Below are 115,343 nucleotides of genomic sequence, written 5' to 3'. Positions count from 1 at the left end.
TCAAGTAGCTCTAATGGAGTTAATCTTGTATCAATTGCAACAACCGCGTTGATAAAATCATCTTGATCTTGTGGGCCCATTGGCTTGCTAAGATATAAAGAAGAACAAGCCTTTAGTTGACTTTGAGGTATGGTTTTAATCGCTTCTATTGCTTGTTTAACTTGTTGAATTGGCTCAGATAAATTACTGCCTAAGCCAATATAAGCTGTCGTATTAGAAGTGCTCATGTCGCATTTTACTCTGCAGAAGATTTAGCTGACGGCTTGCGGCGTTTTCTAGGTGTTCTGCGGCGGTTTTGTCCGCCTTTAATACCTTTAACCATTTGTTGTTTCGCTTCAGGTGAGACATTTTGAAAATCTGTCCACCACTTGGCTAACTCACTTAGTTGTGTATTGTCCGATTCTATTTCACTACGCAATAATAAGAAGTCATACCCGGCCCGAAATTTAGGGTGCTCAAATGCTTTAAAAGCTTTCTTGCCTTCACGACGAGCTAATTTATCTTGTAATATCCAAATGTCTTTCATTACTCCTTGAAAGCGTTTTGGAATGGAGATACTACGTTGCTGCTCAGGCATTATTTCGTTAAGGGCTGCAAAAAAAGCATCTTGAGGCGCTAGAGAGCTATTGAGATTAATTTGTTTAATGTAATTTTGTAATGGATACCAAAGCATTGCAGCAAATAAAAACGCAGGAGTGACTCGTTGTTCATTGTTGATACGTTTATCAGTATTCTCCATCGCTAATAAGATAAAGCGTTTTAATTGCTCGTCATTATTATCCAGTGCTTGATCTACCGCAGGGAAGAAGAATTTAAATAATTGGTAGTGACGTAATTGTTCAAAGTTAGCAACGGCTTTACCTGAAATAAATAATTTTAAAAACTCTTCAAACATGCGTGCCGCGGGAATATTTGCCATCAATGGTGCTAGAGATTTTATTGGCGCTTTTGTTTGCGCCTCAATATCCATGTCTAACTTGGTGGCAAAACGTATAGCGCGCAACATACGTACCGGATCTTCACGATAGCGAGTTTCCACATCGCCAATCAAGCGAATAACTTTGTCTTCAACGTCTTTAACACCGTTAGCAAAGTCATAAACTTTAAAATCTTTAGTGGAATAGTACAGCGCATTTATGGTGAAATCACGACGCTCGGCGTCTTCTTCAATGCTACCGTAAATATTGTCACGTAACAGCATGCCATGTTCGCTTTGCTTTGAGGTTTTTTTATCTTGGCTTTCTTTTTCATCGTGGTGGCCACGAAAAGTAGCTACTTCAATAATTTCTCTACCAAAAACGATATGGGCTAGGCGAAATCGACGACCAATTAATCGGCAGTTTCTAAATAAAGCCTTAATTTGCTCAGGTGTTGCATTAGTAGCAATATCAAAATCTTTTGGTTTTAAACCGAGTAAAATATCACGAACACCGCCGCCAACAAGGTAAGCATCGTAACCTCCTTTATTGAGGCGATATAATACTTTAAGGGCACTTTCACTGATAAATTGTCGAGAAATAGGGTGCTGATCACGTGTCAGCACAATTGGCTCTTGAAGAGTTGTTACTGTTTTACTGGTTTTATTTGCTTTAGAGCCTAAAACCTTTTTACATAGGTTGATAACGCGTTTGATGAGGCAGACCTTTTTTGGCTGAAAATGTTGTAAAAATAATTGCGCAATCATACAGGAAACAAGTATGAAAGAGAATGAAAAAGCAGCGATATTTGGTGTTGTCGCTGCTATAAACTAGAAACCAATTTACCAAGGCAGTACTTCACCATTAGAGTGTTTAAATACACCAGAATCTACCATGGTTAAGTTATTCATTAAATCGACTAACCTTTGCGCGGAAAGATCGGCACTGATATCACCATTACTAGTATCACCCGTTTTATTAACCATATCAGTTTGTACATAACCTGGATGATAAATACCGACGGCAATTTGCTCTGTTGCTAAATCCTTTGCTAATGACATAGCGCCAATATTAAGAGCCGCTTTTGACATTCGGTAGCCGTATCGACCACCTGAGCCATTATCAGTGATAGAGCCCATTCTAGAGGTAATAAAGGCAATTTTACTACCGGAAGTAAAGTTAGCTAACAGTGCTTGAGTTAATGACAATGGAGCCAGCGCATTAACATTAAATTGCTCGGTTATTGTATCAGTATTAAAATCTTGTAAGCTCTCATCCCGCAAAATACCGGCATTATTGATGAGTAAATCTATGGTGATATTTTCTAATGCCGCTTTAGCTAAGCCTGATTCGGTGGCTATATCAACCTGGTCGATGATATTCACGTTAAGTGATGCTAGTTGCGGTGAGCTTTGTCGGCATAGAGCGTAGACGTTATCGCCATTTTGTTGGCAAATTTTAGCCATCGCTAGGCCAATTCCGCGATTAGCACCAGTAATTACAGTTGTTTTTGACATAACATATCCTTGATTGTTAATTTACTTGAAGTTTACGATCTTTATTTTGGGCGTTCCATGGTAAAAGGTGATGTGATTGAAGCGTACTCACCACCACCAAGACGTGCAAGTGGCTTTATTTTATCAGCGTGTACTTTTACCCGTTGCTTATTATCGAGCTCAATTACATCATCATTAATATACACCTGTTTTACTTCCACAAAAATTAAACTCTGTGGCACTGTGCCTAGCTCTTTTATTTCGTACAATTCACAACCATAAGCGATATCACAACGGCTCAATCTTGGCAGTGAAAAGTCTAGAAATTCACTTGTACTTAAAGATGCTTGAGCCAGCTCTGACTCTCCATGAGCAAGTGTTTGTGCGGTTTGGGTTACTAATTGAGCATCATGTTCACCCGCAATATGAATGACTATTCTTTTGTTATTAATAATATTCGTTAAGGTATCTTTGTTATCACCATTAGGTTTCTTTCCAACCGATAGCATTAATATCGGTGGCTCACTTGATACTGCGGTGAAATAAGAGAAAGGTGCTAAGTTATAGCTACCATTATCTGAATCAGTCAATGCCCAAGCAATAGGGCGAGGAATGATGGTTTGCGTCATTAAATGATAACGCTGGTTTGCACTGTAATCAGAGAAATTTAAGTTCATGGTTAACTTCTATTATGTTGCTGCTTGGTAAGAAATTCGCACGCTTCTTTAGCACTAAAGTTACTTTTAAAGGAGAAAGCGTAGGGTGAGTCTGCATGCTCACGTAAATAATTTAAGCGCTCAACAGCTTCTTCAATGGTGGGTTTGTGATCATTAGCTACCCACCAAAGTACATAACTATCTTGAGGGATGTTTTCGAACCATAAAGATTTTCGACGTAAAAAATCACGGTGATGGGTTCTAAACATAAAATTTTTCAAGGCATCTACTGACAGCCAAGTTGACATATTGACGATAATATTAGGATCAGTAAATGCCTGAATGTCGGTGGCATCACCACTTTCATCTTGCAATCGCCAAACAAAACCTTCACTTTGCTCTGCAATATTATTCACCGGCTCTAAGTTATCGACAAATTCTTTTAGCTGTGGTGAATCTAATGGGTATTTAGCTTTTGCAATATTTAATTGTGCTAGGTGCATGATTTTCCTCCTTGATGAATGATGTTAGTAGTGGTTTATATCGAGTTCTTTAACCTTGGGTACCTGTGCTCTTGACCAATGATTTATTGCCCAGTTGATAATATCTGTCACGGTTTCGTGGACAAGATTTGGCTCAGGGTTTTGCCCTAAAAATTTCAGTGCAGCTATGAGTGCAGGTTGAGGTTTTTTATTATTAATGGCCGGCGCTTTATTTTGTTTACTGAGTTTATATCCTTGCTCAGTAACTGCTAAAGGAACATGTCCATATATTGGTGCTTGTTGTTTTAGTGCTGCAAATAATGTTAGCTGCCTTGCCGTTGGCTCGAGTAAGTCACAGCCACGAATAACATGCGTAATACCTTGATAAATATCATCATGAACGACTGCTAACTGGTAAGCAAATAAACCATCTTTACGATGAATGATAAAGTCTTCTTCGGCGAGCAGCTTATTGCTTTGAACTTTATTTTGAAATATATCGGTAAATTGATAAAGCCCATGCTGGTTAATAAGCCGAGTTGCGCTGTGCTGTTTTGCCATGTTTAAATCACGGCAATGGCCTTGGTAAATACCACCGAGCGCTTTAACTTGGGCACGTGTGCAATGACAATAATAACTAAGTTTCTGCTCTTGGATTTCGTGTAGTAAGTGATTATACAGCTGTGCTTGTTCATTTTGATACAGTACTTGTTCATCCCAAAGTAAACCAAACGCTTCAAGCGTGCTCAAAATAGCTGAACTAGCACCTTTTTGTTCTCTGGGGGGATCAATATCTTCAATTCGAACTAACCACTTCCCCGCGTTACCTTGTGAATCAATAGTCGATTTTGCATCTAAATAGCTTGCTAGAGCGGCAATTAAAGAGCCAAAGTGGAGTAAACCTGAGGGAGATGGGGCAAAGCGACCACGATACTCTTTTTCGATTATAGAATCTGGTCGCTTGATTTGCTTTATGTTTTTCTCGGAAATTTTTGTATTCAATGGCTTAGCCAGCCATTTGACGCTCTTTAATTTCAGCTAAGGTTTTACATTCAATACAAAGATCGGCTGTAGGTCTAGCTTCTAATCGACGAATGCCAATCTCGATACCACAAGACTTACAGAAACCAAACTCGTCTTCTTCAATCAATTGTAGTGTTTTTTCGATTTTTTTGATGAGTTTACGTTCGCGATCTCGAGTACGAAGTTCAAGGCTAAACTCTTCTTCTTGAGCGGCTCTGTCTACAGGGTCTGGAAAGTTTGCTGCTTCATCTTGCATATGCGTTACAGTACGATCAACTTCTTCGCGAAGTTGTACACGCCAAGCATCCAAAATCTTTTTAAAATGCTCTTGCTGTGGAGTACCCATGTATTCTTCATTAGCTTTTTCTACATATGGCTCAACACCTGCTAATGCCATTACACCTAATGCTTTATTCTTACTTGTTGGCATGCTTTATCTCCTAATGCTACTAAAACCAAGGCTGTTTAATAAATGTATTATTTAACATCTCCTTGGCTATTAAGTGCCAATATAATATTCATCTTGAAAACCGCATTTTATGCAGCATGAATATGTTTATAATAGACCTGAAATATCAGGTCTATATTGTATTACCTTTAACAAAAAACAAGGTTTCTGGTAAAAAAATTTTCAAGTAAAAAATAATTACTTTTATATCAATAAGTTATTACTAATCACTTCAGTTGCACTAAAATTATTATTTTTGTCTTTTTTTATGAGCAAGCTTTTTTAGCAAGTTTTGCTAGGGTTCGTCAATCATTATCTTTTAAATTATGATGTTAATCGCCTTAGCTATCACTATTTTAGTTGACTGGTTAGTTAATTCAAATTCCGCTTTGTATGCTAATATTTCTACGCCGTTATTTTGTGCTTCGACAATTAAAGCATTATATTTTTTATCGATATGTTTTGCTATTTTGACTGAATTGATACCTGAATGTAAAACGGCAAAAAGTAAAACAGCTCGATGACCCTGTTGAGCTACTTCGATTAATTCACGAAGATGTTTCTGTCCTCGTGTGGTCACCGCATCAGGAAAATATCCTTGTTCCCCTTCAAGCAAAGTAACGCTTTTAACTTCAACATAAGCGGCCGGATTTTTCGGCTCTGTGAGCAAAAAATCAATTTTACTGTTTTCACTTCCGTATTTTACTTCCCTTTGAATTGATGAATAATCAGCGAGCTCTGTTATAACATTTGCATTCAAAGCTTCTTCTATTAATTGGTTCGCTCTAATGGTGTTCACACAAATATGGTGATTATCTGCCGTTATAGTTATCTCCCAACTAAAGGGATATTTACGCTTAGTATTAGATGATGTGCTGTAACAGACAATATCGCCCGGTTCAGCACAACCTGTCATTGCACCTGTATTAGCTACGTGTAATGTAGTTTGACTACCGTCTGTTAATATTATGTCAGCTAAAAAGCGCTTGTAACGCTTAATTAACTGAGACTGCTGTAAGGGAGGTGTGAACAACATTTATTTGATCTTGAGTAATTCATTTGAGCTAGCGATGATACAACTAGCTGAAAAACTTATCACTATTTATCAATTGGCAACACTCATATTATGTTCATCAATAAAGCTATCTAACCAGATTTTAGCGTTATTAGCATCACTGAAGAAATTAAATTGTATTTGGCAACTTTGGTATATGCGTTGTAACTGCATTTGTAAAATATCAGCGTAAGCAGTGTCATTAATTACCGCAGCAATTGCTATCATGCCATTCTCAATTCTATAGTGAGTGGTTTCTATTAAACTTTTTTCTGCATCCGGTGTGAATACACCATTGCCTCGATAGGTAATAATGGAGCCCCAAGGACTATTGCTCATTTTTTTTGTATAAATTTCAATATCTTTATGATATTTCTTGGCGGTAACTTCATTAAAAGGTCCTTGAGCATCCACAAGTAATATGTTGTTTTCTTGTTCAATGCTATAACTTCCATGTGCTGAATATTGCATATTTACTCCTATTTTAAAGAATTTAGCCGAAGGATATTGATAGCAAGTTTTTAAATCCTTGCCAAGTAAGCAGATTTTATTATATTTTCAAGTTTAAATTTTTATTTAATTTCAGTTGGTTATGAATTTTATTCTTGGATGGCTTATTTCCAGCCAAGCTTCTCTTCAAAGTCTTGATCTAATTGTTTGGCAAAATCTTTTGCATGCATTGCTACTTGCTCTAGCATTTTTTCTTCTTTTGATTCGGGCTCGAAAATAGGTACTTTAACTGGATAGCCACTTTCATCGGTGGCCATAAAAGTAATAAAGCAGCGATTGGTGATCACGGTACTGTTTTCTTTGGGATCTCTAGCACGCACGACAACATAAATATGCATGCTCGATCTTCCTGTGTGAACAATTTGCGCAGTTACTGATACCATTTGACCAACAAGAATAGGGCGAATAAAGCGAATTCCATTCGCCGAAACAGTAACACTATAACGTTTGCTCCATTTAGCTGCGCAGGCATAAGAGGCTTGATCAATCCATTTCATTACCATGCCACCATGCACTTTTCCGCCAAAATTTACATCAGTTGGCTCAGCGAGAAAACAAAACTCAACGCTGTTATCATTTTTCATGTTCATAACTCATAAACCCGTTCTTAGCTGCATTATCATTATTATAGTCAAGATCAACAGCTTAGCTATTTTAAGGTAATCGCAATAAAAAATTGTTATTATGGCGTTATTCGTTTTACGACTATATTTTTTATGCCTGCCACCTCGTCATTGCCTATTGAGGCTATCAAATCACAATTCTGTCAAACCATAACGCAAGACCACACTGTTATTTTGTCAGCGCCACCCGGTGCCGGTAAGTCGACATGTTTACCTTTGTGGTTATTGGCATTACCTGAGCTGGCAAAGCAAAAAATCTATTTACTACAGCCAAGAAGATTAGCGGTTAAAAATATAGCCAGCTATTTAGCCAGCCAATTAAATGAGACTGTAGGTGATACCGTTGGTTATCGCTTGAGAAATGAAACTAAAGTTTCTAAACATACTCGTTTGGAAGTGATAACCGAAGGTGTTTTAACGCAAATCATTCAGCAAGATGTTGAGCTAAGTGGTTGTGCTTTAGTCGTTTTTGATGAGTTTCATGAGCGTTCACTACATGGTGATTTAGCATTTGCATTAACCCGCGATGTCCAACAAAGCTTGAGAGATGATTTAAAGATATTATTGATGTCGGCAACATTAGACAGTGATTATTTGGCACAGGCATTACCTGATGCCAAGGTGTTGGTGAGTGAAGGGCGCAGTTTCCCTATTGAATATAGTTATCAGGCCGCAAGTAATATCCATCGTTGGCGCGATCATGCGGTTCAAGTCATTAAACAGCAGATGCTGACTCATCAAGGCTCTATTTTAGTGTTTTTACCTGGTATTGGCGATATTCGTTTTATTGCACAAACATTAAGTCAGTATTGTCCGAGTGATTTATTGTTATGTCCGTTATTCGGTGATTTGACCTTAAAAGAACAGCAACAAGCGATTCAACCCTGTGGCTCAGGTAAGAGGAAACTGGTGCTTGCCACGAATATTGCCGAAACGTCTTTAACAATTGAAGGCATTAATATGGTGATAGATTGCGGCTTTGAAAAAGTCGCAAGTTATGACAATGCCAGTCTAATGAATAAATTGAATCAGCAACTAATTGCTAAGGCATCAGCTACTCAAAGAGCTGGTCGTGCTGGTCGACTTATGCCCGGCCATTGTATTCGCTTATATTCCAAAGATGACTTTGACCGAAGGGCAGAGCAAAGTATCAATGCTATTCAGCAGGCTGACTTATTACCCACTTTAATTGAAGTAGCACGATGGGGAGTAACGAGTTTAGCTGAATTACCACTTCTTGAAGTGCCTAAACAGCAAAAAGAGCAGCAGGCATGGCAAGAGTTACAAAGCTTGGATATTGTCGATGAGCAGCGCAAGTTAACCGCTCATGGAGATAAGGTGTCAAAACTCCCTTGCCATCCTCGTTTTGCGCATATGTTAATTCAGGCAAGAGCAATCGACATGAGTAGCGCTTTTTTAGCTTGTATAATAACAGCGCTTCTAGAAGAGCGAGATATATTGGCAAAGGATCGTGCTCAATATGATAGTAATTTAAATCATAGAGTGGAACAGTTAATTGCTCATTGGCACAAGCCTTATGGCAATTTAGTTAATATAATAAAACAAGTAAAAACCTTGTTAAGAAGTTTACAGATAGTATTAAGCGAGGCGTTAACTTTGTTAAGGGATTCACCCACAAAAATGAGCGGCTTATTACTCGCATATGCTTACCCTGAACGGGTAGCTATGGCAAGGAAATCTGTGGGAGAGTATATTTGTGCAAATGGTAAGGGAGTGAGTTTGAATGAACAAGATGTCTTGGTGGCTGAGCCATTTTTAGTCGTTGCTGATTTAATGCAAATAAATAGTGTTTTAAGAGTCCGTTTGGCGGCAAGTATTGAACTTTCCCATATTGAACATGTTTTTGCTAAGAATATCAAAGAGAAGGAGTTAGCAATATTTGATGACTCCAGTGGTAAAATCATAGTAAGAAAACAAATTAAGCTTGCAGCCTTAGTGTTATCGTCAACGGTATCGAATAAGGTGATTAGCGCGGATATAATTCGGGATATGTGGTGTACCTACATCAATAAAAAAGGGCTAGATGTCCTAGGCTGGCAGCGAAAAGATTTAGAGCTAAAAGCTAGGTGGCAATGGTTATGTCGTTATTTTCCTGCATATGAACTTCCTGAAATATCTGATCACTGGCTGCTTGCGAATTTAAATCAGTGGTTAGCCCCTTTTGTAGGAGAAATTAAGTCGAAAGCGAAATTATTACAACTCGACTTATCAGCTATTTTATTGTCCTTGCTAAATTATCAACAACAACAAATTTTGGCTCAAGCAGCTCCGAGTCACTATCTTGGCCCTACTGGGCGTCATTGCCCGATAACATACGGCATGGAAAAATCCCCTAAGGTGTCGTTACCTATGCAAGAGGTTTATGGACTACAGGAAACACCGAAAATAGGCATAACTACAAGTGCTCAGAGCAATAACAATGATGGTGCCTCACTTGTTTTAGAGTTATTATCACCCGCTCAGCGACCTATTCAAATCACACAAGATTTAGCCCAGTTTTGGGCGGGCAGTTATAAAGCTGTTCAAAAAGATATGAAAAGTCGCTATCCCAAGCATTATTGGCCAGATGATCCTGCTAATACCAAAGCGACAAATAAAACGAAACGTCATATTGAAAATATTACCGCAAAAAGAAGTTAGGAAATTCAGAGTTAATGGTCACTAAGAAAAACAATGATAAAACCCCAAAGAAAAACGCTACAACATCATGGTTAAACTGGGTATTCATTACCAGTCTTAAACTTATGCTGGCGATTATTTTTGTACTGGTGATATTCACTATCTATTTAGATGCTAAAGTTCAGCAAAAATTTGAAGGTCAACGATGGCAAGTACCAGCACAAATTTATGGCCAAATTGAAAAGGTATACCTAGGAGAGGAAAAAAGTTTAAGTTTATTAGTTGAATCGCTTAAATTAAATGGTTATCAAAAAGTTACTACTGTTTATCGTCCAGGACAATATGCACAATCATCAAAACGGCTAATTGTTTATCGTCGAGCATTTGATTTTCCGGATGCTGGAATAGGCGAAAGTAATTCAGCGGTTAAACTCACCATAGAATTTGAGCAAGGCAAAATTAGCTATCTTGATATTGACGACTCAGCTGTTGCAAGCATAAAACTTGAGCCGATTTTACTAGCTCGTTTAGTTCCTGATAATAAAGAAGATCGCGTTTTAATTGACCTTGAAAATGTCCCTACTTTATTACTTGATACTTTGTTGTTGATAGAGGATCGTGATTTTTATCATCACCAAGGTATTTCGCCTTTTGGTATTTTGCGTGCTTTATATAGTAATTTGATGGCTGGCCGAACCGTGCAGGGAGGCAGTACGCTTACTCAGCAACTCGTTAAAAATATGTTTTTAACGCGAGAACGCACACTAACCCGCAAGTTAAAAGAAGCTTTAATGGCTCTGATTATTGAAGTTAGGTATAGCAAAGATCAATTGTTGGAAGCCTACCTTAATGAAGTCTATTTAGGGCAACACTATGCCAATGGCATATATGGTTTTGGTTTAGCCGCCAAATTTTATTTTGGCAAACCGATAACCCAACTAGACCATGAGCAAATTGCACTCATCGTCGCACAAGTAAAAGGGCCAAGCTATTACGACCCTTGGCGTCATCCAAAGAGAGCAAAAACTCGACGCGATTTGATTCTCCGTTTAATGTTTGAGCAAAACTTATTATCTGTGCATGAGTTTGAACAAGCGGTAACTATGCCATTAACTGTTCGAGAGCAGCGTCGATTTAAAAGCCAAAATTATCCAGCTTATTTACAACTGGTCAAAAGTGAGCTCAATAAGCAGATATCTAGTCGTCAGCAAAAATCAGGTATTAAAGTTTTTACTGGCTTCTCTCATGTCAGTCAGCAGTTACTAGAGCAAACCGTAGCATCAAGACTTTCTGTGCTAGAAAAGCAACAAAAACAAAAAGATTTACAAGCGGCAATGATAGTGACAGATATCGCTAGTGCTGAAGTGCGTGCCATAGTAGCAGATAAACAAAGTGGTTATGCTGGCTTCAACCGAGCCTTACATGTCAATAGACCGATTGGATCGCTGATTAAGCCTATTATTTACATCGCAGCACTAGAGCGATATGAGCAATTTAATTTGGCGACTGTATTAGACGATAAGCCGATAACCCTAAGTAGCGAAAAAGGTCAAAAATGGCAACCTCAAAATTATGATGGTGAATATAGAGGACAAGTGCCATTGATTGATGGCTTAGTTAACTCTTTAAATATTCCGACGGTTAATTTAGGAATGAAGTTAGGATTAGATAATATTGCTAATGCTATGTATTCGTTAGGTTATCGCAAAGAGTTAGTCACTCGGCCATCAATGCTACTAGGGGCGATTGACATGTCTCCTTGGCAAATTAATCAAATGTATTTACCGTTGGCTAAACAAGGCAGTGCAATGTCAGCACATGCTATTAATCTGATCGTCGGAGAAAGCGGTGCTACTGTTTGGGAGTTTGAAGAAAAACCAGCGCAAATATTATCTACCAATGCAGCATATTTACTTGACTTTGCGTTAACAGAAGTGGCGAAAACAGGCACGGCAAGATCGTTATCATGGCGAGTAAAAGGAGCTGAGTTAGCGGGCAAAACCGGTACCAGTAATGATTTACGCGACAGTTGGTTTATTGGTTATGATGACACGCATTTAGTTACTACATGGTTAGGCAATGACAACAATACCCCGACAGGGTTAACGGGTAGTAGTGGCGCTTTGGTGCTTTTCGCAGATTATATGAAAAAGCAAGGAGTGACAAACCTAGTTCACAGTAAACCCGATGCAGTTGTTTTGACTGTGTTTGAGCAACAAACAGGCAACGCAGTTACCAGTGATTGTCAAAATACTAAAAGTTATCCCGCTATTTCTTTAGGTATTCGAAAAACTGAAAATTGCTTAAAAACGAATAAAGATGAACGCAATTGGTTTGAAAAACTATTCGGTGATTAGTAAACTGAGCACCTACTTCTAATGTAGAGTGCTCTTGTTTAATAACACATTGTTATTCCTCAAAACTATTCGGTGAATGTGACACTAAGTTTCTCTGCCGCCGCAGTATCAATAATACTAACATTACCTATGCTTCGTTGTAATTTTGCTGCAGTTTTGTCTGCGCCATGGTTCTCAGCAAAACTAATAATATCATCGCCATTACACATTACATTTAAGGCAACATTCCTATCTGATAAACGATAGGCGTCGATAGAGTTTTTTAGTCTAATTGGCGTGTTACTCGCAGCAGCTTTACACATTTTTACCAAGGCTTTTTCTAAGGTAGGGTCCATGGCTTGGCTAGGTAAACTAAAAGCTAATACAGGAACGGCTGTAGCAAGTGCGATAAGGGTTGTTTTTAATGTTCTCATGATATTCTCCATAATAATATTGGTCAACGTGTAACTAAAGTGCAACACGCCATATAATAGTGGAGTATTTTGGATAAAAAGTTGTTAACACTTTGCTTGTGGATGTAAGTAAAAGTCCTGCTATTTTGTCCTTAAAACTGTTAAGTTATTGATTGTTTATTTAATATGCAAAAAATAATTGTGCAGTTGTTTCAAAACTTTTACATTTGTAAATAAATGGACATACGAAATCTTTTGTAGGTGCAATTTAACGTGAGATAAAAAGCAACGAATATTGCCTGAATATAGAATTAACTTAAAATTAACACTGTTATTATATACAGTTTGCGGTAGTTCGTGATAAGCTCATAAAACTAATTTAAACCTTTTCTTTTAACATGACTAAGGAATAACAATGGCAGTTGAAAGTAGATTTGTCGTCATTAGACACGGGGTGGAGGCAAAAACATTTATGGATAAGAAGTCAGCAGATGAATACGATAAAATGTTGGATATGGCTGATAATTTGGCTGAAGTCTTTGCGCAATCACCCGTTGAATTAAGCGATGCTGTAAATGAAGAGCTGAGTATTTATTTAGCACAACATAGAGAAGAAGTGCTTGTGGCTTTACTTGCAAAAAAAGTCGCTAAAAATACCGCCAAAAAGCCTGCATTAGCAGAGCCGGTAGCCGAAGAAGTAAAGCCGGCTGTGGCAGCCAAACCAAAAAAGAAAGCAGCAGCAAAACCGAAGCTTAGTGAGGCTAGCTAAACGTAAAGCTATGGTTGAATTTCAAATTATTCGCAGTGATCGTCGCAAAACACTTTCACTAGAGGTTAGGCATGGAAAAATCGTGGTTCGTGCTCCTCACTTTGTGGATAATAAAACCATTAATACTTTAGTAAACGAAAAGTCTGCCTGGCTGAAAGCAAAAGTTATTGAGCAATCACAGAAACAAGCTGAATCTTGTTGCTTTTCACAAGGTAGCCAGTTGTATATTTTAGGGCAACTGGTCAGCTTGAAAATTAGTTTTGGCATCAAATCTGAAACTCACTTTCATCAAGAAGCGGCAGAATTTCACATAGTCTTTGCAAGACGCTATGAAGCGAAATTAACTGATCAAACTAAACTTCAAATCGCTGTCAAAAAGCAGTTAGAAGCTTACTTTAAACAACTAGCACAAACTATTATCCCCGAAAAAGTTAGCCATTACAGTGAAGTAACACAGCTTCAGTCCACGAGTATCAAAATTCGCCAATATCGCGCTAGATGGGGAAGTTGTAATAGTAGGGGAGAGCTTAGTTTCAACTATTTAATGATGATGTTACCTGACGATGTCATCAATTATATTGTTGTCCATGAGCTGTGCCATTTACGATTTTTAAACCACTCAACGGATTTTTGGCAGTTAGTTGCTAAATATTTTCCAGATTATAAACAAGCTAAGCTTTGGTTGAGAAATCATCAGTCTAAATTAAGTTGGCAACTCCCTTAATCAATTCCTCTGTAACGCGTACAAATCCTTACAGTCAGTTAACTATTCATTGCAGATGCCTAGCACCCATTACCTTATTATGCTTATGTCCAAAAACATAGTGGCATGAAATTAGCTTATTTCTCTGTTTATCAATGCTTTGAAGTAAAAAGCACAATTAATTGACTCTCACTTGTTTGAATTAACATAAATAGGAATAGTGATGAAACTTAATACGCATAGCTTAAGCATGGCCTTTATATATATGTCGTCAGCGACACTTTCTCTTACCAGTTTGTATTTTTTGCTAGGTAATTAATTGCCATATTAATGTTATTTTTTATTTAAAAGGTACGTTTTTTAATAACTATTAATCTTACTTATATAGTTATTCATAACCTATAACTTTTTAGTCTGAGTTGAGAGTGCCAATTAAGGTTGACACAAAGTGGCAATTCAGGCATTTTATCAATCATGAATATTACTACTAGCCAAACCATTATTATTACCACCACCCGAATTGGGATGGCGGTCGCTGGCTAACGTGTAAAAAATAACAATTTTATCGAAGCCCGTGACCTGAAAAGGTTACGGGTTTTTTGTTTTTATTAAAGGAAAAAATAATGCGTGTACTTAAATTTGGTGGCTCATCCCTAGCTTCTGCTGAGCGCTTTCGTCAAGTTGCTGATATTATAAAAGATAAAAGCCAGTCTTCTGATGTGGCGGTTGTTGTTTCAGCTCCGCAGGGTGTCACTAATCACCTAGTAGCTATGGCGGAGAATATTACCGATGAAGCCAAGCTAATTACAGATTTAGGTCATTTTAAGCGCGCAATAACCACTATTATTGACGATTTATCAGCAAGTCTTGAAAGCTTTAATTCTCAACATTGCGAACAAGCGTTGACTAATTATGAGCATCAGTTACAGCGTTTTATGCAAGGGGCGACAATGTTAACTTATTGTCCTGATCATATTCGCGCACGTGTTATCAGTACTGGAGAGCGCTTAAGCGTTGCTATCTTAGACTCAGTGCTACAATCTTCAGGTTTGCAAGTTTCGTTATTATCACCAGAGAAGTTTCTCTATACCAATGACTCATCATTAAATGCAGTAGCTGACTTGGTACTCTCTAAAGAGAAGTTTTCTGCGGAATACGAAAAACTAAATACCATTTCATTAATGCCAGGTTTTATCGGTATTCATGTCGATATTGATGATCAGCAAGGTCAAATCACGACATTAGGTCGCAATGGCTCAGATTATTCTGCAGCAGTTCTAGCCGTTTGTATGCAAGCGGAGTGCTGCGAAATATGGACGGATGTTGATGGCGTATATAATGCCGACCCTCGAATGATCAAAGAAGCTAAATTATTAGATTATTTGTCTTACCAAGAAGCGATGGAGTTATCATATTTTGGTGCTAGTGTATTACACCCGAAAACAATCGGACCTATCGCGCAATATCATATTCCTTGCTTAATCAAAAATACCAGTAATCCAGCAGCGCCGGGTACATTAATTTCTAACGAAAATGATCAACAAAAACGTGTTAAAGCCATATCAAACCTTGATGATTTAACCATGGTCAATGTATCAGGTCCAGGTATGAAAGGTATGGTTGGCATGGCGAGTCGAGTGTTTGCTACCATGAGCCGTGAAAATATTTCATTAGTCTTAATTAGCCAATCATCAAGTGAATACTGTATCAGTTTTTGTATCCACTCAAGTGATGCTCAATTAGCTGAGCAAAGTCTAAAAGAAGAGTTTGAATTAGAGCTGCTTAATGGTTTACTCGAGCCTGTTGCTTTAAAAGGTGAGCTTTCTATCGTTTCTCTGGTTGGTGATGGTATGCATCACCAACGGGGTGTAGCAGCAAAATTCTTTAGTTCATTAGAGCAGGCAAGAGTGAATGTTGTCGCAATAGCTCAAGACTCATCAGAGCGTAGTATTTCTGTGGTGATTGAACAACGAAAATGTACCGATGCTATGAAAGTTAGCCATCAAAACTTCTTCTCACATAAACCGACTATCGATGTGTTCTTGGTTGGCTGTGGTGTTGTTGGTAGCGAACTAATTGCACAAATATCACGCCAACAAAGCAGCCTAAAAGAGCAGAATATTGCTTTGAAAGTTTATGGTATCGCCAACTCTAAAGGTATGGTGTTTGATCAAGAAGGTATTGATTTAGAAAATTGGCAAGAAGTCATGAAGCAAGGCTTAGCTGATGGTAACGCCTTGGAAGTGAATGCGGAAAACTTAAAGCAATTTGTTCGTGATAATCATCTAATTAATCCTGTACTTGTTGACTCGACTTCCAATGAAGCCCTAGCAATGAGCTATATCGATTATTTAGCTGAAGGCTTTCATGTGGTAACACCAAATAAAAAAGCCAATACTGATTCTTGGCAATATTACCAAGAACTACGCAGTACCGCACAAAAAACGAATCGTCGATTCCTATATGAAACGACAGTAGGGGCAGGCTTACCTGTTATTGATACACTACAAAGTTTGATTAAAGCGGGTGATGAATTACAACGCTTTGAAGGGGTACTTTCAGGGTCTTTATCTTATATATTTGGTAAGTTAGATGAAGGTATGTCTTTATCTGAAGCGACGGCTATTGCTAAAGAAAATGGTTTTACTGAGCCAGATCCGCGTGACGATTTAAGTGGTATGGATGTGGCACGTAAATTACTCATTATGGCACGTGAATCAGGCATGCAGCTTGAGCTATCTGATATCAATATCGAGTCGGTTTTACCTGATGACTTTGATGATAGCGGTGATGTTAATGAATTTATGGAAAACCTTAAGTCTCTTGATGTACAAGTTAGTGAACGTAGCGAAGCTGCAAAAGCTGAGGGTAAAGTTTTACGATATATTGGTAATATTGTTGATGGAAAGTGCCAAGTCTCTATTGAAGCAGTAAATTCCAGCCATCCACTGTATAGCATAAAAGATGGTGAGAATGCGTTAGCTATACATAGTCGTTATTATCAACCATTACCATTTGTTTTACGTGGCTATGGTGCTGGTGCTGCCGTTACGGCTGCTGGAGTTTTTGGTGATGTATTAAGAACACTTGCTTGGGAGCAGCAGCTCTAATGACTCATGAAGTGAATACTCAGCAAAGTGTTTCCGTTTTTGCTCCTGCCTCAATAGGCAATGTTAGTGTTGGTTTTGATGTTTTAGGTCTAGCAGTTAAACCTGTAGATGGCACCTTACTTGGTGATGTGGTTAGTGTAGAGCCGGCCTTAAAAGATGATTTAGTTGTCGTTGGCGCATTTGCAGACAAGCTACCTAAAGATAAAGAAGACAATATCGTTTGGTCTTGTTTACAGCTTTTTAATCAGGCTCTTAATGATAATGACCAAACACCTGTTCATGTATTGATGACTTTAGACAAAAAGATGCCAGTAGGTAGTGGTCTAGGCTCTAGTGCATGTTCAGTGGTTGCTGCGCTAGCAGGTTTAAATGCTTATTATGCAAAGTATCAAGACTTTAGTTTTGATGAAAAAACGTTGTTAAAAATGACCGGCCAAATGGAAGCACAAATTAGTGGCAGTTTACACTATGATAATGTTGCGCCTTGTTATTTAGGTGGTCTGCAATTGATGGTGCCTGATGCAGAAGTTATTAGTCGTGTTTTACCCGGCTTTAATGATTGTTATTATGTAATGGCTTACCCTGGTATTGAAGTGTCTACTAAAGCTGCTCGTGATGTTTTGCCAACCAGTTATAGTCGTGCTGATGTGATAAGCTATGGTCAAAATTTAGCAACTTTTGTTGATGCTTGCCACAGGCAAGATAAAGCACAAGCGTTTTCAGTGCTAACGGATGTAGTGGCTGAGCCATATAGAACAAATTTATTACCTAAATACCAGCAAGCTCATGACTTTTTAATTGCTGAAGGTGCTCATGCTGTGGGGATTTCAGGATCAGGACCAACGTTGTTTTGTATTTGTGATAATGAACAACAAGCGCAAAGCTTTGCCATATGGTTGCAAGAAAATTATTTACAAACAGCGCTCGGTTTCGTGCATGTATGCCAAGTAGACGAAACAGGCGCAATCGAAATATAACTAATTAACTAAAGTAGCTGAGGTTAAACCCTTAGCTATGATAAAAAAATTTAATCAGGAACAGACAGTGAAATTTTATAATTTAAAAGAAAATGATCAGCAAGTCAGTTTTGCTGAAGCGGTTAAGCAAGGTTTAGGTAAAAACCAGGGCTTGTTCTTCCCAAAAACTATGCCGAAATTTGGCAATATTGAAGAGTTATTAGCTTTACCGTTAGTGGAGCGAAGCGTAAAGATTTTAACTCCTTTTGTTGAAGACGATTTAAACGAGCAAGAATTAACTGAAATCGTTACAGATGCTTTTAATTTTCCCGCCGTATTACAACCTATTAGTAACGACCGTGCTATTTTGGAATTATTCCATGGACCAACTTTAGCTTTTAAAGATTTTGGCGCACGCTTTATGGCAAAATGTTTACAAGCCTTTGTTGCCAAAGATGCGAAGGCAACTGGTCAAGAGAAACCATTAACCATTTTAACTGCGACTTCAGGTGATACGGGTGCTGCCGTAGCTCATGCGTTTCATGGTATCGATAATATCCGCGTTGTGATTATGTACCCTAAAGGCAAGATTTCTCTTTTACAAGAGAAGATGTTTACAACCTTAGGCGACAATATTGAAACCTTATGTGTTGATGGTGATTTTGATGATTGCCAAGCTTTGGTAAAAAAATCATTTGATGATAATGAATTGGCAACCACAATAGGGTTAAATTCTGCCAATTCAATTAACATAAGCCGTTTATTAGCTCAAATATGTTACTACTTTGAAGCGGTAGCTCAGCTATCTCGCGCTAAAACTGACCTAGGTGAGATCGTTTTCTCTATTCCATCAGGAAATTTTGGTAACTTAACGGCAGGTCTATTTGCAAAAGCGATGGGCTTACCGGTAAACCGTTTCATTGCGGCAACAAATGCTAATGATACGGTTCCGCGTTATTTGGAAACAGGTGAATGGTCGCCAAATGAAACCGTTGCCACTATTTCAAATGCAATGGATGTTAGTAACCCTAATAATTGGCCTCGTGTTGAACACATGCTTAAATCAGGTATTGTTGAAGCTGGTTGTGTTACCTCTGTGTCTATCGATGAAGAGCAAACGCAATCAACGGTAATACAATTAAGTAAACTAGGTTATATCAGTGAGCCACATGCTGCGGTAGCTTATAAAGCTTTACAATATAGCGCTAAAGAAGATGAGCTTGGCGTATTTTTAGGTACGGCGCACCCTGCTAAATTTAAAGAAGTTGTTGAAAGTATTTTAGGTCAACCTATCGGCTTACCTAAAGAATTAGCTGATTGCGCAGGCGAGCCTATTCTATCTGAAGATATGAGTAGTGACTTTGCTGATTTACGTGCATACCTCTTGAAATAGTCGTTAATATTTTGATTAAAAAACACTGGCAAAAGATAATCGAGCAAGAAAAGTCAAAAAATTACTTTTGCCAGCTACAAACTGAATTAGCTCAGCAAAGAGCACAAGAAACGCCTATTTATCCAAGTGATAAAGAGGTTTTTCATGCTTTTGAATATAGTGATCTCACTGATATTAAAGTGGTTATTTTAGGGCAAGATCCTTATCACGGTGAAAATCAGGCTCATGGCTTAGCTTTTTCTGTGCAACAAGGAATCAAAACCCCGCCATCGTTAGTTAATATTTACAAAGAATTGGCTTCGGATATTGATGGTTTTAATATCCCAGCACATGGTAATTTAACTTCTTGGGCCCAGCAGGGAGTATTGCTTCTCAATACTGTGTTAACAGTAAAACAAGCCCAAGCTCATTCTCACGCTAAATTAGGCTGGGAGACGTTTACCGATAATATTATCGAGCAAATAAATGATAGTAATAACGGTTGTGTGTTTATGTTGTGGGGGGCTCATGCTCAGAAAAAAGGGCGGAACATAAACAGTAATAAACATTTAGTATTAAATGGTCCACATCCCTCGCCATTATCAGCCTATCGTGGCTTTTTCGGTTGCCAGCACTTCTCTAAAGCAAATGATTGGTTGCTAGCTCATGATCAGCAAGCGGTAAACTGGTTATTGTAATGCTGAGAATTCTAGTCTTAATCGTTATATTGATTAGCCTGACTACAGAAGCATCAGCAGATACTCTTAAGCCTTTTACAACTGACGGTTGTAGTAGTTTTCCTGACGGAACTTCTAAGCAAAAGACGCTATGGTTACATTGTTGTCAAAGGCATGACTTTGATTATTGGCAAGGTGGAACCTATCAACAGCGGCTTGAATCGGACAAGCGATTAGAGGTGTGTGTAGTCAAAGTTGGCCAACCCAAAATAGCAGCATTAATGTATGCAGGTGTTAGAGTGGGTGGTTCGCCCTATTTTCCCAGCAGTTTTCGTTGGGGATATGGTTGGAGTTATCCTAGAGCGTATGGTGCATTAACCGAACAAGAGCAATTGCAAGTTACTAAGCTTGCTGCTGATGTTAAGTAACCTGTTTCGTAATATGTTAGCTTAATTATTTGAAATAAATAATCATTTCTGCCGCTTCACAATGGCAATCATGTCCACATAAAATACAGTTATAACCTTGCTTACTTTCTTCATTCCATTTATCTGGGTGAGACTTGACTAACTCTCCGCCACAGTGAGTGAAATAGGCAACAGCACTGTTATTTGGGCTTTGTTTCCATAAGTGCGCAATACCTGCTTGGGCACCTTGCTTCTTCGCGGCCGCAATAGATAGATTTAATAATGTTTTTCCTACTCCTAAACCACGATAATTTTCATCAACGGTATTACATTTAAAGTAACAACATTTATCTTGCCCGACACGCCATAGGTTAGGGCTACACCATTGATCAGCCTGCCAGTGTTCAGGAGAATATGTGATACGAAAACCCACTAATTGTATGTTTGAATCTTGCTTTAATAGCGCGACATAACCGCAATTGATGCTATTGCTGATACCTCGGTTGACCCAATCAGCAATCTTTTCTGATGTTAAATAACCGTCACCATGTACTTCATTGCCAAGATTTATTACTTGCTTGAAGTACTTAGGAGTGAGCTTTTCGTAAGTGACGGTTGTCATGTATTTATAGTAGTCTTATTTCACGTATTAATGAAGTCACCACACCACTTGGAGAAGTGATATTGATGGTCAGGAAAGCAATTTCAGAGGTATTTCCTGCTTCTTGCACCACAAAAAAATTCATTTCGGTAAAGCCAGCAAGGTTATTATTACTTACTGTAAAAGATGTAACTCCTTGTAATTCACCTGCGGAGATTTCAATAGCAACTGTGGTACCTGCAGGCATGGTTTGATTTGGCGTCCCGGTATCAGCAAAATAAAAATAAAACTCCTCTCTGCCGCCATTGGCTACATCATTTAGGTCGGTGCTTTCGTCAGTTAATGAATCGTTATATATAATAGAGCCGTCTTCGTTGGTTAATCGGTATTCAGCACTAGAGCTTGCCATGACTAATCGAGCGGCTTTTCTTACATGTATATTCCGCATTGCTTCTTCGGCGCAATTTTCCCCTTGGCATTGTGGGCCATTAAATAAACTATCAGCAGCACTGAAAGTACTATTCCCATCAAAATCAATAAATGTCTCACCGGCGTCATAAATGCTGTTTTCGTTGTCATCACGCCATGCTTCCGACATATCGATAAAACCATCTGGCTGAGCAGAGTACCTTCCAAAACCTGAATCAACATTTGGATTATCACCAGTACCGATATCAAGAATGGGCTCTCCATCGGCATCATCGAAAATATTATTACCATTAGTATCAAAGAAAGTTTCATGGCCTAATGCCGTAGCGAGAATGGTGATACGGTGATCTGCAACTCTAGGCTCGCTACTGGTCCAAACAACAGAACAACTACCATTAGTAGTTGAGCAGCTTGGCTCTATAGTGCCACCTTCAGTGGTAAAGTTGACAGTTGTGCCATCTGGGGTCGGATTATGAAAATTATCCGATAACCTAACAGTTATAATAGATTCCGTACCATTAATATTATTAGCTTCTGGGCTTAAATTACTGGGAGAAATCGTCATTGAACGTTGCTCTGGCAAGCCGGTATTAACGGTTAATAAGTCTGACTGACTTTGTACGTTAATCACCTCACCATTAAAGTCCATGCTTGCAGATGCTGTTACGCGCACAGCTGTTGGAACTGTGCCTGAGGATACTTGTGTGGTAACTAATCCTTGGCTATTAGTGATACCTGATAGTCTACTTAAGCTGATGCCACCAACAGCGGTACTTAGGGAAAAATTTACTTCTTGTTGAGCTAAAGTATTACCTAGTTGGCTTTTGGCTCGAAAGGTTAACGTTGATGTTTCTTGTTTATTTTGACCACCAGTCCCTTTTAAAACGATAGCAGAGGGATCTGCTGAAATAAACTCAATTGAACCTAATTCTTCTCCTTGAATACTAATTGTTTCATTGGCGGTATTGGTGATGTTATTGATTGAAACGCTAGCGATTAATAGATCATCTGTACCTGTTGAACCAGCACAGCTTATATCTGCATATGTTGAGCTTGCAGTGCCATTAATACTTAATACTGTCTCATCTATACTTGCTGTACCATTTTGAACACAATTAGAGGTGAAAATTACCGGAATAGGCGTTACGATTAAGTTTCCACTCTCATCGACTAAGTCAACACTGAGTCCTAATGTACCACCAGCGCTGATGGTGTTATCTTCTATTGATAATTCAATTTCCCCTTCAATAAAAACATCGTTATCATCAAAATAACCTAGGCGAATATCACTGTCTATTATGGCATCAGCAGATAATATTTGGTAATTTAAGGTACTACTTGTGGTGATGCTTTCATCTATTGAATAACTACTGGTCAACACGCCAGCGCCAATAATATCATCTTCACCTGTAAGTATAACATTAGCAATACCTTGGGTATTGGTTAAGGCCGTGGTTGCGCTAAGTGTGCCTACATCGGCAGAGAAGGTAATAATTTTGTTAGCAATTCCTTGTCCATCACCATCAGTTAAAGTACTGGTAACTTGTACTTCTTGGCTGGATTTAAATTGATTAACGACAATATCATTTAATGTCATAACTGTGGTTAGATTGCCAGGAGACTCTGTTATATTTGAGTCAACAAATTCATAATCTATCGTATCAGAATTGATCTCATCGGCACTTGCATTTGCACTGCCTGCTCCTAATGAAAGCGAGTCATTAGTAATGGATACACTTGCAATACCCTGACTATCTGTAAGCTTTGATACTATTGATAGTGAGCCAATTGATGCAGAAAAGTTGACGATTTTGTTTGAAATTGAAGCATCGTTTTCATCAGTTACCACAGCTTGCAAGGTAATGATTTCATTACTTGAAAAACTTTGCTTAGCATTTCCTTCGCTATCTAAAATAGCAAACTCTACTTTGGCAACCGTTTGATTGGAGTTTTCAGTGCTATCTTCGCTGTGGCCATTACAGCCAAAAAGTAATAATGTAATAAGTGAAGCAAATACAAAATAAAGCTTTTTCATGCTTTAGTTCCCTAGATAAAGTAATATAAATTAAGATAAAAATTCTTTTGTTAAGAATAAGGCGATACAAAATAAAAGTCTATGAAAGCTTTAAATAAAGTGATTAAAATGTATGACCCACTAATTGATAAATCACCGGGTTGTGGTACTCAATATCCAAATAGTTACTGGGCTGATACGTCAATTGTTCAGGGCAGTAGCATTCCCGAAGATGATGGGGCACTTGAGCAGGATATTGACGTTGATGTCGCGATTATTGGCGCTGGCTATACCGGACTTTCATGCGCCTTACATTTAGCTCGAGAACGTGGCATTAAAGCGCATGTTTTTGAAGCGAATAAAACGGCTTGGGGGTGTAGCGGTAGAAATGCAGGCTTCATTCTTAAGTCCTCTGGTCGAAAGTCCTATGCCGCTATGCAAAAACAATGGGGTGAGGAAGTGATGCGTGGTATCTATGCTGAAATGTGTGCCGGTGTCGATACTGTAAATAGTTTAATTAGCGAAGGTATTGATTGTGATCAGCAAAGTGCCGGCTACATAAAAGTTGCCCATAAACCTAGCATGTTCAAATCATTGCAAGAACAAGCAAAGTTACAACAATCGATGTTTGGCTATGACGTGCAAGTTTTATCTAAACAAACATTACATCAACATTATATGGCCGATGAAAACGCCTTTGGCGCTATTCGTTATCAAGATGGTTTTGGTTTAAATCCACTGAAACTCGCTTGGGGTTATCAAAGGTTAGCGCGAGCAGATGGTGTTAAAGTACATACTAGTACACCAGTGAATTTTGTTGATGACAAAAAACAAAACAGTGTCCAGCTCTCTACGCCCAATGGAACTATTCGCGCCAAAAAAGTTGTTATTGCTACTAATGGCTATACACCTAAAGGTTTTCATCCGTTAGTTACTAATAAAACCTTACCTGTACTGTCACAAATTATCGTGACTCAGCCGTTATCTCAAGAGCAGTTGGCAGCGTGTAATTTTCTTACGAGTAATGTTGTTATGGATACGCGAGCGTTAAAATACTATTACCGCAAACTTCCTGATAATCGGCTTTTATTTGGTGGAAGAGGAGCCATTACCGGAAAAAATGCTGATGATCCTTATTACGCACAGCGGTTACTGTCAGTATTGAAAACTAGTTTCCCTGCTTTACAGGATCTCAGTTACGATTATGCATGGTCAGGTTGGATTTGCATGGCGCTTGATGATTTGCCTCATGTCTATCAAAGTAATGATAATAAGGTCTTTTATGCGATGGGGTATTGTGGCAGTGGTGTTTCCTTTTCTGTACAAGCAGGTAAGCGTTTAGCCCAAAAAATAGCGGGAAAAGCAGTACCTAACTTGCCCTTGTATAACAACGACCTCCCTAAGTTTCCATTTGCGCCATTACGACGCGTTGGTCAGTGGGGATATTTTCATTACGGTAAGATTAAAGATACCTATTTTTAAATGTCATTTGTAATGTGTTATCACAACTTTATAAACGATTTAATTGTTTGCCTTGATTAAATGCCGCGATATTTTCAGCAAGTAAATTGATTAATCTTTGCTGTGCCTCGCTACTTGCCCATGCAATATGCGCGGTTATTTTTAAATTATTACGTTGAACTTTCAATAAAGGGTGATCGCTAGGAGGGGGCTCTTGTTCAACTACATCGAGTACGGCATAAGCAATAGTTTGATTATCTAATGCAGTGAGTAAATCAACACTGTTAACTAATACGCCACGAGCGGTATTAATCAACATCGTATTAGGTTTCATCTTAGCCAGTGTGCCAGTATTAATTAAATTCTCGGTTTCAGTTGTTTGAGGGCAATGTAAGCTAATAATATCGGCTTGTGCTATTACTTGTTCAAAGTGAACTCTACCTTCTCTATTTTCACTGACGCCTTTCCTTTCGCTAATTAATATATTCATACCAAAAGCCTGTGCAAGTTTAGCGACTGCTTGTCCTAAACTGCCATAACCAATAATTCCTAGAGTTTTACCGCTAAGCTCTGTTATTGAATTGCCGTGATAACAAAAAGTTTCACTTTGCTGCCAATGGCCGTGTTGAGTATTGGAATTGTGATGTGTAGTTTGCTGATAATATTCAAGTATTTGAGCTAATACATATTGAGCGACTGAATTACCCGCATAGCCACTGACATTTGTCACCGCAATATTGAGCTCTTTGGCAGCGTCAATATCCACATTGTTATATCCTGTAGCGGCTATACAAATAAGTTTTAACTTGGGGAACTTTGCTAGCACTTGTGCAGGTAGTAATACTTTATTGGTGATTACTATATCCGCATTTTGACATCGCTGAACTGTTTGTTCGGTTGTAGAGGTTGAGAAACAAGTTAACGAGCTAACTTGTTTCTCAATGGCGTCAAAATTGATATTTTCACTAAAAGTTTGACTGTCTAAAAATACTGCATGCATAGTGTTTATCCAGGTCGACCATCTTTTCTAGCGGTCATTAACATAGGGGCATAGGTTACGACGAAAATGCCAAAGGCGAGTAACCAAAAAGTACCACTAATATCAATAAAAAGTAAGGTTTTTTCAGGCAGTAACCAAGGACCTATGGCACGAACTAATGCTGCTAAGGTGATCAATACATAAGCATAGGTCATGGCTTTAGGTGGAGTTAATGGTCTACCAGTATGTCCTAAAGACACTCTTGAAATCATTGCTAAAATTAGTCCACCCATACCACCAACGGTGAGTAGGTGCCAAATATGATTGCTAGGTATTTCAGTGATTAAATAGCTAGCGCCTAAAATAATTAAACCAAAAGCAATAAACTTAATTGATACATGAATTGACCATAGCAAAGGGGTGCTTAAGGTGATCCAAGGACGCCACCTTAACCAGCGCATGGTTTGAAAAGCTCCAGCAATAATTAACAATAAGCCGAAGAAGGTCGCAGAAAAACCTACAATAGGTTGTAACAGCAGTGAGAACATCGCAATGGCTAAACTACCATTGGTAGCTTTATCTAACCAAGGAAGAGGCTCAGCTTTCGCTGTTTTTGTGCCGTTTGCGGTAAACATTGGCGTTACACGCCCTGCCATCACAGACATCAGAAAAGTCACTAACATCACCCCAGCATAACTTGCATAAGTGATAGTAAAGGTTTGCGGGTAATGCAAGGCAAGGTGCATCTCTAAGTTAGCTAAAGTGAATAATAACAATAAGGGGACGAAGAATAAGTTGCGATATTGCTTAATGGCGACAATAGGTTTGGCTAACACAAAAGCCACGGCAGGCAAAAAACTTAAATCAACAATACTAGCCAGTGTTTCGCCTGATAGGCTAGGAACGAAGGTTAATACTCGTCCTACTAACCAAAGCAGAAACAGTACAAGTAAAGTGCTACCTTGAGCGCCTCTAACGCCAGTCCAGTTCTGAACGGCAGTTAATAAAAAACCCGCAATAATCGCACCACCAAAACCAAAAATCATCTCGTGAATATGCCACCAATAACCGCCTCCCAAAGGTGCAACATTCATGGTGCCTTTATACATTAAGATCCACAATATGATCGAGACTATACTAAAAATAGCCCCGCTTAGAAAAAATGGACGAAAGCCTAAACGTAGTAATGGCGTTATTTTTTGCTCTTTTTGTAAATCAGTAATTTGCAACATGCTTGTACCTTGTAACGTACCTGAATATTTTTAACGCGCTTATTGTAATAAAGTGGTAGCAGAATAGCTTGGAATAGATCAATAGAATGGCAAATAAGTCAAACAGTGTACAATTTAAGATGAACGTCGATTTTGCCTATATCTTTGTCAGCAGTTACTTGGTAGTGTAATTTCAACCCAATGGCTCTTGTACATTTAATAAACAAGCAAGCTGTTGTATTTATTTATATTTCGTCAGTTAAATCCACTGGCGTTGTGAGATTAGAGATAACGAATGAATAAAAAATTAATATCAACATTGTTATTATCAAGCTTATTAGCCGCTTGTTCTGAAAAGAGTAATACGACTGAAAATCAAGTTGTTGATAATACTGCAGCAAAACCTGAGCAGTCACAAGTAAGTGAAGTAACTAGTGATAGTGAAGTCGAACAAGCAAAAGCTATATTATTAGCTAAATGGCAAGGTCCTTATCAAGGTGTTCCTGCTTTTGATAAAGTCTCTCTTATCGGTTTAATTCCTGCAATGGAAGAAGCGATGGCGACAAATCTTAGTGAAATTGATGCAATTGCTAATAATACCGCCGAGCCTACTTTTGAAAATACTATCGTTGCCATGGAGAAAACCGGTAAAGACTTAGATCGTGTCTTTACATATTATGGCATCTGGCGATCAAATGAATCGACACCAGAATTTCGTAAAATTCAAGAAGAAATGGCGCCAAAACTATCGGCATTTTTCTCTAAGATAAATCAAAATGCCAAGTTGTTTTCTCGGGTACAGGCAGTGAATAATAGCGATGTTGTGAAAACATTGACTTCTGAACAGCAACGTCTTGTGTACTTAACCTATAACAGTTTTGCCCGTAATGGCGCAACGTTAGCTGGCGAAGACAAGAAGCGATATGCTGCTATCAACCAAAGGTTAGCAGAGCTGCACACTAAGTTTGGTAATAATGTCTTGGCAGACGAAGAAAGCTATGTGTTATATCTTAATGAAGAGCAGTTAGGTGGCTTACCACAATCAATTATTGATGTTGCCGCTGCAGCAGCCAAAGAGCGTGATGAAGCAGGTAAGTTTGCAATTACTAATACACGCTCTTCAATGGACCCTTTCTTAACGTATTCAACAGAACGCGAACTTAGAAAACAAGTTTGGAATAGCTATTATAATCGCGGAAATAACGGCGATGAGTTCGATAATAACGCCATTATTGCTGAGATATTACAATTACGTCATGAACGTGTTGGTTTATTAGGTTATAAAAACTATGCTTCATGGCGCTTAGAAGATCGCATGGCAAAATCTCCTGAAAATGCCATTAAATTAATGGAAGGCGTATGGCCTGCAGCAATAGCGCGAGTTGATGAAGAAGTTAGCGATATGTTAGCTATTGGCAAAGCACAAGATGGTATTGAAAGTATTGAACCATGGGACTATCGCTTTTACGCTGAAAAGGTACGTAAAGATAAATACAACCTAGACTCCGATGAGGTTAAACAATATTTACAGTTAAATAAACTTCGTGAAGCAATGTTTTATGTCGCAGGACGTTTATTTAACTATCAGTTTACTGAAATTACCGATGGCTCAGTACCGGTATTTAATGCCGACGTACGAGTATGGGAAGTAAAAGATAAAACCTCGGGTGAACATATCGGCTTATGGTATTTAGACCCATTCGCACGTAAAGGTAAGCGATCTGGTGCATGGGCAACAACATATCGTAGTTATACTACCTTTGATGGCCAGAAAAATGTGCTTTCTTCTAACAACTCAAATTTCAGTAAAGGTGTAGATGGTCAACCGACCTTAATTTCATGGTCTGATGCTGAAACCTACTTTCATGAATTTGGTCATGCGTTGCATTTTTTATCTTCTAAAGTAACGTACCCAACCTTAAATGGCGGCGTACGTGATTACACTGAATTTCAATCACAATTATTAGAACACTGGTTATCAACGGATGAAGTTATTAATAATTATTTAGTACATTACCAAACAGGCAAGCCAATGCCTGCAGAGTTAATTGCTAAAATTAAGCAGGCAGCGACCTTTAATCAAGGCTTTAAAACTACTGAGTACTTAGCCTCTGCACTCGTGGATATGAAGTTTCATACTGTCGATCCTGCCGGTATAGATGCACAACAATTTGAACGTGATACCTTAGCGGCACTTAATATGCCGAAGCAAATTGTAATGCGTCATCGTTCAACACAATTTGGCCATGTTTTTAGTGGTGAAGGTTACTCTTCAAGTTATTATGGTTACATGTGGGCAGAGGTATTAACTGCTGATGCAGCAGAAGCTTTTGCACAAGCGCCTGATGGTTTTTATGATGCAGGAGTTGCAGCTAAATTAGTTGAACACCTATTTAGTGTCCGTAATGCAGTTGATCCTAGTGAAGCTTATCGCTCTTTTAGAGGACGTGACGCTGACGTTAAAGCCTTAATGCGTGACAGAGGTTTTCCTGTTACTGAATAACTAATATTTGCTATCACCCATGTATAAAGATAAATGAATACAATTTAAACCCGCTTAGGCGGGTTTTATATTGTTTATACCATTCCATCTAAGAAAGTGAACGCTTAGCGAGAATTTAAAGGTTTAGAGGCAAGGCATTGAGTGTAAATAATAGTTATTCTATTGTTAAAATCAATAACGCAGCATATAAGCCTTTAAAAATCGCCCTTCGGGAACGAATGGGCATCATGATAAAGGCACAAAATTTGTATGATGTAGAACAACTATATCTAAACATATTTTGTTTGTTCTCATATCGCCCATGACGTTCTAAGTGGTCACTTCTTTAGATGGATTGGTATTATTGATTATTTTTTCAAATATTTCGTTTTATTTTGAGAAAAAATATTCCTGTATCGCTATTACTTTGAAGATAATTTTTCTTGTAACTTGCATTTAAAGTTACGAATTAGTATTTTATTTCAATTTTTAGATTTTTTTGAGGCTAAAATGCACCTAAATGACATAGATCTGCGACTTATTGCTATTTTACAGCGAGATGTTAGTATTTCCGTCGACGAGTTAGCAAAGCGAGTTGGGTTAACCAAAACCCCTTGTTGGCGTCGTCTTCAAAAACTAGAGAAAAGTGGCATTATTAAAAAGAAAGTTGCCTTATTAGATGCACACTTACTGGATTTAAGTGTGTCGGTGTTTGTACAGGTTAAAACCAGTAAACATGACAGCGACTGGTTAGCACAATTTTCGACAACAGTTTCTGCATTTCCAGAAGTAGTCGACTTCTATAGGATGAGTGGTGAATATGATTATTTACTGCGCGTTGTTGTTAAAGATATAGCTAGTTATGATGCTTTCTATCAACGCTTTATTCAGGCAACAAGCTTGACCGATGTCACCTCTAGTTTTGCGATGGAAGAGATTAAACGTTCAACTGAATTACCGTTAATTATGCCAAAATAAAGGGCGTATATACTAGTTGAACATCCTCTTTCTGATTAATTACTGACTATACTTATTTGTTAATACATTAGTCGAAAAGAGGAGCTTACCATGTCTTTAGAACAGCACTTTTCCAAATTTCGCCAGCATATAATTGGCCATAATCTTGAGCATGAAATTAATGGCAAGCAACAAGCCATAATTTATGCTGACTGGACTGCTAGTGGCCGTTTATATCAGCCCATAGAAGAATATTTAAGCCATACCTTAGGTCCTTTTGTCGCTAATACTCATACCGAAACTAACTTAACTGGCACTACCATGACTCGCGCTTATCATGATGCTCAAAAAATGATTAAGCACCATGTTAATGCTTGTGAAAATGATATTCTGATCACTTCCGGCGCAGGAATGACAGATGTAGTTAACAAATTCCAACGCATCTTAGGGTTACGAATTCCTGAGCGTATGGCTGAGCAAGTGAGCTTTAGTGATGAAGAAAAACCGGTAGTTTTTATCACCCATATGGAGCACCATTCTAATCAAACTACTTGGTATGAATGTGATGTCACCTTAGAGATAGTAGCGAGTGATAGTAATGGTCAACCTTGCTTAGACAACTTAACGAAACTGTTAGATAAATATAAAGAGCGTAAGGTTAAAATTGGCTCGTTCACCGCTTGCTCTAATGTGACTGGCATTAAAACACCATATCATCAGTTAGCTGAAGTAATGCACGAACATGGGGGCTTGTGTTTTGTTGATTTTGCTTGCTCAGCGCCATACGTAGACATTGATATGCATCCGGTAAATAAAGCCCAAACGTTAGATGCTATTTTCTTTTCTCCTCATAAATTTCTTGGTGGCCCAGGTAGCTCAGGAGTATTGATTTTTAATAAAACTTTATATAAAAATAAAGTGCCTGATCACCCCGGTGGTGGCACTGTAACATGGACTAATCCTTGGGGAGAGCATAGCTTTTTCAATAATATCGAAGTACGTGAAGATGGTGGAACACCCGGATTTTTACAATGTATTCGTACTGCATTAGCGATAAAACTGAAAGAGGCTATGGGTACAGAAAATATTGCCAAACGTGAGCAAGAATTGACTGATTATGTGATGGCCGAGTTAGGCAAAAATGAAAGAGTTAAAATGCTTGAGCCTAGTGTTACTAATCGCTTAGCCATCATTTCATTTTACATTACCAAGGTACATTACAATTTAGTAGTTCGTTTATTAAATGATAAGTTTGGTATTCAAACACGCGGTGGCTGTTCATGCGCAGGTACATATGGCCATATTTTATTGAATGTTGATCACGATACTTCCCAACAAATCACCCAACAAATTGATGAAGGAGATTATTGTGAAAAGCCTGGTTGGATTCGTGCTTCCTTTCATCCGACAACGACTGACGCCGAAGCAAAGTTTGTTGTGGAGTCAATCAATACCTTAACTCAACAAGTGAGTGAATGGGCAAAGGAATATCGATTTAATCCAGCAACAGGAGATTTTGAAAGACATTGCTCACCAGAAGAAAAACAGGTCAATTATGTTGGAATAGACGGTTTCAATCCTTTGGACGTCATCAGCAACATTGCAACTTTACCTAAAGACGGGGAAAATAAGTCGCTATTACAAAAGATTTTTCGCTAATTAAATCCACTTAAAAATTGGACAATGATGAAAACGACAATATTTACTCAATTAAAGCAATGGTGGCAAACCGATTGTCCATTTTGTAAAAGGGCAAGGTTGTTATTGTTATGGCTTGTACTAATGTTAGTAGTAGATTATTTGTGGTTTCAGCTTTTATTCCGATAAAGAGGAGGGTGTATGACAGGAACAACAGGATTGAGATGGGTTGATTCATTAGAAATAGCGCTAGATTTGATTGAGGAGCATCCTGAAGTTGACCCACTAACCTTACACTTTACCGAACTTCGACAATGGGTATTAAACTTAGAGCGTTTTGATGATGATCCTAATCATTGCGGAGAGCGAGTTCTTGAAGCAATACAACTTGCTTGGATAAGTGAGGTGGATTAATTACACTATCTTTCGTAATAGTCTCTCAGATTGCCTTTGCTGGGCTGAAAATATCATCTATACTCTAAGCATCTATTAATTCGATGTATTTTCATTATTCATAATGTTAATAACAGAGCATATAAGCAGCATATACTAATGACTAAAAGCAAGCGCCCTTTATATATTTCCTACGCTGGACCTTCTTTACTTGAAACTCCTTTACTTAATAAAGGCAGTGCTTTTGATGAGCAAGAGCGTATTAACTTCAACTTAACGGGGTTATTACCGCCAAGGTTTGAAACCATCGATGAACAGGTCGCAAGAGCATATCGCCAATTTAGTTGTTTTCATAATAATATCAATAAACATATCTACTTACGTGCTATTCATGACAATAATGAAACGCTTTTCTTTAAGTTGGTACAAAGTCATTTAGCTGAAATGATGCCGATTATTTACACGCCTACCGTAGGTGATGCTTGTGAGCAATTTTCAGATATATATCGTAGCTCTCGTGGTTTATTTATTTCCTATGCAGATAGATATCAAATAGATGACATCCTACGAAACGCCACTAAAAATAAAGTCAAAGTTATTGTCGTGACAGATGGTGAACGTATTCTAGGCCTTGGTGATCAAGGAATTGGTGGTATGGGCATCCCTATTGGTAAGCTATCTTTATACACTGCTTGTGGTGGGATTAGCCCAGCTTACACCTTACCTGTGATGTTAGATGTTGGTACCAATAATCAAAAATTGCTCGATGATCCTATGTACATGGGGGCAAGACATAAACGTATAGGACAAGCCGAATACGATGAATTTTTAGATTTATTTATTACTGCTATAAAGCGTCGCTGGCCGCATGTTATGTTGCAGTTTGAAGATTTTGCCCAACCTAATGCCATGCCGCTTTTACAGCGCTATCGGGATAAAATTTGTTGTTTTAATGATGATATTCAAGGTACGGCATCAGTCACTGTAGGTACATTGCTCGCAGCGTGTAGAAGTCGAAACGTTAAATTATCTCAATTGAAAGTTGCGTTTGTCGGCGCTGGCTCAGCAGGATGTGGAATTGCCGAGCAAATTATTACCCAAATGAGCAGTGAAGGAATATCTCCAGAGCAAGCACGCAGTCAAATATTTATGATTGACCGCTATGGTTTACTAACCCAAGGTATGGCTGACTTAAGAGATTTTCAAGAAAAACTGGTGCAAAGCCAAACTGCAGTGAATGATTGGAGTATTGAAGGTGAATATGCATCACTTTTAGAAGTAATGCACGGTGCGAAGCCTGACATTTTAATTGGTGTTTCAGGGCAAGCGGGCTTATTTAGCGAAGAAGTTATTAAAGCCATGAAGCAGCATTGCACAATGCCGATAATATTTCCGTTAAGTAACCCATCTAGGCAGGTAGAAGCAACGCCAAGCCAAGTAATAAACTGGACAGACGGACAAGGGATTATGGCCACTGGTAGCCCATTTGAGCCAGTTGAATATCAAGGAAAGATATTCCCTATTGCGCAATGTAACAATAGTTATATATTTCCAGGCATTGGTCTTGGTGTTATTGCTGCAAATATTAATCGTATTACAGATAAGATGTTGCAAGTTGCTAGTGAAACGCTTGCCGCAGCTTCACCTTTAGCGAATACGGGAACTGGAGAATTGTTGCCACCTTTAACGGGGATCGCTCAACTGAGTAAGGATATTGCCTTTGCTATTGCAAAAGTGGCATATGATGAAAAGTTAGCATTGGCATTACCAGATGACGCGTTAAAAGCAAAAATTGAACGAAACTACTGGCAAGCTGAGTACCGTCAATATCGAAGGATTAGTACGTAAAGCGAATCCTATAGGAGAGTAATAATGCCTAAAGTAAATGAATTAACTGATATCATCAGCCAAGATGACATTGATAGCCTATTGCGCATCAATGAATTTATTGAGCCTGATGATGAAAACTCCTTAGTCGAAGAGTTAAAGCAAGCGATTTTAGATTCGGGAAAATTAGAGTTAGATCAATGGCAATCGTTAAGGGAACACCTTCAAGAAATTGAGGCACTGATCCCACATATCGATCTAATCATTAAACTGAAAAAAGAAAAGTAATAATTTCAACTGAGTATAAACATTGTTCCTACAAGGTATCCCTTACCTCGGATAATATTAGTCTTTTGGCTTATATTCGTCTATAATCGCGCCAAAATTTATAGCTTATAAAAATTTAAGCTATAAATACCAAAATTATTCAATTTTTTAGTTTATTAAATGAGGGCTTATCATGGCTATCGAACGTACTTTTTCAATTGTAAAACCTGATGCAGTAGCAAAAAATGTTATTGGTCAAATCTACAACCGTTTTGAAACTGCTGGTCTTAAGATCGTTGCTTCAAAAATGGTTCACCTTAGTAAAGAAAAAGCTGAAGGTTTCTATGCAGAACACAGCGAAAGACCTTTCTTCGGTGCATTAGTTGAATTCATGACTTCTGGTCCTGTAATGGTTCAAGTATTAGAAGGCGAAAACGCTGTTCTTAAAAACCGTGAAATCATGGGTGCTACTAACCCAGCTGAAGCATTAGCCGGTACAATCCGTGCTGATCTTGCTAACTCAATTGATGAAAATGCAGCTCACGGCTCAGACGCATTAGAATCAGCAGCACGTGAAATTGCTTATTTCTTCTCTGATGACGAAATCTGTCCACGTACTCGTTAATATTCCTTAACAATTGCTACTTTGAGAGATATTTTGTCGCAAGTGCATACGTAGTAAACTACGCTCCGTACTAGCTTCTCAATATTGAACAAATTAGTGTCTTGTTAATTCAATATTAATTGAAGTAAATTTGAAAGGATTTTATCTAATAAGGTAAAATCCTTTTGTGTTTCTATCTTAACAGTAAAATTGCGAAACTCGCTCAAAAAGCGTACAATTCGCGACCTTGTACTGATTAAATTTATACGTTTAATTAGCATTTATATTTTTCCCCGTTGTTTGAGAGTTAGTTGTATGAGCGCACCCGTTGCCAAAGATGTCGTTAAAGAAGTCGCCAAAGAAAAGGCCAAAATTAATTTATTAAATTTTGATCATCAAGGCCTGCGCGAATACTTTGCTGAAATTGGTGAAAAGCCTTTTCGTGCTGATCAAATAATGAAATGGATTTACCATTTTGGTTATTCTGACTTCGAGAAAATGACCAATATAAATAAGAAGTTAAGAGAGAAACTACAACGTAATTGTGAAATTAAGGCACCTGAAATTTCACAAAAACAGGTCTCTAGTGATGGCACAATAAAATATGCTTTAGTACTAGAAGGCGGTCAAGAAGTTGAAACTGTTTGGATCCCTGAAAATGATCGCGCAACGTTATGCGTGTCATCACAAGTGGGTTGTGCTTTAGAATGTACTTTCTGCTCAACGGCTCAACAAGGTTTTAATCGCAACCTATCCATGTCTGAAATTATTGGGCAAGTATGGCGTGTTGCCAATGACATTGGCGCTACTCGCATTACCGGCAAACGTCCCATTACGAATATAGTTATGATGGGAATGGGTGAGCCGTTATTGAATATGAAAAACCTTATTCCTTCTCTTGATACCATGCTTAATGATTTAGGCTATGGCTTGTCTAAGCGCCGTGTTACCGTGAGTACTTCAGGGGTAGTCCCCGCGCTTGATATGCTCAAAGAAAAAATTGATTGCGCCTTAGCTATTTCTATTCATGCACCTGATAATGTATTGCGTGACGAGTTAGTACCAATTAATAAAAAATACCCATTAGAAGAGTTTTTAGCGGCAGCCGGGCGTTATATTGACGGCTCTAAAGCGAATAAGCAGGCGACTATCGAGTATGTCATGCTTGATCATGTCAATGACTCAACAGAGCAAGCGCACGCGTTAGCTCATGCATTAAAAGACTTACCGAGCAAAATTAATCTGATCCCTTTTAATCCATATCCCGGCTCACCCTACAAACGCCCGAGTAATTCGCGTATCGATCGTTTTGATAAAGTATTACAAAGTTATGGTCTAACGGTTATCACCCGAAGAACCCGCGGTGAAGATATTGATGCCGCTTGTGGGCAACTGGCAGGGGATGTTTTAGATAGAACTAAGCGCACCCAAATATTGTCAGAAAATCAATCATCTGCAAATAGTGGAAAAAAACAGGTGAAAGCTGATGAAATTTCAGTAAAAATAGTCTGAGATGAAATACCTGCCTATAAAAGGCAACTAGCATAAATACTTATGCAATTTAGGGGATAGCTTTTTGGTTAAGAATCAATTTAGCACTGTATTGGCATTAGCTGTATCTTTTGCTCTTTCGGCTTGTGTAACACAAAACTTTGAAAATGGTGAAACACCGGTTGTTGAAAATCAATCTAATCGTAATGATATGGCGGCCACGCGTATATCTTTAGGTTTGGGTTACTTAAAAATGGGGAATATGCCCCAAGCTAAGCAAAACTTAGAAAAAGCTAAAAACTTTTCCCCTAATATGGTGCAAGTTTATACTGCTTTCGCACATTATTACGAAACAGTTGGTGAGCATAAATTAACGATTGAATCCTATGAACATGCCTTATCAATAAAAAGTGATGATGCGGATACGTTAAATAATTATGGTGTCTATTTATGTCGTCAAGATCAAATAGATGCCGCGGAAGAGCAGTTTCTAAAAGCCATAGCAGTACCTACTTATTTATTGGTATCTAAAAGCTATGAAAATTTAGCATCATGTTTTTTACAAAAAGATAATTTTGATAAAGCTGAACAGTATCTTAATAAAGCGATAATGCACAGCCCAAGTAATGCATCGATTTTATATCAAATGGTGCGCCTACAATATGCAATGGGTGAATACCAACAAGCCAAACACTTTGAACAGCGTTTTGAAAAAGTTACCCGACGTTTTACGCCACAATCATTAGCACTGGCATTTAAAGTGTATTCTAAATTGGGGCAAAAACGTACCGCAAAAAACTACGGGACTATGTTAGTAAAAATGTATCCGCAGTCTTGGGAAGCTCAGCAATATTTACTCAATGAACTTGAATTAATTGATGCTGACAATCTAGCGAAAAGGTATTTGTTAACACAAGCTAAAGAGCAAGATAACAAACCGAAGAAGCGTATTGTTAAATTATCACCTAAAAAAACAGCCCCTAATAATACTGTAGTTAATGCTCAAAAATCTTCTCAGGCTCCGTTAGCTACTCAAAAAGGCACAGTACAGAAATCTGTTGCCACGCCTGTATTAGTTGCTGCACCTGCCATAGCCTTGACACCAAAACCTTCAATTTCTATTGCCAGTACGCAATCAATTAATGACGCACTCTCAATGGCACCAGTAACCGATACACATGGTAAAACCGTATCAACAACCGTCGAATCAAAGACAAACCTTGTTGATAATACCCAAAAAGCATTAATCGCTGACGGTAGCGAGAAACCTGTGATGGTGTTAACCGCAGCAGATGCTGGCTTAAATAACGAAGCTAAGACAGTCGGGCTAGCTACGAATACCTCGGCTGAAAATACTGAGTTATTAACAACAGATAATTCGATTGATACAAAAGCTCAGTCCGTAGAGCCAGTTGTGGATACAGCAGCTGGAAATGCTGAGTTATTAGAAGCGGATGCAGCTATCGGCACAGAAGTTCAGTCCGTAGAGCCAGTTGTGAATACCACTGCCGATAATCTTGAGTTAGTTGACTCACAAGTTGTTAGCGAAGAAGCTGTAGAGGTTAAGTTAGAAGATATGGTGAATACTAGCAGTGCTGAGAATGAAGTTTTGCAAGAAACGATTATTGCAGAAAGCACTGCGCAAGAATTAATTCCTGCTGAAGATAGAGAAATTTTTCATGTTGCTAAAAAGCCTGAGCCAATTGTAGAAAATAGTGCTAAAGAAGAGTTAGCAAACGCACAAGCGTCAGGAAGTCACTCGTCAGTTAGTGGTAAGTCACCTGAAAAAGTTACTAAGAAGCCAGCAACACATACTGTTGCTAAAGGCGATACTCTATACGGTATTTCTATCAAGTATAATGTTAAAATCAAAGCAATACGTAGTTGGAATAACCTATCTACTAAAAAGAAAATTCGTATTAATGATACTTTGTTTGTCGAAAACCCAACAGCGGTGACCCAAGTTAATGAATAAAGATGTACCAACAACTCAGAAAAGCAAGCCAGAAGAAGAGCTGAGTGAAGATATAATTGTGGTTGGCCCAGGACAAATGCTTAGTGAAGCACGTCAAAAATTATCATTAAGCCTTGAAGATATTGCTGATAAATTAAATTTCAAAAAATGCTTGGTTGATAACATAGAGCAAGATATTTTTGATCAAAAATTACCCGCTACTTTCAATCGCGGTTATTTACGTAGTTATGCAAAGCTCGTTAATATTGATGTTGAAGAAGTATTGAGTGCTTACGATATGCTTGGCATTGCTGAAGTGCAGCGTAGTGAGATGCAAAGCTTTTCCAATTTAACTGAGAAGCAAGCTGAGCACAGCCGTTTAATGTGGGTGAGCTATTTTATTGTTGCCATTCTCTTTGGTTTGATGGTGTTATGGTGGCTACAAGCGCCTGAAAAAAACACTGCTGAAGAAACTGCTCCTTTAACATCTTTACCGGCTACTGATACAGAGCAGCCAGCGACTGAAAATGATTTGGTCACTCAAGTAGATAACGTATTAAAACAAACTGCAGATACTACACTAGCTCTTGAGGCTGACACCGAAAGTGTGATTGATGAGGCAACAACAGCATTACCACAATCAGCAGACGTAATAGAGATACCAGAAAACACTAATGAATTAGTAGTTGATTCTGCTCAGTCAGTTGAACTCAACACTTTACCAGTAGAACAAAAAGATGATGAAAAATTACAAGTGGATGCTGTTAGTACTGCGGTCTTTACTTTTTCTGGTGATTGTTGGGTAAATATATATGATGCGACAGGTGAGCGTATTGCTTGGGGTGTAAAAAAATCGGGTTATGTGATGACTGTTTCAGGTAAACCGCCGTTGAAAGTAACATTAGGTAAGCCAGAGTTGGCAACCATCATGTTTAATGATAACCCTATAGATATGTCGGTATTCAATGTAGGTAATATTGCCAAATTTACCTTACCATTAACCTTATAGTTAGCCATTAGAACTATTACTTAAAAATTGTAAATAAAATTATGTTTAAAGAATCTCCTATCATTCGCCGTAAATCTCGTCAAATAATGGTAGGTAATGTACCTGTTGGCGGTGATGCTCCTATCACAGTACAGTCAATGACTAATACTCAGACAACAGATGTCGCTGCTACTGTGGCTCAAATTCAGTCATTAGAAGCCGTTGGCGCTGATATTGTTCGAGTAAGTGTACCAACCATGGATGCTGCAGAAGCATTTCGCGAAATAAAAAAACAAGTCAATGTACCCTTGGTAACCGATATTCATTTTGATTATCGTATTGCCTTGAAAGTTGCTGAATATGGCGCCGACTGTTTGCGAATCAATCCCGGTAATATCGGTAGAGAGGATAGAGTTCGCAGTGTTGTAGAATGTGCACGTGATAAGAATATCCCTATACGAATTGGTGTTAATGGCGGCTCTTTAGAAAAAGACATTCAAGAAAGATATACCGAGCCAACACCAGAAGCATTACTTGAATCAGCAATGCGTCATGTTGATATACTCGATAGACTGAATTTCGATCAATTTAAAGTCAGTGTTAAAGCTTCTGATGTATTCCTAGCCGTCGAATCATATAAGCTATTGGCCAAGCAAATTGACAATCCTTTGCACCTTGGTATTACTGAAGCCGGTGGTTTACGTTCTGGCTCGGTTAAATCATCGGTAGGTTTGGGAATGCTACTCTCACAAGGTATTGGTGATACCTTACGTATTTCTTTAGCAGCAGATCCTGTAGAAGAAATTAAAGTAGGCTTTGATATTCTAAAGTCATTAAAACTGCGCAGTCGTGGTATTAATTTAATTGCTTGCCCCAGCTGCTCCCGTCAAGAGTTTGATGTGGTCGCCACGGTGAACGCTTTAGAACAACGTATTGAAGATATAATGACACCTATGGATGTTTCTATCATCGGCTGTATTGTTAATGGCCCAGGTGAAGCAATGGTGTCAGATCTTGGCCTAACAGGTAGTAGTAAAAAAAGTGGCTATTATCTTGATGGCATTAGACAAAAAGAACGTTTTGATAATAATGATTTAGTAGATCAGCTTGAGCACAGAATACGAGCCAAAGCGAGTGCTATGAAAGAAAGGTTAGATAAATCAAACCAAATAGACATTAAAAAAATAGACGATTAATTCTACTTGTTTATTAGGTACAGATTATTAGGTACAATGCGCGTTCATTATTGATGTGACGTGTCACGAGAACACATTTTCGAGCCATTTAAAAGTTTAAAAGAGATATAACTAAGTGTCAAAAAACAAGACCTTACAAGCAATTCGTGGTATGAACGATTGCTTACCTAGTGAAACAAATATTTGGCAAATGGTAGAGTCAGTATTACGCCGTGTTGCCAGTAACTACGGTTTTGCTGAAATTCGTATGCCAATTGTTGAATCAACAGCCGTATTTAAACGTGGTATTGGTGAAGTGACCGATATCGTTGAAAAAGAAATGTACACTTTTGATGATCTCAATGGTGATAGTTTAACCTTGCGTCCAGAAGGTACCGCTAGTTGTGTACGTGCCGGTGTGCAACATGGTTTATTATATAACCAAGAACAACGCCTTTGGTATATGGGCCCCATGTTTCGTCATGAACGACCACAAAAAGGTCGTTATCGTCAATTTCACCAATTTGGCCTAGAAGCCTTTGGAATTGCGACACCTGACATTGATGCAGAAATTATTTTACTGACTTCTCGATTATGGCGGGAACTTGGCATCAATGAATTTGTCACACTAGAGTTGAATTCTTTAGGAAGCAACGAAGAACGTGCAAATTATCGCGAAGCTTTAGTGGTATTTTTAACTGAGCGAGAAGCCCTGTTAGATGAAGACTCGAAACGCCGTATGCATACTAATCCACTACGTGTTTTAGATAGTAAAAATCCACAAGTGCAAGAAGCGTTAACTGATGCGCCTAAGTTGTCTGACTATTTTGGTGAAGAAACTAAAGCGCATTTTGACACGCTTTGCCAGCGACTTGATGCAGCTAACATTAAATATAAGCTGAATGAGCGATTAGTTCGTGGTTTAGATTATTATAATCGTACTGTGTTTGAATGGGTTACCGAAAGCCTAGGTGCTCAAGGTACTATTTGTGCTGGTGGCCGCTATGACGGTCTAGTGGAGCAACTTGGTGGCAAAGCAACGCCGGCTTTCGGTTTTGCATTAGGCATTGAACGTTTAATTTTAATGCTAACTGAATTAAACAAAGCAACAAATGTGCGTCCACAAGTTGATGCCTATGTGGTTATATTGGGTGATGATGCACAAGTTAAAGCAAATGCATTAGCAGAACAGTGGCGTGATCAAGTGCCGAATATTCGTTTGCAATGTCACTGTGGTGGCGGCAATATGAAAAAACAATTAAAGCGTGCTGATAAATCAGGCGCACAAATCGCGTTAATATTAGGTGATAACGAAATTGCTGAGCAACAAGTTATGGTTAAATATTTACGTGGTCAACAAGAACAACAAAGCGTAGCATTTGAGCAAGTCTCAAGCTTATTAGCGTCATTAATTTAAGACTTTTAGTCGAAGGTGAAGAAGTGGAAGTTTATCAAACAGAAGAACAACAAGTTGAAGCAATAAAAGGCTATTGGGCCGAAAACGGTAACACTATTATTGCTGGTATCGTGCTAGGTTTTGCAGGCTTTATTGGTTTTAACGTATATCAAGATAATAAATTAGAAAATGAATTAGCCATTTCTGACAGTTATCAAGCTTTAGTAGACAGTGCGACAAGTGATAAAGCAGCTTTTAATGACAATGCGGCTAAATTTATCAGTGATAATGCGCAAACAAGCTATGCATCACTTGCGGCACTAGCTTTAGCTAAAGAAGCGGCAGCGAACAATGATTGGGCGGCAGCAAAAACACAACTAAGTGCTGCAATTGCCAGTGCACCTAGTGACGGTGTTAAAGGTATTGCAAGTCTTCGTTTAGCACGTGTACAAATACAATTAGCTGAGTATGAACAAGCCTTAGCAACGTTAGCAAAACCATTACCTGAGTCTTTTACCGCTTCAGTTGAAGAAATTAAAGGTGATACTTACCTTTTACAAGGTAAAAAAGAATTAGCACGTAATGCTTATCAAGCAGCCATTGCTGCAGACGGTTTAGCGAGTAGTCCTGCATTACAGATGAAGCTAGATGATTTAGCGACCGTGGTAAATTTGCCAACGACTTTACCAGCTGAACCTGTAGTTAAGTAAGGTTATTGAATGGCTTATTCTAATATAAACACTGGCGCTGGCTTATTTAAAAAATATCACAAGCTGTTAGCTGTATTTCTGCTTTCAGGGATTTTAATGAGCTGTTCATCATCAGATGATGAAGAAGATACTGCTGATTTAGTGGCTGAATTGACAGACATTGAAGAAAAATTTGAGCCTGAGGTTTTGTGGGACAAAAGTGTTGGTGACGGCAGTGAAGATTATTTCTCTCGTTTAAAGCCAATTGTTGCTTACGACAAAGTTTACAGTGCTAGCCGTGCCGGTGATGTTATTGCCTTTGATGAGAAAACAGGCAAACAAGTTTGGAAAGCTGACTTAAGTGATATTGAAGGCAAACGCAGCTTTTGGGATAGCCGGTTATCTGCATTATTAGCTGGTGGCCCTGTTGCAGGACTTAATAAAGTCTTCATTGGAAGTGAAAACGGTAAAATATTTGCTTTAAATGCCGAGACTGGTGAGCTTGCTTGGCAAGCAAATATCAAAGGTGAAGTGATAAATGCACCAGCAATTGACTCGGGTATTATCGTGGTCAATTCAGCTTCGGGTGTCATGAAAGGCTTTAATGCTGATAATGGTGAAGAGCTTTGGGAAGTTGATCAAGATGTTCCTGCGTTAACTTTACGTGGCATCAGTGCCCCAGTTATTGCTTCAGGTGGTGTTATTATTGGCACAGGCAAGGGCAGTGTCGATGTATATTTACTTGAAAAAGGTCAGCAAGGTTGGTCAACAGAGGTTGGTGAGCCAACAGGGTCAACAGAGCTTGAACGTGTTATTGATGTAGATTCTTCTCCTGTTGCTTTTGGCGACAAGATTTATGCGGTGTCTTCACGCGGTAATTTAGCCGCGATTGAACTAAAAAGTGGTCGAATATTGTGGAAACGTCAATATTCATCATATCGTCAAATAGCTGTGTACCGAAATACTATTTTCTTAACTAATAATCGTGGCCATGTTTATGCTATCGATAGAGTTAATGGTATTGAGCGCTGGAGTAATCTAGCGTTAACTAACCGTGGTGTTACTGGCCCTGCAGTAGTAGATGACTATGTTGTAGTAGGTGATTTTGACGGTTATTTACATTGGTTAGATCAAGAAACCGGTGAAATCGTTGCTCGACATAATGTCGATGGCAGTGGTATTCACTCAACACCAACTGTGGTTGATAATGTTATCTATAGCCAATCACGTGACGGTGATTTACAGGCAATACTAACACCAGAAATTATAAAAGCTGAGCTTTAAACCTTACGCTTTTAACTAGTCTTTTTAAAATAAAAGACTAAAATTACATACGGCTCCAATGCTTTTGCATGTGGGGCCGTTACTTGTTTTTATGCTGGTGCTTTTTCTCAATTAAAAAGCACCAGACTATATTTGAATTTTGAGGTTTTCATGCTTCCTGTCGTTGCCTTAGTTGGCCGTCCAAATGTTGGTAAATCAACATTATTTAATCGCTTAACACGCTCAAGAAATGCTTTAGTTGCCGATTACCCTGGCTTAACCAGAGATCGTCAATACGGTAAGGCGGAAGTTGAAGAGCATCCTTTTATTGTTATTGATACCGGTGGTATTCAAGGTGATGAAGAAGGGATTGATACCTTAATGGCTGAACAATCATTAATGGCGGTTGAAGAAGCTGATGCTGTACTTTTTCTAGTTGATGCACGTGATGGCTTAACTTCTGCTGATTATGGTATTGCTGATTATTTACGTAAGCAAAATAAAAAAGTATTTTTAGTGGCCAATAAAGTGGATGGCATTGATGCTGATTCTGCCGTCGCTGAATTTTATTCTTTAAGTTTAGGCGAAGAAGTTCATAAAATTGCTGCAGCTCATGGACGCGGTGTTACGCAATTATTAACCTTAGCGTTAACTCCTCACATTGAAGAGCTGGGACAGCCAAAAGCTGACGGTGAAAATGAAGAATTCGACGGTGATTATGATGTTGAATTATCAGAAGCTGAACTTGAACAACAAATAGAAAAAGCACCACATGAAAATGACACCATTAAGTTAGCTATTATCGGTAAACCTAATGTAGGTAAGTCAACACTTACTAACCGTATTCTTGGTGAAGAACGTGTCGTTGTTTATGATATGCCAGGTACAACACGCGATAGCGTTTATATTCCAATGGAGCATAATGGCCGTAATTATACCTTGATTGATACGGCTGGTATCCGCCGCCGTAAAAATGTCACTGACGTGGTTGAAAAGTTTTCCGTTATTAAAACATTGCGTGCTATTGAAGATTCAAATGTATGTTTATTGATTATTGATGCACGTGAGGGGATCACGGATCAAGATTTAAGCTTACTTGGTTTTATTTTAGAGTCTGGTCGCTCGTTAGTATTAGCGGTAAATAAATGGGATGGCTTGGATGATCATGTTAAAGATAGGATTAAAACTGAGCTGGATAGACGCTTAGGTTTTATTGATTTTGCGAAAGTGCACTTTATTTCTGCTTTACATGGCACGGGTGTAGGTCATTTATATGAATCAGTAGAAGAAGCTTTTGTTAGTGCAACCAAGCGTATTTCTACGGCTATGGTAACTAAAATACTCGATATGGCAGTATTTGATCATCAACCTCCTATGCACCAAGGTCGCCGTATAAAGCTTAAGTATGCTCATGCTGGTGGTTACAATCCACCTATCATAGTTATCCACGGTAATTTAGCGAAAAAATTACCGAGCTCATACAAACGTTACTTAATGAATTACTACCGAAAATCATTGAAGATCATGGGTACACCTATTCGTATCGAGTTTAGAGAAACCTCTAATCCGTTCGCCGGTAAGAAGAAGCTAACCTATACCGAGCAGAAGAAAATCGCCAGAGCAACGCAAGGTTATAACAAAGACAATAAGTAGTTTATTGTCATTTCCTAGTTGCGAGGTGACTACTCACTTTAGCAACTAGGTACTTATAGTAACCTGCATAAGAAAGTGATCTCTTAGTGAAAATTTAAAGGCTTGTAGGCAAGGCATTGATTGTAGCGAATGGTATTATATATTGCTTTTAATCGTGTCATTGGCTAATGTGACTTTATAGAACTTAACTCGTTTATTTATTGTTTATGGCTGAAAAACCAATAAAAATTGACACAGCTACTCGCCTTAGTCGTAACTTAGGTTTGTTTCATGCTGGCTCAACGGTCACTATTGATATTGCGACTCCTGCGGGCCAAAAAGCAAAATTTAGAACTACCTTTATTGGTTTTTTGCCTAAACAATATGTCTTAATTCAATTTCCTGATTCGAATAAATTAGGGCAATTTTCACAACATATTAAGCAAGGTACAGCCATCACGGTTCGTGGGTTAATCGAAGGGCATGAAGGTGCGGTTGTTGCCTTTCTAAGTACCATTAAGCAAACCATACAAATGCCATCTCGCATTATGGTGTTAGATTTTCCTCGCAGTGTTAGTCTGCAAAACTTACGATCAGCCATTCGAATTGATACTAATATTCATGCTAAAGTCAAAATAGATCAAAACTATTGGCACACCACTATTACAAACTTATCAATCAGTGGTTGTCAGCTGAGTATAGTTAACGGCGAAAAACTAGTGCTATCAGAAAAGAAAGAAATTGAAATCGTCGTAGAAGATAAACAAAATAGCAGCAATATTAAACTCAGTGGCGCAGTTTGTAACCTCAAGCAGCAAACGGATGGTTTATCGTTTGGTGTTAAATTTAACGACGCTAGTCATAATTCTGTAAGTCAGTTATTACTGGATACTGTGAGTACAGAAAATAATGAAGGTTAATCTTCCTTTATAATGTTCTCAATTCTTGCCTGAATTAATCCATCAGATACTTGCACGCTCATTTCATCATTTATCGCTAACTCAGTTACTGAACTAATGACCTTTTGATTAACGTCTCGACTTACACTATATCCTCTAGCAATAGTTGCTAATGGACTTACCAACTGTAATTGCTCAATTAAGTGAACAAATGACTCTTGCTTATGTTGCATAGTATTTTGCAAGGCGATGTTTAACCTTTGCTCTAGTTGCTTTGTATGAGTTTGTTTATCGTTAATGCTTTTTAAGGGAGATAATTGACTTAGGCGCTGCTGTAATTGGTTCGGTGTTTGCTTAGCTTGTTGCATTACACGCTTCATAACTTGCGTGAGACGAAGGCTTAATTCATCTGACTTTTGCTGTTGTATTAATAATTGTTGCTCAGGATGAACTTGTTTTAACCTGTGTTGAATATAGCTATGCCCTTGATTAAGTAATGATAATTTTTGCTTGATAGTGTTAACTAGTCGGCGCTGCAAGACACTAATTTTATCGAGTAATTCACTACTATCATTAGAGACTAGTTCTGCAGCAGCAGAAGGTGTTGCTGCCCGTAAATCGGCAACATAGTCACTTAACGTGGTATCGACCTCATGACCAACAGCACTGATAATGGGTATCATAGAGTCGTAAATGGCCTGAACTACACTCTCTTCATTAAAAGACCATAGATCTTCTAAAGAGCCACCACCACGGCCAACAATTAACACATCACATTCTTTTCGAATATTTGCTTGATGGATTGCATGGCAGATATCATTGCAGGCAAACTCACCTTGAACTAAGGCAGGGTAAATAATGGCATTGATGTTAGGGTTTCGGCGTTTTAATACCGTCAATATATCTTTTACGGCAGCGCCGGTAGGTGAGGTAACTATGCCTACTGTTTGAATATGCTCTGGTATAGATTTTTTGTGGTCTTGTGAAAATACACCTAGCGCATTAAGCTTATTTTTTAATTGCTCGTATTGTTGGCGTAATAAACCTTCACCAGCATCTTCCATTTGTTCAATGATTAATTGAAAATCGCCTCTAGGCTCATAGAGAGAGACTCTGGCCTTTACTAATACTTGTTGTCCATTACCGGCCTTGAGTCTAACTCGGCGGTTATTGCCCTTGAACATAGCACAGCGAACTTGTGATCTACTGTCTTTAAGTGATAAATACCAATGGCCAGAGCTCGCAGCAACAAAATTAGATATCTCACCTGTTAACCAGACAGTATTGAGTTCGCTTTCTAAAATAAAGCGTACTTTTTTAGTTAACTCACTGACTTGTAATATATGCTGTGCTGCCATAACTATTTAAATTTTTGGTAAAAGGATCAAAAAAACGATTAACCTATTATATATTTACTAATTCAATATAGGGTAGATATATATTTGTATGAGTTAATTGAATCATAGGTAACATTATCGTTAACATAAATTTACCTCTCTTAGGTAAATTTATGTTTACCTAACCAGAGAAAACGGTTAAAATTCTGCCGCAATATTTGATACCAAGTTTTACTTATTTTGTAAGTGTTTGGTGTCCACTCTACTCTTAACTCTGGTGATATTGCGATGTTACGAATTGCCCAAGAAGCGTTAACTTTTGATGATGTTTTATTAGTACCTGCTCATTCTAAGGTGCTACCTCACACTGCCGATTTAAAAACCCGTTTAACCCGAAAAATTAGTCTTAATGTACCTATGGTCTCTGCATCTATGGATACAGTAACTGAAGCACGCTTAGCTATAACCCTAGCGCAAGAAGGCGGCTTAGGTTTTATTCACAAAAATATGACTATCGCTGAGCAAGCCAGCAACGTTAAGCAAGTAAAGAAATATGAAAGTGGTATTGTTTCTGATCCCAAAACAGTCAGTGCTACAGACTCTATTGAACAAATTATGCATAAAGCAGATGACTTAGGTTTCTCTGGTTTCCCTGTTGTTGATGCTGAAAATAATCTAGTAGGTATTATCACAGGTCGTGATTTACGTTTTGAAACCGATTTAACTAAGCCAGCGTCGGCATTAATGACCACTAAAGAAAATTTAGTGACAGTTAAAGAAGGTGCTGCTCGTGAAGAAATCCTTGGCCTGATGCATGAAAACCGTATTGAAAAGATTTTAGTGGTTGATGATGCTTTTAAGTTAATGGGACTTATCACAGCAAAAGATTACCAAAAAGCTGAAAATAAACCCAATGCTTGTAAAGATGAGCTAGGTCGTTTGCGTGTTGGTGCAGCTGTTGGTGTTGGCGCAGGTACTGATGAGCGTATCGATGCCTTAGTCGCTGCAGGTGTTGACGTATTATTAATTGATACTTCTCATGGTCACTCACAAGGTGTTATTGACCGAGTTAAAGAAACTCGCGATAAATATCCTGATTTACAAATTGTCGCAGGTAATGTCGCTACGGGCGCTGGTGCGAAAGCCTTAGCAGATGTTGGTGTTGATGCTGTTAAAGTAGGTATTGGCCCAGGTTCAATTTGTACTACACGTATTGTTACTGGCGTTGGTGTACCACAATTAACGGCTATCTCAAATGCGGTAGAAGCCTTAAAAGGCACAGACGTTCCTGTTATTGCTGATGGTGGTATTCGTTTTTCAGGTGACATCGCTAAAGCACTGGTTGCGGGTGCACACTGCGTCATGGTAGGTAGCATGCTAGCAGGTACTGAAGAGTCACCAGGTGAAGTTGAACTTTATCAAGGTCGCTACTATAAATCATACCGAGGTATGGGCTCTTTAGGTGCGATGGATCAAAAAGAAGGCTCAAGTGATCGTTATTTCCAAAAAACAGATGGTGAAGCCGACAAACTAGTTCCTGAAGGTATTGAAGGTCGTGTTGCCTACAAAGGTCCTGTGGCAGCTATTATCCACCAGCAAATGGGTGGTTTACGCTCATCGATGGGCTTAACGGGTAGTGAGTCAATTGAAGTGATGCGTACTAAGCCTGAGTTTATGAAGATTACTTCAGCAGGTATGGGTGAATCCCACGTCCATGACGTGACTATCACTAAAGAAGCTCCAAACTACCGTATGGGCTAAGCCGAATATCTTATTTCTTTGCTATTTAACGTAATAACTGCATCAGAAGTGCTCACCTAGTAAACTAGGCTCCGCGCTTCTTCTTTGTTCTGACGTAAACTAGCTTTGAACTAAAATATTCTTGTTTATGCCGTTTTAGATATACGAAATTTTTAAACTCGCTGAGTTGTGATTCATTTTAATAATTATGTTCAGCTTGTTACTCACATAGATACAGCTCTATATGAATAGGCTTTAGGCAAAGCCGTCGAGTAAAGAAATTAATGAGTTTATATTTATAAATGAGTTGGTTTCATTACGAAGACAATGAAGCATAAAGTTTATTCATGACGAGCAATCACAAGTAGGAAAACAAACATGAGTAAAGACATTCATGATCACCGCATACTGATTTTAGATTTTGGCTCACAATACACCCAGCTTATTGCTCGTCGTGTTCGTGAAATTGGCGTTTACTGTGAGCTTTGGTCATGGGATGTGACAGAAGCTCAAATTAAGGAATTTAACCCAACGGGTATTATTCTAGCTGGCGGCCCTGAGTCGGTTACCGAAGACAATTCACCGCGTGCGCCAGAATATGTATTCAATGCCAATATTCCTGTATTAGGTATTTGTTACGGCATGCAAACAATGGCTGAACAGCTTGGTGGTGGCGTTGAAAGTAGCGACCATAAAGAATTTGGTTATGCGGCAGTAGAAGTTGTTGAACAATCAGCATTGTTTAAAAACATTGAAGATAGCATTGGTGCGAATGGTAATGCGCTATTAGACGTTTGGATGAGTCATGGCGATAAAGTGTCTGCCATTCCTGCTGGCTTTGTTACTGTTGCTAAAACTGATAGCTGTGCCTATGCGGCGATGGCCAATGAAGACAAGCAATTCTATGGCGTACAATTCCACCCAGAAGTAACTCATACTAAGCAAGGTTTGCGTATTTTAGAGCACTTTGTGGTTGATATTTGTCAGTGTGAAAAACTTTGGACATCGGCATCAATTATCGAAGATGCTGTTGCTAAAATGAAAGCGCAAGTAGGCGATGATGAAGTTATTCTAGGTCTTTCTGGCGGTGTTGATTCTTCCGTAGTTGCCATGTTATTACAACGCGCTATTGGCGATAAACTTACCTGTGTATTTGTTGATAATGGCTTACTTCGTTTAAACGAAGGTGAGCAAGTTATGGACATGTTTGGTGATCACTTTGGCTTAAACATTGTACACGTAAACGCTGAAGATCGTTTCTTAGATCGTTTAGCCGATGAAAGCGACCCAGAAGCTAAACGTAAGATTATCGGTAATGTTTTTGTTGAAGTATTTGATGAAGAGTCAAAGAAACTTAAAAATGCTAAATGGTTAGCGCAGGGTACTATTTACCCTGATGTGATTGAGTCAGCAGCCTCTGCCACAGGTAAAGCGCATGTGATCAAATCTCATCACAATGTTGGTGGTTTACCTGACGATATGGAGCTTGGTTTAGTAGAGCCATTACGTGAGCTATTTAAAGATGAAGTACGTAAAATTGGCCTAGAGCTAGGTTTACCTTACGATATGCTTTATCGTCATCCGTTCCCAGGCCCAGGCTTAGGAGTTCGAATCCTTGGTGAAGTTAAAAAGGAATATGCTGACTTATTACGTCGCGCTGATGCTATTTTCATTGAAGAGCTACATAAAGCAGACTTGTACCACAAAGTTAGCCAAGCCTTTACAGTATTTTTACCGGTTCGCTCTGTTGGCGTTATGGGTGATGCCCGTAAGTATGACTGGGTAGTAAGTTTACGTAGTGTTGAAACAATCGACTTTATGACAGCGCGTTGGTCACATTTACCGTACGATTTCTTAGGGTTAGTATCTAACCGCATCATCAATGAAATTGATGGTATCTCACGCGTTGTTTACGATATTTCAGGTAAACCACCCGCGACTATCGAATGGGAATAACTTTGTTATAAACTGGTTATAACATTCAACTTCATCGTTGTCAGTACTCACCTATAGTCATAGGCTCCGTGCTTTCTCCTTGAATTTGTATGTTATTCCTGCGTTTTCAAACTAAGTTTAAATTATGTATAGATATAATGAAAACCCCAATGTTGTATAACCTTGGGGTTTTATTTTGACAAGTAGGCGGGAACTTGTTCGCGCTAATATTAATATCAATCGGATAACTTAGCCGATTTTTATCATTTCAACTTTGTAAGAGCGTCCTATAAATGACTATTGAAAGACTAGAAACCAAACAACGTATGAGCCGTATCGTTAAACATAACGGTACAATTTACTTATGTGGACAAGTAGCCGCAGATGCCACAAAAGATATTACTGAGCAAACGCAAACCATGTTGGATAAAGTTGATGCTTTACTAATACAGGCTGGTAGTGACAGAAAGCATATCTTATCAGCGACAATTTATGTTAAAGATATGAGTTACTTTGCTGACATGAATGCTGTATGGGATGCATGGGTACCCGAGGGATATGCGCCGGCGAGAGCTTGTGTTGCGGCTAAAATGGCTCGTGAAGCCTTATTAGTGGAAATTTCGGTGGTTGCTGCAGAAATATAAACTGGTTACTTCAATATTGTATGATACATTGAAAGAAAAATAGGAAAACCAGTGTCAAACACAACTTCAGAATCAAGCAATGAACGAGGCTTTACCTCACAAAAACTTAATTTTATCTTAGCCGTTTGCGCTATTTTGATTTCAGCTGCTTCATTTTACGCGACTTATCTACAAGCAAGTGCCGCAGAGAAGCAAGTAAAGGCAATGACATTGCCTTTACTGCAATATGAAACGAGTAACTTAGAAGAAGGGACTAATAAGCAAGTTCTTCAGTTTACTATCGCCAATGGTGGTGTTGGCCCTGCGCTTATTAAAAGTGTGGATTTTAGTTATAAAAATAAACCCTATAAAAGTTTAATTCACATTTTTAAAGCGTGTTGCAATACAGAATACGAAGGCTTCCTTTCAATAGCAACAATGGACTTTTCTGAAGGGGCTTATATCACTAGCTCTGTTATAAATACCATTTTACCAGCTCAAGAAGAAATCAAGTTTTATCAACTTTATGATGGTAGCCGTAGTCATGCACTATGGGAAAAACTCAACGTTGAAAGAGATTATATCGACATCAGTATTTGTTATTGTTCATTACTTGATGAGTGCTATCAAACAGCAGGGAATGGCCAAGTAAATGCTATTCAATCATGCCCTGTAATCGAGTAAGTAATAGAGTAAAGCTTTTATGCATAACGATTCAACCATCCAAGGCTCACTGCAAGCTACTTTTGGCTTTGATGGCTTCAGGGATGGGCAAGAGCAAACCATTAGTCAGCTGTTGGCAGGTAATTCCACACTGTCTATTTTCCCTACAGGCTCAGGTAAATCGCTGTGTTATCAGTTAACCGCGCTACATTTACCGCATTTAACATTGGTGGTATCGCCCTTATTGGCATTGATAAAAGATCAGTTAGAGTTTTTAGCTGAAAAAGGAATTTCCGCAGCAAGTATCGATTCCACGCTAAAAGGCAACGAAGCACAAGCAGTGATGTCGGGTGTGCGAAACGGCGACATTAAAATACTGATGGTGTCAGTAGAGCGTTTTAAAAATGAGCGCTTTCGTCAGTTTATTCAATCTATTCCTGTCTCTATGTTAGTGGTCGATGAGGCCCATTGTATTTCCGAGTGGGGACATAATTTTAGACCTGATTATTTAAAGCTACCCAGTTACCGTCAGGCATTAAATATACCGCTGACTTTATTATTAACGGCTACCGCCACCAAAAAAGTTAAGCTTGATATGGCGCAGAAGTTCGCCATAAATGAGCCACATATTGTACAAACGGGGTTTTATCGCAGCAACCTGGACTTATCGGTTTTGCCAGTCAGTAGTGCCAATAAGAACCGTTATTTGCTTGATAATATTAATGGTTTAAATGGTGCGGGTATTGTTTATGTAACTTTGCAGCACAGCGCTGAGCAAGTTGCTGCGTATTTACAACAAGCAGGTATAAATGCCAGTGCCTATCATGCAGGTTTTGAAAGTGATAAACGTAACCAAATTCAAAGTGATTTTATGGCGGGGAGTACCCAAGTTATTGTCGCCACTATTGCTTTTGGTATGGGGATAGATAAAAGTGATATTCGCTTTGTATTCCATTATGACTTACCTAAATCTATTGAAAATTATTCGCAAGAAATTGGCAGAGCAGGGCGAGACGGACAACTTTCTCATTGCATTACTTTGGCAAATTTAGATGGCTTAAATACCGTTGAAAATTTTGTTTATGGTGATACTCCTGAGCTTAGTGGTATTGAATATGTTATTGAGAATATCAAAACAGAAACTAGTTTCGGCAAATGGGAATTGCAAGTATTGCAGCTTTCTAACGCTTGTAATATCAAACAACTACCCCTGAAAACTTTGTTAGTTCAATTAGAGCTTTATGGTGTTATCGAGCCCAAGCATACTTATTTTGCCGATTTTAAAATTAAGTTGCTAAAGCCTATCGAGAAAATACTGGCTAATTTTGATCCCCAAAGACAAGAATTTTTATCAACAATTTTCCAAGCCACGGCTTTTAAGAAAGTGTGGGGGAGTTTGCATTTTGATGACTTATTGCAAGATCCTTCTGTTGATCGAAATCGAGTTATCGCCGCGCTTGACTACTTACAAGAGCAGAAAATGATTATTGTAGAAACCTCGAAAATGACGGAGGTTTTTCAAGTAAATACCAATGAGCTTAATGACCCTTCTTTAGCTCATCATTTATATAATTATTTTGTCGATAAAGAAGAAAAAGAAATTAAGCGTATTGGGGCATTAGTACGTTTTTTTCAGCTTGAGACTTGTTTAAGTACTAATCTAGCTCGTTACTTTGATGATGCTATGACGTTTGATAGTTGTGGTCATTGCAGTGCATGTCGAGGTCAAATTGCCAAACTTAACTATTCTCAGCATAGCGACTGGCCAACAGATGATGTTTTACAAAAATATGCTCGGGGACTTAAGGAGCATTTAGCAAATAAAATATCTCAGCCACTTTCACTGGAAAGTTATTGCCGATTTTTTGCTGGTATGACAGTGCCCTTATTTGGACGTAATAAAGTGAGGCAATTAGCGGGTTTTGCATCTTGTGAGCAGCAACGATACCAAGAGATAAGAAAAAAACTCACTTCATTAAATGTTTTAACATAACCGATGAAATGTATATAGATCGCTAAATTATCCTTGATATCTGTTTAAAATAGCTTGGTAACCACCATCTTTTTTTAAATTTTTTAGGCAGTTATCTGTTTCAATAAGGAAAGCTTTACCATTGGCAATATTTTTTGAACGTTTTGAAATAGTAATAAAATAATCTTTATTTTTCATGGTGAAATCTAATACTTTTACCTGTTCTGTAACGCCAGTTTTTTGTGCGAACCAATGAAATGTTGCTTTAGAATCCGCCATGATATTAAAGCGAGGGTTTGGCGCTAATAACTGGTGAAACATGGCTTCTAAAGAATGGCTTATGGTAACTTCTTTTTTAGCTATTTTCTCATTCACAATTTCTAAGTATTCAGGTGAATAAGTTAAACCCGCTAAGTGGCCTATTTGGTAAGGCCTAACATCATCTATAGTATTTATCTCAATATTGCTATCAGCGCGTACTAAAAAACCGTATTCCGAACTAAAAATAGGCTCTTTACTATAGAGTAAAAAGTCTTCTCGACTTTTATTATAGGAATACACTGTGATGTCGAGTATTCCTTGCTTCATATAATGATGGGTTCTTTTTATTGGCAAGCGAATATAATTAACCTCATATCCTGCCTGTTTAATACAGTGATTTAGTATTTCTTTACCTATGCCAAGCGTGTATTGTTTTGTTTGATTATCGATGAAAAAGTAAGGTGGCCAGTTTATATCGTTAATGTTAACTATTTTCTGATTCGCCCATGCTCCTTGGTTCAATACCAATAATAATATTACTGTGAACCAAAGCTTTTTAGACATTTCATTGTATCCAACAACCACTACATAATTAAGCTATAGCTTAGTTTTAGTCTTTCATCAACGTTCATGGTTTTAAGTCATAGTGGCCTATGAGTAACTGTCACGATACATATTTGGCTAAGCTTAGGATTTATAGACTAATTAAAAAAACAGGCTCTGTGGATATCATTCACAGTAATAAACTTAAACTTAAACTTAAACTTAAACTTAAACTTAAACTTAAACTTAAGTTTACGGTTACTCAATGGAGGCAGTCGTTGTAGGTTTCATAAAATGGCTGAGACTGGTTATATTATGTATAGTTAGCTTTATGTATTGTGAAACAAACTATAACTATAACTAGAGCATAAGTTTGCTCATAGGTCGTATTTTATGTTTAACCGTATTGTACTCAAATTGTCAGTCATACTATTGCTTGCCTTTAGCATATCAAAATCAATACATGCGGCTGATAAGGTTAAGGTGTTAAAACCAATTTTAGGTTTTGATAAACGTGTTATGCATAAAGATGAAGTGATACTTAGAGCATTGCAAGTGACTGAATCGGAATATGGTCCATTTACTTTAGAAGAAGTGAATGTCGATATGACCACAAGTCGAGCATTTTCGTCGATGAAAAGCGGTGATCTGATCAACATCTTTATCGCACCAAGTAGTGAATTATGGGAAAAAAATACCATTGCCATTAAGGTGCCAATTAGGCAAGGACTACTAAGCTATCGTTTATTACTCGTTAATAAAGCAGACTTACCTAAGTTTAAAGAAGTTAAAGATTTTGATGACCTTACTAAACTTACTGCTGGCTTACAGAGTGGCTGGGTAACCGCAGAGGTGTACAAAAAACTTGCTGTAGATGTCATTATTGGCCATAACTTTGAAGGCCTGTTTTTAATGTTAAATAAACATAGGTTTAATTACATTCCACGAGCTATCTATGAAATTTATGATGAATACGAGAGTAGAAAAGATAAGTTAACGGATGTTGTTATCGAACCGACCTTAGCGCTGTATTTACCTATGGCAACTTATGTTTATGTTTCACCCAGTGAGCCTCGACTTGCTGAAAGGGTTGAAGCAGGGTTACGTAAATTAGTCTCCACAGGGGAGATGAAAAAAATTCTCTTTAAATACTATGCGAAAGAGATAAATCAAGCCAATTTAAAGAGCCGACGTATCATAAAGATTGATAACCCTTACTTTAATGAAAAAGAGTTTTTAAAAAATACAGACTTATGGTATGAAAATTAACCTAAGTCTTCTCAGGAAATTTTTTCAGCTATTTAAGTTAAGGCGTTATATTTATCTTTTATTTTATATTGACCCAAGTTTGTGATTGATGACTGGCAAAAATAGCGTCAATAACTTTCATGTTAGCGAGTGCATCGCTTAGTGGAGTTGGCGTTACTTTTTGTTGTGTGATGGCTCTGGCTAATACATCGACTTGCTCAACATAATGATCACAGGCATCAATTACTTGCGTATTTGAAACCTTACCTGCTTGCCATATAAGTTTTGTTTCCTCATTTTTGGGCGGATTAAAAGGGATCTCAATGGTTAAACTGCCTTTTTCGCCACTGACATAAACACTTTGTTTTGGCTCACTTTGGGTTGAACAATAAAATGAAGTACGAACATCACCAAAATCAAGTATTGCATTAGCATGTTTATCCGTTTGAAATTTCTCATCAAAAGTAAGTGTAGCAATTACGCTTGTTGGCTCTTTATCTAATAAGTATCGAGCCACAGATATACAGTAACAGCCAATATCCATTAAACCACCGCCGCCTATCCCTGCTTGGTTACGAACATTATTAGCATCGACATTATGGTAAGTAAACACTGCATCTATACTGTTTATTTTACCTATTCTACCGTCTGCAATTTGCTGTTTTACACTTTGCCATTGAGGATGGAAACGATACATAAAAGCTTCCATCACCTTTAAGTCTGGTTGAGCACTCGACGCTTTAATTAATGTTTCAACTTCCGCGACATCAAGACCAATGGGTTTTTCACATAAAACATGTTTACCTGCTGCGATAGCTTTCAATGTCCATGGTACATGTAAATGATTTGGCAAAGGGTTATAAATAACGTCAATACTGTCATCCTCTAACAAGGCTTGGTAACTTGCGTAGGCAACTGGAATATTGGTTAATTTAGCAAAGCTATCTGCTTGCTCTTGATTTCGAGAGGCACAAGCTGCAACCTCAGATGTACTTGATGCGTGAATTGCCGGGATCATCTGTTCACGGGCAATTTTAGCGGTACTTAATATTCCCCAGCGTATCTTGTTCGTGTTCTTCATACCATTACCTATTTCGTGAGTGTAATTATGTTAGCTTGTTCGTATTCAGGTCAGTTGATCTTACAGAAATTATTATTTTGCACCATTAAATTGAAACTTATATAGGAAAGCTTAATTTAAACTGACAACCCTTTATTTTAGATTTTTTGCTGCGATTTGACTTTATTATACTGATTTCCCCTTTATGGGCTGAAAGCAATGTGCTGATGATCGCTAAGCCTAACCCTGTTCCACCATGCTGTTTCGCGGTAGTAAAAAAAGGTTCAAATATGCGTTTAGCATTTTGCTCAGTGATCCCTTTACCATTGTCGCTAAAGAGTAAATGAATAAACTGTCTTTTTCTAATTAATTCAATCGTGACTATGTCGCCTCCGTGTTGAATGACATTTTTGAATAAATTACTGACAATACTCGTGAGTAATTCTTTATTCATATATACCATGAAAGCCGCTGTGGGCTTATTGAAATGTATTTCAGTCAACGAGTCTTGGAAGAGTTTCGACTGTTCTTCGATAACTTTTGATAAGTCACAAGGGGCTTTAGGAATTTTTTGAATATCAGCTTTAGCCAGCTCAGTTAACTGCCGCATTAATAACTGCATACGATTACTGTTAGCATCAATGTTGTTCAAAAACTTTATTTGTTCTTCTTCGGATAGATCATGGATATGATCTTGCAAAATTTCTACTGCGCCTTTTATCGCAGTAATCGGAGTTTTAAATTCATGAGAAACATAGGAAGCAAAGTTCTTAATTTGTTCAGCTCTTTGAATTTGCTTATTTGACATTCTTACCAGAGTTTCTGACAGTAGTTCAAATTCAGACGTTACTGGATGCTTAAGTACTGTTAGCGATTTCTCATCCCCATGAATAGCTTTTTTAGCCTGCGCTACTAATGCTTTTATCGGTCGAGTAATAGCATAAGCAGTAAAAAATGATATTGCTAAAATAAGAATAATAAGAAAGGAGCCATAGAAGATAAATAGATCCATATTTTGATAAATATGTTGAAATACACTAGCGGGAGTCCGTATTAAATGAATTGCACCTATGATACGGTGCTCGATAACAATAGGGTAAGCGACATGAATGCGAATGTCTGATGTTCTACTGATAGGCGAGAAAAACCTATCGTCTGTTGGCTTCGCCCATTGCCTAATTACTCTACTTACCTCACCTTTTAATGCTTGCTGAACTTCTATTCTATCAAGTATCGACTTTTCTTTTACCCAGCTAGTAGAGGAAACAATAATTCCGTTAATATCAACAATGCGCATACCTGACAGGGTAGTTAATTGCACCTCTTTGAGTAATTCATCAAATCCTTTTCCTATGCTTAAGGCGATAGGATCTACTGTAATGTCGGTGTCCTGAGGATTGTTTTCTATCGGGTAGATGGGGCTACTATTTAAATCGAGTGTTGGTGGCACGGGACGCCATTTACCGAGGATAGGATCATCTTTAGGCCAGAGTTTTTCAGGTAATGGTTTACCGTATTCTTCTATTGATAAATTCGGGTGCTGATCTTTTAATTGTTTGGTATAAATACTGGCAAGCATTACCGCTTGGGTAATTAAAGCATTTTCCGTTTGATGAATGAGCGTGTTGTCATATAGCTTCATTAACGCTATGCCCGCAACAGGCAAGGATAATATAACTGAATTTATCAGGATAAAAACATGACTTAATCGTAACCGTATTTTCATTTTATTATTTTCACAATCGAAGAGCAGTCTAGGTAACCTGAATTCAGGTTAGGTAATATTTATACGTGATAAACTTAGCTAATTGATTGATGCGGTTAAACATTAATTAACTGATCACAAATATTCACTCGATAGCCTACACCATGAACGGTATCAATTGGGGCACCGCCAACTTCTTTAAACTTGTTTCGAATACGTCGTAAATGACTATCAATAGTACGGTCGCTTACGGCAACATTATGAGAATAACTGCCGTCCATTAATAATTCACGACTAAAAACATGGCTAGGCCGTTTTGCCATTGTAAATAGCATTTGAAACTCAGTTGCTGTTAACTCAAGTTTATTTTGGTTCCAAAGTACATCCCTAGTATCGGTATTTATAAACAAAAATCCGTGGTTTATTTCACTGCAAACTTCTTCTTGTTGGCTAATATTGCTACGTCTTATAATTGTTTTTATTCGGGCCACCAATTCACGGGCACTAAAAGGTTTGGTAATGTAATCATCAGCGCCAAGCTCTAAGCCAATGATCTTATCTATTTCTTCATCTCTAGCAGATAAAAACACTAAAGGAACTTGCGACTCTTGACGTATTATCCTGCAAACATCCGTGCCTTCCAATTCCGGCATACCAATATCGAGTATGATGAGATCTGGCTGCTCAGCTTTAAACTTTGCTAATGCTTGTTTACCATCTTCCGCTTCAATAATGTCGAAATTAGCGCGGGTTAAGCTAAATGAAATAACTTCTCTAATATGAGGATCATCATCAACAATCAAAATTTTACTATTCATACTTAGCTAACCTTCTTTATGACGCTTTAAGTGATAAGGGCCTGTTGAACTTTCGTGTTAAATTTTGTTCGAGCTAAAAGTGTTTTATTCGCGGCGAGTAGTGTGTAGCCTAGTTATTCTACGCAAACACTGCTCAACAATGAAAAAAGCGCTTTTAGCCGAATCCTTCGGACAGCATTTGTTAGTCAGTTTTACCGCGTTATCGCTTTTTTATGTGAAATAACCACACTACAAAAGCTCTGCCTTGTATAACTTCCCAACAATTTACTGCAAAAGCTATCCCGAAAGATCAATATGCCCTAACTGAATATCGTTATTTTGTTAGCAAAACACAAGACCTTTTTCATAAATGGGATTAATTGCGCAAAATTTGCAAAAAAAAGACGGGGTAAATGTGTTTTTTTGTACTTCTGTAGGCAAATTACCTCCCTAGAGTATGCAGCATTAAAGTGACATTTTTTCTGTGGCGATAGATACATCTTCTCTTTTGTATTCTCTTTTGTTTGCAGGCTCTTTGATCTAATCAATTTAGTTTTATTTGTGAAAAATTATATATATGTTTAACCGTTATTTTATTTTTAAAAAAAGAACCTTCTTTACCTACATACTCAGTATTCTCATCGGTGCTATGTACTTACAAGGTTGTCAGCCTAATCTATTTGGTAATAAGTCGCTGAAACTTGAGGAAAGTTTAGCGCAAAAAATCATGCTGGATTTTCGCTACTATTGCCCATCAGCAACACCACATGAGGCTGCTCAAGAAGGTTATCAGTGTAAAACGCCAATGACTGAATTACCTATAGAACTGGCGCAATTAATCACTGATTCCTCACTTGGCGGCGTGATCCTCTTTGCGGAAAATATTGATAGCATTTCTCAAACCGTAAAGTTAACGCGCGATTTGCAAAATGCTGCGTTGAAATCAGACGTTGCACAACCATTGTTTATATCTACCGATCAAGAAGGTGGACGAGTCGTTCGTATACCCCGTGATATAGGTACTTCATTCACCGGCAACATGTCTATTGGTGCTACATATGGGCAACACGGTAATAAGTTTGCTTATAACGTTGGCAAGGTTCTGGGCAGTGAGTTAAAAGCTTTAGGCATTAATGTTGAGCATGGCCCTGATGTTGATGTAAATGTAAATCTGGATAATCCTGTCATTAATGTCCGCTCTTTTGGTGAGGATCCAAGCATGGTTGCTGATTTAGGTATCGCAATGCTAGAAGGGATAGAGTCAACTGGTGTTATGGCAACGCTTAAACATTTTCCTGGCCATGGTGATACCAACACGGACAGTCATACGGGGTTGCCTAAAGTGATGCATGACTTAGCACTTGCTAAAAAGGTGGATTTATACCCCTTTCAAAAAGCAATAAATAACGCTCAAGTTAATATGATCATGACGGCGCATATTCAATATCCCTCTTTAGATAGTACTGAAATAGTAAATATGCATGGTGAATCAATGATTAAGCCCGCCACTTTATCTAAAAAGATCCTAACGGACTTGTTAAGAGATGAAATGGGCTATCAAGGGTTAATTATTACTGACGCATTGGATATGGCAGGTGTTAGTCACTTTTTTACTCCTACGGAAGCGGTTTTGGCGACATTTGATGCTGGTGCTGATATCGCTATGATGCCAATAAAAATTAGAACAAAGGGAGATATTGAACGCTTTAAAACTTTTATTAACTATTTAGCAGCGCGAGTAAAAGAAGATAGTAATATGCTCGAAGAAATTTCACGCTCTGTTGAACGTATTATAAAAGGAAAACAGGTATTTATAAGCCATGTTGTTAATGATGATGAGTTAGCAATTAAAATAATAAAAGCTGAAGAAGTACTAGGGAATGAGCAGCATAGAAGCCTTGAAAAGGCACTAGCAGAGAGTGCTATTGTCGAGATTAAGAAAGCGAATAGTTTGACGTCATTCGCCATGAAAGACAGTAAAATACACTTGGTTTTTCCTACCCTTGAGCAGTCTTCGGCTATGGCGAATTATTTATCAACTGACTCTTTAACAGGCCATATAAGCCAAACTAACCTAGCAGAATATGATGAGAAAAATCTGCTTAATGCTATTAACAAAAGTGATGTTGTTATTGTTGGCTATGATAGTCAAAAGTCGGCAGTGGAATTGGGCGGAGCTGAAGATATCTCCCATAATCAAACACTAAGCCTTGGACTATTAGATAAAAAAAATCATGCCTTAACAATTCTTAAGTATGCCAAACAGCAGGGTAAGGTTACTGTGTTTATCCCGTTAAAGCTTCCTACAAAAATATCAGTTTATCGCCCGTTTAGTGATTGGATATTGGCTAGCTTTGATGGTCAAACTTATATTGATTCTAAGAGCAATTTACCTATATCTCCAAGTCTATCAGCCTTGGCAAAGGTGTTATTAGCGAACCATAAAGCATTAGGCACACTTCCTATTTCTTTGTAGCTATTTTGTTTACGAAAGACTTCCTTCTGTGGTTGATTATGTTGTATTTATCAACCACTTTTTTTTTGAGGGGGAGCAGTATTTTTTGGTATGACTGTTATTAGACACGCACAACACAAGTGAATAATATTTTAAGTTGAGCTTATTATGATCACTCATGCATTTCCCTATCTAGCCATACTCTTAATGAGTGCCGGTATTTTGAAATTTTTCGAGTCAAAAAGCCAATTAAAAATATTTAGCCTGTTACCGGCTATCGTTATTTTATATTTCTTAGTAATGCTCATGTCCACTATAGGCTTATGGCAAAAAACGGCAGAAATAAATGCTGCTTATCAAGGCGTGAAAACGAGCCTTTTGCCAGCGATGATATTTTTAATGTTGTTAAACGCTGATTTGAGACAAATAAAAAAGCTAGGCGCTAAAATTATTTTTGCATTTCTTACCGCATCTTTCACTATAGCGATTGCTTTCATCATCGCTTACGCGCTATTTCTCCCTATGTTAGAAGTGGGTAGCTGGAAAACCTTTGCGGCATTAAGTGGCAGCTGGATGGGAGGCACGGGAAATATGGCTGCCATTCAATTAGCCTTGGATGTTCCTGATAGTTCCATGGGGTACACCTTACTCATTGACTCTATCGATTACGCGATTTGGGTGATGTTGTTATTATCATTAGTACCTTACTCTAAACGCTTTGATGATTGGGTTGGTACAAACTCTGATAAGCTTAATGAAGTGAGCAAAAAGCTAGCAGGTAAACAAGTAAATGCTCATAAAGATCAAAGTGCTTCGTTATTATTATTACTTGGTTTAGCTCTCTTTATCTCAGCAATTTCACAGCATCTAGCAGGTATGTTACCTAGCACAACCTTTTTCACTGTCACCACGTGGACAGTATTAATGGTAACCATGCTGGGTGTGGTCTGCGCCATGACACCTTTAAGTAAGTTATATGGCGCCAATGAAATATCGACTATTATGCTGTATTTTATAGTAGCGTTAATTGCTTCTCGAGCTAACTTTGCTGAGCTTACTCAGGCACCAATGTATATTATTATGGGGTTAGTGATATTACTTATTCACGGAGTGTTGATGTTACTGGCAGCAAAACTATTTAAGTTTGATCTTTTTACTTGTGGGATCGCCTCACTTGCCAATATTGGTGGTGTAGCTTCGGCTCCCATTCTAGCGGCGGCATACTCTAAGGCATTGATTCCCGTTGGTGTATTAATGGCACTGCTTGGTTATATTCTTGGAACAGGCGGTGGTTTATTGGTGGGTAAAATATTATACCAACTCCATTAAGTTAGTTTCCACTCAGAGCTTGCTAGGGGTTTGAGAACAAATAGGTTTTCTTTTCATATAGTCATTCTATATGAAAGAAACTTAATGAAATTGGTATTATCCTTTTGTAAATTAACTAATAAGTTGAACACGATGAAAATATTTTCTTTATTAACAGCCCAAAGACTTTGTTTATTTTCGGTATTGTTGTTGATACAAAGCTTCACTCAAGCAGCAGACTATCAAACCGATGTGATTGATATTCGTGAAATGCATTTATCGCCTAATTATTGGTTAAATAAATTACCAAAAGATGAAAGCTTGTTAATGTCGCAGCAAGATATTAACGCCTTTAATCAACAATTAGTCCAAAAAAGCCCGTACATTACTTTACCCTTGTCAGTACAGGGAGAGTTATCTAAAGAGCAACTCGTTAATAAAATCAATGAGATAAGTAAACCATCAAAACATCCTCGATATTATACCGATGGCAGAGCCGTAACTCAGCAGGATTATCAGAGCTATATTCAGGCTACAGATCAAGGCGCTATACAGGTTAAAAATATCGTTCAATATGGTTTAGTGGTTAAACGTACTTCACTGAGAACATTTCCAACCAAAGACAGAATATTTAAACAAGGAAAAGATCGCGATCTCGATAGGTTTCAAGAAAGTGCATTATTTCCGGGTGATGCCGTCGCTGTTTTACATACCAGCAAAGATAAACAATGGTATTTAGTGCAAGCCTATAATTACCTTGCTTGGGTACAGCAAGCTGATGTGGCTATTGGCAGTAAAGCTGATATAGCTGATTTCCTCAACAGTGAAAATTTTATTGTTGTCACCGGCAGTAAAATATTCACCAACCATGTTCCTAACCATGAAGACATTTCCAATCTTCAGCTTGATATGGGGATCCGTTTACCTTTAGCCAAACGTAGTGATGTTGGCGATAATTTGTACGGACAAAACCCTTTTGCCAATTATGTAGTTCGGCTACCGGTGCGAACTGAGCAGGGTAAACTGGCACTAAAACTTGCGCCGATCCCTAGAGGACAGGATGTTAGCGTAGGTTACTTACCATTTACCAAAGAAAATTTAATCATCCAGTCATTTAAGTTTTTAGGAGAGCGTTACGGTTGGGGGCACGATTATAATGGCCGTGACTGCACTGGCTTTATTGGTGAAATCTATAAAAGCTTCGGTTTAATTATGCCAAGAAATTCAGGACAACAAGCCAAGAGTACTTATGGCATTAATCATTTCTTTAATAAAGACTCTTCCACCGTAAGTAAATTAGAGGTGATTGAGAATTTACAAGTAGGTGATCTTATCTATATTCCTGGTCATGTCATGATGTACTTAGGTGAAGACAATTCAAAACCATTTGTTATTCATGATGTTAAAGGTTTAAGTTACCTTGACGCACAAGGTAAAACCTACCGAGGTACCTTAAACGGCGTTTCGGTAACAAGCTTGTTACCGATGAAAGGTTACGTGAAAAGTATCACCAACATTAAACGTATTAGAGTGAAATAATTATGATGAAAATTACCAATATTCGCTTTGCGAAATTGATTGTGCCGTTAGTTACACCATTTAAAACGGCAATTCGTAGTGTCGATAATATTGAAGATGTCGTGGTGATTATTGAAACTGATAGTGGCGATATAGGCTATGGATCAGCCCCCGCAACACCTGTTATTACTGGTGATACCCATGGTTCAATCATCTCGGCTATCGACACTGTGCTAAAACCTATGTTAATAGGGCGATATATTGAAGACATCGCTGATATTACCAGCGCAATTCAGTCTACTATGGTTAACAATTATAGTGCTAAAGCTGCGGTAGAGATTGCCGTTTATGATTTGTGGGGCAAACTTTATCAAGCACCCTTGTATAAATTGTTAGGCGGAGGTCAAAACCAGTTAAAAACTGATATCACCATTAGCGTTGATGACATTGATAAAATGGTCAGCGATTGTAAAACGGCTTTAGCGCAAGGTTTTGATGTTCTCAAAATAAAAATTGGTAAAAATATCCATCAAGACATTGAACGAGTGACCAGTATTTATGATGCGGTTCAAGGACAAGCGAAAATTCGTCTTGATGTGAATCAAGGATGGACAGCTAAGCAGACGGTTTTTGCTATCCAAAAACTTGAGTCGTTAGGGGTTGAATTGGAGTTAATTGAGCAACCAGTAAAAGCGGATGATATCGCAGGCATGCGTTATATTAGTGAGCGAATATTAACGCCGGTAATGGCGGATGAAAGTGCTTTTGGGCCTAAGGAAGTTATTGAGCTAATTCATACCAATGCTGCTGATATTATAAATATTAAACTGATGAAAACCGGCGGATTATCTAAAGCGATTAATATTGCCAATATTTGCCAAGTGTACAACGTCGAGTGCATGATAGGTTGTATGTTAGAAGGCAGCATAGCTGTTGCTGCGGCGGCACATTTAGCGGCAGCGAAATCGAATATTATTACTAAAATAGACCTTGATGGTCCTGCTTTAGGTACGTTTGACCCCGTTGTGGGCGGGGTTGATTTTACTTTATCGGATATTCTTTTGAGTAACGCGCCAGGTTTAGGTATAGAGAAAATAAACGGTTTAATTGAATGCTAACTTAATAACTAACCTGAGCTCGGCTTAACACATGTTTCTCTAACGGCTATTTTTACTGACTTCTGCGTTAAATTGTCTTGCAATAGGCCAGCTATTGACGCGAAATTTGCCTTGAATTAAGTCAAACTATCACGTTAGAAATTGATTGAAATATTTATTATTTTATTTCAATGAGTTAAAAATCTCTTAAACCGAGTTCAGGTTAACTATGACTTACGAAAATTTAAATTCCAAAGTAATCGTTATTGTGGAATAATGTATTCCTGTTCTGGTTAAGTATATACTTTTAAGTAAGGCCTAATTTATGAGTGCGCAGTATACAGGTTTAGATTGGTTAGTATTTATTGCCTATGGCGCAATACTCTTATTGTCTGGCTGGTGGGTAAATCGGAAAAAATCGACAAGCAGTGAAGATTATTTTCTTGGTGGTAATGCCATGCCTATGTGGATGGTTTCTATTTCGGTATTAGCCACTTCTCAATCAGCGGCTACCTTTTTAGGCGGACCGGATATGGGATATCGTGGAGATCTCTCTTATTTAGCTACCAATATTGGTGCTTTTGTCGCGGCCTTATTTGTCTCTATTTATTTAATTCCTAAGTTTTATCAATATAAAGTTTTTACTGTTTATGAGCTGCTTGAACGACAGATAGGTCCTAGAGCCAAAAAGCATGCCGGCATAATGTACTTATTTGGTCGTGTATTTGCTAGCGGTGCTAGGCTATATATGGCGGCAATTGCCGTCGCGATGATCTTATTTGGTGATATCGCTGCCGTCAGTATTATCTATGCAACCATCATCATTACGTTAGTCGGGTTATTATTTTCGGTTTTTGGTGGTGTTCGTTCTGTTATTTACAGTGATGTTATTCAAGCGGTTGTGTACGTGAGTGCAGCCTTATTTGTTATCTATTTCCTTTACATTGCAATTCCTGCGGACTTTTCAACTATTGTTGCCACCTTACAAGAGCCTTCTGTCATAGCTGCAGGTTTTACTCAGTCATCAAAACTAACCTTGTTAAATTTTGATTTTGATTTTAGCAGTGCCGGCATGTTTGGTTTTTGGTCTGCTATTACAGGTTTCTTATTACTTAATATTGCTGCATTTGGACTTGATCAAGACATGACTCAACGAGTATTAACCTGTAAAACACAGGCTGAAGGTAGCAAAGCCATGCTATTTTCAGTGGTGATGGTGATCCCAGTGATGTTCTTATTTTTAGTGATAGGTTTGTTGTTATTCATTTTCTATCAACGACCAGACATTATGGGTGAAGGCGCAGCAACAGCAATGGCGTCTTTTGATGGCGCTAAAGTCACGGTATTTATGTCTTACGTACTAAACCAAATTCCTGCAGGAGTAAGAGGCTTGGTGACAATTGGTATTATCGCCGCGGCATTATCGACACTTAATTCAGGCCTTAGCTCAATGTCATCAGTGTTAGTGCAAGATCTGTATAAACCGTTTAAATTACAAAAAGGTGTAGCGCTTGCCGATAGCCATTATGTGTTTGCAGGTAAAGTGAGCATGGTTATTGTCGCGTTTGCGTTAGCAGCGATGGCGGTGCTGTGTTTCTATTGGCAACAGTATACAGACACCCCTTTATTAGCATTTGCACTTAGTGTAATGCTATTTTCATACAGTGGTTTGCTCGGCGTATATTTCACTGCCTTGTTTACTAAGCGAGGCAGCGAAAATTCTGTAACCGCTGCCTTAATTACCGGTTTCGTTATCACTTTATTGTTTCAACCTTATGTGCAAAGTTTATATTTACCAGAGCGTATGCTGTTTGATTTAGCATTTACTTGGAAGCTTTGTATCGCCACCTTTATTTCAACGCTTGTATGTTTAATGGGCTCACGTAGCTCGCAAGTTGAGAATAACGAAAAAGCAGAAAATAAACTTGAGGCTCATGCTTAATGGAGTCATTGAAAAAACAAAACAAGATTGAGTATGTACTTGGAATTGACGGTGGTGGCAGTAAAACTATTGCTCGATTAGAACACCTCGCCACTCAACAGTCATGGCATGCAGTTGCAGGACCATCTTCGTTAACAAACGATTTTGCGGGTGCAGTAAAAGTAATAAAATCGTTAGCAGAGGATTTAGTCAATCAAGCTGAATGTCAAGCAAGTGAAGTTTCGACAGTGTTCGGTTTAGCTGGTGCATGTAATCAAGATAAAGTGGCTCAATTACACGAAGAGTTTAACCAGTATTTTGCTATGCTGAATATCTTTAATGATGCTAAAACCTCGGCATACGGTGCAAATGACGGTGCTGAAGTTGCGGTTATTGCTTTAGGTACTGGCTCTGTCGGTATGCGATTGCAGAAGAACGATGCTGGCGAATTAAAAACGACGTTAGTCGGGGGCTGGGGATTTTTGATTGGTGATGAAGGTGGCGGTGCAAAATTAGGTTATCATGCAATAAAGGCTTTAGTGGCTGAACTTCATCATTTTGGCGAGCTGAAAAGCCCGCTATGCCAATCAATTGCGCAGCATTTATTTACTAAGAAAAACTCTGTTACTCGACAAGATATTTCCGTTTGGCTTGCTACTGCAAAGCCTATAGATTTTGCTAAATTCCCCCCCCTAGTAGTTCAGCACCAGTATGACTGTACTGTTGCTAAAGACATTATTACCAAACATATGGCTCATGTAGAAGCGTTGATCGCAGATACAAGGGGAAACAGTGACTTACCTGTTGTTGTTGTTGGTGGGCTTGCTGAATTTACTCGACAACACTTATCAACTAGCAGTAAACAATTAATTATTCCTGCTAAAGGAAGCTCTCTTGATGGAGCTTGCTTACTGGCGAAGACACAAACTGGTCATCATTAGTAAATATTAGTTGTGAAAATTTGCTCTCAATTTAGCTCCTGTTTAATCCTTTTTTACTGAAATTAGCTTTTTGCACAAAATTTGCAAATTATTTATGGTTTATTTGCTCCATCATTGTGGTTATTTTGCGCAAGTATTTATTTTACTTACGGTAGACTCATTAAATAGTAGTTTTATTTTTATACTATTGTACCAAGGGAAGAATAACTTATTACTAATTTAGTTTTCGTTTTGGCGCTTTTATTCTTTAGACGATTATCTGGAAAGTCATAGTTAAAAATATCTGTTTACTATAAGAAAACACATGAAGCATTACTAAAATATGTCGGAGTTTCTAACATGAAAACACACAATAACAAAAGTAAATTTAAGCACTCGCTATTAGCGGTGGCGGTTGGGGTGAGTTTGTTTGCCGCAATACCAGCTGTTAATGCATTACAAGGCGGCGCAATCAAAGGTAAAGTGACCGAACAAGCAACAAGCTCGGCACTAGAGGGAGTATTGGTTACTGCTACCAGTAATGTGATGCCAAAACCTCGTTCAACCACGACCAATGAAAATGGTAGCTATAACTTACCATTACTTATTCCTGGTACTTATGAATTAACCTTTACTGCTAAAGATGGTTCGGTGTCTAAGTCCACAGTTGAAGTAGTACTGGATCAAACCACACGTTATAACCAAGCTATAACGAAAGATAGCGTTGAAATTATCACTATTACAGGCTCATCTATTGTCCGTGAAGGTGACTCCTCTTTGACCAATTCCATTGGCGCAAAAGTTGTCGAAGCTGTGCCAATTGGACAAGATTATCGTAGTTTAATGAAATTGATCCCAGGTGTTCAATATTCAGAAAACAGTACCTTAGGACCATCAGCAGGTGGTTCGGGTCGTGATAATAAATATGGCTTTGATGGCGTTGATGTATCGTTACCTATGTTTGGTAATTTAGCATCAGAGCCTTCTACTCACGATATTCAATCGGTATCAATGGACCGAGGTGGCGCAAAAGCTGTAGGATTTAACCGCTCCGGTGGTTTCTCTATGAATACGGTATCAAAATCAGGTACTAATGAATTTCATGGCAAAATTGAATATAAAGCGCAACCAGAGTCACTTTATGCGGATAAGGATGACGACACAGGTGAAACTTATGACACAGACAAATCATGGTTAACCGCTAGTGTTAGTGGCCCTATCATTGCAGATGAACTCTTCTTTTATGGTTCGTATTACCGCCCTGAAGTTACCCGCTCAGATAAAGTAACTGCGTATGGGCCAGCGAAAGATTATAGTGATGTGCGTGATGAATTATTTGGTAAGTTAACTTATGCCCCTATTGATGACTTACTCATTAATTTAAGTTACCGAACCTCTGATCATGAAGTTCGTGGTGACTCTGTGGATGCTTTTGGTGCTGACAGTACCTCAACTGGCTCTGATGCGACTCAAGATATTTTTACGTTTGATACCTCATATTTAATCAGTGATTACACCACCATTAGCTTTACCTATAATACTTTTGAAAATAAAAATAAAAGTGGTCCAGATACTTTGTTTCCTAATGTCGTTCCTGCTTTTGGAGATTCATTAGACTTAGCAAACCTAGATTCACTTGGACTATTTAATGTCCCGAATGCAACTAGCGAAGATCCTGCGTATGATACCGTAGCTGCGCAAGCCTTAATTAACCAATATGGTTATGTAGGTGATGATGGCTTAATGCACGGCGGTGGTAGTGTTGGAGGTGGCTCGACTATTAATAATCAAGATTTCTATCGAGACACAATAGAGTTTGCTATCGATCATGAACTTGAATGGGGTGATGCTTATCATACTCTACATTTTGGTGTGCAGTGGAAGGAAGGAAAAGAAGAGTTAAGCCGTTTTTCTAATGGTTGGGGTAGCATCTCTTACATTGGTGGTACAGTGCCTGATGATTATACTGGTACTGAAACGGTTTATTATCAATCAACCACACAGCAAATGAGCTTTGTCGATGATTCAGGTAGTGTTGTTGATACTATCACCTCACGTAGTGAAGCTATTAACTTTGAAATTAACGATACTATTGAATGGGATAATTTCACCTTTAATATTGGTGTTGTAGTCAGTCAAGACACTTTATATGGTCAAGGCTTGAAAAAGAATTCAAGCAATGTTTCTGGTTACGAACTTGCCCCAGGTAACGAATATGAAATGCATAAAACGGATTTTGCAGACATGATTCAGCCTCGTTTAGGTGTTATTTGGGAATACCAACCAGATGCCACTATCTTTGCTAATTATGCTAGTTATAACCCTGAAGCAAGCTCGCTAGCTCGTGCAGCATCTTGGGCACGAAACACGCAAAAAACGTTGAAAGTATTTTTCGATGAAAATGGTGATTATTTAAGTAATGATCCAGCGAGTGGTTCATCTGGTAAGTTCTTTCAAGAAGGCATTAAACCGCGCCGTATCGATGAAATCACCATAGGTACTTCAAAATTAGTAACCAGCCAGTTAAATTTGCGTGGTCATATGCGCTATCGTGAAGGATCACATTTCTGGGAAGATACTTGGAATGGCTCTCGTGGTTATGAATATGATGGTCCATTTGGTGGTGTGCCAGAGCATATTGCCGCGAAGGGATTATATATCCCTGAATTAGATGATTATCGGGCTGAAGTAGGCGGTTCATCTTATGTTATTGCAGAGCTTGATGATTCTTACACTAAATATTGGGAATTAAGTGTTGAAGCCGAGTGGCAAGGTGAGCGTAGTTATTTAAATGCTTCATATGTTTACAGTCATTATTACGGTAACTTTGATGCTGATAATGTAAGCGGTAATAATGATGGTAACTTATTTATTGGCTCATCTAATTTAGCTGATGGTATTGGTCGTCAATTATGGGATGGTAAAGATGGTGATTTATCAAGTGATAAACCTCATATCTTTAAAATGTTTGGTTACTATACCCTTGATTGGGAAGCACAAGTTGGTTTCTATGCCTTGTATCAATCAGGTAGCGCATGGGAGTCTTGGGATGGCTCTTTATATGGCTACTCAAGCTCAACTATACGTTACGCAGAAGAAGCGGGTTCTCGACGTGAACCAAGCCATTGGCAAGTAGATTTGAACTATACCCAAGATTGGAATGTTTCAGAAACTTTTACAGTGAAATTCCAAGCGGACATATTCAATATCTTTGATAACCAGACTGGTTATAATATGGACCCGTATGTATCAAATGAAACATTTGGTGAAGCACGAAGCTTAATTAATCCACGTCGTGTGCAGTTAAGTGCAAGTATTGAGTTTTAATTATACTTAACAGCTAAACTGTATTTGATAAAATGCCTGCTATTGATAGCAGGCATTTTTTTATGCCTTTGATAATTACTAAAACTTGAATTACTCTTTAGGTAATATAATAAGTTGAATTATGTGTGTAAAATAACGATTAGGTAAGTTTGAAAACTATTATTAATATTTAGGTAAGAATGAAATTCTCAACACACGGCAAAGTATCGGCGGAATATAACGTTGATAGCGGCATAGTACATATTTATATTACCACGCCAGTAAACGAAGAGTTTATGGTTGAATATGAATCAATCTTAGTGCCGATAAGATCTAGGATAGAAAAAAGAAATTGGACGAGTATATTGCATATTAAAGGGGAGGCATTAATTCCGGCCTCAATGCTCGCTCTGGTTAAGCAAAGTATATTAAAGGCAGTAGAACATGGTTTATATGCAACAGCTATCATATTTTATAGCCAAAGCGGAAAATCAGTTTTTGAAGATTTCTGGGATAAAATATATGGCGACTTGAATGTTAAACATGGCTTTTTTGATAATGAAGAACAAGCAGAAAAATGGCTGTTGGCATCACTAGCAAAACTTAATGAATAACTTTAAGTACTTAACTTGAGTTCAAGTGACTTAACCTGAACTCCGTTTAATAAATTTTTAACCTGTTGAAATAGAGTATAAATTATCTTGCTAGCTCTCTAGCTTAATAGTACTACTTTTTAGGGTATAGCTATTTATTCAATCCATCTAATCGACATTGAAACAAAATAACTGTCGATTCTTTAATGATTTAATACCGCCTCATAGACGAGTGAAATAACACTACCGTATTTACCTGTTTCAAATTGCTTACCGGTAAACTGATAATCTTTTTCATCGCCTTCAATTTCGCTGTGACGGGCATTAGTCAATAATATAATCGCTAAGTCATGTTCAGGATCGATAACCGTTACTGTACCTGTCCAGCCAGTATGTCCATAGGCAGAGCTACTTGCATAAGGGCCAAAGTGCCATTTCATATCGCCATTGTACGCACGTCTCCAACCTAAACCATAGGTACCATTACTACCGACAGGCTTAATAAATTGGTCAATAACCTTGCCAGAAAATAATTGTTTTTCGGCGTACCCACCACGGTTGAGTAATACTTGCGTTAATACCGCTAATTCTTTTGCTGTGGTAAATAAACCTGCATGGCCGGCAATGCCGTCAAATGAGTGATAGGCTTTTTCATCATGTACCTCTCCTTGTAATACATAAGTGCGCACATTTTCAAAGTCGACACGATTACCACGAGTAGTTCCGTGTATTTCTGTAGCAGCAAATTGGTTTTTTCTAAAGCCTTTTTGCAGTGGATTAAATACTGTCTTTGTTAGTCCTAACGGATGAAAAATATCATATTCAACATACTTGTCTAAATCCATGCCCGTAACTTTTTCTATTATCATTCCGAGCAGCATGTAGTCAGTATCACTATACATATGCTTAGTAGCTCGACCGACTTCAAAAGGGACTTTAGTGAGAATTAAATCCTTTGTTCTTTGGGCGTTTTGAGAGAAAAAAGCGCGGCCTAAATTATTATCCTTGGTAAAAAAACGTACTTGCGGTGAATAACCTGCGTTATGAGTTAAGATATCTTTGATGGTGCGAAGATCACGTCCTGCACCGCGGTACGTCGGTAAATAATGATTAATGGGCTTACTGACATCGAGTTTACCCTCATTAACAAGCTTCATCAGAGCAAAGTTGGTGGCAAACATTTTAGTGTTTGAGGCGATATCGAACATGGTTTCAGTCGTCATTTTTACGGGGCTTGGAAGTAATTCACCACCGTCGGCATATTTTCTAGCATATCCATAGGCGCTGTTTTTAATGATTTTTCCGTCTTTAACAACCACTAATACGGCGCCTGGAAAGCCTTGCTTAACATCGTCATTAATCAAGCTATCTACTTGGTTAAAACCTTGTTGATACTTAGCACTGTCATCTTGTAATTCTGGGTAGGGGATAGTGATGTTTAGTTGCGAATTTTCCGGCAAGATATTTTCTACCCTGAAAGTGTTTTTACCATTTTTTGTGCGTTTCGCTAAGCTATATTCATAGGTGTTGTATGCTTGTAAGGGATCGGCAATATTCAGTCTATCGCCGTTAATATAAATATCAGCAGAGGTGGCATCTTGGTTATCAATAATGATTCTTCCACGGCCTTGGTAGCTTTTAAAGGTTGCACGATCATTGACTAATTCTCGGGTGCTGCGCTCTGTTTGCGGGTAGCTTTGATCTATTTGTCCATGTTTAATATCAAACGAATCTTGCTTGGCGACAGCATTTTTTTCTTGCTGATAACGGGCAAGTAGCGCCTCAGTACGCTCCGGCATATACTTTTCGAGTAAGGCGAATAGCGTTGCAACAGTTTGTTCATCAATTCTGTCAGTAATTCCCCATGGGATAAAATGCGTTTGAAAAGCATGTATGTAGGTTTGAGTTTGTTGATCAAACTCACCGGTTTCAATAATACCGTAACCATAGTTTTTCAGGGCTTGTTGAATAAGGCCAGCATTGGGCATTTGTTGATCAAATAACTGCCAGTATTTAATAACAGTTTCTTGTTCATACCAAGCGCCAATACCTTCTTTATAGAGTTGATACCAAGGGAATCTAGGTCCGGGATCACCTTTTCTTTCTGGGGTAATATCACTATGACCCACAATACGTGTTGGAGTGATATCAGGGTTGTTTCTCAGTATTTCTTTAGATAACTCAACTAAAAGCTCAATTTGTTTCGGATCATAATCGGGATAAAAGCACATTTTTTTGGGGCTTATATCTTTTTCAGTTTCCAAAACAAATTGTTCATTAGGCAATGTTTTGCAAGTAGGTACATTAACAACTTCTATCCCGACAGATTGATCATTGATTGCCTTTCTACCTTGCCAATAACTTTTGCCAGCATGCCAAGCTCGTTTGTCTTCATCAACGAGTTTGAGTACTTTTAACTCATCCTCTAAATAAGATTTATCATGGCTTTCAGGGATCAAATAATGTGAACTAACGCGATTATTGTTTACTAACTCCTCAACAGCTCCTTGATAATCCACCGCGGTATAATGCATCACTAAAAATTTAATGCGTTGACCGTGATTTTTTGAAGGCATGGTTTCAATGGGAAGTGAAGATGAGGTACAGCTGACAAGCAAAAAGCAACTAAGAAGATTTAGTGATAGCGATAAGGTTTTTTTAAGACTCATTTTTTTCACTAGTTTAACGTTATTTTTCATTTGAAAATCTGATTAATTGAGTTAATTCAATGTGCCAATGTATTTTGAGCACAGACTAAGTTATATAATTTAATGCTACACCTTTATCGTGAAAAAGTTGTGCAATTAAAACGCAAATTTAGTGGAAAAATATGACAAGCTCTTTGTCGAATAAGGTACTTTTCCACTGAAAATTAAAACACTAGTTTGCTGTTATCCGCGTAAAACTTAAGTCGATATAGTCAAAGCTAGCATCTACTTTCGAGGAGCTTGGCTCCATAGTAAAACCGGTTACCTTGTTAGCAGAGTTAATAATAAAGTTAGCAAAAGCATCCGCTTCGAGTGTTCTGTCGTCCCAATGAACAAAAAATTGCTGATCACTTTTTGCAATGAGCTTTCCTTTCATTCTGATTGATTTTAATGATTGAAAGTATAATTGTTCATTGTTTAAACTAATTTCAACATGTCCAAACCAAGGGTCTTTATACACGCCAACGAAATTTGTTAGCGGTAATTTTGGGGTATGGGAAACCTTGGTTTTTTCTGGAGTATGTAACTGATTTTCTTTTAACTCTTGCTTAATTTTATTATGCCTTTTTTGGCGTTTTTCATAATTAATAGCAATCCAATCTCGCTGAGCAATAGGCATAAATGATTTTACAATACTGGTCATAATGGCTTCACGTGCATAGTAGGCATTTTGATTGACTAAGATAACAACCCCTAAATTTAGCTCTGGGATCATGGTGATCATTGAGATATTACCCGAGAGTGAGCCAGTATGTGAGACACGTTTAAAGCCATGTACATCCGCGAGTCGCCAACCTAATCCATACGCTTTGAAATTGGTATTATCAAGGGCTTTTGCTTCTTCTGAAACTGATAAAATAGTATGTGGTTGCCACATTATTTTATTTTGAGCTTCGCTAAATAGTTGGTGTCCCTTATTAGAAAGACCTTTGTTTAGTTGAGTTTCCACCCAAACTAATAAATCATCGACACTACATTTTATGCCACCCGCAGCAGCTAATACGGTTGGTTTATCGTAAGTTTGGCTGCGTTTAATAATTTGTAGTTTATCATCCACAATACCGTGCGGCTGAGCAATATTGGTCATAGCTTTTGCTGGAACAGGGCCTGCAAAACAATGGTTCATGCCTAGCGGCTTAAAGATTTTTTGCTCAACAAATTCTTCCCATGGTGTGCCCGTTACGCGAGGGATGATTTCACCGGCAACAATATAAAGTAAATTATCGTATGCATATTCACTTCTAAAACTAGAAGCGGGTCTTAAGAATTTTATATTGTTTATGATCTCATCTCGGCTAAAACCAGCAGGCTCTGGCCACAACATTAGATCACCGGCAAATCGAGCCAAGCCACTGCGATGTGTGAGTAAGTCGATGACAGTAAATTCTTTAGTCACCCAAGGATCGTATAGAGAAAAGTTTGGAATAATATCAACAACTTTGCTGTCCCAACTGAGCTTTTCTTGGTCTACTAAAATAGCTAAAGCAGCAGCAGTAAATGCTTTTGTTGTTGATGCTATTTTAAAAAGTGTTTTTGGATTAATCTTCTGTGTGTCATTAACATCCGTTAACCCGTAACCTTTGCTCAATAGCACCTTGTCGTTATGAATAACTCCTACTGCGACGCCAAGTACGTCAAACTTATCCATAGTACGGTGAACAATTTCATCAAGTTGTTGTTCACTTGGGTATTCTGTTGAGCAATAGGCTACCGATGACAGTAATAGTAGCGTGATTAGTGCAATTTGTTGTTTTATATTCATTGTTATTATCTTTTGCTTTAATTAGTTACATTTACAGAAAAGCTATCCCATAAACAATATACAGAAAGAAGGTTAATACTCCACCAAAAACAGCGTAAGGTAATTGTGTTTTTACATGTTCTAGTAAATCACATCCTGAGGCTAATGAGGATACCACTGTGGTATCGGATATTGGCGAACAATGATCGCCGAATACGCCACCACCTAAAATAGCGGCAATAATAAATGAAGGAGGTAAACCTAATGTTTGAATTAAAGGGACACCGATGGGGATCAAAATGGCAAAGGTTCCCCAAGAAGTTCCTGTGGAAAATGCAATAACGCCTCCGGCTAAAAATAGCATTGGAGCTATCATAAACAAGGGTAATGAATCGCCCACAACTTGCGCAATAAAAATACCTGTTCCTAATACTTTTAAACTAGCGCCTAAAGTAAGTGATAACAGTACTATTGTCACCAAAGGGAGTAATTCACTCATACCATCAAAACCGATTTTCACCAGTTGATTATGACTAAACCTGCCTGAGCTTAACATCATAAAGTAGGCAACTACACAGGCACAAGTTGTGGCATATAACACTGATTTAGAGCCACTACCGTCTGCTAATACGCCATTACCTGTCCATAGCATAAATGCGACCATGCCGCCCACCATAGTAAGTAGCGGCACAATCATAAATCTAGCTTTGGTAGGCGTAAATTCATGCTTGTGTTCTATATCCTTTGAGGCACTTACCTCAGATCTAGCTAATGGACCATGCAAATTGCCAGTAAAAGCGGTATACCAAACCATCATTAACGCAATAATAGGGTAGAAGTTTAAAAAGATGGTTCCCCACATTATTTCAGCAGCACTTTGTGAAAACTCATAGTTACTTAATAAGCCCAAAACAAAAGCGCCCCAACCATTAAGCAATACTAAAATACATATCGGCGCTGCACTACTATCAATAATGTAAGCCAACTTAGCGCGACTCATTTTGTATTTGTCAAAAAGGCCGCGAGATAAAATACCTGCCGTTAACACCGATAAGTTAGATTCGATAAAAATGGCCATGCCGGTGAAGTTGGTGAGAAAGGCAACTTGGCGTTTATTTTTACCCACCCCTTTACTAATGATGTATTCCACCATAGCAGTTACTCCGCCAGAGTGCCGCATATAGGCGAGTACAGCACCAATCATTAAACTAAATATGATAATACGGCTGTTGCCTTCAGAGGAAAATATACTGATAACTCTTTCTAGGGTACCAATAAATCCTTGAAATAATACGTCAAGGCCTGAATTTGCTAATAATACTTCGGCAGTAAATATTGCTAATAGTAAGGCTAAAATAACTTCCTTTTTCCACAATACAACGAATATAGCGACCAATGGAGGTAAAATAGTGATCCAATCCATACAGGAAACCCTTAAATAATAGTCAATAAAACTTGAATATATTGACAAATGCGAATAAATTATTCATCCACTATAGTTTATATGAAATAATAATGTAATGGTTAATTCGAATAATTTCACTTATATAAAAAGTGATTTGCATGCAGAGGAGGTTTCCTTAACGGAAATAGCAAATAATATTGGTACTCCTTTTTATTGTTATTCAAGCTCGGCAATAGCAGAAAATTTTATCGATTATGAAACGGCTTTTTTTAAACTCGATGCGTTAATCTGTTATGCCGTGAAAGCTAACTCCAATCAAGCGGTATTGAAAACACTCGCAAAAATGGGCGCAGGTGCAGATGTTGTTTCTGAGGGAGAAATAAGACGAGCTCTGCTCGCGGGCATCCCAGCACAAAAAGTTGTCTTTTCTGGGGTAGCCAAAACCGCTTCAGAAATTCAATTTGCCTTAGAGAAAAATATACTTCAATTTAATGTTGAATCTGAGCCTGAGCTTAAATTGATCAGTGAAGTTGCGACTCGTATTGGCAAAACTGCTGCCATTTCTATTCGAGTAAATCCAAATGTTTGCGCGAATACTCATGCCAAAATTACGACTGGTATGTCTGAAAATAAGTTTGGTATACCTATTAGTAAAGCCGTCGATATTTATAAAACTGCTAGTGACTTATCAGGAATAAAAGTACAAGGGGTTGATGTTCATATTGGCTCGCAATTGACTGAATTAGCCCCATTTAAAGAGGCCTATAAAAAAGTAGCCAAACTAGTCTCTGAGCTGAAAAGTCATGGTCATGATATTAGTGTCATCGATATTGGTGGCGGTTTAGGTATTGATTATGATCAAAATACAGATCTGCCGACTAAGGATGAATACGCGCAAGTTGCTTGTGATGAACTGTCACATTTGAACTGTAAAATAATTGTTGAGCCGGGTCGTTCAATTGTCGGTAATGCAGGGGTTTTAATTTCAAAAGTCGTTTATGTAAAAGAAGGAGAAGAACGGAAATTTTTAATTTTAGATGCTGGCATGAATGATTTAATCAGGCCAAGTATGTACGATGCCTATCATAATATATTACCCGTCTCTAAACATTCAAACCAAGAGTGTATGTACGATGTAGTGGGCCCGGTTTGTGAAACTGGTGATACTTTCTCTAAAAATAGAAGTCTACCAGAAATGCAAGCAGGTGATTTGGTGGCGATTATGAGCTGCGGCGCCTATGGAGCTGTCATGTCATCAAGTTATAATACCAGAATGCTAGCGCCTGAAGTCATGGTGAAAAACCTGCAATTTTCAGTGATCAGAAAAAGAGTTGATTATCATGACTTCATCAAGGCTGATATTATTCCAGATTGGTTAGATTAAAAAGCCTCTTGATAAGCAAATAAGCCTTGAGAGCCACCAGTGTGAATAAAAAGGATGTTTTGTTCTTTAGTAAAATGTTGCTTGCGACATAAATCTATCAGGCCAGACATTCCTTTTCCTGTATAAACAGGGTCAAGCAATACTCCTTCTAGCTGGGCTGTTAGCTTAACCGCTTCAAGCATTTCATCCGTTACTATGCCATAGCCATCACCATAATAATCTCCATTAGCACATACTTTTCCTTGTGCTAATACAGGATCTAAGCCAAGCATAGTTAAGGTGTTTTCTAGCAGGTTTTCTACTAGCTCAATTTGCTCTTTTGCATCTCTACTCACACAGATGCCAAGTACGGGTATATTTACTTTATTAGCAATAAGTCCCGTAAGTAAACCTGCTTGCGTACCAGCACTACCTGTAGCGACTACAATATGATCTACTTTAATATTTTGATCGGATATTTGCTTAATAATTTCAGTGGCGCATTGAGCATATCCTAGGCTACCTATTTCATTTGAGCCACCCATAGGTATGAAATAAGGCTTTTTACCTTGCTGTATTAACTCCTCTTTAAGCCCAGTAGCCACACTTATGGCGTCTTGGTTTTCTTTCACTTGGTGAAGAGATGCACCAAGTAGTTTATCGAGTAATACATTACCATTAGTATAATAATCTTGTTTAGGGGTACCAGAAACGTCTTCTAATATAAGGTGACAATCAAAACCAAATTTAGCGGCGGCCGCGGCCGTTTGACGAGCATGATTTGATTGAATTCCCCCCACGGTAATAAGAGTGTCGGCACCTTCTGCTTTTGCTGCTGCAATTAAGTATTCTAGTTTTCTTGCTTTATTACCACCACCAGCTAAACCAGTACAATCATCGCGCTTTATAAAGATATTACAATTAAGTTGTTTTGATAAATTTGTCATTGCTTCAATTGGCGTTGGAGCATGAATAATATTTTCGCGTGGATATAAGTTTAAAACAGACATTTGCATATAACCTTTTAAGGTGTGTTTATTTTATTGTCATTTATTCTCAAAGAGAATACTATATTTACTCCAAATTAATTTATATTTTGTAATAAATATTTCCTTTGATGTGAGAAGGAGCGGGAATAATAATGACTCAACGACGCGCGTTTATAAAACTATTAATCACCTCAGCTATTGCCAGTACCTTTACTGCTAATGTAACCGCCGCAGAAAAGGCCTCTTCTCAAGGCTCTAAAGCCATTATAAAAGCTAAACGACTAAAAGCTGGAGATACTATAGGCTTAATCGCACCCAGTAGTAATACTTGGGAAGATGAAGAAATACATTTTGCGATGGATGTACTTCGCTCATTTGGTTTTAAAGTTAAAGCAGGTAAATTTTTATTTCAACGCCATGGCTATCTTGCCGGTTTTGATGAAGATAGAGCATGGGATGTCAATGATATGTTTGCTAATCAAGAAATTGATGGCATCTTTTGTTTAAGAGGTGGCTATGGCTCACCACGAATTTTACCTTATTTAGACTATGGCAGTATCGTGAAAAACCCTAAGGCTTTAGTGGGGTATAGTGATGTTACTGCTCTATTGAATGCTATTCACCACAAAACGGGGTTAATAACTTTTCATGGACCTATCGCTAATCAAAACTTTACCGAGTACACAGTCAAAAATATTAAAAAGATACTAATCAATCCAACCCGTAATACAACGCTAGCTACACCTCCTGAATTTGAAGCGATTGAAGGGCAAGCCGAAAAGGAAAATAGACTAACACTAATTAATAGTGGCATAGCTCAAGGACGTTTAATTGGCGGTAATTTATCCTTAATGGTGAAATTAGTGGGTACACCTTATGAGCCAGACTATAAAGGTAAAATATTATTCTTAGAAGATGTAGAAGAAGCCCCTTATCGTGTTGATGGCATGCTAACTCACTTAAGGATAGCGGGTAGATTGGATAAATTAGCCGGCATTATTTTTGGTAAGTGTACAGACTGCTCAGCCAGTGGCGCGTCGTTAAGCTTAGAAACCGTCATTAAAGATAGATTAGGTGATTTAGGGATCCCAGTATTAAAAGGTGTGATGATTGGTCATATCGATGATATGGCGACCATCCCTGTCGGAGCACAAGTGACATTGGATGCCAATAATAAACGCATCACCCTTGAAGAAATGGCGGTAATTTAAATGATGATCAACACCTTAGCATTAGTACTATCCCAAGCGGTTGTTTTTCCACAGCAAGCTGATATATCTCTCGAAGTAACGGGAAGTAATAACCCAGAAAATAACTGGTATTTTTTTGCCCCTCATGAAAACGAGCATGTGGTAAATCAATACCTTGCTCATCAGGTACAAAATAAAGGTGGTGTGTTTGTTGTTCTACGACAGTCAGGTGATAGATACATTGAACTAAATATAGATAAAGACGTTGTTAGAGTAGACCCAAATCGTATTTTTACTGCTTTAGGAAGAGCATCTACCATCACTAAGCTCAACCCTGCTATTAGCACTGATTCTAAGGTATTTTTGCAAGCAAAACTTAAAGCAAAGCAATTGAGTGAGTTTATTCTTGTGGCTATTGGTGGTAGTGACAAATCTAATACCTGGGTTGCTATTCATAATAACAGTAATGGTTATGATCACGATGGTAAAAATGGTATTGGTAACGTGTCGATATCCTATTATCAACAAAAGTTATTAACAGGTGCTAAATACTTGATTGATGTCACTGCTAGTGCACATGATGAAGATGATCTTTTTTTTGTTACAGATAGCCATGATTTTGATATGATGAGAAAAAATGCATGGAATGCGGTATTACAAAACCCTGATGTGGCAACAGACCCTGATGAAGATGACGGTTCTTTATCTGTTTATGCTGAAATGCAGGGGATTAGGTATATTAATGTTGAAGCTGAACGGGTCACTGATGGCTTTGGTATTGACCATTTATCCGTGCAAAAAAGCATGGTCGATTTTACTTTTTCTTTGTTAGAAAAAAGCCAAGAAATCAAATAAATTAATAATAGCTAGTTAATTAGCGCCTTAAGTAATGAGTTTTTATGTCTACGTTTACAAAAATCAAAGCAATTAGAGATTCCCTTTCACACAGTGAAATCAAATTAGCTGATTTCATCTTAAACTCTGCTAATGCGATAAGAGATTTGTCTTCTCAAGAGCTTGCAAATGTTGCCGGGGTAAGCCAGTCAAGTGTGGTGAAGTTTACTCAAAAACTTGGTTATAAAGGCTACCCTAGATTTAAATTAGCGATTATCGATGCCATCAATAGTGAACAAACTACCGAGCCTTTGCATGGTAAAATCACTTTAAATGACTCTTTAGAGCAATTAGCTTCAAAATTACTCAGCAGTAAAGTTGCGGTGTTAAATGAAACTAAAGGCTTAAATGAGTCAGTAAATGTTGAGAAAGCGGTTGATTTGTTGAAATCTGCCAACCGTATTTTAATATGTGGTTTAGGTGGCTCAGCACTGGTAGGTTATGATTTTTCGTATAAGTTACAAAAGATTGGTTTAAGTGCCATAGCGAATTCAGACTCGCATGCGCAACTGGTTCTTGCTGCTACTTTTGGTAAAAGTGATTTGGTTTTCGCTATTAGTGAGTCAGGACATACCCATGAAATAGTGCAAATTTGTCAGCAAGCTAAACAATGTGGCGCTAACATAGTTTCACTGTCTAAATACGGTAAAACGCCGGTATCTGATTTAGCTGATGTAAAATTATATTCAGTTGCTGAAGGTGACTCATTACGCTTGTCTTCAATTTTAGCCCGTACGGCGCAAGAGTATATGATTGATATTTTATTTATTGCTCTGACACAATCCTCAAGACAAAGTCGTAAATACCTAGAAAAAACTAATAGCATAGTCACTGAGTTTAGAGAATCTAAGCGCTAAGTCGTTAATCCTATCGTGCTCATGTTTGTAAACTAAATTATACTATACCATTCCGCATAAAGAAGTGCTCATTTAGAATGGCATGGGCGACATTAGAACAAGCAATATGAGTAACTATATAGTCATTCTATATTTTACTCACATTGTGACGTTATTATGGTGCTCCAAGCATTCCCAAGGGCGAGTTTTAAAGGCTTATATCCTGCGTTATTGATTTCGACAAGGGAATAACCATTATCTTCAATCAATGCCTTGCCTATAAGCCTTTAAATTCTCGCTAACCGATCACTTTCTTATACGGATTGGTATTACTCAGCGTAAATCAGGTAAGGTTTACGTTGTTGTTTAAATCTCGTTAATCCTTGCTGCCAGCTTTGTTTGATTTCTTGCGAGGATTTACCTGCAACAATAGCCTTTCGTAATTTATCTGTGCCACTTAACTTGTCCATAAAGTCTGCGCGTGAGAAAAACGGTTCGCCTTGCCCTTTAAATTTTTGATGCCAGTTTATGATATAGCTAAGGTTAAGGCCTTTCTCTTGGCTTGCTCTTAAATCTTGGCCAACAAGTTTCTTATCCATTAGTTTAGGTTTAGAAGCTGCGCCTGGGGTGGATACTGGTGTAAAGGAAAAGTCGCCAATGTTGATAGTATTATGACCAATCACTTGAAAAGGGAAAGGGGTGCCACGACCAATACTCACAGGCGTTGCTTCGAAAAATCCGAGCGACGGGTATAAGTTAATTGATACTGAATTTGGTAAGTTAGGGCTAGGTTTTACCGGTAACGGGTAGGGCATAGAACGTTGATAATTTTCCATGGCAATAACGTTAAGCGTTAAATTTTTAGTGGTTTTTAACCACCCTTCACCGATAAACATATTTGCTAATTCACCAACCGTCATACCATGTAAAAGCGGAATTTCATGCATACCTACGAATGAGGTAAATTGCTGCTCTAAAATGGGGCCATCGACAAAAGCGCCATTGGGGTTAGGCCTGTCTAATACCAAAAATGTTTTGCCAGCGTCTGCTGCAGCTTCCATCATATAATGCATTGAACTGATGTAGGTATAAAAGCGAACCCCAACATCTTGAATATCAAAAATAATAACGTCGATATTGGTTAGTACTTCTGGGCTGGGCTTTTTATTTTTTCCGTAAATAGAAACAATCGGGACACCTGTTTTTTTATCAACACTGGAGTTGAATGTTTCACCGGCATCCAAATCACCACGAAAGCCATGCTCTGGTGCAAAAATAGCTTGAACGTCTATGTCATGAGAAATGAGAAAATCGACAAGATGTTGCCCTGAAACTTGTGAAGTTTGATTTATCACTAAACCAACACGCTTTCCTTTTATTAAGGGTAAATAGCTGGCGACTCTCTCTGCACCAACAATGATTTTGTTTTGTGGAGCAAAGGCGCTTGTTGGGTAGGCAAGAACAGCATAGGAAAACAGCGCGAGAATAAATAGGCTGTACTGTAAGAGAATATTTTTGTTAAAAAGTTTTTTTATTTTAAAGACAGTCATAGTACAACCTTAGCTAAAGTATTGTTGAACAAGAGGATTAAGATTCTTTGTGTTCTACTGCTTCACGTAAAAAGCCGTTATGACTTTTCAGAGATTCTCTCGCTTGTTCGACAGGCATACCGGTAAGGATCATAAGTGTCGCTAATTTGGCATTATTATTAGCATTTTTTAACGCCGTTTGGGCTTGATTATAATCACAACCCGTCGCTTGCATTACAATACGAACCGCACGTGCATAGAGCTTTTCATTACTAGCACTTACATCAATCATCAGGTTTTTATAACTTTTACCTGAGCGGATCATGCTAGCAGTACTAAGCATATTTAAAATTAACTTTTGTGCTGTACCCGATTTCATTCGCGTTGAGCCAGTTAATGCTTCAGCACCAACAACGGCGCAAATATTAATGTCATTAGCTTGATCAAACTTTTGGTTGTAACTACAGCTAACCCCAACAACACAAGCCCCGATACTTTTTGCATAGCTCATCGCTGAAATAACATAAGGTGTTCTACCACTCGCGGCAATGCCGACTAAAACGTCTTTACTCGTTAACTTGACCGCTTTTAAGTCCTCAACAGCAAGTTCTTTATTATCTTCAGCACCTTCAACGGCTTCTTTAATGGCTTTTTCGCCGCCAGCGATAATGCCAATGACTTGCTTATTTGAAACACTAAAGGTTGGAGGACATTCTACCGCATCTAATATACCTAATCGTCCGCTAGTACCGGCTCCGATATAGATTAAACGACCGCCACACGCGAGCGCTGTAACAACCTTATCGACGGCTTGACTAATTTGAGGAATAACTGTTTTAACGATATTTGCGACTTTTTGATCTTCATTATTGATCATGGCTAGTACGCCATCAGTATCGAGTAAATCTATGTCTAAAGTATCTGGATTTTGCTCTTCAGTTGAAATACTTTTAAGTTCGTCAATCATTAGAGACTGCTTATCCAGCAATGTTTTGTCCATCGTTTAATTTTCCGTCAATGTTTTAGCTTTAATCTATCGTGCATGATAAATAATAAAGTAAAGTTATCATAGTGTGTTTCAAAATACGCAAAGAATATATTATTCCTTAAGTTATGTAAATAAGGAATTTTATCTTTGCATTCTAGTCAGAGTGTTTGAGTGAAGTTCTATTATTTTATATCTCAATGAATCGCAAGGTTAAAGTGGGGGCTATTAGCGTGTATAGCTCAAAATGATATAACTTACGTTGTTCTACTCATAGTTAGTAGTTGATAATCAAGCTAATAGCTATAAAATTAACCGCTTTAGATTAGCAAAAACTGTGTTATGAATGATTTTAATATTTTGGTGGTTGAAGATGATGAAATCTTAAATCAGCAATTAACAGAATTACTTACCTCAAAAGGTTATCAAGTAGAACAATGCTTTGATGGCGAGTCAGGCTTAGTTAGAGCTTCATCACAACAACATCACTTGATTTTACTCGACGTGATGTTACCTGAGCGGGATGGCTTTTCATTACTAAAGGTATTAAGAAAATCATGTCAAACGCCAGTTATTATGGTGACAGCTAAAGGCGCAGAGCAAGAAAAAATTCAAGGTTTTAGCCAAGGGGCAGATGATTATGTCGCTAAACCCTTTAGCACTGCTGAATTATTATTACGTATTGAAGCGATACTGCGTCGAAGTCATCATAATATCGTCGAACCCTCAGAACAAGAACTCACAGTAGACGGCTTAACTATTAATAATAAAAGCCAAGAGGTTTATGTGGGAAAATCCGCCTTAGAGTTCACACCAATTCAATTTAAATTACTGTGGGAATTGCTACTTCATCGAGGTGAGGTATTAAGCAAAGCCTATTTATATCAAAAGGTACTTAATAAAAATATTGGCGCTTATGATCGTAGTTTAGATATGCATTTGAGCCGTGTTCGTAGAAAACTTAATGAAGCCAGTTGGCAAGGTGAACGACTACAAACTAGCCATGGCAAAGGGTATTGCTTGGTATGACAAATAAACTATTTTTAAAACTCTGTTTAATTATTGCTACCAGTATTGTCATTCTTTTCTATTTGCTTAATATTCTTACCTTGAAAACAGAAGAGGGGATGAGTTTTTTAGCCGAGGAAGATAAGAAAACATTAACAGCATGGGGAAACAAAGCCGAGCAGCTATTCGTCTCTGGTGATAGCGATGCCCTTGAACAATGGTTAACGCAACTACAAAAACAAGAGAACACTTGGATGGTGGTGGCGGCTTTTGACATTGAGAATATTGCCGGTGAAACACTAAAGTCAGAATATTACCAAGGGTATAATTTAGGTCGCAGTATTGATTGGAAGATTCATCTGTATTTTGACCGAAATCCGGTCATGCAAATGCAATTTAGCGATAAGAAAACCAGCCTGCTGGTCTATTTGCCAGATCGAATGAGACCCGGTGCTTATTGGCGATATATGCAAGTTACCTTGCAAATTATTTTGCCCGCTATATTACTGATACTTTTATCCTATTTACTATATCGCTATATCATGGCGCCGTTAATTCAACTTAAAAAGGCGACACGAGATTTCAGTAGAGGTCATTTTGGCGTTAGTGCTAAAAAAATGATGGGTAAGCGTAACGACGAATTTTCAGAGCTTGCCGTAACGTTTGATCAAATGGCTGCTCGAATTGGCGAACAAATTACCAGTCAGCGACAATTAATTGCTGATTTATCTCATGAACTAAGAACACCACTAACTCGATTAGACATTGCGTTAGACAAAGAGAATAATCTACTTAACCCCAGTGAAAATATTGATCGTATTGATCGAGAATCAAAACAAATTCGAAAATTGGTTGAAGACACACTTAGCTTAGCTTGGCTGGAAAATGAACAACCTGAATTACAACAAGAGTCGTTAGAATTAATCGACTTGCTTGATGTGTTGATTGATGATGCTAAATTTGAATTTCCGGACCGAGTTATTGATTGCCAATTTCCCGACTCGGCGTTAATTGCCAATTCTAGCCATAGAGCAGCAGGGCAGGCATTAGAAAATGTACTTAGAAATGCTCTGCGGTATACACCAATAGGAAAAAAGGTATCGGTATCCGTTCTTGAAAATGAAAGCTCATTCCAAGTAGATATTCTTGATCAAGGTCCCGGAGTCCCGGAGCAATACCTAGATACTATCTTTAAGCCATTTTTCAGAATTGATAGTTCAAGAGCAGCAAATAGCGACAGTTTTGGCTTAGGGCTCGCATTAGCAAAGCGGCAATTAGCAACCATTAAAGCCAGTATATATGCAATGAACATCAAGCCTGATGGGCTATGCATAACTATTAGCTTCCCAAAAAACTAAAGTTTTTTGTTACTTATTCTCAACGATAAAGTCACCAATTCAACTGATTGTTATACCCCTTTTTTAATTATTTAAATGTAACAAATGTAAAAATGATAGACTTTTTTATCTAAATGAGAATAATTCGCGTTTAATTTCGTATTATTAATAATAATTAACCATAAAGGTCAAACATGAAACTAGATAATAATCGCAGAGGATTAACACCTTTAGCTACAGCAATTGCGTTGGCTATTGCTACACCGATGGCATTTGCTGAAGATAGTAATGTCGATGTTGAAAACAAAGAGATGGAAACTATTGTTGTTGTCGGACAAACGACAAACACAGTAATAACTGCTGAAGAATTAGAAAAGTATCAAGCAAATGACCTGTCTGATATATTTCGTTTAGTGCCATCAGTTACTGTCGGCGGCTCATTAGGCATAGCGCAAAAAGTTTACATTCGCGGCATGGAAGATACTTTATTAAATGTTACTGTTGATGGTGCCCCTCAAACAAGTACCTTATTCCACCACATTGGACGACTTGCAATCGATCCTGACTTATTAAAAGAAGTTGAAGTACAAGCCGGTGCTGGCGAAGCAACGGCTGGTGCCGGAGCCATTGGTGGTGCTATCCGTTTTAAAACCAAAAGTATTAATGATGTATTAGAAGAAGATCAAAATTTTGGTGGCGCGGTAAAAGCGAGTTATTTTAGTAATGCTGGTTACCAAGGCAGTGCTTCACTATATGGTCGTTTCAATGAAGATTGGGGCGTATTGGCGTCATACGTTTATACAGATCGCGATAATATGGAAGACGGTAACGGCAATGAAATTTCAGGTACTGATCCTGAGCAAAAGTTAGGTTTTGTTAAAGTTAACGGTAATATTGGTGATAACCAATCGTTAAGCCTAAGTTATGAAGGTCGTGATGAAGAAGGTGAGTTTGTTCAGCGCCCTAACTGGCCTGAGTCAAGTTGGAACCCGTTATCGCCACTTGCTGTTGAACGAGACACTATTGTTTTCAACCACGCATTTGAACTTAATAAATTGCTTAATTTAGAAACTACAATTTACAGTACTCAAGCGAGTGTCGAGCAAACAACCACTCGATGGGGTACATACAAAGGCGAAGTGAAATCTGCAGGCTTTGATATTCGTAATACTAGTAACCTTTCTGAGCATCAAATTACTTATGGTGTTGAATACCGTCAAGATGAAGTGACTGCAGGAGCTCCTGGAGATAGTGGCGCCAAAGAAGAAGGTACCGTTGCAGGTATTTACATCCAAGATCATTGGCAAGTAAACAATGCGCTATTAATTAGTTTTGGTGGCCGTTTCGATCAGTACGACTTAGATCAAGTGACTTATGATAATAGCGTTGACAGCGATGGTTTTAGCCCAAATATTGGTGCGCAATATACCTTTAATGATAATTGGGAACTAAACCTTGGTTACGCACAATCGATGCGTGGCAAAGAAATTGGTGATTCATTCACGATTGAAGCAGGTTATATAACGGTTGACCCAGAGCTAAAAGCAGAAGAAGTGGATAATACGGAAATTGGCTTAACTTATCATGACGAGCATTGGAATGTTGTTGCCTCTGTTTATCAAAGTGATATCGATAACGTGATTTTAGATCAACTTGGTCAAGGTACGTATTATGAAAATGTTGGAACACTAGAAACAGAAGGCTTTGAATTAAAAGTTGGTTACTGGTTTGACGATGTGCAAGTGGTTGCAAACTATGCCTATAACGATGCTGAGTTAAATGGCAATAAAGTAGAAGGTTATGAGTTTATTGGCTTAGCTAATGTACGTGGCGATACTTGGGGCTTAAATATCAATTATGCCTTATCTGATACTATCGAAATGGGTTGGAACTATACCTATGTTGCCGATTTAAACAATATTGAAGTATTCCATCGATTAGTTGATATTGGTTGGGCTACCGAGACGCAAGTGATAGACAAAGAAGGTTATAATGTTCATGACATTTTTGTACAGTGGCAACCTATTGAATCCATTCTTGTAAATTTTGCCGTTCAGAACTTATTTGATGAAGCCTACATAGATCATTCAAGTGTTGCTGATTACAATGGTATTCCCGGTTGGGAAGGTGTATCAGGCATATACGAAGCGGGTAGAGACATTCGTTTATCGGTAAGTTATCAGTTTTAGATAACGAAAGAGTATTACTAACGGCTATTGTATTTCTACAATAGCCGTTTTGTTATTTTTTATCTTGAGCAAGTAAAAATTAACAATGTTGAGAGTAACAAATTGTTTAAAACAATTAAGGGTTAAAATGTTTCGAAAGTTCCTGTTTTGGTCACATTTAGTTGTGGGTATCAGTGTTGGTGTTGTGGTATTTATCATGGCAGCTACTGGTGTATTGTTAACCTATGAAGCACAAATAGAAGAGTGGGATGCCTCACGTCATAATGTAGTGATTCAAGAGGATAAAGCGACTCTTAGCACAGATGACATACTGGCAATTGGACGAGAAAAACATCCTCAAGAAAATCATTTTTATATACAGTGGGTTAATGAAGAAGGCCGAGCTATTCCTTTGTGGGCAGGCCCCAATAGTTATGTAATACACCCTTATACAGGAGAAATTTTACAAGAAGGCCAAAGCTGGGTTGTTGAAACTTTACATTTTATTACGGACTTACATCGCTGGTTAGCACTTGCTGGTAAACAACAAGCGATAGGAAAAGAAATAACCGCTTATAGTAATTTACTGTTCGTTTTTTTGATTATCTCAGGTTTGTATTTATGGTTTCCTCGTCGATTTAACCGTTCATCTTTTAAGGCACTATTACTGTTTAAAAAGCGTTATAAAAGTAAACATGCAAGGCACTATAACTGGCACCATGTTTTAGGCTTTTGGATGTTAATACCTTTGTTTGTCATTGTTATGTCGGCTACTGTTTTTCACTTTCATTGGGCAAATGATGCACTTTATGCCATTAATAATGAAGAAGCCCCAGCGCCACGTAAAAAACGAGAATATGTTGATATTGTTGACGGTAAATTGACTTACCACGCTTTGTTTGAAAAAGCTAAAAGTCACGCAGCAGAAACAGGTTATGAAAACTGGCACTCTATGTGGTTAGAGTTTGGTCGAGAAGCGGGAAATACACGCTTTTGGATTGACGAAAGTTTAGCAAACGATTATGCCGTGTCTTATGCTTTATTTTTAGATAATGATACCGGTGAAGTCGTTAAGGTTGAGCGTAACACAGATTGGCCCAAAGGGGCTCAAGCATGGGGCGTTGTACGTTTTCTACATACAGGAGAATACTTTGGTGTTATTGGGCAAACTATTGCAGGCTTAGCTTCTCTCGCAGCCTGCTTTTTAGTGTATACCGGTTTCACGCTTTCTTGGCGACGTTTAGTCACTCCATGGCTACGTCGTAAAAAGCAACCTTTGATGGCGCCAGTAGCGAATAAAGCGGTTGAAACTGAATGATGGTGAGCCTTTTTAGATAAGAAGAGAAAGAGTGAATCAGTACAAAGAAAAGCTACAAACATTAACGTGTTTGTAGCTTTTCTTTTTTATAAACGGCGCTGTTAATTAAGAAAATAAAATCACTTGAGAAAATTAAATATATTGTATACATTATATTTAATTTGACTTTACTCAGTAAATACCATGAAAATTAACAATGCACTCCTTTTTGTACTCGCCACCGTTTTTGCTATCAATGCCTGTAGTCATTCAGCGAATAATGAATCAGTTTTGGTTAAGCAATCAGTAGTTAGGATGCAAACCGATGCTTTGCAATCTCAAGCGGTACAAACTGTACTTAATAGCGACTTAGAAACGCTTTGGAGTCAAGAGTTTGATCATTACCAAGAAGGGTTATTGCTAGAGGTTAGCCAAGCTATCTCAGCGTTAGCTAAAAAAGGGGATTTATCCGATATAGATCTAGACAAGCTTAGCTTTTATTTGCGGGTATATAGCAGCTTTGGCCCAGATAAAGATTGGGTTGAAGGTAGCGCTCATGCACTTAACAATGCCTTGTTAGACTTACAAGATATGCCAGGGTTCTATCAAATATCCGCCACCACGGCGAGATTACATGAGAACTATGCTGTGGCGATTTATCGGTTGTACTTTTTAGAAGCGCTGCAGTTACAAAGCGCTGATCATATTAATTCGTTAACGAAGTTAATCGATTTATATGCCAACAGTGATTTAGCCTTAGGGGATGATCAGCAAGCAAATGAATATGCACTTTGGGAGCTTCTTCGAGCAAGTGCAATATTACCCTATGAAGCAAAACGTAAAAATAAAGTAGAGCATCTAGCCATTTATGGAGAAAACAAGCAGATACCACAATCATTATTGGCTTTCATCAATAGTAAAAATGCGATTGTCGATGGTGATAACTGGCCGAAACAACATGCTTTGTGGGCACTTGCTCAATATTACAATGTTTATAATAGCCAATATTTAACAGCATATTATGAGAAGAGTGAGGCAGAGCAAAAACAGTTGGACGATGAAGAAACTCAGCTACCCATTCAGAAAAAGATGACGGATTTAGACAATGCTATTTGGCTAGCATTAAGTAAACCGATTGATAATGCAGTGCACAGTTTAGCGCACCAGAAAACCTTATTTAGTATTCCATATGTGGTCAGTACCTTTAGAGGTAAATCTGAGTGTGAAAAAACGAGTTTGAAGGATCGATGCATCACTCCAACAGTAGAAGAAGCAACACCGATTAAACATGTTTGTTCTGATAGTTTGTTTATCCGTACGCAGAAAATGACAGAGCAACAATTAGACGCCTCATGCCGCCAGCTTATTTCACAAGAAGATGTCTTTCATGAAAAACTTGCGACTAATCGCCAACCGGTAGCGAATGACTTTAATGATAAATTAAGAGTAGTGGTATTTATTAATTCCGCTGAATATAACAAATATGGTCAGCTAGTCTTTGATATCAGTACCGATAATGGTGGTATGTATATTGAAGGTACAACACAAGATCCTGACAATATTGCGACCTTTTATTCTTATGAACACTTTTGGGTTAGACCTAAGTTTCAAGTGTGGAACTTGCATCATGAATATGTTCATTATCTAGATGGACGGTTTATCAAGTATGATACTTTTAATCATTTTCCTAGTCATTTAGTGTGGTGGTCTGAAGGTCTTGCAGAGTATATTTCTAAGGGTGACGATAACCCCAAAGCATATAAACTATTGCATAAAACAGCTGCAGAAGATTGGCTCACTTTACAACAAGTCTTTGAAACCAAATATCGTGATGGTAATGATCAAGTTTATAAATGGGGTTATTTAGCCACGCGCTTTATGTATGAAAAGCACGTCGAGACTTACCGAAAATTAGCTCACTACCTAAAAACAGACTTCTTCGAGGGCTATAAAAAATTATTAGATGAAAGTGGTGAAAAATATCAAGCAGAATTTAACGCTTGGTTGGTATCACACAATGATAGTTTTGTAGAAAAAACCGCTGTAACTAATCCTCATAAACCCCGACAGTTTTATCGATACACCTATAAAGACTATTTACAACCAGCAAAATTAATAGAAACACAACGTCATATGCATTGGCAATATTGGCATGAGAATGCGTTGAAAGCAGAAGAAAATGTGCTAGGGAAGTAGTTAAATCACCTTCATTTGGGCATTAAAAAACCGCAACTAATTGAGCTCTGTCATAGTTGCGGTTTATTTTATCTAACTTACGGTTGATAAAACGGTACTGAATACTCTAAATAGAATTTGTAGAAATAAAGTATTAAGTTATCTTTTTATAAACCAAGTACGCTGTCACTAAATCGCTAATTGCCGTACCCACAGATTTAAATAAGGTAATATCATCTGCAGATTGTCTTAGATTTTCAGGCTGGTTACACATAGTTGCTAGCTCACCAATAATATTTTCTGCCTTAAATACACCTTCTGAAATCGGTATCAGTAGCTCACCTGCTTCATTTAAAGTATTGGCTAAGCTATCGACATACACCCGAGACTTACTGACTAAATTACTATCGCATTCTCTGGCATCAACCATATGATTTCCTAAGCAATCAACATGAGTTCCGTTGGTGACGAACTCGCCTGAAAATAATGGCTTTTTGGCAGCGGTTGCACAGCAAATAATATCAACATGGGGGATTTCAAGCTCAACATCTAAACTGGTATAAAAGTCGATGTTAGGATAAAAATCACTGAATTGGTTAATTAATTGCTGAATTTTAATCGCATTTCTACCCCAGATAGTGACTTTGCTTAATGGCCTGACACTAATATGTGCGTGTAGTAAATACGCAGCTAGATTACCGGTACCAAATAACATTAAATGTTGGCTATCAGGGCTTGATAATAGCTGACTGGCTAAGGCCGAAATAGCAGCTGTACGCCAGTAAGTGACACTAGTACCATCGACTAAAGCGAGTGGTTGTCCGGTATCGCGTCGAAATAACATGATTTTAGAGAACAAGCCTGGTATGTCATGCTTAGCATTATTCTCTGGAAAATAAGTAAACATTTTATTGCCAATTACCTCATCATTCCATGCGGGTAATAGAGCAAAAGCATCGTGATTATTATTATCTTCAGGGTTTAAACTATGTACTTGTCGTTGCGGCATTTGAAAGGGCTGACTAAAACTGTTTTTTAGTAATGGTATTAGCTCTTCAAAGTTTAATTGTGCTTGTACTTGTTCATTGGTAATAATTTGCATGGCTGTCTCTTGGGTAATCTTAGATTAAAGTTCTATGAGGTTTCTTGGGAATTGTGTAAGTATGGTTAAACCTTGCTCGGTTAATACCACATCATCTTCTATACGTACGCCGCCCCAATCCGGTATATAAATACCCGGCTCAATAGTGATTACACAGCCTGGTTTAATTACTGTGTCACAATCACCGCCCAGAAAAGGTTGTTCATGTAATTGCAGTCCCACGCCATGTCCTAAACCTTCACCGGCAAAGGCTTTATAATCGCTAGCTAATAAAATATTGGCAGATTGCTGATATACGTATTCGCCTGTAATACTGCTATGCTGACCTTTGGCTAAAGCATCTATGGCTTTTTGTTGAGCTTGTTGTACCAATTGATAAATATGTTTTTGTTTAGTATCTGCTTGACCAAAAACAAAAGTACGTGTCATATCAGAGCGATAACCGTTAACCACGGCGCCAAAGTCAATTAAGATGAGATCGCCGTGAGTTAATGCACGATTTGACGGCACACCATGGGGCAATGCGCTACGTTCACCAAAGCCTAATATAGTCGCAAAAGACAACTCTTCAGAGCCAAGCCCCGCCATTTGATACTCAAGCTCATTTGCCAGCTCTCGTTCTGTAATACCTGCTTTAATTAAGGGGAGAATATTGCTCAGGGCTTGATCGCCTATCGCTGCGGCTTGTTGGATATCCGCAATCTCTTTAGTCGATTTGAACATTCGCAGTTTTTCGACACTTTGTGTGAGTGGTAATATTTTACTGATACCAGCTAATAGAGTGAATTCTTCTGCCATCTGCTGCCACAGAGCAACACTGATATGCTCACTTTCAAAATGAAGACTTTGGCAGTTTTCTTGAGTGAGTAGCTCAGCAATCAAGGAAGCTAATGATTGATTAGCACGATCTCGGCAAATAACGTTAAACCCAGTTGCTTGCTGCTTCGCTTGTTCAAAATATCGATAGTCAGTGAGCAAGTAATTGGTATTATTCGTTATTACTAGAGTAGCTGCATGACCTGAAAAGCTTGATAAATATCGTATATTGATATCGCTAAAAATAATCAAAGCGCTATTAAGCTCTATGAGTACTTGCTGTCTTAAAGTATTTATTGGCATTACTATTACCTCGGCTCTTATCTTAGTAAGAAGCCATGTTTTAGGGGATCATCTTGGTTTATTAGCCATTGTGCTTTTCCGCAGACAAAGGCATTTCCTGTCACCTGTGCGATAACCGCAGGGTAGTTGTCTTTCTCGGTGCCATAATTAAGTTTCTCAATAGCTTGAACCGTAAATTCACTGGCTAAAATACTGTCGATAACGATACTTTCATGTAACGCGATTTCTGCTTTAGCAACATGCAAAGCAATACGACCACTGACACCACTCCCCGTAGGACTTCTGTCTAGCTCACCATCAGCAAAAATACACACATTACGGCTGTGAGTGGTTTCAGTTGGCGACTCACCAACAAATATCACCCCATATAAAAAGCTTAAATCTTCCTCAAATGGGTGAGTAATGGTGAGACTTTCAACTATGGCCTGTTTTATTCGTCGACCATAATCGATAAGCTTACTTTGATGGACTGGAGTTAAGGTAAGGTCTAAGCTGTGCGCTGAGACATACGCATAAAAAGCGCCACCAAATGCGATATCAAAAGTAATTGCACCGATATCCTGCACGTTAATCGTCTGCTGCTGAGAAAAAACAAAAGCAGGTACAGAATCGAAACTAACCTGAGTAATAAGGTTGGGTTTCTTGTTATTTTGGGCAAAAGCTTTAGCGTGAATTTGTCCGCAAGGTACATCGATAATAACTTCAGTAACTGCTCCGGTTTGTTTAACTACACCTGACTCGACAGCACATTTAGCTAAAGCGATAACCGCATGACCACACATGGTGGAGTAACCTTCATTGTGGATGAAAATTGCACCAAAATGACTATTATCTCGTTCCGCTTGAGTAATGATCGCACCGTACATGTCAGCATGACCACGTGGTTCAAACATTAATGCTTGTCTTAATTCATCATGATGCACCTGACAATCACGCCGTTTAGCTAAGATAGTTTCTCCCTTGAGTATTGGAAAACCATCAGTGATGATGCGTAATGGCTCACCACCGGTATGACACTCAAGAGTATTAATGGTTAAAAACTTTTCCTGTGTTAAGTTTGGCTGCCAATGCTGAAACTTTTGTAAAGGTATTTTGTGCTTATTCATTAATTATACTCATTACTTGCTTGTGCTAATTGAAATGCCTGTTGCTGCTCAATATCTTTTACTAATGTGCGGTTAAACACAGCTAAAGCGATGCAAGTGAAAAAACCTAGTAAGGCGATAATTACCCACATTAATAAAGGGTTATCCAAATCAATGGCTAGAGATTGATATAACCAACCCGAAAGTAAACCTGCAAATAAATTACCTAATGCCATTGAAACAAAGTAATAACCCATAAACATGGCCGCTTTTTCTTTTGGCGCAAATGAGGCTACATATTCTTGGCTTTTAGGGGCAGCTGTCATTTCGCCAATGGCAAAGATAATCACTGAGGTTGCAACCAATAAACCGCCAAAAATAAAGCCGTGAGCAAAACCACCAATCAGCATCGCAAGTGACAAAATAGCGGTGCCAGTAATTAAAGTGGGTAATGCTTTAAATTTGCCGATAAAACGACTGATGCTGATTTGAAATAGTATGATCATTAAAAAATCGATACTTAATATAGTTGCGGGGTTTATTTGACGATAATCATTAGCCCATTGCTGTGCGATCACTGTACTGGTTTGCGTTAACGTTTCATTGTGTTGAGCGAGTATTGTAAAAGCATGGATAACTTCAGTTTCAGGTACGCGAATGTCTAGTGCCGATAATGTCTTAACTATCTCAGCAACCGAGGCTTTATCTGATGTTAAGTTAATGTGAGCATAGCTTTGGCTCAGTCGGATGATTTCGTTGGTTAGGGTATCTAGGTTGACTGCGGTGAGAAGTTCATGCAGCCAAGGGCTTAGGCTATGCAATAAATGTACGAGATCGCTACTATCGACGAAATCTCTAATAAATACTGGTAAGGTGACGAATATTTGTAAATATACCGTCCAAAATCCGGTTAATATCAGTAAATATACCATAAAGGCTTTATTACCGACTCGCATGGTTTGTTTATACCAAGGGGATATCATTTGAGAATTTTTCTTTTTACTGGCGGTTAATCGAATAAGAAAATCCCAGAAAAAAGCTGAAATAATAAGTATGGCGGCAATTATTGTTGTAACTTTACCACTGCTGATAATCCCCGAATAAAAAGACACTAATAGCACCAATAAAGGCACCACTAATAAAGCCAATCGGCCATTTCCTAGTACCTCTTGCATTTCAGTCATGACTTGCTTTAAGCCGCCGGTTTTAATTTGACGTGTTGGCTCTTTATAGAAAAATAATGCTGGAATAAAGTTAATCGCAATCCAAAGACTGGCAAAAATAAATACCCATTGCCAACCATAATTTTTTTGAATAATTGGCGCCAGAACAGGTCCTAAAAAGCCACCGATATTCACCATCATGTAAAAAATACCGAAACCTAAACCTCGATTAGAGTCATCAGTACTTCGGCTAATGGTAGCTATCACCACTGGTTTAAAAATACCTGCCCCTAAAGCGATAAGCATAAAAATACCAAGGAAACTGCTTAAACTACTGGCATAGCCTAAAAAGTAATAACTGGGCGCCATTAACGTGAAAGCCAATAAAAACATTTTCTTGTAACCAAAACGATCTGCTAACGCGCCAGAGATAACAGGAAATAAATATAAGAAAAATGGCACAACACCCATGATTAAGCCGCGTTCATTATTACCTAAGCCTAGACCACCTTGAGTACTGGGCGTCATAATATAACTAGCCAATAGCGTATACATACCGTACCAAGCGAGTCGTTCAAATATTTCCATCGTATTGGCGACATAAAAGGCGCTAGGGAAGGGGGTTATTGTATTTTTAGTCATACATGCTCATTGGTTTTATTGTTATTATTTAATCAATAGTAAATATTGTATACAGTATACTCTTATTTTTCAATAGATGCTTTTTTTTGGGGGGAGGTAATAAATGCCGTTCTTCAGAGTAGCTTTATTTTAGTAAGTTATTGATTAGAAGCTTTGGCTAAATAATAGGTTATATGCGCGGTTTTATGTTTATACAGTAGAGGTAAATGCGAGTCTGAAAGGTGTAATGCTAAACATAAATATTAAAATCAAAAGAGCAGGTGGCTCTTGGGTTAGCTACTTGATTTTTGGAGCTAGCTAGTGGCTTAGCAAAGTAAAAATGCTCATTAGCTAACATGTCGAAATTATTAGGGAAAATTACAAGCTGATAACTGGTGAAGGGCAAGGGGCGACTAATTTTAGTTGGAGTGCCGCCCATTTACTGATGCTTTATAAAGAGTTGTAATTCTGTGCTTAATTATTTGCCGATTCACGCTGTAACAAGAAAGCTTTAATCTCATCACGAGAGCTTAAAATATGTTGCTTTAATTTAGCAACAGCGTTATCTGACTCTCTAGATTTACAATAAGCTAATAGTTCAGCATGCTCTGGACCTGCTTTTGAGATACCACCAGCCCATAATAAATGCATACGAATATAGCGATCGGCATTCTTATTAAGGATGTTCACCAAGTCTGCTGTTTGTGGGCGATCGGCACCAGAATATAAACAATTATGAAAATCAGAGTTGAGCTCGCTCCAAGTGTTGGCGGCATTTTCTTTACCTAAGGCACTATCAAGTTTGGCTAAAATATCTGTGGCTTGCTCAAGTGCTTCATCGGTAATGTTGAGTAATGAGGCTCGAAGTAAATCGCCTTCAATCATCGCTCTAAGCTCGAATAGTTCATCAACTTGGTCAAGGTTTAACTCGGTTGCACTAGCGCCTTTGTGAGGCTCAAAAGTAACCAAGCCTTCGGCTTCTAATTGCAATAAAGCTTCTCTAACCGGTATGCGACTAACATTTAACTCTTCGGCGAGGGCTGCTTGACGAAGTGGTTGGCCGGCTACAATTTCGCCGCTAAGTATTTTTTCTCTAAGTATTTCAACTACTAATTGGGTTCTTGTTTTGTATTCTATTGCCATTTTTGATGCCGTATTTTTATTTTGCTTATTTTATACAATTGACTATAAAGAAATTACTCGCAAAAAAAAAGACTTAAGCGTGAACTTAAATCTTTCTAGAAGATAAATATTGTAGTAAAGCGAGTTATTTCACTACAAACCCAAACGCGTAGGGATCGTCATCGTCTATGGTGATGGTATTGTTACCAAACACTTGTGCCCACCCTTCAATACTAGGCATGATCGCTTGTATTTCTCCTTGAGGAGCGTTCAAAGTCACCACTTGTTCGATTTTGCCAATAAACTGGCTACCAATATAACTTTCATGGACAAAGGTATCGCCAAGCTTTAATCGTCCTTTGGAAAATAGTTGCGCCATTCTTGCACTGGTGCCTGTACCACAAGGAGATCTATCAATAGCCTTATCACCGTAAAATACTGCATTGGCTGCGTCTGAGCCCTGAGTTTTCGGTTTTCCTGTCCACAGTACATGAGAGATACCTTGAACCCTGTCATCTTCTGGGTGCACACAAGTTAATACTTCATTGGCTATTGCTCGAACCAGTAGACTCCAATGGATAATTTGCCCTGCATCCCATTGTTCAATGCCGGGATAGTTTTCCTGTGGCTCGACAATGACATAATAATTTCCACCGTAAGAAACATCGACTTTCAATGGGCCGAGTTCAGGAATATCTAGGATGACATCTTGATGAGCTAAATATGAAGCAACATTAAAAATTTTAACGGCAGTAACTTTATTTCCTTGCTGCTGATATTCAATAGTCACTTGACCGGCAGGGACATCAATAACTAATTGATTTTTGTCTGCTGTCGTAGGTGTTTTAGATGTGATTAAACCATGCTCTAGCGCCGCTGTTATGGTGCCAATTGTGCCGTGACCACACATGGGTAAACACCCAGATGTTTCAATAAAGAGGATAGAAGCGTCAGCATTTTTGCTACAAGGGGGGTATAAAAATGCGCCTGACATCATGTCATGGCCCCTAGGCTCGAACATCAGCCCTTGACGAATCCAGTCAAAATTATTGAGAAAATCGACACGTTTCTCACTCATGGTATCACCTTGTAAAATAGGGTGGCCGCTAGTGACTAACCGCACTGGGTTGCCGCAAGTATGAGCATCAATGCAATTGAAAGTACCTTTAATCATAGGTATATGTTTCCATGGAGAAATTTATACAAATCACACAGCCTTTAAAAGTGCTGTGTGATTTTAATACGTTATCTAACACTAGGTTAATGGCTGTTAATCAAGATTGAATTTACTTAAATTAATACGATTGTTATTGGCTTGGTTGAAAATACGTTCAACGTTGGCACGCTCGTCACCAGTTAATGGCATACGAGGTGCTCGGGTAAGTTCACTACCACGTCCCGCCAGTTGCTCACATAATTTAATGCATTGCACTAGTTTTGGTACTGTATCTAAGCGTAATAAAGGTAAGAACCAACGCCAAATTTCTAGTGCTTCTGTATAACGCCCTTGCTTAGCTAGTTGATAAATTGCCACAGACTCTTTTGGAAAAACATTGGTTAAACCTGATATCCAACCAGTACAGCCAAGCATTAATGATTCAAGCGCTATGTCATCAACTCCACCAAAAATAATGAATCGGTCACCAAAAGCAGAAAACAACTCAGAAATACGGCGGGTATCCTCTGTGGCTTCTTTTATAGAAACTATATTGCTCTCTTTAGCTAAAACCTTCATACCTTCAATACCAACATCAACACCATAAGTAATTGGGTTGTTGTAAATCATAATGGGTAAATTACAGTTGCGAGCAACTTGTTGATAGTGATGGATTGCTTCACCTTCGTCTGATTTATAAATCATGCCCGGCAATACCATTAAGCCATCAATACCAATTTCTTCACACGCTTGAGAAAATTCAACCGCGAATTGTGTTGAGGTTTCAGCAACGCCAGAAAGTACAGGCACCCTGCCAGCTACCACTTCTTTAACTGCTTTTAATATCGCTATTTTCTCTTCTCTGGTATGTGAAGCATTTTCACCAACAGTGCCAAGAGCAATAATACCGTCAACTCCCTCGGTAATAATGGTATCAATCATTTGCTGGGTAGCTGCAAAGTTAATAGATAAGTCGTCGTTGTATTGTGTGGTTACTGCGGGGTAAACACCTTGCCAATTTACTACCATAAAATTCTCGCTTAAAAAGTTAACGTTGTGTGTAAAACTATTACTAGTTAAAGTGAGGTATATTGTATACAATATTTATTGTCTTGCAAGTTTTAAGTGTTAATAAACACGATAGTTGAATTAACCTATTGGTTATAAAGGTAAATAAATGAGTGCTTCAATAGATCTCTCAACGAAAGAGAGTAAAACAATTGCTGTCATAGGCGCAGGTATAGTGGGTGTTAACTGTGCATTAGCTTTACAGAGTTTAGGTTATCAAGTGACTTTACTAGATAAAGAGGGGATCGGCTCTGGCTGCTCTAAAGGTAATGCAGGGCATTTTGCTACCGAGCAGGTTTTTCCATTAGCAGACCCGTCACTACTCTTGCAGTTACCAAAAATGTTGTTAGATCCCTTAGGTCCTGTTGCGTTGTCACCAAAACATTTCCTCAAAGCAATACCTTGGTTTATGCATTTTTTTAATAATATGCGAGCCCAGCAAAGGAGAAAAAATAGTGCCGCCTTATCAACGTTAAACAAACGGGCAATTGAATACTATAAGCCTTTACTTGCAGCGGCTAATGCAGAGCATTTATTGCTATGTAACGGTTCATTATTAGTATTCGAAAATAGCTCGTTTGATAAGGTGAAAAAAATTCACCAGCAGTATCAGCAAGCTGGTATTAAAGTACAGCTACTCAATAAAAATGAGGTATTCGCGCTAGAGCCTGAGTTAAATACTAATATTAATCATGGCTTATTTTTCACCGATGTTGCTCATACGAGCGATCCTTTTAAATTGTCTTTAGCGTTGGCTGACTATGCGCAAAGTTTAGGGATGACGTTTAATCAAACCAGTGTTGAGAGTATTCAACAAACTACACAAGGAGTGGTTATTCGTACTGAACAAGCAAATCTTAAGTTTGATACCTGTGTAGTGGCTACAGGCGCTTGGTCGAAAAGTTTACTGAAAAGTTTGGGTTATTCGTTACCCATAGAAGCTGAACGTGGTTATAGCTTAAGTTGCGCGATGGCATCACATGAATCATCGATGCTTTCTCGTCCAGTCGCCTCAGCAGAAAGAAAATTTATTATAACGCCGATGGATAAAGTTTTAAGACTTTCGGGCACAGTAGAGTATGCAGGTTTAACAACAGCAGCGAATTATCAACGAGCTTCAATGTTATTGAAAAATGCAAAATATTTACTCGCAAGGTTGCCAGAGCAAAGTAGTAGCGATAACGCAGAAGTAAATGAGCCATGGATGGGGTGTCGACCGTCACTACCTGACTCATTACCAGTGATTTGCCAAGCGCCACAACATGATAATATTTTCTTGGCATTAGGTCATCAGCATTTAGGGTTAACGCAAGGTGCCATCACCGGCAAATTAATTAGCCAGCTAATCAGTGGTGAAGAAACCGATATTGATGTTTCGCCATTTTGTATAAGTCGGTTTAATTAGTTTTATAAATATGGGTTGAAACTAGGGGCTGTTGATCTTTCGAGATTGTTTTTGCAACAAACGCTGTCCGCAGGATTCGGCTAAAAGCGCTTTACTCATTGTTGAGTAGTGTTTGCTTAGAATGACTAGGCTAAAAACTACTCGCCGCGATTAAAACGCTTTTATCTCGAACAAAATATAACCGTGAAAGATCAACAGTCCCTACTAATAAGTCACTGGCTTTGGAGTGCGTGGCAATGACTTATGATTGAAAAACATTTATTTCTCTAGACCAAATGGATCATCAACTGAATGTGATGGTTCGGTAAACCAAACGGGCCCATTTTCTCCCATATAAAAATGATCCTCTAAACGCACGCCAAACTTACCCGGTAGCACTAACATGGGTTCATTACTAAACACCATGCCTGTTTTCAACGGCGTTTGAATACCGCGAACTAAATAGGGCCATTCGTGAATATCTAAACCACATCCATGACCTGTTCTATGAGGTAAGCCGGGAAGCTGGTAGTCGGGTCCATAACCATGTTCAGTGATCACCGCGCGAGCGGCATCATCTACTTTGCCACAGCATACACCGAGTTGTGCGGCAGAAAACCCTGCTGCTTGAGCATCTTTTTCAACTTGCCAGGCGATGCGCTGTTCTTGAGTGGCTTCGCCATAAGCATAGGTACGAGTGATATCAGAATTGTATCCTTGCAATAAACAACCCGTATCAATTAACACCCAGTCATTTTCTTGTAGTCTTTGTGGCTCTTTTACGCCATGAGGAAATGAGCTAGCTAAACCAAACAATACAATGCAAAACGATGAGCCTGAAGCACCTACACGTTGGTGAGCTTCATTAATAAAAGCAGTAACTTCAAGGGTACTAATGCCGGGGCGTAAAATACGCGCAGCGGCTTTATGAACTTCAATAGTCATCTCTTTTGCTCGTTGCATTAAGGCTATTTCTGCACGAGACTTTATTTGTCGACACGGGGCGGTTATTTCAGCGCCATTTGTATAGTGCAAATGAGGCGCTGCAATTCGTAAACCATCAAAAATAAAAAAGCTGGCTGATTCATCTATCGCTATTTTCCCCTCGCTTATTCCCATGTTCTCTAGAACCTGAGCGAACAACGCATAAGGACTTTCATCTTCATGCCAGCCATTATAGTTACCATGAATAAGCATGTTTTCTCGCAATGAGCCTTCTTCAAAGTACGGAGCAATAAACGCTAATTCACCTTCTGCTGGTAATATAGCTCCCACCATACGTTCACTTTTATACCAATTTAAGCCAGTGAAGTAGAACAAGTTGGTGCCAGCGTCCAAATATAAGGCTGATATACCTTGTATTTTCATTAATTGCTGCGCTTGCATGATACGAGCTTGAAACTCGTTTTTACCAATAGCCGTAATATCCAGAGTCATGTTAGATAATTTATTAAGCTCTATCTCTATGGTTGAGCCGCCAACACCTATGGTCATAACTACCTCGTAAAATTGTATACAATATAAAAAATAGATGATAGCAAAGCATGAAGATATGTACAATTAGCTTTGTGCTGTATATAATTACAGTGTCTTATTTGTAGGGGAATGAATTGTTATGTCGTTATTTGCACAACACTTAGATGAGCCGATTAATATTTTACCTAAAGATGGCATGGTTAATTATTACGGTGAAATGATGGGGCTAGAAGAGTGCAGTTTTTATTTTAAAGCATTACTTTCAGAAGTTGATTGGCGTTGTGATCAAGCGGTTATTTTTGGCAAGCATATTGAAACCAAACGTAAGGTAGCTTGGTATGCTGATCAGGCTTTCAGTTATACTTACTCAAATATAACCAAGTCGGCGTTAGCGTGGACGCAAAACTTATCTGCTTTAAAAGCAATTGTTGAGCAGGAAACAGGAGAAACCTACAACTCTTGTTTGCTAAATTTATACCATAATGGTAGTGAAGGTATGGCTTGGCATAGTGATGGTGAGAAAGACTTAAAAGAGCAGGGAGCTATAGCTTCATTAACATTTGGTGCTACTAGAAAGTTTGCCTTTAAGCATAAACAAAGCAAAGAAGTGGTCTCTCTTGATTTAAAAGCTGGTAGTCTGTTAGTAATGAAAGGGCAAACTCAGCAACACTGGCTACACAGGTTGCCGCCAACCAAAAAAGTACATGATGCCAGAATTAATTTAACCTTTAGAACAATTATCTCTCGTTGAGATTCGCCAGTTGGACAATCTATTGATAAATAGCGCTGATTTGAGTGCTAAAGTTTGATCTTTACATTTTGTTGCTTGAAGTTGATAAATTATTGATAGAAAATACAAATTGTTAGCTTTTGTTATTAACTAAATTTTTACAAGTTTTTCTTATTATGAATTCAAGGTTGAGATCATTATGAAAACCATCAAATTTACTCCAATTAGTTTGGATGCCTTCTGTATTACTGCAATATTTTTTCTATCTGTTTTTTTAAGCTCTTTAGTTCAAGCGGCGTCATGGCCTCAAGAGCTTAGTGGTGACAAAGGTACAATTATTATTTACCAACCACAACCAGAAAAATTGCTTGGTAATGCGTTAACCGGCAGAGCAGCAATGCAGTTAGAGCTAACAGATAATGAGACGCCTATTTTTGGTGTGCTGTGGTTCACCTCTACTATTGAAACTGATCGCAGTACTAATTCAGTGATCATTAATAATATTAAAGTCACTAATGTTGCTTGGCCAGATTCAAATAATAATGATGAAGAGTCTTTTACTCAATTTGTTGAACAAGAGCTGCAAAGCTCAAGTTTTACTGCTTCGTTATCTAAGCTCACCGCAACACTGGCCAGTGCAGAAAAAGTAAAGCAAAGCTTAGATAATATTAAAAATGATCCACCGGTGATCCTTTTTGAAGATCAGTTAGCAGTATTACTCACGTTTGATGGCGAGCCTATTTTTAAAGAAATAGAGAACAGTCCCTACCAACGAGCATTAAATACTACGTTTGCCGTTATCAAGGTAAAAGAAAAATCACAATATTACTTAACGAGTGGCAGTTTATGGTATCAAGCGACGAATGAATTGGGTCCATGGCAAGTAACAAGCAACCCACCTCAAGATTTAGTTAAAATGATAGCGGCGTCAAACGCTTCTTCAACGCAGGAAAGTAGTCCAACAAGTAACTCTGCAAATCACTCAGCAAGTCATGTCACCAAAATCCCGGCAGTGATTACGGCGACCAAAGCAACTGAGCTGGTGGTGACCGACGGTAAGCCTGAATGGGAAAGTTTAGTTGGGGGCAAATTACTTTTCGTCAAAAATACTGAAACACCATGGATAAGAGATATTGCTAACGGTGATATGTACATTCTTTTATCTGGCCGCTGGTTTAGTAGTAAAAAGGAGCAAGGTCCATGGAGTTTTGTACGTGGCGATAAACTCCCGCAAAGTTTTCAAGAAATACCTCCCGAGTCAACTATAGGCGGTTTAAGAGTTTCAGTTGCAGGAACTGATGAAGCCAATCAAGCCGTTTTGGATGCGCAAATACCGCAAACAGCGGCGATAAAACGAAGCGAAGCTAAATTAACGGTACAATATGATGGTGAGCCAAAATTTGAAAAAATACCGAATACTGATGTTGAGTACGCGGTTAATACGGGCTCACAAGTATTAAAAATAGCGGGTAAATATTATGCTGTTGATAACGGTGTTTGGTTTGTCGCTAATTCCCCTAAAGGAACATGGCAAGTTGCTGATTCAATTCCAACGGAATCTATAGCGCAAATACCGCCTAGCTCTCCTATGTACAACACCACCTATGTGACGGTTTATGACTCAACTCCTGAGATAGTTTATGTTGGTTATACGCCAGGTTATATGTGGTCATACCCTTATTACGGTGTTCCTATCTATGGTACAGGTTGGTATTACCCTCCTTATTATGGTGGCTGGTATTACCCTAGACCTCCTACTTGGGGAATGCATGTGGGTTATAACCCTTGGCGAGGCTGGACAGTGGGTATGAGCTGGGGCAGCCCTTTCTTTAGAGTTGGCGTTAGCTGGGGAGGAGGTTATCACAATCATTATCGTCCATGTTGCGGCGGTTATTATGGCGGTGGCTATCGTGGTGGCCATAACACCAACATAAATATCAATGGCGATGTTAATATTGGCAATCGAGTCGGACATGGCCGAGATAATAAATTAGCTCGTAATGCACAGCCACGTAATATTTATAATAAACCTGCCAATAGACAAAGAAATGCGACGAAGGCCACGACCAATCGCAATGTAAAACAGGCAAGACCGACATACAACAGAGCGAATAATGTTTTTGCGGATAAGCAAGGTAACGTTGTTAGGCACCATGATGGACAATGGCAAAATCGTAACAACAAAAGTTGGAAAAATGTACCACAGCAGCGTAATAACACTATAAGTACTATGCCGCAGCGAAATAATAATTTGTCAACTAGACCTAATATTAATAACGCCACCAGAGCAAACCGCGGCGGCTTTGATCATTCTGGTATGAATCAAGCTAGACAGGCTCGAAGTATGGGAGGCTATGGTGGTGCTCGTCGCGGTGGTCGCCGATAGTAATGCGCCTACATAACCATGACGTTTGTTGTTTAAGTTAATGCGAAAATCAGTGCCTTTATTCGCTAAGCCAGTAACAGAAACTATAGTGATTCTGTTACTGGCATTGTGCTTTAGCCAAGTGGCAGCAGCGAAACCCTCTGGTAGTGTTAAATTAAGTGTTGAGCGTGTTGAAAACAGTAAATTACGAGAAACCTTAGTTTTACCTTATGCCTTTAGTACCGATGATCTTGGCTTTGTTTTTGGCGTCGGCGGTATGGCTACCGGTTTATATCAACAACAAATGTCTTTTGGTGGAACCGCATACGGAGGCGGTGAAACTAAAGGCGTTGGTTTGGGGTTATGGAATTATCGCCCTTTTGAAAGTAAGCGATTTTTTGTCAGTACTATCGGTATGTTAGGTCGTTTTCCTTTATTGAGAGCATACACGCCATTCCCTGATGAATTAACACCTGCAGATCAACCAAGAGCAGGCTCAAATGACTCCAGTTTTGATGATTTTTTACAAAGTAGTGGCAGCAGTAATTGGTGGGATGTTCGACTAGAATATGTATTACCTTGGGGGGCGGCGAAAGAACACAGTATGTCTCGCTATAAGTTACAAGGTGGTTTACTAGTCGACCCTGTTGAAGTTCAAGACTGGAATCCTTTGAAAACAGGCACCAGTGTTTTGGTAGCGCGTCAGTTTAATCGCTATCAAAAATTTCAAGATATCAATAATCACGAGGGTGATGAACTCTCTGGTGCTGTTCATGCATTAGAGCTAGGTTACCTCTACGATAATACCGACTTTCCTACTAACCCAAGTCAAGGTAGCTCGCAGTATATTGCCTTCACGTACAATCCAGACTGGTTAGAATCTACACAAGATTGGACTGTTCTCGAATTAGAAGCGAGTAAATACTTTTCATTGGGTGAAACGGCTTTTGCTAAACAAAATATTTTAGCGTTAAATATGTGGGGAGCATATTCTCCCAGTTGGACGGTTAACACGGACTCACAAGGGAATAGTCAAGTTACCCATAATGCTCCTTTTTTAGAAGGAGCGACTTTGGGAGGTATGTACCGAATGCGAGGTTTTAGACAAAACCGTTTCCATGATAAAGCGGCTATTTATGCGACAGCAGAATACAGAATGACGCTTAACTATAATCCAATTGCTGATATAAACTGGCTTAGATTTTTAAACCTTGATTGGTTTCAAGCAGTTGTTTATGTGGAAGGAGGGAGAGTCGCCCCAAGCTTTAATAGTGAAGTGCTGTTTTCAGATTGGAAGTCAGATGTGGGAGTCTCGCTTAGAGCATTAACTGCGGGTATTGTGGTGCGATTTGATATAACCACCTCTGAAGAAGGTACTGCTAGCTGGTTAATGGTAGGACATCCATTTTAGTGGTTATTGAGTGCTGCAAAGGTAAAAAAAATGGGGCCTAACAGCCCCGAGTAAACATGTTCTTTTTGCCTTATTAAATAATTAAACCGTTCTAGTTGCTGTTGCTGGCGAAATAAGCGAGGCTCTTCTTGCCGGATAGAGAACCGCAAGTTGTCCGACAATCAGCAATGTAGCTATGCCAAAAAGTATCAATTCAATATTAATCGGTGTCAGATTAAAAGTTTTCACTAACCACATATTAAGAGCAATAGCGCCAATACAGCCAACCAGTACACCTGCTGCTGAAATGAGCAAATTCTCCATCATAAAGTAACGCATTATTTGTCCGCGAGTAGCGCCTAGAGCACGACGGGTACCTATTTGTTTCGTGCGTCTGTTAATGCTGAAAATTGCTAATCCTATGATGCCAAAGCCAGTAATAATGGTTAAGGTAATCACTACCGTGGTTAGTATTTTATTGGTGGCATTATGGCGTTGATAACTACGCTCTCGTGTTTCTTCCATAGTACGCATGCGACGTATTATTCTGCCTTTATCACTTTGCGCTAACATGGCTTCGATTTGTGGCATGAGTTCATCACGTTTACCTGCTTCGGTGCGAATAAATAAACGACTACCCTTACTCTCCATTTGAAATGGCACTAGCATGCTGCGTTCAACTCCATCCCAGCCATTCCAGGGTGCTTGAAGCTGCTTTAGAATACCGATGATCTCTATGGTTTGATTTTGAGCGATAAAAATAGTTTTCCCTAAAGCTGATTGCCAATCATCAGGATATAAATTTTCAGCTAAGGCTTTAGTGATAATCACCTTATCAGGCCATGTTGACTGACCGGATTTACGCCATTGAATATCAGTTTTACTAAAATTTTGTCCAGCAATAAGTTCTAAACCTAAGGCATTGATAGCATGATCATCTACCATGTAAATTGCAGTGCCAACACTATCTTTATCTTCACCCGCTTGCGTTTGTACTCCTGATGACCAGCCGCCACCACTTAATGGGATGGCATTGATCTGAATTGCATCGACAACCCCTGGTGTTTTACGTAAAGCGTCTAAGTCAGTTTGTAACGCTGATTGAATATTATAATCCTGACCAAAAATCGTATTGGTTAAATAGAAGGTATTGTTTTCATCAACACCACTACTGCGCTGCATTTGTGATTGTCGGTCTTGAATCATAAAGATAGCATTAACAATAATGGTCATGGTAAGTGCTATTTGTAGCGCGATCAGTAATGCGCCAATTTTATTGCGCATTAAGGCGCGAATAATAAGTCCAGTTTCTAACATGTTAATGCTCCTATTGGCTTTTTAATTGCTGAGCGGGAGAAATATTACAAGCTCGCCACGTAGGGTAAAGTCCTGCAATAATGGTACATATCAAGGCGAGAGCAATGGCCAAAATCATCATGGGAATATCTAAAGTGGCTAAACCTTGCATGTAGTCGCCATAGAGTTTCTCTATACCTATTAAACCTAAGAAAGATAACCCTAAGCCAAGTAAACCGCCGGCGAAGCCTATGCAGGCTGATTCAATGATGTACTGAAAAAATAGTGTCGCTTTGCTAGCACCTAAAGCTTGTCTTAAACCAATTTCAGGGGATTTTCCTAAAAATTTCGCTAGCAGTAAGCCTATGGTGTTAAGTAAACAAACAGTTAAAAACATCAATGACATGGCCATCATCATTCTGGCATCATCGGCAACCACTTCTTGATTTTCTAACCACTGCATAACATTGCTAAGACGATTATCAGCAGGTCTTTCAAAGCGACCATATTGCTTTTGCTCTTCTACATAGGCATTAAGAAAAGTCATGTAATCTGCTTTTTCTTGCTCATTACGTAATTCAACCCAGAACTGCGTCCAAACACATTCACCAACAAGGAAGGCTGCCATACCATCACCACTAGGTTTCCAACAGTTAGTATTACCTGAACGCCTAATTTTCTCTTCAGCAATTAAGCTAAAAGGTACAAAGACATCTTCAGACTCATTAAATGCGCCAGTGGTAATGTCATAAAATCTAGGCTTTGGTTGCCAGTCGTCAATAACTCCCAGCACTTTAAATAAATTATTATCAAATTTTATGGTTTTTCCAACTGAATTTTCACCACCAAATAATTGGTCATTTATTTTTTTACTCAGTACTATCACTTGCTCTTTGCTGAGATCAGATTGCTCAGACCAAGCAGCGCCATAGATAAAAGGCACATCAAACATGGCAAAAAAATCAGCTGAATTAGCTCTTGCAGTGACACTGATAGGTAATAAATCAGCATCATCAGGCTCAATGACACCATAGGCTTGAGCTTGAACATTTTGACGATAGGCTTTTTTCGCCTTCATCAGGTTCGTCGCATCTGTGTAAGTTAATTGATCCGGCGGGTTAGCACCTTCGTCATAAGGGTCGTTAACGTCCCAGTTATCAACTTGTACATAAAATAGTTGCTCGCTTTTATGCGGAATGGGATTGGCAGACATTAAATAATTAACGGTAATTGTGGTCATGGCTGCGCCAATCCCAAGACCTATTGCGCAAATCATCACTAAACTTAAACCCCAGTGACGTAGAATGCTGATCCAAGCTAGGCGTAAATAATAGGTAAACATAAATTTTTCCTTAATCTTACTTAACTAAAATAAGTTAGAGTAAACACAATAAAGTGAAATAGGTTAAGCGATAGCTTGCTGGTTGGCATTGGCGATATGTAGATCTAATTCGCTAACTCGTCCATCCATGACTTGAATAGTACGTGGTGAACGTTGCGCTAATTGGGCGTCATGAGTCACCATGATAATAGTAGTGCCTTGCTGATTAATTTCTTCAAGTAATGACATCACTCCTTGCGCCATAGCAGAGTCTAAGTTCCCAGTAGGTTCATCGGCTAGTAAGAATCGCGGGTCTGTAGCTAATGCTCTGGCAATCGCAACACGTTGTTGTTGACCTCCAGATAATTGACTAGGTAAATGCTTCATTCTTGAAGCTAGGCCAACTCGTTCTAAATTCTCAATAATCCTCTTTTTACGCTCACTGGCATTGAAACCGCGATAGCGTAAGGGAACATCAACATTATCAAAAAGGTTAAGATCTGGTATTAAATTAAAACTTTGAAAAATAAACCCTATCTTATGGTTTCTCATACGAGAACGGCCATTGTCATTCAGTTTACCAATGTCTTCCCCATCTAACGTAAATTCACCGCTAGTATACGTTTCCAGTAATCCGGCGATATTTAAAAAAGTGGTTTTTCCTGAGCCAGAAGGACCCGTGACACTAACAAAATCTCCTTCATTAACGGTTAAGTTGAAGTCTCTAAGCGCGTGGGTTTGTATGTCGGCTGTTTGGAAAACCTTGCTGATATTTTTCATTGTTAACATGTTGAAAATCCTTGTTTATCGTTTTAGTTATAAATACTTAGGGGCTGTTGAACTTTCGAGATTGTTTTTGCAGCGAATTGTTGGGTATTTATACAAGGCAGAGCTTTTGTCATGTGGTTGTTCCACATAAAAAGGCGATAACGCCGTAAAAATACCCAACAAACGCTGTCCGAAGGATTCGGTTAAAAGCGCTTTACTCATTGTTGAGTAGTATTTGCTTAGAATGACTAGGCTAAAAACTACTCGCCGCGATTAAAACGCTTTTATCTCGAACAAAATTTAACCGCGAAAGATCAACAGACCCTAATGTTTAAAATAAATAGTTAATTAAATAGCACTTGCTGTGCAGAATTAAATAGATCGGTATTTGAAATGATGATTTGGTCGTGTTCTTTAAGGCCACTGAGTAGTTCTACATGGCTTAAGCTTCTGGCACCAATGGCAATAGGCGTTTTTTCTGCGACACCCTCAATAACTTTATAAGCAAATTTTCCGCCGCTGCTATCAATGAATTGTCCACGTTTTACTTGCAGGATATCGCTTTTATGCTCGAGAATTATCTGAGTGCTAAGGCGCTGATTTTGTCT

At 38.4% G+C, this 115,343-nt stretch carries 92 protein-coding genes (2 of these 92 only partly in view); 53 read left to right on the top strand and 39 right to left on the bottom strand.

Annotated features, from left to right (window positions below; all coding sequences use genetic code 11):
• From folK to AC27IF_RS04985, 10 genes are all read right to left on the bottom strand, one after another.
• Positions 1–227: the start of a 2-amino-4-hydroxy-6-hydroxymethyldihydropteridine diphosphokinase gene (folK, locus tag AC27IF_RS05030; RefSeq protein ID WP_487052642.1), read on the bottom strand. Its footprint begins 268 nt before the window's first position; only the first 227 of its 495 coding nucleotides appear in the window; it begins with the start codon at positions 225–227; its stop codon lies off the left edge, out of view.
• Positions 228–235: 8 nt separating this feature from the next.
• Positions 236–1,684, bottom strand: a complete 1,449-nt coding sequence (pcnB, locus tag AC27IF_RS05025) for a polynucleotide adenylyltransferase PcnB (protein ID WP_487052641.1) — start codon at positions 1,682–1,684, stop codon at positions 236–238.
• Between the two features lie 75 nt (positions 1,685–1,759).
• Positions 1,760–2,434 (bottom strand): SDR family oxidoreductase, encoded by a 675-nt coding sequence (locus AC27IF_RS05020; RefSeq protein ID WP_487052640.1) that lies wholly within the window; start codon positions 2,432–2,434, stop codon positions 1,760–1,762.
• Between the two features lie 41 nt (positions 2,435–2,475).
• Entirely contained in the window at positions 2,476–3,090 is a 615-nt protein-coding gene (locus AC27IF_RS05015; RefSeq protein ID WP_487052639.1) for a flavin reductase family protein, read from the bottom strand.
• 2 nt (positions 3,091–3,092) lie between these two features.
• Complete coding sequence (locus AC27IF_RS05010; protein WP_487052638.1) at positions 3,093–3,572, bottom strand: DUF3291 domain-containing protein; 480 nt, start codon at positions 3,570–3,572, stop codon at positions 3,093–3,095.
• Between the two features lie 24 nt (positions 3,573–3,596).
• Positions 3,597–4,541 (bottom strand): tRNA glutamyl-Q(34) synthetase GluQRS, encoded by a 945-nt coding sequence (gene gluQRS, locus AC27IF_RS05005; RefSeq protein ID WP_487052759.1) that lies wholly within the window; start codon positions 4,539–4,541, stop codon positions 3,597–3,599.
• Between the two features lie 16 nt (positions 4,542–4,557).
• On the bottom strand, positions 4,558–5,004 hold the full coding sequence (gene dksA / locus AC27IF_RS05000) for an RNA polymerase-binding protein DksA (protein ID WP_487052637.1): 447 nt from the start codon (positions 5,002–5,004) through the stop codon (positions 4,558–4,560).
• A gap of 337 nt (positions 5,005–5,341) precedes the next feature.
• Positions 5,342–6,058 carry a DNA/RNA nuclease SfsA gene (gene sfsA / locus AC27IF_RS04995; protein WP_487052636.1) on the bottom strand — a complete coding sequence of 239 codons (717 nt, stop codon included), beginning with the start codon at positions 6,056–6,058 and terminating at the stop codon, positions 5,342–5,344.
• 69 nt (positions 6,059–6,127) lie between these two features.
• Positions 6,128–6,547 (bottom strand): hypothetical protein, encoded by a 420-nt coding sequence (locus tag AC27IF_RS04990; RefSeq protein ID WP_487052635.1) that lies wholly within the window; start codon positions 6,545–6,547, stop codon positions 6,128–6,130.
• Between the two features lie 143 nt (positions 6,548–6,690).
• Complete coding sequence (locus AC27IF_RS04985; protein ID WP_487052634.1) at positions 6,691–7,170, bottom strand: acyl-CoA thioesterase; 480 nt, start codon at positions 7,168–7,170, stop codon at positions 6,691–6,693.
• 132 nt (positions 7,171–7,302) lie between these two features.
• On the opposite strand from AC27IF_RS04985, the gene hrpB reads away from it, so the two are divergent.
• The gene (hrpB, locus tag AC27IF_RS04980) at positions 7,303–9,870 is read left to right on the top strand and encodes an ATP-dependent helicase HrpB (protein ID WP_487052633.1); all 2,568 of its coding nucleotides are present in this window, start codon (positions 7,303–7,305) and stop codon (positions 9,868–9,870) included.
• A gap of 14 nt (positions 9,871–9,884) precedes the next feature.
• A complete protein-coding gene (mrcB, locus tag AC27IF_RS04975) occupies positions 9,885–12,206 on the top strand; it encodes a penicillin-binding protein 1B (RefSeq protein WP_487052632.1) in 2,322 nt (773 codons plus the stop codon).
• Between the two features lie 65 nt (positions 12,207–12,271).
• Here the strand turns inward: mrcB and AC27IF_RS04970 are convergent, their stop codons facing one another.
• Entirely contained in the window at positions 12,272–12,619 is a 348-nt protein-coding gene (locus AC27IF_RS04970) for a DUF3718 domain-containing protein (protein ID WP_487052631.1), read from the bottom strand.
• A gap of 394 nt (positions 12,620–13,013) precedes the next feature.
• Between AC27IF_RS04970 and AC27IF_RS04965 the strand changes: the two genes are divergently transcribed.
• The 7 genes from AC27IF_RS04965 to AC27IF_RS04935 all read left to right on the top strand — a co-directional run bounded on the left by AC27IF_RS04965 (position 13,014) and on the right by AC27IF_RS04935 (position 20,613).
• Positions 13,014–13,367, top strand: a complete 354-nt coding sequence (locus tag AC27IF_RS04965; protein ID WP_487052630.1) for a YebG family protein — start codon at positions 13,014–13,016, stop codon at positions 13,365–13,367.
• A 10-nt stretch (positions 13,368–13,377) separates the two neighbouring features.
• Positions 13,378–14,091, top strand: a complete 714-nt coding sequence (locus tag AC27IF_RS04960; protein WP_487052629.1) for a M48 family metallopeptidase — start codon at positions 13,378–13,380, stop codon at positions 14,089–14,091.
• A 602-nt stretch (positions 14,092–14,693) separates the two neighbouring features.
• A complete protein-coding gene (thrA, locus tag AC27IF_RS04955; protein WP_487052628.1) occupies positions 14,694–17,180 on the top strand; it encodes a bifunctional aspartate kinase/homoserine dehydrogenase I in 2,487 nt (828 codons plus the stop codon).
• On the top strand, positions 17,180–18,157 hold the full coding sequence (gene thrB / locus AC27IF_RS04950) for a homoserine kinase (RefSeq protein WP_487052627.1): 978 nt from the start codon (positions 17,180–17,182) through the stop codon (positions 18,155–18,157). Before thrA ends, thrB begins: the two co-directional genes overlap by 1 nt.
• 67 nt (positions 18,158–18,224) lie before the next feature.
• Positions 18,225–19,529, top strand: a complete 1,305-nt coding sequence (gene thrC / locus AC27IF_RS04945; RefSeq protein ID WP_487052626.1) for a threonine synthase — start codon at positions 18,225–18,227, stop codon at positions 19,527–19,529.
• An 11-nt stretch (positions 19,530–19,540) separates the two neighbouring features.
• A complete protein-coding gene (ung, locus tag AC27IF_RS04940) occupies positions 19,541–20,206 on the top strand; it encodes a uracil-DNA glycosylase (protein WP_487052625.1) in 666 nt (221 codons plus the stop codon).
• Positions 20,206–20,613 carry a phospholipase A2 family protein gene (locus AC27IF_RS04935; protein WP_487052624.1) on the top strand — a complete coding sequence of 136 codons (408 nt, stop codon included), beginning with the start codon at positions 20,206–20,208 and terminating at the stop codon, positions 20,611–20,613. The genes ung and AC27IF_RS04935 overlap by 1 nt, the downstream gene beginning before the upstream one ends.
• A 25-nt stretch (positions 20,614–20,638) precedes the next feature.
• On the opposite strand, the gene AC27IF_RS04930 is transcribed toward AC27IF_RS04935, so the two are convergent.
• On the bottom strand, positions 20,639–21,214 hold the full coding sequence (locus AC27IF_RS04930) for a GNAT family N-acetyltransferase (protein ID WP_487052623.1): 576 nt from the start codon (positions 21,212–21,214) through the stop codon (positions 20,639–20,641).
• A 4-nt stretch (positions 21,215–21,218) separates the two neighbouring features.
• Positions 21,219–23,657: an Ig-like domain-containing protein gene (locus AC27IF_RS04925; protein ID WP_487052622.1), complete on the bottom strand. Its 2,439-nt coding sequence runs from the start codon at positions 23,655–23,657 to the stop codon at positions 21,219–21,221.
• A gap of 81 nt (positions 23,658–23,738) precedes the next feature.
• On the opposite strand from AC27IF_RS04925, the gene AC27IF_RS04920 reads away from it, so the two are divergent.
• The gene (locus AC27IF_RS04920) at positions 23,739–25,118 is read left to right on the top strand and encodes an NAD(P)/FAD-dependent oxidoreductase (protein WP_487052621.1); all 1,380 of its coding nucleotides are present in this window, start codon (positions 23,739–23,741) and stop codon (positions 25,116–25,118) included.
• Between the two features lie 28 nt (positions 25,119–25,146).
• On the opposite strand, the gene AC27IF_RS04915 is transcribed toward AC27IF_RS04920, so the two are convergent.
• Both AC27IF_RS04915 and AC27IF_RS04910 read right to left on the bottom strand, forming a co-directional pair.
• Positions 25,147–26,097 (bottom strand): D-2-hydroxyacid dehydrogenase, encoded by a 951-nt coding sequence (locus AC27IF_RS04915; protein ID WP_487052620.1) that lies wholly within the window; start codon positions 26,095–26,097, stop codon positions 25,147–25,149.
• A 5-nt stretch (positions 26,098–26,102) separates the two neighbouring features.
• On the bottom strand, positions 26,103–27,308 hold the full coding sequence (locus tag AC27IF_RS04910; protein ID WP_487052619.1) for an NnrS family protein: 1,206 nt from the start codon (positions 27,306–27,308) through the stop codon (positions 26,103–26,105).
• 274 nt (positions 27,309–27,582) lie between these two features.
• Here AC27IF_RS04910 and AC27IF_RS04905 point away from each other — a divergent pair, with 274 nt between their 5' ends.
• From AC27IF_RS04905 to AC27IF_RS04830, 16 genes are all read left to right on the top strand, one after another.
• Entirely contained in the window at positions 27,583–29,790 is a 2,208-nt protein-coding gene (locus AC27IF_RS04905) for a M3 family metallopeptidase (protein WP_487052618.1), read from the top strand.
• A gap of 489 nt (positions 29,791–30,279) precedes the next feature.
• Positions 30,280–30,747, top strand: a complete 468-nt coding sequence (locus tag AC27IF_RS04900) for an Lrp/AsnC family transcriptional regulator (RefSeq protein WP_487052617.1) — start codon at positions 30,280–30,282, stop codon at positions 30,745–30,747.
• A gap of 90 nt (positions 30,748–30,837) precedes the next feature.
• Positions 30,838–32,385: an aminotransferase class V-fold PLP-dependent enzyme gene (locus AC27IF_RS04895; RefSeq protein WP_487052616.1), complete on the top strand. Its 1,548-nt coding sequence runs from the start codon at positions 30,838–30,840 to the stop codon at positions 32,383–32,385.
• A gap of 180 nt (positions 32,386–32,565) precedes the next feature.
• Entirely contained in the window at positions 32,566–32,778 is a 213-nt protein-coding gene (iscX, locus tag AC27IF_RS04890; protein ID WP_487052615.1) for a Fe-S cluster assembly protein IscX, read from the top strand.
• Positions 32,779–32,916: 138 nt separating this feature from the next.
• Entirely contained in the window at positions 32,917–34,605 is a 1,689-nt protein-coding gene (locus tag AC27IF_RS04885) for an NAD-dependent malic enzyme (RefSeq protein ID WP_487052614.1), read from the top strand.
• Between the two features lie 24 nt (positions 34,606–34,629).
• On the top strand, positions 34,630–34,872 hold the full coding sequence (locus AC27IF_RS04880) for a hypothetical protein (RefSeq protein ID WP_487052613.1): 243 nt from the start codon (positions 34,630–34,632) through the stop codon (positions 34,870–34,872).
• A 172-nt stretch (positions 34,873–35,044) separates the two neighbouring features.
• A complete protein-coding gene (gene ndk / locus AC27IF_RS04875) occupies positions 35,045–35,476 on the top strand; it encodes a nucleoside-diphosphate kinase (protein WP_487052612.1) in 432 nt (143 codons plus the stop codon).
• A gap of 294 nt (positions 35,477–35,770) precedes the next feature.
• Entirely contained in the window at positions 35,771–36,967 is a 1,197-nt protein-coding gene (gene rlmN / locus AC27IF_RS04870) for a dual-specificity RNA methyltransferase RlmN (RefSeq protein ID WP_487052611.1), read from the top strand.
• Between the two features lie 64 nt (positions 36,968–37,031).
• Entirely contained in the window at positions 37,032–38,921 is a 1,890-nt protein-coding gene (gene pilW, locus AC27IF_RS04865) for a type IV pilus biogenesis/stability protein PilW (RefSeq protein WP_487052610.1), read from the top strand.
• Entirely contained in the window at positions 38,914–39,909 is a 996-nt protein-coding gene (locus tag AC27IF_RS04860) for a RodZ domain-containing protein (RefSeq protein WP_487052609.1), read from the top strand. The genes pilW and AC27IF_RS04860 overlap by 8 nt, the downstream gene beginning before the upstream one ends.
• Before the next feature lie 41 nt (positions 39,910–39,950).
• Positions 39,951–41,084, top strand: a complete 1,134-nt coding sequence (gene ispG / locus AC27IF_RS04855; protein ID WP_487052608.1) for a flavodoxin-dependent (E)-4-hydroxy-3-methylbut-2-enyl-diphosphate synthase — start codon at positions 39,951–39,953, stop codon at positions 41,082–41,084.
• A 115-nt stretch (positions 41,085–41,199) separates the two neighbouring features.
• The gene (gene hisS, locus AC27IF_RS04850; RefSeq protein ID WP_487052607.1) at positions 41,200–42,480 is read left to right on the top strand and encodes a histidine--tRNA ligase; all 1,281 of its coding nucleotides are present in this window, start codon (positions 41,200–41,202) and stop codon (positions 42,478–42,480) included.
• Between the two features lie 23 nt (positions 42,481–42,503).
• Positions 42,504–43,169 carry a YfgM family protein gene (locus AC27IF_RS04845; RefSeq protein WP_487052606.1) on the top strand — a complete coding sequence of 222 codons (666 nt, stop codon included), beginning with the start codon at positions 42,504–42,506 and terminating at the stop codon, positions 43,167–43,169.
• Between the two features lie 9 nt (positions 43,170–43,178).
• Positions 43,179–44,432, top strand: coding sequence for an outer membrane protein assembly factor BamB (gene bamB / locus AC27IF_RS04840; protein ID WP_487052605.1), 1,254 nt, complete (start codon positions 43,179–43,181; stop codon positions 44,430–44,432).
• A 150-nt stretch (positions 44,433–44,582) separates the two neighbouring features.
• Positions 44,583–46,064: a ribosome biogenesis GTPase Der gene (gene der / locus AC27IF_RS04835; RefSeq protein WP_487052604.1), complete on the top strand. Its 1,482-nt coding sequence runs from the start codon at positions 44,583–44,585 to the stop codon at positions 46,062–46,064.
• 206 nt (positions 46,065–46,270) lie between these two features.
• Positions 46,271–46,963, top strand: a complete 693-nt coding sequence (locus AC27IF_RS04830) for a PilZ domain-containing protein (protein ID WP_487052603.1) — start codon at positions 46,271–46,273, stop codon at positions 46,961–46,963.
• Here the strand turns inward: AC27IF_RS04830 and xseA are convergent.
• On the bottom strand, positions 46,960–48,300 hold the full coding sequence (xseA, locus tag AC27IF_RS04825) for an exodeoxyribonuclease VII large subunit (RefSeq protein ID WP_487052602.1): 1,341 nt from the start codon (positions 48,298–48,300) through the stop codon (positions 46,960–46,962). The two genes, AC27IF_RS04830 and xseA, sit on opposite strands and share 4 nt — an antisense overlap.
• 267 nt (positions 48,301–48,567) lie before the next feature.
• Between xseA and guaB the strand changes: the two genes are divergently transcribed.
• The 5 genes from guaB to AC27IF_RS04800 all read left to right on the top strand — a co-directional run bounded on the left by guaB (position 48,568) and on the right by AC27IF_RS04800 (position 55,233).
• A complete protein-coding gene (gene guaB, locus AC27IF_RS04820) occupies positions 48,568–50,040 on the top strand; it encodes an IMP dehydrogenase (RefSeq protein ID WP_487052601.1) in 1,473 nt (490 codons plus the stop codon).
• A 357-nt stretch (positions 50,041–50,397) separates the two neighbouring features.
• Complete coding sequence (guaA, locus tag AC27IF_RS04815) at positions 50,398–51,975, top strand: glutamine-hydrolyzing GMP synthase (RefSeq protein ID WP_487052600.1); 1,578 nt, start codon at positions 50,398–50,400, stop codon at positions 51,973–51,975.
• Between the two features lie 272 nt (positions 51,976–52,247).
• On the top strand, positions 52,248–52,598 hold the full coding sequence (locus AC27IF_RS04810; protein ID WP_487052599.1) for a RidA family protein: 351 nt from the start codon (positions 52,248–52,250) through the stop codon (positions 52,596–52,598).
• 51 nt (positions 52,599–52,649) lie between these two features.
• Complete coding sequence (locus tag AC27IF_RS04805) at positions 52,650–53,261, top strand: hypothetical protein (protein WP_487052598.1); 612 nt, start codon at positions 52,650–52,652, stop codon at positions 53,259–53,261.
• 19 nt (positions 53,262–53,280) lie between these two features.
• Positions 53,281–55,233 carry a RecQ family ATP-dependent DNA helicase gene (locus AC27IF_RS04800; RefSeq protein ID WP_487052597.1) on the top strand — a complete coding sequence of 651 codons (1,953 nt, stop codon included), beginning with the start codon at positions 53,281–53,283 and terminating at the stop codon, positions 55,231–55,233.
• Positions 55,234–55,260: 27 nt separating this feature from the next.
• On the opposite strand, the gene AC27IF_RS04795 is transcribed toward AC27IF_RS04800, so the two are convergent.
• Entirely contained in the window at positions 55,261–56,037 is a 777-nt protein-coding gene (locus tag AC27IF_RS04795; protein ID WP_487052596.1) for a substrate-binding periplasmic protein, read from the bottom strand.
• 372 nt (positions 56,038–56,409) lie between these two features.
• Between AC27IF_RS04795 and AC27IF_RS04790 the strand changes: the two genes are divergently transcribed.
• Positions 56,410–57,285, top strand: coding sequence for a hypothetical protein (locus tag AC27IF_RS04790; RefSeq protein WP_487052595.1), 876 nt, complete (start codon positions 56,410–56,412; stop codon positions 57,283–57,285).
• A gap of 58 nt (positions 57,286–57,343) precedes the next feature.
• Here AC27IF_RS04790 and AC27IF_RS04785 read toward each other — a convergent pair whose 3' ends face one another.
• The 3 genes from AC27IF_RS04785 to AC27IF_RS04775 form a co-directional block, all read right to left on the bottom strand.
• Entirely contained in the window at positions 57,344–58,345 is a 1,002-nt protein-coding gene (locus AC27IF_RS04785) for a Gfo/Idh/MocA family protein (RefSeq protein ID WP_487052594.1), read from the bottom strand.
• Positions 58,346–58,442: 97 nt separating this feature from the next.
• Positions 58,443–60,050, bottom strand: coding sequence for a HAMP domain-containing sensor histidine kinase (locus AC27IF_RS04780; RefSeq protein ID WP_487052593.1), 1,608 nt, complete (start codon positions 60,048–60,050; stop codon positions 58,443–58,445).
• A 95-nt stretch (positions 60,051–60,145) separates the two neighbouring features.
• Positions 60,146–60,847, bottom strand: a complete 702-nt coding sequence (locus AC27IF_RS04775) for a response regulator transcription factor (RefSeq protein WP_487052592.1) — start codon at positions 60,845–60,847, stop codon at positions 60,146–60,148.
• A 556-nt stretch (positions 60,848–61,403) separates the two neighbouring features.
• Between AC27IF_RS04775 and AC27IF_RS04770 the strand changes: the two genes are divergently transcribed.
• The 8 genes from AC27IF_RS04770 (at position 61,404) to AC27IF_RS04735 (ending at position 73,965) form a co-directional block, all read left to right on the top strand.
• On the top strand, positions 61,404–63,302 hold the full coding sequence (locus AC27IF_RS04770; protein WP_487052591.1) for a glycoside hydrolase family 3 protein: 1,899 nt from the start codon (positions 61,404–61,406) through the stop codon (positions 63,300–63,302).
• Between the two features lie 147 nt (positions 63,303–63,449).
• Positions 63,450–64,610 carry a DUF819 family protein gene (locus tag AC27IF_RS04765; protein WP_487052590.1) on the top strand — a complete coding sequence of 387 codons (1,161 nt, stop codon included), beginning with the start codon at positions 63,450–63,452 and terminating at the stop codon, positions 64,608–64,610.
• A gap of 132 nt (positions 64,611–64,742) precedes the next feature.
• Positions 64,743–66,128 carry a C40 family peptidase gene (locus AC27IF_RS04760; protein WP_487052589.1) on the top strand — a complete coding sequence of 462 codons (1,386 nt, stop codon included), beginning with the start codon at positions 64,743–64,745 and terminating at the stop codon, positions 66,126–66,128.
• A 2-nt stretch (positions 66,129–66,130) separates the two neighbouring features.
• Complete coding sequence (locus AC27IF_RS04755; protein ID WP_487052588.1) at positions 66,131–67,225, top strand: dipeptide epimerase; 1,095 nt, start codon at positions 66,131–66,133, stop codon at positions 67,223–67,225.
• A 304-nt stretch (positions 67,226–67,529) separates the two neighbouring features.
• Positions 67,530–69,146, top strand: coding sequence for a sodium:solute symporter (locus AC27IF_RS04750; RefSeq protein WP_487052587.1), 1,617 nt, complete (start codon positions 67,530–67,532; stop codon positions 69,144–69,146).
• Entirely contained in the window at positions 69,146–70,066 is a 921-nt protein-coding gene (locus AC27IF_RS04745; RefSeq protein ID WP_487052586.1) for a glucosamine kinase nucleotide-binding domain-containing protein, read from the top strand. The genes AC27IF_RS04750 and AC27IF_RS04745 overlap by 1 nt, the downstream gene beginning before the upstream one ends.
• A 339-nt stretch (positions 70,067–70,405) precedes the next feature.
• Positions 70,406–73,372 carry a TonB-dependent receptor gene (locus AC27IF_RS04740; protein WP_487052585.1) on the top strand — a complete coding sequence of 989 codons (2,967 nt, stop codon included), beginning with the start codon at positions 70,406–70,408 and terminating at the stop codon, positions 73,370–73,372.
• A 179-nt stretch (positions 73,373–73,551) separates the two neighbouring features.
• Positions 73,552–73,965, top strand: a complete 414-nt coding sequence (locus AC27IF_RS04735; RefSeq protein WP_487052584.1) for a hypothetical protein — start codon at positions 73,552–73,554, stop codon at positions 73,963–73,965.
• 182 nt (positions 73,966–74,147) lie between these two features.
• On the opposite strand, the gene pbp4b is transcribed toward AC27IF_RS04735, so the two are convergent.
• The 3 genes from pbp4b to AC27IF_RS04720 all read right to left on the bottom strand — a co-directional run bounded on the left by pbp4b (position 74,148) and on the right by AC27IF_RS04720 (position 79,816).
• Positions 74,148–76,643 (bottom strand): penicillin binding protein PBP4B, encoded by a 2,496-nt coding sequence (gene pbp4b / locus AC27IF_RS04730; protein ID WP_487052583.1) that lies wholly within the window; start codon positions 76,641–76,643, stop codon positions 74,148–74,150.
• A gap of 181 nt (positions 76,644–76,824) precedes the next feature.
• Positions 76,825–78,414, bottom strand: coding sequence for a serine hydrolase (locus AC27IF_RS04725; protein ID WP_487052582.1), 1,590 nt, complete (start codon positions 78,412–78,414; stop codon positions 76,825–76,827).
• Between the two features lie 31 nt (positions 78,415–78,445).
• Complete coding sequence (locus AC27IF_RS04720) at positions 78,446–79,816, bottom strand: Na+/H+ antiporter NhaC family protein (protein ID WP_487052581.1); 1,371 nt, start codon at positions 79,814–79,816, stop codon at positions 78,446–78,448.
• Between the two features lie 97 nt (positions 79,817–79,913).
• Here AC27IF_RS04720 and lysA point away from each other — a divergent pair, with 97 nt between their 5' ends.
• Positions 79,914–81,182 (top strand): diaminopimelate decarboxylase, encoded by a 1,269-nt coding sequence (lysA, locus tag AC27IF_RS04715; protein ID WP_487052580.1) that lies wholly within the window; start codon positions 79,914–79,916, stop codon positions 81,180–81,182.
• On the opposite strand, the gene cuyA is transcribed toward lysA, so the two are convergent.
• Positions 81,179–82,171, bottom strand: coding sequence for a D-cysteate sulfo-lyase (cuyA, locus tag AC27IF_RS04710; protein ID WP_487052579.1), 993 nt, complete (start codon positions 82,169–82,171; stop codon positions 81,179–81,181). The two genes, lysA and cuyA, sit on opposite strands and share 4 nt — an antisense overlap.
• A gap of 131 nt (positions 82,172–82,302) precedes the next feature.
• Between cuyA and AC27IF_RS04705 the strand changes: the two genes are divergently transcribed.
• From AC27IF_RS04705 to AC27IF_RS04695, 3 genes are read left to right on the top strand one after another with little or no spacing between them, the layout of a single operon-like run.
• Complete coding sequence (locus tag AC27IF_RS04705) at positions 82,303–83,361, top strand: S66 peptidase family protein (protein ID WP_487052578.1); 1,059 nt, start codon at positions 82,303–82,305, stop codon at positions 83,359–83,361.
• Complete coding sequence (locus AC27IF_RS04700; RefSeq protein WP_487052577.1) at positions 83,362–84,195, top strand: hypothetical protein; 834 nt, start codon at positions 83,362–83,364, stop codon at positions 84,193–84,195. It begins immediately after the preceding gene.
• Between the two features lie 44 nt (positions 84,196–84,239).
• Positions 84,240–85,091 carry a MurR/RpiR family transcriptional regulator gene (locus AC27IF_RS04695; RefSeq protein ID WP_487052576.1) on the top strand — a complete coding sequence of 284 codons (852 nt, stop codon included), beginning with the start codon at positions 84,240–84,242 and terminating at the stop codon, positions 85,089–85,091.
• 308 nt (positions 85,092–85,399) lie between these two features.
• Here AC27IF_RS04695 and AC27IF_RS04690 read toward each other — a convergent pair whose 3' ends face one another.
• Positions 85,400–86,620 carry an exo-beta-N-acetylmuramidase NamZ family protein gene (locus tag AC27IF_RS04690; RefSeq protein WP_487052575.1) on the bottom strand — a complete coding sequence of 407 codons (1,221 nt, stop codon included), beginning with the start codon at positions 86,618–86,620 and terminating at the stop codon, positions 85,400–85,402.
• A 37-nt stretch (positions 86,621–86,657) separates the two neighbouring features.
• Positions 86,658–87,566: an N-acetylmuramic acid 6-phosphate etherase gene (gene murQ, locus AC27IF_RS04685; RefSeq protein WP_487052574.1), complete on the bottom strand. Its 909-nt coding sequence runs from the start codon at positions 87,564–87,566 to the stop codon at positions 86,658–86,660.
• A gap of 360 nt (positions 87,567–87,926) precedes the next feature.
• Between murQ and AC27IF_RS04680 the strand changes: the two genes are divergently transcribed.
• The 5 genes from AC27IF_RS04680 to AC27IF_RS04660 all read left to right on the top strand — a co-directional run bounded on the left by AC27IF_RS04680 (position 87,927) and on the right by AC27IF_RS04660 (position 95,590).
• A complete protein-coding gene (locus AC27IF_RS04680) occupies positions 87,927–88,613 on the top strand; it encodes a response regulator transcription factor (RefSeq protein WP_487052573.1) in 687 nt (228 codons plus the stop codon).
• Positions 88,610–89,950 (top strand): histidine kinase sensor domain-containing protein, encoded by a 1,341-nt coding sequence (locus AC27IF_RS04675; protein ID WP_487052572.1) that lies wholly within the window; start codon positions 88,610–88,612, stop codon positions 89,948–89,950. Before AC27IF_RS04680 ends, AC27IF_RS04675 begins: the two co-directional genes overlap by 4 nt.
• A 173-nt stretch (positions 89,951–90,123) precedes the next feature.
• Complete coding sequence (locus AC27IF_RS04670) at positions 90,124–92,118, top strand: TonB-dependent receptor (RefSeq protein ID WP_487052571.1); 1,995 nt, start codon at positions 90,124–90,126, stop codon at positions 92,116–92,118.
• A 127-nt stretch (positions 92,119–92,245) separates the two neighbouring features.
• Positions 92,246–93,415 carry a PepSY-associated TM helix domain-containing protein gene (locus AC27IF_RS04665; protein WP_487052570.1) on the top strand — a complete coding sequence of 390 codons (1,170 nt, stop codon included), beginning with the start codon at positions 92,246–92,248 and terminating at the stop codon, positions 93,413–93,415.
• 183 nt (positions 93,416–93,598) lie between these two features.
• A complete protein-coding gene (locus AC27IF_RS04660) occupies positions 93,599–95,590 on the top strand; it encodes a collagenase (protein ID WP_487052569.1) in 1,992 nt (663 codons plus the stop codon).
• Positions 95,591–95,723: 133 nt separating this feature from the next.
• On the opposite strand, the gene lhpI is transcribed toward AC27IF_RS04660, so the two are convergent.
• From lhpI to AC27IF_RS04620, 8 genes are all read right to left on the bottom strand, one after another.
• Positions 95,724–96,671, bottom strand: a complete 948-nt coding sequence (gene lhpI / locus AC27IF_RS04655) for a bifunctional Delta(1)-pyrroline-2-carboxylate/Delta(1)-piperideine-2-carboxylate reductase (RefSeq protein ID WP_487052568.1) — start codon at positions 96,669–96,671, stop codon at positions 95,724–95,726.
• A 24-nt stretch (positions 96,672–96,695) separates the two neighbouring features.
• A complete protein-coding gene (locus tag AC27IF_RS04650; protein ID WP_487052567.1) occupies positions 96,696–97,790 on the bottom strand; it encodes a M24 family metallopeptidase in 1,095 nt (364 codons plus the stop codon).
• Between the two features lie 17 nt (positions 97,791–97,807).
• Positions 97,808–98,896: a proline racemase family protein gene (locus AC27IF_RS04645; protein ID WP_487052566.1), complete on the bottom strand. Its 1,089-nt coding sequence runs from the start codon at positions 98,894–98,896 to the stop codon at positions 97,808–97,810.
• Positions 98,896–100,680 (bottom strand): MFS transporter, encoded by a 1,785-nt coding sequence (locus AC27IF_RS04640; RefSeq protein ID WP_487052565.1) that lies wholly within the window; start codon positions 100,678–100,680, stop codon positions 98,896–98,898. Before AC27IF_RS04640 ends, AC27IF_RS04645 begins: the two co-directional genes overlap by 1 nt.
• A 229-nt stretch (positions 100,681–100,909) precedes the next feature.
• The gene (locus AC27IF_RS04635) at positions 100,910–101,098 is read right to left on the bottom strand and encodes a hypothetical protein (protein WP_487052564.1); all 189 of its coding nucleotides are present in this window, start codon (positions 101,096–101,098) and stop codon (positions 100,910–100,912) included.
• A gap of 35 nt (positions 101,099–101,133) precedes the next feature.
• Positions 101,134–101,802, bottom strand: coding sequence for a GntR family transcriptional regulator (locus AC27IF_RS04630; protein WP_487052563.1), 669 nt, complete (start codon positions 101,800–101,802; stop codon positions 101,134–101,136).
• Positions 101,803–101,926: 124 nt separating this feature from the next.
• Positions 101,927–102,955, bottom strand: a complete 1,029-nt coding sequence (locus tag AC27IF_RS04625; RefSeq protein ID WP_487052562.1) for a 4-hydroxyproline epimerase — start codon at positions 102,953–102,955, stop codon at positions 101,927–101,929.
• 96 nt (positions 102,956–103,051) lie between these two features.
• Complete coding sequence (locus AC27IF_RS04620; protein ID WP_487052561.1) at positions 103,052–103,966, bottom strand: dihydrodipicolinate synthase family protein; 915 nt, start codon at positions 103,964–103,966, stop codon at positions 103,052–103,054.
• A 148-nt stretch (positions 103,967–104,114) separates the two neighbouring features.
• On the opposite strand from AC27IF_RS04620, the gene AC27IF_RS04615 reads away from it, so the two are divergent.
• Positions 104,115–105,410: an NAD(P)/FAD-dependent oxidoreductase gene (locus AC27IF_RS04615; RefSeq protein ID WP_487052560.1), complete on the top strand. Its 1,296-nt coding sequence runs from the start codon at positions 104,115–104,117 to the stop codon at positions 105,408–105,410.
• Positions 105,411–105,668: 258 nt separating this feature from the next.
• Here AC27IF_RS04615 and AC27IF_RS04610 read toward each other — a convergent pair whose 3' ends face one another.
• The gene (locus tag AC27IF_RS04610) at positions 105,669–106,883 is read right to left on the bottom strand and encodes a M24 family metallopeptidase (RefSeq protein WP_487052559.1); all 1,215 of its coding nucleotides are present in this window, start codon (positions 106,881–106,883) and stop codon (positions 105,669–105,671) included.
• Positions 106,884–107,004: 121 nt separating this feature from the next.
• Between AC27IF_RS04610 and AC27IF_RS04605 the strand changes: the two genes are divergently transcribed.
• The 3 genes from AC27IF_RS04605 to AC27IF_RS04595 all read left to right on the top strand — a co-directional run bounded on the left by AC27IF_RS04605 (position 107,005) and on the right by AC27IF_RS04595 (position 111,371).
• Positions 107,005–107,616: an alpha-ketoglutarate-dependent dioxygenase AlkB family protein gene (locus AC27IF_RS04605; protein ID WP_487052558.1), complete on the top strand. Its 612-nt coding sequence runs from the start codon at positions 107,005–107,007 to the stop codon at positions 107,614–107,616.
• A gap of 178 nt (positions 107,617–107,794) precedes the next feature.
• A complete protein-coding gene (locus AC27IF_RS04600; protein ID WP_487052557.1) occupies positions 107,795–109,981 on the top strand; it encodes a carbohydrate-binding family V/XII in 2,187 nt (728 codons plus the stop codon).
• A 40-nt stretch (positions 109,982–110,021) separates the two neighbouring features.
• Complete coding sequence (locus AC27IF_RS04595; protein WP_487052556.1) at positions 110,022–111,371, top strand: BamA/TamA family outer membrane protein; 1,350 nt, start codon at positions 110,022–110,024, stop codon at positions 111,369–111,371.
• Positions 111,372–111,452: 81 nt separating this feature from the next.
• Here AC27IF_RS04595 and AC27IF_RS04590 read toward each other — a convergent pair whose 3' ends face one another.
• The 4 genes from AC27IF_RS04590 to AC27IF_RS04575 all read right to left on the bottom strand — a co-directional run.
• Positions 111,453–112,667 carry an ABC transporter permease gene (locus AC27IF_RS04590; protein ID WP_487052555.1) on the bottom strand — a complete coding sequence of 405 codons (1,215 nt, stop codon included), beginning with the start codon at positions 112,665–112,667 and terminating at the stop codon, positions 111,453–111,455.
• A 10-nt stretch (positions 112,668–112,677) separates the two neighbouring features.
• The gene (locus AC27IF_RS04585; protein ID WP_487052554.1) at positions 112,678–113,988 is read right to left on the bottom strand and encodes an ABC transporter permease; all 1,311 of its coding nucleotides are present in this window, start codon (positions 113,986–113,988) and stop codon (positions 112,678–112,680) included.
• Positions 113,989–114,051: 63 nt separating this feature from the next.
• The gene (locus AC27IF_RS04580; protein WP_487052553.1) at positions 114,052–114,756 is read right to left on the bottom strand and encodes an ABC transporter ATP-binding protein; all 705 of its coding nucleotides are present in this window, start codon (positions 114,754–114,756) and stop codon (positions 114,052–114,054) included.
• Positions 114,757–115,079: 323 nt separating this feature from the next.
• Positions 115,080–115,343, bottom strand: the end of a protein-coding gene (locus tag AC27IF_RS04575) for an efflux RND transporter periplasmic adaptor subunit (protein WP_487052757.1). Its footprint extends 1,011 nt past the window's final position; 264 of the gene's 1,275 nt are visible here — the last part of the coding sequence; its start codon lies off the right edge, out of view — the gene reads right to left on this strand; its stop codon occupies positions 115,080–115,082.

Source organism: Colwellia sp. KS18-150 (assembly GCF_057551365.1).
The sequence above is the reverse complement of the archived record's forward strand: the minus strand, read 5'-3'. Positions and strand labels throughout refer to the sequence as shown.

Coding starts and splice junctions, on each gene's coding strand:
- pcnB (WP_487052641.1), bottom strand. CDS start 1,684: ATGATTGCGCAATTATTTTTACAACATTTTCAGCCAAAAAAGGTCTGC.
- AC27IF_RS05020 (WP_487052640.1), bottom strand. CDS start 2,434: ATGTCAAAAACAACTGTAATTACTGGTGCTAATCGCGGAATTGGCCTA.
- AC27IF_RS05015 (WP_487052639.1), bottom strand. CDS start 3,090: ATGAACTTAAATTTCTCTGATTACAGTGCAAACCAGCGTTATCATTTA.
- AC27IF_RS05010 (WP_487052638.1), bottom strand. CDS start 3,572: ATGCACCTAGCACAATTAAATATTGCAAAAGCTAAATACCCATTAGAT.
- dksA (WP_487052637.1), bottom strand. CDS start 5,004: ATGCCAACAAGTAAGAATAAAGCATTAGGTGTAATGGCATTAGCAGGT.
- sfsA (WP_487052636.1), bottom strand. CDS start 6,058: ATGTTGTTCACACCTCCCTTACAGCAGTCTCAGTTAATTAAGCGTTAC.
- AC27IF_RS04990 (WP_487052635.1), bottom strand. CDS start 6,547: ATGCAATATTCAGCACATGGAAGTTATAGCATTGAACAAGAAAACAAC.
- AC27IF_RS04985 (WP_487052634.1), bottom strand. CDS start 7,170: ATGAAAAATGATAACAGCGTTGAGTTTTGTTTTCTCGCTGAGCCAACT.
- hrpB (WP_487052633.1), top strand. CDS start 7,303: ATGCCTGCCACCTCGTCATTGCCTATTGAGGCTATCAAATCACAATTC.
- mrcB (WP_487052632.1), top strand. CDS start 9,885: ATGGTCACTAAGAAAAACAATGATAAAACCCCAAAGAAAAACGCTACA.
- AC27IF_RS04970 (WP_487052631.1), bottom strand. CDS start 12,619: ATGAGAACATTAAAAACAACCCTTATCGCACTTGCTACAGCCGTTCCT.
- AC27IF_RS04965 (WP_487052630.1), top strand. CDS start 13,014: ATGGCAGTTGAAAGTAGATTTGTCGTCATTAGACACGGGGTGGAGGCA.
- AC27IF_RS04960 (WP_487052629.1), top strand. CDS start 13,378: ATGGTTGAATTTCAAATTATTCGCAGTGATCGTCGCAAAACACTTTCA.
- thrA (WP_487052628.1), top strand. CDS start 14,694: ATGCGTGTACTTAAATTTGGTGGCTCATCCCTAGCTTCTGCTGAGCGC.
- thrB (WP_487052627.1), top strand. CDS start 17,180: ATGACTCATGAAGTGAATACTCAGCAAAGTGTTTCCGTTTTTGCTCCT.
- AC27IF_RS04935 (WP_487052624.1), top strand. CDS start 20,206: ATGCTGAGAATTCTAGTCTTAATCGTTATATTGATTAGCCTGACTACA.
- AC27IF_RS04930 (WP_487052623.1), bottom strand. CDS start 21,214: ATGACAACCGTCACTTACGAAAAGCTCACTCCTAAGTACTTCAAGCAA.
- AC27IF_RS04925 (WP_487052622.1), bottom strand. CDS start 23,657: ATGAAAAAGCTTTATTTTGTATTTGCTTCACTTATTACATTATTACTT.
- AC27IF_RS04920 (WP_487052621.1), top strand. CDS start 23,739: ATGAAAGCTTTAAATAAAGTGATTAAAATGTATGACCCACTAATTGAT.
- AC27IF_RS04915 (WP_487052620.1), bottom strand. CDS start 26,097: ATGCATGCAGTATTTTTAGACAGTCAAACTTTTAGTGAAAATATCAAT.
- AC27IF_RS04910 (WP_487052619.1), bottom strand. CDS start 27,308: ATGTTGCAAATTACTGATTTACAAAAAGAGCAAAAAATAACGCCATTA.
- AC27IF_RS04905 (WP_487052618.1), top strand. CDS start 27,583: ATGAATAAAAAATTAATATCAACATTGTTATTATCAAGCTTATTAGCC.
- AC27IF_RS04900 (WP_487052617.1), top strand. CDS start 30,280: ATGCACCTAAATGACATAGATCTGCGACTTATTGCTATTTTACAGCGA.
- AC27IF_RS04895 (WP_487052616.1), top strand. CDS start 30,838: ATGTCTTTAGAACAGCACTTTTCCAAATTTCGCCAGCATATAATTGGC.
- iscX (WP_487052615.1), top strand. CDS start 32,566: ATGACAGGAACAACAGGATTGAGATGGGTTGATTCATTAGAAATAGCG.
- AC27IF_RS04885 (WP_487052614.1), top strand. CDS start 32,917: ATGACTAAAAGCAAGCGCCCTTTATATATTTCCTACGCTGGACCTTCT.
- AC27IF_RS04880 (WP_487052613.1), top strand. CDS start 34,630: ATGCCTAAAGTAAATGAATTAACTGATATCATCAGCCAAGATGACATT.
- ndk (WP_487052612.1), top strand. CDS start 35,045: ATGGCTATCGAACGTACTTTTTCAATTGTAAAACCTGATGCAGTAGCA.
- rlmN (WP_487052611.1), top strand. CDS start 35,771: ATGAGCGCACCCGTTGCCAAAGATGTCGTTAAAGAAGTCGCCAAAGAA.
- AC27IF_RS04860 (WP_487052609.1), top strand. CDS start 38,914: ATGAATAAAGATGTACCAACAACTCAGAAAAGCAAGCCAGAAGAAGAG.
- ispG (WP_487052608.1), top strand. CDS start 39,951: ATGTTTAAAGAATCTCCTATCATTCGCCGTAAATCTCGTCAAATAATG.
- bamB (WP_487052605.1), top strand. CDS start 43,179: ATGGCTTATTCTAATATAAACACTGGCGCTGGCTTATTTAAAAAATAT.
- der (WP_487052604.1), top strand. CDS start 44,583: ATGCTTCCTGTCGTTGCCTTAGTTGGCCGTCCAAATGTTGGTAAATCA.
- AC27IF_RS04830 (WP_487052603.1), top strand. CDS start 46,271: ATGGCTGAAAAACCAATAAAAATTGACACAGCTACTCGCCTTAGTCGT.
- xseA (WP_487052602.1), bottom strand. CDS start 48,300: ATGGCAGCACAGCATATATTACAAGTCAGTGAGTTAACTAAAAAAGTA.
- guaB (WP_487052601.1), top strand. CDS start 48,568: ATGTTACGAATTGCCCAAGAAGCGTTAACTTTTGATGATGTTTTATTA.
- guaA (WP_487052600.1), top strand. CDS start 50,398: ATGAGTAAAGACATTCATGATCACCGCATACTGATTTTAGATTTTGGC.
- AC27IF_RS04810 (WP_487052599.1), top strand. CDS start 52,248: ATGACTATTGAAAGACTAGAAACCAAACAACGTATGAGCCGTATCGTT.
- AC27IF_RS04800 (WP_487052597.1), top strand. CDS start 53,281: ATGCATAACGATTCAACCATCCAAGGCTCACTGCAAGCTACTTTTGGC.
- AC27IF_RS04795 (WP_487052596.1), bottom strand. CDS start 56,037: ATGTCTAAAAAGCTTTGGTTCACAGTAATATTATTATTGGTATTGAAC.
- AC27IF_RS04790 (WP_487052595.1), top strand. CDS start 56,410: ATGTTTAACCGTATTGTACTCAAATTGTCAGTCATACTATTGCTTGCC.
- AC27IF_RS04785 (WP_487052594.1), bottom strand. CDS start 58,345: ATGAAGAACACGAACAAGATACGCTGGGGAATATTAAGTACCGCTAAA.
- AC27IF_RS04780 (WP_487052593.1), bottom strand. CDS start 60,050: ATGAAAATACGGTTACGATTAAGTCATGTTTTTATCCTGATAAATTCA.
- AC27IF_RS04775 (WP_487052592.1), bottom strand. CDS start 60,847: ATGAATAGTAAAATTTTGATTGTTGATGATGATCCTCATATTAGAGAA.
- AC27IF_RS04770 (WP_487052591.1), top strand. CDS start 61,404: ATGTTTAACCGTTATTTTATTTTTAAAAAAAGAACCTTCTTTACCTAC.
- AC27IF_RS04765 (WP_487052590.1), top strand. CDS start 63,450: ATGATCACTCATGCATTTCCCTATCTAGCCATACTCTTAATGAGTGCC.
- AC27IF_RS04760 (WP_487052589.1), top strand. CDS start 64,743: ATGAAAATATTTTCTTTATTAACAGCCCAAAGACTTTGTTTATTTTCG.
- AC27IF_RS04755 (WP_487052588.1), top strand. CDS start 66,131: ATGATGAAAATTACCAATATTCGCTTTGCGAAATTGATTGTGCCGTTA.
- AC27IF_RS04750 (WP_487052587.1), top strand. CDS start 67,530: ATGAGTGCGCAGTATACAGGTTTAGATTGGTTAGTATTTATTGCCTAT.
- AC27IF_RS04745 (WP_487052586.1), top strand. CDS start 69,146: ATGGAGTCATTGAAAAAACAAAACAAGATTGAGTATGTACTTGGAATT.
- AC27IF_RS04740 (WP_487052585.1), top strand. CDS start 70,406: ATGAAAACACACAATAACAAAAGTAAATTTAAGCACTCGCTATTAGCG.
- AC27IF_RS04735 (WP_487052584.1), top strand. CDS start 73,552: ATGAAATTCTCAACACACGGCAAAGTATCGGCGGAATATAACGTTGAT.
- pbp4b (WP_487052583.1), bottom strand. CDS start 76,643: ATGAAAAATAACGTTAAACTAGTGAAAAAAATGAGTCTTAAAAAAACC.
- AC27IF_RS04725 (WP_487052582.1), bottom strand. CDS start 78,414: ATGAATATAAAACAACAAATTGCACTAATCACGCTACTATTACTGTCA.
- AC27IF_RS04720 (WP_487052581.1), bottom strand. CDS start 79,816: ATGGATTGGATCACTATTTTACCTCCATTGGTCGCTATATTCGTTGTA.
- lysA (WP_487052580.1), top strand. CDS start 79,914: ATGGTTAATTCGAATAATTTCACTTATATAAAAAGTGATTTGCATGCA.
- cuyA (WP_487052579.1), bottom strand. CDS start 82,171: ATGTCTGTTTTAAACTTATATCCACGCGAAAATATTATTCATGCTCCA.
- AC27IF_RS04705 (WP_487052578.1), top strand. CDS start 82,303: ATGACTCAACGACGCGCGTTTATAAAACTATTAATCACCTCAGCTATT.
- AC27IF_RS04700 (WP_487052577.1), top strand. CDS start 83,362: ATGATGATCAACACCTTAGCATTAGTACTATCCCAAGCGGTTGTTTTT.
- AC27IF_RS04695 (WP_487052576.1), top strand. CDS start 84,240: ATGTCTACGTTTACAAAAATCAAAGCAATTAGAGATTCCCTTTCACAC.
- AC27IF_RS04690 (WP_487052575.1), bottom strand. CDS start 86,620: ATGACTGTCTTTAAAATAAAAAAACTTTTTAACAAAAATATTCTCTTA.
- murQ (WP_487052574.1), bottom strand. CDS start 87,566: ATGATTGACGAACTTAAAAGTATTTCAACTGAAGAGCAAAATCCAGAT.
- AC27IF_RS04680 (WP_487052573.1), top strand. CDS start 87,927: ATGAATGATTTTAATATTTTGGTGGTTGAAGATGATGAAATCTTAAAT.
- AC27IF_RS04675 (WP_487052572.1), top strand. CDS start 88,610: ATGACAAATAAACTATTTTTAAAACTCTGTTTAATTATTGCTACCAGT.
- AC27IF_RS04670 (WP_487052571.1), top strand. CDS start 90,124: ATGAAACTAGATAATAATCGCAGAGGATTAACACCTTTAGCTACAGCA.
- AC27IF_RS04665 (WP_487052570.1), top strand. CDS start 92,246: ATGTTTCGAAAGTTCCTGTTTTGGTCACATTTAGTTGTGGGTATCAGT.
- AC27IF_RS04660 (WP_487052569.1), top strand. CDS start 93,599: ATGAAAATTAACAATGCACTCCTTTTTGTACTCGCCACCGTTTTTGCT.
- lhpI (WP_487052568.1), bottom strand. CDS start 96,671: ATGCAAATTATTACCAATGAACAAGTACAAGCACAATTAAACTTTGAA.
- AC27IF_RS04650 (WP_487052567.1), bottom strand. CDS start 97,790: ATGCCAATAAATACTTTAAGACAGCAAGTACTCATAGAGCTTAATAGC.
- AC27IF_RS04645 (WP_487052566.1), bottom strand. CDS start 98,896: ATGAATAAGCACAAAATACCTTTACAAAAGTTTCAGCATTGGCAGCCA.
- AC27IF_RS04640 (WP_487052565.1), bottom strand. CDS start 100,680: ATGACTAAAAATACAATAACCCCCTTCCCTAGCGCCTTTTATGTCGCC.
- AC27IF_RS04635 (WP_487052564.1), bottom strand. CDS start 101,098: ATGGGCGGCACTCCAACTAAAATTAGTCGCCCCTTGCCCTTCACCAGT.
- AC27IF_RS04630 (WP_487052563.1), bottom strand. CDS start 101,802: ATGGCAATAGAATACAAAACAAGAACCCAATTAGTAGTTGAAATACTT.
- AC27IF_RS04625 (WP_487052562.1), bottom strand. CDS start 102,955: ATGATTAAAGGTACTTTCAATTGCATTGATGCTCATACTTGCGGCAAC.
- AC27IF_RS04620 (WP_487052561.1), bottom strand. CDS start 103,966: ATGGTAGTAAATTGGCAAGGTGTTTACCCCGCAGTAACCACACAATAC.
- AC27IF_RS04615 (WP_487052560.1), top strand. CDS start 104,115: ATGAGTGCTTCAATAGATCTCTCAACGAAAGAGAGTAAAACAATTGCT.
- AC27IF_RS04610 (WP_487052559.1), bottom strand. CDS start 106,883: ATGACCATAGGTGTTGGCGGCTCAACCATAGAGATAGAGCTTAATAAA.
- AC27IF_RS04605 (WP_487052558.1), top strand. CDS start 107,005: ATGTCGTTATTTGCACAACACTTAGATGAGCCGATTAATATTTTACCT.
- AC27IF_RS04600 (WP_487052557.1), top strand. CDS start 107,795: ATGAAAACCATCAAATTTACTCCAATTAGTTTGGATGCCTTCTGTATT.
- AC27IF_RS04595 (WP_487052556.1), top strand. CDS start 110,022: ATGCGAAAATCAGTGCCTTTATTCGCTAAGCCAGTAACAGAAACTATA.
- AC27IF_RS04590 (WP_487052555.1), bottom strand. CDS start 112,667: ATGTTAGAAACTGGACTTATTATTCGCGCCTTAATGCGCAATAAAATT.
- AC27IF_RS04585 (WP_487052554.1), bottom strand. CDS start 113,988: ATGTTTACCTATTATTTACGCCTAGCTTGGATCAGCATTCTACGTCAC.
- AC27IF_RS04580 (WP_487052553.1), bottom strand. CDS start 114,756: ATGTTAACAATGAAAAATATCAGCAAGGTTTTCCAAACAGCCGACATA.